The following is a 113,545-nucleotide window of genomic DNA, read 5'->3' as shown; positions in this document are numbered from 1 at the left end:
GCTTCTCCTTGTTCTCCGCGACGAGCTTCTCGGTCGAGTACACGAAGGACTCGGCCTGGTTGCGGGTCTCCGCCTCCTCGCGACGCTTCTTGTCCTCGGCCGCGTGCTCCTCGGCCTCCTTGACCATGCGGTCGATGTCCTCCTTCGGCAGCGCGGAGCCGCCGGTGATGGTCATCTTCTGCTCCTTGCCGGTGCCGCGGTCCTTCGCGCCGACGTGGACGATGCCGTTCGCGTCGATGTCGAAGGTGACCTCGATCTGCGGCAGGCCGCGCGGGGCCGGGGCGATGCCCGTGAGCTCGAACGTGCCCAGCGGCTTGTTGTCGCGGGCGAACTCGCGCTCACCCTGGAAGACCTGGATCAGCACGGACGGCTGGTTGTCCTCGGCGGTCGAGAACACCTCGCTGCGCTTGGTCGGGATGGCCGTGTTGCGCTCGATGAGCTTGGTCATCACGCCACCCTTGGTCTCGATGCCCAGGGACAGCGGCGTGACGTCGATCAGGAGGACGTCCTTGCGCTCGCCCTTGATGACACCGGCCTGCAGCGCGGCGCCGACGGCAACGACCTCGTCCGGGTTGACGCTCTTGTTGGGCTCCTTGCCGCCCGTGAGCTCCTTGACGACCTCGGTCACGGCGGGCATGCGGGTGGAACCACCCACGAGCACGATGTGGTCGATGTCGCTGACGGAGATGCCGGCGTCGCGGATGACCGCGTGGAACGGCGCCTTGGTCCGATCGATGAGGTCCTGCGTCATCTGCTGGAACTGGGCGCGCGTGAGCTTCTCGTCCAGGTGGATGGGGCCGTTCTCGCTCATCGAGAGGTACTGCATGGAGATGTTGGTGCTCGTCGCGGACGAGAGCTCCTTCTTCGCCTGCTCGGCGGCCTCACGCAGACGCTGGAGCGCGATCTTGTCCTTGGACAGGTCGACGCCCGAGCTGTTCTTCACCTGCTGGATGAGGTGCTCGACGATGCGGTTGTCCCAGTCGTCGCCACCGAGGCGGTTGTCGCCCGAGGTCGCGCGGACCTGGATGGTCGAGAAGTCGTCCTCGTCCTTGCCCACCTCGAGGAGGGAGACGTCGAACGTTCCACCACCGAGGTCGAAGACGAGGATGAGCTCGTCCTCCTTGCCCTTCTCCAGGCCGTAGGCCAGAGCGGCGGCGGTGGGCTCGTTGACGATGCGCAGGACGTTGAGGCCTGCGATCTGCCCGGCGTCCTTGGTCGCCTGGCGCTCGGCGTCGTTGAAGTACGCCGGGACGGTGATGACCGCGTCGGTGACGGGCTCGCCCAGGTACTCCTCGGCGTCGCGCTTGAGCTTGCCGAGCACGCGCGCGGAGATCTCCTGCGCGCTGTACTTCTTGTCGTCGATCTCGACCGACCAGTCGGTGCCCATGTGGCGCTTGACCGACGTGATGGTGCGGTCGACGTTCGTGACCGCCTGGCGCTTGGCGATCTCGCCGACGAGGACCTCGCCGGTCTTCGAGAACGCGACGACCGACGGGGTCGTGCGAGCGCCCTCGGCGTTCGCGATGACGGTGGGCTCTCCACCTTCGAGGACGGCGACCACCGAGTTGGTGGTGCCCAGGTCGATTCCGACCGCTCGTGCCATGTTCGTGCCTCCGTTGTTCTGCTGCGTGTGGTGTCGTCCGTGCGGCAGCCCGCGGAGGTTCCCGTGCCCGACGGCGCGTGGTGGCGCGCACGTCCGGACCTTCCCCTGCTGGGTGTCTCCACCCGACTGCCGGTTGAGTCGTCTTCACTCAAGTTATGCCGGTCCGTGGCGTCGCGCAAGCGAAGGGGTCCGAAACTTGAGTCCACTAGGCTCAACTATGGGGTAGGGCGGGGTATTCCCGATCGGGTGACCGGCCGGTTCGCCTGGAACCGGCCGGCCTCTCGCTCACGAAGTCGTCTCCCTCACACCAGCTCGACGGCGTCGGCCTGCGGTCCCCGGTCGCTCTGACGCACCTTGTACCGGACCCGGTCGCCCTCCTCCAGGACCTCGGTGCCCCGCACGACCGACACGTGCACGAACAGGTCCAGGCCCCCGTCGTCGGGGGTGATGAAGCCGAACCCGCGCTCCTCGTCGTAGCGCGCGACGGTGCCCTCACCTCCGCGCACCGGCCCGCCGGACGCGGCGGGACGGCCTGGCCGACCACGGTCCGTGGCGCCGCGCGCACCTCCGGAGCCGCGGGCGAGCTGCACGTTGCGGGCGTTCGGCCCCTTGTCGCCGTCGACGACGTCGTACGTCACGCGGTCTCCCTCGGAGAGCTCGGTCAGCCCCGAGCCGAGCGCGCTGACGTGGACGAAGACGTCGTCGCCACCCGAGTCGGGAGCGACGAACCCGAAGCCCTTGACGTCGTCGTACCAGGAGACCGTGCCGTCCGCGCCGTCCGACGCCGGCTGCGCGGCCTCGGCCCCGAGCGGCAGCAGATGGTCCGCCTGCGGCCCCTTCTCGCCGTCGACGACGAGGAACGCCACCCGCTGGCCCTCCGAGATCACGCCGCCCCCGACGATGGCCGTGCTGTGCACGAAGATCTCGCCGCGACCGCCGTCGGGCGTGACGAACCCATATCCCTTGGTCGGCTCGTACCAGTTGACGGTGCCGAGCACGCCCAGGGGCGCGTCGGCGGCCCGGTCTCCCGTGACGCGGACGCGGCGGGCCTGCGGTCCACGGTCTCCCTCCCCGACCTCGAACTCGACGGTCTGCCCCTCACGGAGCACCCGCGGTCCGTCGTCGTCGAGGATCTCGGACGCGTGCACGAACAGGTCCTCCGCCTCGTTCCCGAGGTCGATGAAGCCGAAACCTCGGTCGGCGTCGAACCATCGGACAGTTCCCTGGGGCACCTAGGACTCCTCGTCTTGGCAAACAGTGTTGTCACCCATTGTCCCCCGGCGGGACCGACGACGGGTGGGCCGAACGGTTTCGGACGCGGTTGGCACACGCTTCGTAGCGCGGAGCGTCCGGCATCCGCACGGCCCGGACCGAAGCGCGGTCAGCAGGTGCGAGACCGGGAACGATGAGACCGACCAGCCGTTCGCGGGCGGTGGTGGCCGGGCCACGTCGTGGCAGACGGGCTCACGGCGTGGAGTCGCTGGTGGAGACGCACGTTTAGACGGTCACACGGTTACACCGGCAGCATCGAGCACTGTGCGCGCGGTGGCTGAGAGGCCAGACCAGGGCGCACCGTCGATTCGAGCCCGCGCCTCGGCGTCGGGGCTGCCCTGGATGACGGACGGGGACACCAGACTGCTGAGCCGGTATGTCTTCCAGACCAACCTGGTGCCCAGTCGGTCCTGAAGGACAAGCACGTCTCCGTGGCGGGCATACACGCGTTCTTCGAGCTGTCGCCCGGAGGTCACACGGATCGCGGCAGAGAGGCCCCTCGGCATGAGCTCGAGGGCGGCGGCAGCGATCTTGAAGTGCGACCCGCTGCGCGACTCGATGTTGACCGTTCCCTCAATGAGCTCGACGTCCCAGTCAGGGTGTGTGCGCTGGATGGACTCGACGATCTCGGACCATGGGTTCTTGTCCAGGATGCCTTCGATCAGGTCGAGCACATCCTGAGGGTGAGTTGCGACTGCGGACGTGCCGAAGACGCTGTAGACGATGCTAGAGACGTGCCCGGTGTCCCGTGCCGCGATCAGAGGTAGGAGCTGCTCGACGAGCTGCACATAGTGCAACCCTGTCCCCGTCCGTCGATCTGGCGATGCTCCCTGGTTCAGGCGATACAGACAGACGGCCGAAAGAGCTCCCGCGGCCGGAGAGATCCGAGCGGGGACGTCGTCACGCGAAAGGGTTTGCGTCGCGGCATAGAGGGGATGAAACCATGCGACGTCCTCGTCCCACACGTGGACGAGCGACGCAATGAGCAGCATCCGAGTGATAGCCATTCGGTCCAGTGCAGGACGTTCGGCCACCGTTGTGGCGAGGCTGTTCACCCACGACCGGAAGCGTTGCTTCAGTTGCGGCGTGGCGAGGTCGGCCGGGCCGGACGTGTCCGTTTCGGGTGCGCGGTCCCCGTCAAGGTCTTCCGCCGTCTGTGAGTCGTCGAAGTTGGACTCGTCGGCATCGAACGTGTCGGCCCAGATGGGGTCGCTCGAACTGATCGTGGTTCGAGCGCGCGTCGCGAGTTGGGGAAGAATCAGCCCGCCGGACGTCTCGTGGGCGAGCGTCGGCCCGAGTCGGGCGATCGCGTCCACTGAGTATTGTGCCCAGCCTTCTTCGTCGTCGAACGTGCGGCCTCTGCCTCTCTTCCCGATCGCAGCTGATTGGGCGCTCGACGTAGGGCGTGACCCGACGGCCGGGAGCACACGCTGCTCGCGGGTGACCTTGTCCAAGGTGCGGGTCCAGTCCCGCAGCAGTGCGTCGTCTCCGAAGAGGGCTCGCCAGTCGACATCGGAGTTGGTGCTCGACGAGCGACGAGACGGGACGCGGTGCAGGATCGCATGCGGATCAGCGAGGAAGTGCAAGGGTCCGCGGTATCGGTCACCGTCCGACTCGAAGCTGATGCGTACCCGTGATCGTGCTCCGAACTCACGCGTGACCTCGATTCGAACCTCGGTGGCACCAGCAGGTACTTGGCCTAGCACGCTGGAGCGTTCAGGTAGGTCACTGAATTCACTGACCTCGACGGTGACAGGAAACGGTGCGGGTCGCGACAGCTCGATGACGATCGCTTCGCCGTCGAGCGTTGCTCCAAGGAGGACGGGAACGTGCTGCGAGGAGCGAGACACTTCCCCTGGCGCCACGAGGATCCTTCGCGAGGGAACGTCACCGACAGCGAGCGGAGCCCCCTCCCCGGGATAGAGCGATCGATCGGTCGTCGCAACGACCCCCACCTCGCAGTTGCCACCTGCACCAAGCTGCCGCAACAGTGCCGCCCCAGTAAGGTTCGGCGAGCCCGTCAAGACCCATCGGCGGCCGCCCGACACGGCTTCGATGAGCTTGCCGTGGCGATAGGTGCCACCCGCGTCGTGCCACGTCAGATCAACGCCACGGGAGCGTGCCGCTGCAGCGAGAGGATTCGGGTCGATGATGGTTCGTCCGGGCTGGACGGCGATGCTTACTTGTCTGGGCCGGTAACGGTCCAGCAGGGCTCCCAGGGCTGTGCCCTTGTCGTCGTGGAACGGCGCGTGGAGCAACAGCTCGTCGACCTGCCCGTCGGGGAGCTGGTCGAGGATCGGGCCGCTCGACGTCGTGACGAGTCTGTGATTCGTGTCGACGACCTCGTTCGACGTGAGAAGACGCTCGATCGCCAGTCGGGTCCGCTCGATTCCCGCACGCCCAGCCCTGCTCACACGGAGCGTCTCGATCGACTTCAACCATCTTGCCACCTGGCCCGCGATCGCAGGAATACCAGTCGCCGTCGTGCCTTGCGCGATGAACAGCGTCTCATCGTTCCCCAACCAGCCGCCCGTCGTCAGGTTGCCCGAACCGATCGCGAGCAGTAAGCGGTCATGGCCGACCAGCGCGCTGACCTTGGGGTGGAACGCTGTCGGCAAGTCGACGACGCCGACCGCATAGCTGCTTCCTGCTCCACGGACGGCGCGCGGGTCCGGCTCGTACTGCGCGCCGTCAGCGATCACCGTCACTGCCGCTCCGCTGGCACGGGCCGGGCCGAGGATGTGGCCTTCGAAATAGCCGAGGTCGACGTTGAACGTCGTGAACAGCGCTTCGGAATAGGGCCGGTCCCTCAGATCGGGCAGTGCGTACAGGTAAGACCGCAGCGACGAGACCCTGGCGAAGCGGCCGACCGTCGGGTCAGTCGAGGAGGTGACCACGAGCCCCCACCGTCCACAGTCCGTCCTCGGCTACCTCGAAGATCCCTGTCTGTCGTCCCATCGACATCAGCTGGGTCCACCGGATCGACGGCTCGGTCGTCGCCTCACCCCAGTGCTTCCACACGAGGTCGTCCTGGACGTCGATGCGCAAAGGCATCGAAAAGCGGCCATCGCGACGCTGGCGTGACTTGGCCATGGTCACGCGGTGCGCGCGATTGACCATGACCCTCGTCAGCCACCTCGCGAACTCGCCCATCGACTGCGATCGCCAATCGTCAAGAGCGTTCGACACCCACTGCGGCGATAGTTCCTCGGACTCGAAGCGGTGACCCGGCGGGCCGACGAGTCCCAAGCGGGTCGGGCTGGCGGCATCGAGCGCCTCAAACCGCCTCGCACCAAGCGCGAGCGTCGCGAGATGTGTCTCTGGAGCCGGTCGGTGCGTCACGTCCAGCTCAGCCGAAAGCGGGACGCCCTGCTTGTCAGCCACGGCCGGGAGGCCGTCGACGAAGGCGCCGACGGTGCCACCAGGCAGTTCCGTGGCCAAACGGTCTCCCATCTGACTGATCGTCTGGGGCCCAGCGGTCAGGTAGCGACACACGTGGGCGAAGATCTGACGCCATGCGTTCACGGAGGACATCCGGGTGCGGATGCCACGCCATCGCAACCAGTGGTCAGTGCTCTGCCTGTGCTGGGTTACCACGGGGCTGTACATCACAAAGTTGCCAAGGTCGTCCCGGTCCCGGATCTCGGCCTCAGACATCGCGATGCCCAGCAACCGCATGATCTGCCCGATGTTCCCAGCGACGGTGCCGCGCTCGTCGGCTCGTCCGGCAAAACGGCGCGCGAGGAGGCCTCCATCGTCCGAGTTCGCAGTCTTGCACAGGCACAACGAGCTGAAGTCAAGGAGGTCGGCGAACTCGAGCGTCGACGAGGTGGCAAGCTCCAGTACTGCGCCAAGCTCACCATGAACGACAGAGCGGTCGTACGCCGGACCTGGACTGAAGGGGCCTCGACCTCCCTGCCCGAGGAGACCGAGGCTCACCTCCGATCCGACGTAAGGGCCAAGGAAGCCGGACCTGGAGTTGGCGTACCTACCGTCGCCTGTTCCGGCAGCCACGGCGAGGTCGATCTTCCCTCGTCTCGCCATTGCGAGCAGACGATCACGCCCGTGCGCCGCCGGGTACCAGTCCAAGTGATCGGGCTGGCCCTGATGAGCCATGCAGATCAAGGCGAACGCAACCTCCACCCGACGCAGCAAGTCCATGGCACAGGCACCATCCATGCCACGCCGATCGGCCTCGTCCGCGACCAACGGGTGAAGCAGGTAGTACCGAGCCGCGTTCGTCACGGTCGTCACACCGGGGGCGTTGACTGCCACCGCAGCGTTCAGGAACTGCTCCACGGCAAGAGGAAAGAGGCCCATGATCGGGTCAGTGGAGTGATCGACCCAGCCGGGTCCATCTGTGAGCGCGAGCCCCTCGGCCGTCATTGCCCCACCATGCTTCCTCGATCGTGCATTTCAGAGCGCTGGCGCTCGCTGCCAGCATTGAACCGGAGGTCGTCCCCCAGTGCAACGAGGCTGGGCCGTCATCACCTTCGTCCCGCCGCCTCCGCCACCTTCCGGGCGAGGTCCGGCCAGAGCGGGGCGAAGCATCCGACCCAGGGAGCGGGCATCCGCCCTGCCGCGCGGTGCACCTCGACGTCTGCCCACGTGACCCAGGCGGCGGCGTCGACCTCTGCCGGGTCGAGGACCAGCCGTGGACGACCGGGCACGGTCGCGACGTGGACGTCGAGGAACGACGCGGACTCGACGCCCCTCCCGACGCGCTCGAGCGCGCGCTCGTCGAGGACGAGCCCGGTCTCCTCGCGCACCTCGCGCACGGCCGCCTGGGCACCGGTCTCGCCCGCGAGCACGCTGCCGCCGGGGATCTCCCACGCGAACGGGAAGGTCTTGGTCGCGGCGCGGCGGGTCAGCAGGACCAGGCCGTCGGACCGGACGACGCACGTCGCCACCATGAGGTGGAAGCGGCCAGGGGGCCATCTGGGGTCACCTCGGCGGTGAACCTCCCCGGTGGGGGCGCCCTGCTCGTCGAGCAGGTCCCAGGTCTCCGCGTCAGCCATCCAGGCATCCTCGCAGCCGCGCGCGCCGCGCTCCAGGCCTGCCCGACGGCGGGCCACGCCCTTGCGTTACGGTTCCAGCAGCCGCGGGGTCGAGAAGGGGAGACGAAATGACACCAGGTCTGCGACGGGGCGTTCTCGCCCTGTGCTGGCTCGCGATCGTCGCCGGAGCACTGCTGTTCGCGGCCGGCGCGTACACGGGCTACGTCGAAGGCGTCGCGGCGGACGAGGGAGGGACGGCCGGTCGACTGATGCCCGCCGAGGTCGCGTCGTTCGTGCTCGGTCCCGTCCTCGCGATCGCAGGGGGCACCGTCGCGGTGGTCCTGCGTGACTCTCGGGTGACGACCGCCGACGCTTGCTGACCCCTCCGTCCGGGAGGCGTCCTCAGCGCCCACGCGCCGCCAGGTCGAGGACCCGCGCCACGGTCGCCGCGTAGACGTCGTCGACGTCGAGCGAGAGCTCGTTGAACCAGTCCGTCGCGATACGGAACACGAGCGCTCGCACGAGGTGCTGCGCGAAGCCGTCCCCAGCGTCGATCGTCTCGAGGAGGGACGACGGCGCCTCCTCGAAGCAGACCGCGTCGACGGCGACGATCGCCACCGAGTACCGCACCGGCCGCCAGTAGAGCGTCAGGTCGATCACCGCGGGCGGCAGGTCGTCGTCGAGCAGGACGTTGCCCGTGAGGTCGCCGTGGACGATCGTCGACGGCTCGGCGACCACCCGCCGGGCCGCGAGCAGCGCAGGGAGGTGCGGGACGTCGTCGGGCACCTCCGCCGCATCCTCGCCCCAGGCGAGCCGGTCCGCCCGTGCCCAGGCGTGCGTCCGCTCGTCGAGGAACCCAGGGCGAGCGACGCCGTCGAACACTGCTGCGAACTGGTGGGCCACGTCCGCGATCTGCGCCCACCTGCCCGCGACGTGCTCGCCCGGGAGGGCCGGGAACGCCGTCCAGCCGTCGACGACGAGGTCGCCCGACCGGCTCGCGAGCGGCAGGCCGAGCCGGAGGTCGCTCCTGCCGGACGGCGCATGGTCCCGCATCCAGTCGAGCTCGGCCGGGAGCACGTCGAGCGGCTTGAGCACCGTGTCTCCGACGCGCCAGGCCCGGCCGCGTCCGCCGTCGAGCCTCGTCGCCGGTCCGACGGCGCCGAACGCCTCGAGGACATGACTGGGTGGGTGCATCGGGCGAGCCTACCCAGGGCGCCCCGAGCGCCTCGCCGTGCGAGTCGTCCCGTGTGCACGTAATGTCCGGGAACTCGCCCGGCCCACAGGTCGGCGCGCGCCGACACGCCTGGAGGTCCCGTGCACCCGTTCGTCCACCGCTACGAGCTCGACACCTCGCGCCCGACGGGCCGCGAGGTCGCCCGCGACCTGGCGCTGCGGGCGTTCCTGCCGGGCGCCGCACTCTGGGTCGCGATCGTGGGTCTCGGGTTCCTCATCAAGGGTCCGCTCGAGAACCTGCCCGGCGAGGCCGGGGTCAACCAGGCCCTCGTCGAGGCCCGCACGCCCTTCCTCGACACGGTCACCGAGATGCTGTCCGCGATCGGGATGACCGAGTTCATCATCGGGGCGTGCGTGCTCGCGGTCGCGCTCATCTGGTGGCGGACCCGGCAGTGGTGGTTCGCCCTGGTCCCCGCGCTCGCGGTGTCGCTGCAGGCCCTGATCTTCCTCACGTCCTCGCTCGTCGTGGGCCGCACACGCCCCGAGGTCGACATGCTCGACCACGCCCCGCCCACGTCGAGCTTCCCGAGCGGGCACACCGGCGCGTCCACGGCGTTCTACCTGACGCTCGCGCTCCTCGCGCAACGCGTGCAGAACCCCGCGCTCCGGGTCGTGCTCACGGTCCTCGCGGTGCTCGTCCCGTTCGCGGTCGGCTTCGCGCGGCTGTACCGCGGCATGCACTCGCTGACCGACGTCCTCGCCGGGCTCGTCAACGGCGTCGTCTGCGCGGTCCTGGCGTGGGGCTACCTGCGCCGCGACACGTCGCAGGTGCGGGTCTGACGACGGCGGCAGCGCGGACCGGTCACCCTCGGCCGGTCCGGCCGTCACCCTCGACGGAGCCGACGGTCACCCTCGGTCCGCGACCGGCTCCACTCTCACGATCTGCGTCCGTGCGACCACCCGGTCCCGGACGTCCGCGAGCGCCACGCGGGCGGGGTCGGCCATGTACGCGGCGAGCGCGGCGTCGTCGGGCATCTCGATGACCTGCACCTCCGCGGGGACGGCCGGATCCTCGCCGGGCACGCTCCTCACCCGTGAGGCGACCCGGCCACCGTGGACCGGGACGAGCGCGAGGACCTCGTCCTCGTAGCGCGTGAGGGGGTCGACCTGACCGTCGACGGCCCAGAGCAGGACGCAGAGCGTGAGTGGCACGCGCCCACGCTACCGCTGCCGAGCATGCGGTCGGCGTTCCTCGAGCATGCGGTCGGCGTCGCGCAACGGCGGAATCGCGACGCCGGCCGCATGCTGGGCACCGAGCCGGCCGACCCACCGGACCGGCCGGCACCACCTATCCCTCCGCGATCCGCTTGATCGCGGCGAGGCGGCGGCCCCACTCGGCACCGATCGCGTCGAGCGCCCGGGCGGTCTCGCCCAGGCGGGACCCGATCGCGCGGTAGCGGACCTCGCGCCCGACGCGCACGGGCTCGACCAGCCCGGCCTCGGCGAGCACGGCCAGGTGCTTGGCGATCGCCTGCCGAGTCACGGGCAGGACGGTCGCGAGCGCGGACGCCGACAGGTCCGCACGTCCCAGCTCCTGCAGGATCTGCCACCTCGTGTCGTCGGCGAGCGCCGCGAACACGGGGGCCAGCGTCTCCGTGCTCACGCCGCGGGGCCGTCGGCGGAGCGCGCGACGCTCTCGACGGGGGCGTCCCCCGCCGGGAATCCCGGCCCCTCGACGAACGCGACGAGCTCGTCGAGCTCCTCGGTCCATCCCGAGCGGTTGTCGGTCATCGCGCTCTCGGCGCGGTCGCCGAGACGCTCGAACCCGGACTCGACGACGGCGAGGACGGTGCTCTCACCCTCGGGGGTCAGCGTGAACCGGACGAGGGTCGAGCTGTCGGGGCGCAGCTCGGCACCGGCCTGGTTGGTCCAGGTGAAGGCGAAGGCCGTGGGCTCGTCGTACTCCTCGATGCGGACGGCGAAGTGTCCGTAGCCGTCGAAGCCGAACGTCCCCTCACCGCCCACTCGCAGGTCCGGCAGGTGAGCCTCCTGGCCGAACCACCGGGCGATCAGGTCGTCGCGCGTGAGGGCGGCCCACACCCTGGACGGCGGGGCGTGCACGATCAGGGTGCGGGTCACCTGGAACGCCTCGGTGTCGATCGAGGCCTGCTGGTCGGTGGTCGTCATGGTCGTTCCTCTCTCGGGTCGTGCCGGGTCTCGAACAGGATGTGCAACTCTAGAGTTGCACTAAGTTCTCCCCGGGCGCAACCCTTCAGCTGCACACGATGCGGCGGCGCGGACCCCGCCCGCACCGCCCAGGTCACGCCCCGGCAACGGAAATCCGCTCGCCGAGCCGCCTCGGGACTCGGGACGTACAGTCGGCAGATGGGCCAGTCCACACGACCCCGTCAGCAGACCTCCGCCGTCAAGGCGCTCGCGCTCCTGATGGCCTTCCTGCTCGTGTCGGCTGTGGGGGGCGTCCTCGCGGCTGGTCTCCTCCTGCCCCTCGCCGCGGGGGCGAACACCGTGACCGAGGACGTCACCAAGATGTTCGACGAGCTGCCCGACGAGCTCGTCCCCGGACCCCTCGCCGAGCAGTCCCGTGTCTACGCCAACGACGGCACCACGCTGCTCGCGACCTTCTACCAGGAGAACCGCATCGTCGTCCCCCTGGACCAGGTCTCCCAACCCATGAGGGACGCGGTCGTCGCGATCGAGGACCACCGCTTCTACGAGCACGGCGGGATCGACCCCGAGGGGGTGACCCGCGCGGCCGTCAACAACTTCACGGGCGGCGACACCCAGGGCGGGTCCAGCCTGACCCAGCAGTACGTCAAGAACGTCCTGATCGAGCAGGCCGTGCGCGACGACGACCCGGTCGCGATGCGCGCGGCCCGCGACGACACCCTCGGACGCAAGGCCCGCGAGGCCAAGCTCGCGATCTCGCTCGAGACCGTCATGTCGAAGGAGGAGATCCTCCAGGGCTACCTCAACATCGCGCAGTTCGGCATCCGGGTCTACGGCGTCGAGACCGCCTCGCTGCACTACTTCTCCAAGCACGCCTCCGAGCTCAGCGTCGTCGAGGCCGCCACGATCGCCGGTGTCACCAACGCCCCGACCAAGTACGACCCCGTGACCAACCCGGTCGACTCCGAGAAGCGCCGCAACCGCGTGCTGAGCAAGATGCTCCAGCAGGGTTACATCACCCAGCAGCAGCACGACGAGGCCGTCGCGACCCCGCTGCCCGCGACCCTGGTGGTCCAGCCCGTCGCCGGAGGCTGCCAGACGGCCGGAGGTGCCGCCTTCTTCTGCGACTACGTCACCAAGGTCATCACCTCCGACCCGACGTTCGGGGAGACCAAGGCGGACCGCCAGGCGCTGCTCTATCGCGGCGGCCTCGACATCACGACGACGCTGGACCCGCGGATGCAGGCCGCGGCCGAGGCGACCATCACCGCGGCCGTCCCACCCGGCGACCCGAGCGGCATCGAGGACGCGATCGTCGCGCTCGAGCCCCACACCGGCAAGATCCTCTCGATGGCGCAGAACCGTCCCTACGACGTCGCGCGCGAACCCGCGCCGGGCACCACGGCCGTCAACTACAACGCCGACCAGAAGCACGGCTCGTCCCAGGGCTTCTCGCCCGGCTCGACGTGGAAGGTGTTCACCCTCGCGGAGTGGCTGCGGTCCGGGCACACCCTCAACCAGACGGTCAACGCGAACAAGCGCACATTCGTGCCGAACCGTGACTTCCACGCCTCGTGCGCCCGCCTCGACCGCATCCCCTGGTCGCCCGGCAACTCGGACGGCTCGACCGACCAGGGCGAGATCCCGGTCCTGCGCGCCACGTTCAACTCGGTCAACACCGGTTACGCCACGATGGAGTCCCAGCTCGACCTGTGCGCGGTGCGGGACATGGCGTGGAACATCGGGCTCCGCCCGTCCCGCACGGCCGAGATCACGGGCGACGCGTCCGCGATCCACGTCATGCCGACCATGACGATCGGCACGCAAAACTCCTCGCCGCTCCAGCTCGCCGCCGCGTACGCGACGTTCGCGAGCGGCGGGTCCTACTGCGACCCGATCGCGATCACCCGCATCGTCGGGGCCGACGGGAGCGAGCTGCCCGTCCCGTCCGCGAACTGCAACCCGAACGCCCTCGACCCGAACATCGCGAACACCGTCACCTTCGCCCTCCAGAACGTCATGACACAGGGCACGGGCAAGAAGTCCCAGCTCTCGCGACCGAGCGCCGGCAAGTCCGGCACGGCGAACAACAACAACCACACCTGGTTCATCGGGTACACGCCCCAGATCGTCACGGCCGTGTGGATCGGCAACGCGGAGAGCGACGTCTCGATGAGCCGCATGACGATCAACGGCAAGTACCAGCAGCGCTGGTACGGGTCGACGCTCGCAGCCCCGACGTGGCGCTCCTTCATGGAGACCGCGCTGGAGGGCTCGCCGGTCGTGGGCTTCCCGGCCCCCGACCCGAACATGGTGGGCGTCCCGCCCGCCCCCAAGGCTCCCAAGGAGCCCAAGGAGCCCAAGGACGACGCCCCGGCCGCCCCGACCGACCCGGCTCCGCCGACGGACCCCGCACCGCCCGTCGACCCCGCGCCGCCCGTCGACCCGAGCGTCCCCCCGACGCCGTAGCCGCACGTCGCCGGGCGCCTTCCGCACGGTCCCGGCGCTCCGACGGCCTTCGGACGCCGTACGTCGGACGCCGTACGCCCTCGGGTGACGTTCAGGGTTCTTTCAGGGAGATCCCCGATGCTCCGCCGACCGGGCCGCCGCCAGGATGGGCACAGCGGCTCGAAGGGGCGAGGCGTGGGCGGTCCCCACCACCACGACACTCCCCCTCGACCGGGTCGCCGTCCGCACGCGCACCCTTCGAGAGAGAGTCCCGCCATGCCCTCCCCGTCCCCTGCCCCGGCCACCGTCCCGGCGGCCACCGCCGGCGGCACCCCGCCCTCCGCCCCCGACGCGATCGCGACCGCGCGCGGCCTGGTCAAGACCTACGGGAAGGGCCCGACGGCGGTCCACGCGCTCGCGGGCGTCGACGTCGACTTCGGCCGCGGTCGATTCACCGCGATCATGGGTCCGTCCGGCTCGGGCAAGTCCACGCTCATGCACTGCATGGCGGGCCTCGACACCCCGACGGCCGGCACGGTCGTCGTCGACGACCTCGTCGTCTCCACGATGAACCAGCGCCAGCTCACGAAGCTGCGCCGGACCCGGCTCGGGTTCGTCTTCCAGTCGTTCAACCTCGTCCCGACGCTCACGGCCGAGGAGAACATCACTCTCCCGCTCGACATCGCGCGCAAGCCCGTGGACCGGGCGTACCTCGCGAAGGTGGTCGACGCCGTCGGGCTGACGGACCGTCTCAGGCACCGCCCGAGCGAGCTGTCCGGCGGGCAGCAGCAGCGCGTCGCGTGCGCGCGCGCCCTGGTCTCCAGGCCGTCGGTCGTGTTCGCGGACGAGCCCACCGGGAACCTGGACTCGACGTCCTCGCGCGAGGTCCTGACGTTCCTGCGCGAGTCGGTCGACGACCTGGGCCAGTCGGTCGTCATGGTCACGCACGACCCCGTCGCCGCGAGCTACGCCCACCGGGTCCTGTTCCTCGCCGACGGGCGGATCGTCGACGAGATCCTCGACCCGACCCCGGACTCCGTCCTCGAGGTCCTGGGCTCCCTCACGCGCAAGAAGGCGGCCGCCTGATGCTGCGCGTCGCCCTGCGCAACGTCCGTGCGCACCTCGTGCGTCTCGGGATGTCCATCCTCGCGGTCGTGCTCGGCGTCTCGTTCGTCGCGGGCACGTTCTCGCTGCGCGAGATGCTGTCCGCGACGTTCGACGGGATCGTCGACAGCTCGTCGGCCGACGTCCTGGTCCGTGGCGAGGAGGAGTCCTCGGCCCTGACCCAGGCGAACGCGAGCGCGGGCGCGGTCCGCAACCCCGTCCCCGCAGACCTCACCGACACGATCCAGGAGGCCGACGGCGTCGCGCACGCCTTCGCCGACTACACCGGTCCGCTCGTGCTCGTCGGGGCGGACGGCACCCCGCCGCCCACCACGGGCGCGCCGACGTTCGGCCTCGCCTACCGGGCCGAGGACCCCGCGACCCCGCTCGTGGAGGGCGCGGCGCCGTCGGGCCCCCAGGAGTTCCTGCTCGAGGCCGGCACGGCCGAGGCCAGCGGCCTGGCGGTCGGCGACACGACGACGATCGTCGTCGCCGGACAGATCACCGAGGCGACCCTGACGGGGATCGTCGACATGGGCGCCTCGATGGCCGGCGCGAGCATCGTGTTCTTCGACGAGGCCACCGCGGCGAAGGCGTTCGCGCCCGACGGCACGGTCTCCGCCATCACGGTCCTCGCCGAGGACGGGGTGAGCGAGCAGGAGCTGCGCGACGACGTCGCGAGCGCCCTGGAGGCCGCGTCGCCGACCGAGCCCGTCGAGGTCATCACCGGTGAGGTCGCCCGCGACGAGGCCCGCGAGGACATCGCGTCGATACTGGGCTTCATCGAGACGTTCCTGCTGGTCTTCGCCGGGATCTCGCTGTTCGTCGGCGGGTTCATCATCGCGAACACGTTCGCCATGACGGTCCGCCAGCGTCAGCGCGAGTTCGCGCTGCTCCGCGCGGTCGGGGCCTCGCCGCTCCAGGTGTTCACCTCGATCCTGGTCCAGGCCGCGATCATCGGCACGCTCGGCGGCGCGCTCGGCATCCTCGGCGGGCTCGGCCTCGTCACGGCCCTCAAGGCACTGTTCGAGACCATGGGCATGGACCTCACGGGTGACATCCCCGTCACCGCGTCGATGATCGTGGTCTCGCTCGTGCTGGGCATCGTGGTCTCGGTCGCCTCTGCGGCCCTGCCCGCGCGGCGCGCGGCGCTCGTCGCCCCCGTCGAGGCCATGCGGGACGACGCCCCGGCCCAGGCCGGGTCGCTCAGGATCCGCGGGATCGTCGGCGCGGTCGTCGCCGGGGCCGGTGCGGGCGCCGTCGTCCTGGCGGTCGTGCAGGCCGCGGCCGACGACACCGCGAGCACCGGGGGCCTCCTGGGTCTGGGGGCGGTGGGCGTGGTCGTCGGGACCCTGATCCTCGCCCCCGTCGTCGCGCGCGGCGTCCTGCGCGTCATGTCCGCACCGTTCGTCGCGTGGGCCAAGCCGCTCGGGACGCTGGCGCGCGGCAACGTGACCCGCAACCCCCGCCGTACCGCGAGCACCGCGGGCGCGCTCATGATCGGCATGTCGCTCGTCGGTGCGGCCTCGGTCCTGGCCGCGTCCATGCAGGCGTCGATGAAGAACATCGTGACCGAGGAGTCCCTCGCCGACCTCGTGGTGCAGTCCGCGACCGGCACGGTCCCCTCCGGCGCGGTGAGCGACATCGCCGACCTGCCCGAGGTCGGCACGGTCGACCCGATGACGGCCGACCGGTACTTCGTCGGCGAGTCCTCGGGCGACGCCGCCGACGCCGCCCCGCTGCTCGTCCTCGGGGTCGACCCCGGGGTGTTCGGCCGGACGTGGCACACCGAGACCGTCGAGGGGAGCCTCGACACGCTCGCCGACGGGCAGGTCTCGGTCCTCAAGGGGACCGCGGCCGACGAGGGCTGGGAGCTCGGCGACGAGCTCACGCTGCGCACGCAGCTCGGCAGCACCGACGTGACGATCGGTTCGATCTTCGACTCGCCCGCCCTGGGCGTGCCGGTCGTCGTGCCGGACACGGTGTTCGCCGAGCTTTCCGCGGCACCGACCGAGATGGCGACCATGGTGCTGCTCCAGGCCGCCGACGGCGTGTCCCAGGACGAGCTCGACACCGCGGTGACCGCGGCCGCGAAGCCGTACATGATCGTGTCCGTCATGGACAACGAGGAGTTCATCTCGTCCCTCGCGAGCCAGGTGAACCAGATGCTCACGATCCTCTACGCGCTGCTGGGGCTGTCGATCGTCATCGCGATCCTCGGCATCGTCAACACCCTCGCGCTGTCCGTGATCGAGCGGACGCGCGAGATCGGGCTCCTGCGGGCCGTCGGGCTGGGCCGGTCCCAGCTCGCCGGGACGATCGTCATCGAGTCGGTCCTCACGGCCGTGTTCGGGACGGTGCTGGGTCTCGCGGTGGGCGTCGGCCTCGCGGCCGGGATGCCGACCGTGTTCGCGAGCACGGGCTTCACCGACCTGGTGATCCCGTGGTCCGGGCTCGGCACCATGGTGGGCATCGCGGTGCTCGTCGGGGTCCTGGCCGCCGGGTGGCCCGCGCTGCGCGCAGCCAGGCTCCCCGTGCTCGACGCCGTCACGGTCGACTGACGGCCGGGCGCCCGCGGGCCGGGTGCCCGCGGACGGCGGATGCCGGTCGCCCCTCGTGGGGCGGTCGGCATCCGCCGTCTCCGGGCCCGCGCGTCCGCCGCCGCGGGCCGCACCGTCGGGCAACCGGGACGGGCGCAGAGACGCAACCAAGCGCACCCCATCGGCGACGAGCGCTGCCCCGGTCTCAGGTAGCGGCGAGCTTTTCGATCTCGTAGTCGGGCACGTCAACGCCCACTGTGAAGCTCGGGCTCCAGTCGATTCCGAGCTCGTCGGCGGCGCGCTGGGCGTCGATCGCGCCTTCCTTGCCCTCGTAGGTCGACCATGGATTGAACGCGACGAACGCAGGCTTGGCGTCCGGCGACGCCTCCCACGCCGCTACCAGCACCGTCCGCAAAGTCCCGCTTGTGACGACGTAGCCCAGCGGCACCTCCGCGCTGATCGACCATCCGCGGGTGAGGCCATCCGGGATCGATTCGACCTCGACCTGCAGGGATTCAGGAAGCGCGGCCTCTACGGCTTCGACCACGGCTGCGGGATCGGCCGGTTCGGCGTTCGGGTCGGCCTGTTCGGCGGCTGCGGGCGGCGGCGTCCCCGGGGTAGACGTACCCGCCGGGGAGCATCCGGTCAGCAGCAGCCCGGCGAGACTCACTCCTGCGGCACCGAGAGCCACGCGTCGCATCATCAGTCGCCCTCTGTGTATTCGTCCACCACGTCCGTCGCACGGTCGTGCGCCGCGATCTGCTCAAGTCTCACACGACCGTCCGCGTCAGAGAGAATGGGACGATGCGCCGTCTTGCCACGATGTTGCTCGCTGCACTCTCACTCGCTGCCCTCGCCGGATGTGCGCCGTCTCTGGAAGAACGCCGCGAGAGCCTCCAGGAGTCCATTGCGACCGTCGACGGGGTGACGTACGCGGATGTCGCCGGCAGTGGCATCCGCGTCTCTGCGGAAGAGGGTGTCTCCGCAGAGGACGCCACGGAGATCCTGGACGAGGTGCGCTCGCTCGTCATCGAGGACGATCCGGAAGATGTCCCCACGGTAGACGTGTGGTTCACGGGGCCCGAGGATCGTGCATGGATCGGGTCCTGGGCGTTCGGGGCGATCGCCCAGGAGGGATTCGATCAGCAAGCGCAGTTCGTCGCCAGCCTGTCGGAGTGGGCCGGCATCAACGCCGCGGATGCGCCGTTCTCGAAGATCAGACTCGAGGTCAGCGACCTGACAACTGACCGGTTCCCTGACCAGTTCGTCTCGATCCAGGCGTACGAGATGTCCGGCCCTCCGTCGGAGCAGGACCGTGCCGAGCTGCTGGATTTGTGGGTCAAGAGTGGCGGCGACCCCGACGTGTACATCCACTGGCGAAATCGCTCATGAGGTACACGCTCCCGCGGTGCGCCTGAAAGAGGGGACTTCGACCAACGCACCGCCCTGGCCCTGCGAGCCGTGTTCAAGAACCTACCCACCCCCTACCTGCCCGAAGCTCTCAAGGCCCGGTTGCTGCCATCCTGGTTCCTGCACTCCACCGGCCCAGGCATGCCCCGCACACTGAGGTCCTGGAACACCACACCCACCGTGTTGGACGCGCCTGTGATCATGGCTCCATGAGCTACCCAGCGGTCTACCGCAGCGTGCGCCAGAGCGAGTCCGAGTTCCTCGCCGACTACGACCTGTCCCTGGCGAACTGGGCCGACGGGCAGGGCACGACGCTGCTCATGTACGCCCTGCGCAACCCCGAGCCCGCCTCCCGCGCTGCGATCGCCGGCCGCCTCCTGGACGACGGCGCCGACCCGGCCGCGACCTCCGGCGGCACCAACGCGCTGCACGTGTTGCTCAGCGCGACGTCGCACGACTTCGGTGCCGAGCCCGCGCTGCTCGCCCGCCTGCTCGAGGGCGGTGCCGACATCAACGCCGACACCGGCGACCGGTGGGGAACCCCGCTGCAGACGCTCGCCCGGACGTTCAAGTTCTCCGACGAAGAACTCGCCCCGTTCTACGACGTACTGTTCGCCCGGCCCGAGCTCGACGTCACCACGCCCAGCCACAAGGGCCGTAGCATCACCGAGAGCGCCCAAGCGGCCGGCGAGGCACGCGCAGGTCTCCTGGAGCGGTGCCTTGCGCACGCCCAGGCGAACACCGCCCCGCTGGAGAGTCGATGACGCTCGAGCAGGACGAGCTGTTCGCGTCCTGGCTCCAGGCGATGCACCCGCGTCTGGCGCGGTTTGAGGACTTCATCACCCCGCGGGAGTGGAGCGGCGGGTACACCCGGGAGTCCCTCGTCTCGCTCGAGCGGTACATCCTCGACAGGTGGCCCGACAAGAGAGCGTTCATCGACGAGAACGACACGGACTTCCTCGACGGTTCGACGCGGTACATCGGGGAGACGTACCTGCGCCTTGCGGGTGGCGGATGGTCGATCGACCACGACCCGGCGTTCATCTACACCGGGCGACCCGTGGTCCGGTTCGACACCGGGAGCCTGATGCCGGTCTCACCGGTGCACCTCATGACGACCATCCTCGCCCGGCGCACAGGTAACGTCCTGACCCGGATCTGGGACGGCCAGGCTGCCGCCGTGGAGCGTCGGCGCGAGGCAGAGGGGCCGGGCTGGGAGCCGGTGCGCGAGCCTGTGCCGGCGAGATCGTGATCTGGCGTGAGGGGACCCTGGACTTCGAGGCGCCGCAGCACCGGCTCGGGCGCACCGGCGCGACCCGCTTGGCGCTGAGACGTGTCCGACGTAGGGATCGCCCGGGCCAGGTACAGCCCGGTCTGCGGACACACCCGCGCCCGGATGCTCACGCCGAGGGAGATCCGTCGATGAACGGGGTCCACGATCGTCCTGGAGAAGCCGGCACCGGTTCCGGGACAGATCACGCCGGCGTGGTCGGTCGGTGTGGGCTGGGGCTTCTACCTCTACCTCAACCAGAGTGACCAGCGCGTGCTGGTAGCAGTGCGCGGCTGTCACGGTCGCAGTGACGGGGGCTGCGCAATGGATCAACGACCGCGGAGGCATCTGTACCGGATCCCTGCCGTACCTCGAGTACCGAGTGAAGCCCATCGGAACCTCTACCAGGTGCGTCGCATCGCCAGGCTGATCGATCCCCCTGGAAGGAGAGAGGAATGCATGCCACCAGTGCAAGTGCACATCGGGTCCGTCGCGCGAGCGTAGCGCTCGTTGTCGTGGTCGTCCTCTTCACGACGATCACCGCCGCGTCGCAGGGAAGCCTGGGTCAAGGACTGCTCTATGGAGGTCTCCCTGCCCTGATCGTTGGAGGCATCGCACTCGGTGTCGTTCTTCGTGGGACCCGCAGCCGGGAGGCGCGCGGAGACTGACGATGCGTGTCGTGCTTGCGCTGCCGGAAACGACCGTCTCAGGCCATGAGGACGCTCAGGTGCGTGTCCGTTCGCGGTCACGACGCAGGTGTTCCCAGGCCCGCCAGATCCCATCGAGCCGGTAGACGGTTTCAGGGGCGTGGCGCCACCAGTCGGGGCACCAGCGCCGACCCGAGGTCGACTTCATGTCACGTACGTACATCGGAGCCCCGGAGGGTCGAGTAGTAGAGCTTGGGTGCGCGGCCCGCACGCTGGGTGGCGTCGAGTACGTCTGACGCTGCAGAACCGACGGCGGTCTCAACCCACCAACGCACCACGCGTACTCCCGCTCAGGTCGCGGGCGCCGTCGGGTCCCAGACGAAGCCCAGCGCGTCGAGCGCAGCGACCCGCTCGGGGCTCAGCCTCCCGCCCGTCCCCTCGCTGCGTCGGCTGCGCACCCACTGCCCGAGCCGGAACCCGTCGTCCCGCCGGTGCCTGATCGGCACGCGCGCGTGCCCGTGCTCCGCGACGTAGGACCCGAGAGCCTCGACGCCCTGGCGCCACAGGGCGTCGTTGTCCCGGACCCGCCACTCGAAGCCGAGCCCGTCGAGGACCTCGACCCGCCCCTGCGCGAGAAGTCCCTTGGCGTGCCGGGCGCGCACGTACGCGACCCAGTCGCCCAGCCTCCTGCCGTCCGGGCTCACGAAGCCCGCCGGCACACGACAGTGCCCACGCTCGACCCGAAAGGTCTCGAGCGCGTCCACCCAGGCGCGGAAGGCCGGGTCGTCGGACCTGCGCGTCGCTCCCGTCGGCTGCGTCGAGGTCCACTCGAAGCCCAGCGCCACGAGCTCGTCGACGCGCTCGGCGCGCAGCAGGCCGTGACGGTGCTCCCACCGGCGTCGGGCGACCCAGGCGCCCAGGGGGGTCCCGTCGGGGGCGACGTGGTCGCCGGGGACCCGACCGTCCCCGTGCTCCTCCACGTACCGCGCGAGGAGCTCGACGCCCTCGCGCCACAGGCCGTCCTCCTCGTCGCGCGCGTGCCAGACGAACCCCAGGTCGTCGAGCTGCGCGACCCGTCGGGCCGAGAGCGTGCCCGCTTCCCGGGAAGCGCGCTGGCTCGACACCCAGTGCCCCAGGCGGGTCCCGTCGTCGCACTCGAACGTCGTCGAGATGTCCGGGCCGTTGCGCGCGACGTACCTCGACAGGCACGCCAGGTGAGCATCCCAGTCGGCCGCGTCCGGCACGCTCGGGAACTCGAACCCGAGGTCGCGCAGCTCGCGCTCCTGCGTGGCCGACAGCCGCCCGGCCCGCCGGTCGCGGCGCACCCGCGCGACCCAGCCCGACAGGTCGAACCCGTCGCTCGTGCGGTACGGGTCGGGCACCCGCGCATGACCGTGGTCGGCGACGAACGCCGCGAACGCCCGGTGGCTGCGGCGCTTCGACGTCTCGAGCGCCAGGGTCCAGTCCATCCCCACGGCGTCGAGGTCCGCCACCTGCTGGTCCGTGACCTCGCCCGACGCCCGGCGCCGGCGCATGCGGCCGACCCATGCCCCGAGCCCGAACCCGTCCGCGGTCTCGTAGTAGTACGGGACGCGGGTGTGCCCGTGCTCGTCCTTGAAGGCGGCGAGCCGGTCCACGTTGCGCTGCCACTGCTTGAGCGGGTGCCGGACCTCGAACGCGAACCCGGCCTCGCGCAGCGCGCGCAGGCGCTCGTCCTTCAGGGTCCCGAGGGAGTGCTCACGACGCTGGACCTTGACCCACGTGCCGAGGGCGAACCCGTCGGGCTCGGTGCGGTGGCTCACGGGGACCCGGGGGTGCCCGTGCTCGGCGACGAACTGCACGAGGTGGGCGTGCCCCTCCCACCAACGTTCCTCGTAGCGTCCCACTCGACGGCCTCCTTTCCCTCGACGGCCCGCGCCGGCCCCTCAGGGCCGATCACCCGGGAAAGACACGCTGGGACCGCGCGTGTGACGGCAACGGCTCGATGGCCCGCATTTTTCATCCGCTGCTACGTCGGCCCGCCCCGCCGCACCCGCGCTCCGGTCACCCGTTCCCGGTGGCCTCGCCGTTCCGGTGGGTCGTTCCCGGTGACGTGGCCCGCCCGAGCCGATAGTGTCCCGCTGAGGGTCGCCGACCTCGCCGTGCCGTGGACCGAGCCTTCCGGTGGGGCTCGAGGGATGCGTGGTGCCATGTCCGCCTCTCCTGACGCGCTGGTCGGCCGCGAGCGCGAGCAGCGGCTCCTCGCCGCCACCCTGGCGGACGCTCGCCGTGGGGAGAGCCGGGTACTGGTCCTGCGGGGCGAGCCCGGGACGGGCAAGAGCACGCTGCTGGGACGCGCGGGCGCAGCAGCCCAGGACTTCACGGTCCTGCGCCTGGTCGGCACCGAGACCGAGGCGGATCTCCCGTTCGCCGCGATCCAGCGCGCCCTGCTCCCCCGGGCCGCACGGATCGAGACCCTGCCCGCTCCCCAGGCGGAGGCGCTGCGCGTGGCGCTCGGGACGTCGTCGGGCCCGGTACCGGACCGCTTCCTCGTGAGTCTCGCCGTCCTCTCGCTCCTCGCCGACCTGTCCGACGACGCCCCCACCCTGGTCCTCGCGGACGACGCCCAGTGGCTCGACCGGGAGTCGCTCGACGTCCTCGCGTTCGTCGGTCGTCGCCTGCACGCCGAGCAGGTCGCCCTGGTCCTGGCGGTACGGACCGGGACGCCGGGCGAGGCCGCCCTCGCCGACCTGCCCACCGTGGACCTCGCCGGGCTCGCGCGCGACGAGGCGCTCGCGCTGCTGCGTGGACGCGTGGGCACCGCCCTCGACCCGCAGGTGGCGGACTCGATCGTCACGGCGACCGGCGGCAACCCGCTCGCGCTGCTCGACCTGAGCGACGAGCTGAGCGCCGCCCAGCTCGCTGGTCGCGCGGTGCTCGGTGCGCCGCTGCCCGTCGGCAGCCACCTGGAGGAGCACTACCAGCGCCTCACCGGGGCGTACGGGGCCGCGACCCGCCGCTGGCTCCTGCTGGCGGCGGCCGAGCCCACGGGCGACGTCGCCTACGTCGCGGCGGCGTCGGCGACCATGCGGCTGCCCGACGACGCGTCCGCCCCGCCCGAGCAGGACCGCCTCGTCTCGGTCGACGGCCGGGTCATGTTCCGCCACCCCCTCGTCCGGTCGGCCGTCTACCGCGGGGCGACCGGCAGCGAGCGCCGGGCGGCCCACGCGGCGCTCGCGGACGTGACCGACCGCGCGGTGGACGTCGACCTGCGCGCCTGGCACCTGTCGGCGGCCACGTCCGGTCCGGACGAGGCGGCCGCCGTCGCGCTCGAGGCGGGTGCCGTGCGCGCGCACGCCCGGGGTGGCTACGCGGCCCGAGCAGCCTTCCTCGCGCGGGCCGTGGAGCTCACCGCGCCGGGACCCCGGCGGGACGAGCGGGCGGTGTCGGCAGCAGAGGCCGCGTCCCTCGCGGGCTCGCCCGTCCGGGCCCTGGCCCTGCTGGAGGGGGTCGACGACGCCTCGCTCACGCCCGACGTCCTCGCGCGGAGCCTGATGGCACGGGCCGTGGCCCGCAAGTACGCGGGTGCGCCACGAGCTGCTGCCGAGAGTCCTGCTCTCTTCCTGCGCGCCGCTCGCGCCCTGCGGGCTTCCGACCCGACGGCGGCGCGGGACGCGCTCCTCGCGGCGTTCGGCGAGATCCTCGCCGCGGAGTCGGCCGCGGGAGACGGGGTCCTGGCGGACCTCGCCCGCCAGGCGGCTGCCCTGGGCGCGGCCGGGCCGGCCGGTACCAGCGGGACCGGCACAGCCGACGAGGGCGCTGTCACTCCCACGACCGGCGACCGGCCCGACGACCTCGCCCCGACGCTCCTGAGCGCGTTGTCCGCCCTGGCGACCATGCCCGACGCGCGGTGCGTCCAGGCGCTCCGGTCCGCGGTCGACGCGATGCGCGAGCCGGGCGCGACGTCGTCGGAGACCTTCCGGCGGCACGGCCTCCTGGCCGTCGCCGCGACGACCGCGCTGTGGGACGACGCGGCCCGGGACGCTCTCCTGCGGCAGGCCGCCGCGCAGGCCCGCGCCGCGGGCGCCCTCCCGACCCTCGACTCGGTGCTGTGGGTCCTGTCGCTGTGCGAGACCGTCGTGGGACAGCTCGACTCGGCGGACCGCCTGCTGGCCGAGGTCCACGAGCTCCGCGAGGCCGTGGGGCTGAGCCCCGAGCAGGCGCGCGTCTTCGCCAACGCCGAGCTGCTCGCGTGGCACGGCCCCGACTCTCCCGCGCTGCGCGACCGGATCGACGACGCCGAGCGTGCCGCGGCCCATCTCGGCATCGGCGGGGCCGTGAGCCTGGCCCGGACGGCGCGCGCGCTGCTCGATCTCGCGGCGGGCGACCACGCCGCCGCCTTCGAGGGGGTGGCCGTCGTCGCGCGCGAGGGGTTCATGCAGGTCGGGACGCGCGTCCTGCCGGACCTCGTGGAGTCGGCCGTCCGCAGCGGGCACGACGACGTCGCCCGCTGGGCGCTCGATCGGCTCGCCGACGTCACGCTCGCGAGCGGGGCGCCGTGGGGCCTGGGCGTGCTGTCCCGCTCGCGGGCCCTGCTCGCGCCCGACGGTGAGGCGGACGCCCACTTCCGCGACGCCGTCGGGCACCTGTCGCGGACCCGGTCCGTCGCCGACCTCGCCCGGGCGCACCTGCTGCACGGCGAGTGGCTGCGCCGCAGGCGGCGGCGCCGCGAGGCCGCCGCCGCGCTCTCGACCGCGCTCGACCTGTTCGAGCGCATGGGCGCCGACCCGTTCGCGGCGCGCGCCCGGCGCGAGCTGAGCGCCGTCACCGGTCGTGCGCCCGCCCCGCGCGACCGACCCACGACGGGGCTGACCGCGCAGGAGCAGACCGTGGTCGAGCTGGCGGTCACGGGCGCGACGAACGCGGAGATCGCCGCGAGCCTGTTCATCAGCACCCACACGGTGCACTACCACCTGCGCAAGGCGTTCCGGAAGCTCGGCGTCACGTCTCGTCGTCAGCTGGCGCACGCCCTGCGAACGCCCGACGGCGGAACGTCCGTCCCGCGGTAGGCGGACCCGTCGGCTGCTCGGGCGGGCGCCCCGGCGGCCGGGTCAGGCAGGCTCCCCCGCTCCCTGGGGCGCCCGGGCGTGGGCGAGAGCCCAGTCGAGCGCGGCGTCGGCCACGGCCTCCCAGCCCGGCTCGGCGCACGTCCAGTGCGACCGTCCCTCGAGGTCGAGGACCTCGGTCAGGGCGGGCGACCGTTGGTACTTGTGCGCGTTCGACCGGTTGACCGAGGGCGGCATGATGTGGTCCTCGCCGCCCGTGACGAACAGGAGCGGCGCCCGGTCGGCGTCGTAGTCGACCCACGTCTCCTGCTTGCCCGGCTTGAAGTTGGCGATGAGCCCGTAGGCCCATACCCAGCTCCCGGGCGCCGGGATGTGGTACCGCTCGTACACCTCGAGGGACTCCTCCGCCGAGAGCGTGTTGGTGAACGCGTAGTGGAACTGCTCGGGCGTGAACCCGGCCGCCCGGTGCGCCTTGGCGGGGTTGTTGAGGATCGGGAAGAGCGACTTGATCTGCGAGGGCGGGTTGACCCGCACGCCCTCGGTCGGGGCCGCGTTGATCGCGACCGCCGACGCCCCCAGGCCGCGAGCCAGCAGGAGCTGGGTCAGGGTGCCGCCGAACGAGTGGCCCATGATGATCGGCGGCCGGTCGAGGCCCTCGATGACGCCCGCGAGGTGGTCGACGGTCTCCGGGACCGTGAGCCTCGCGATCACGTCCGGGTTCTCGCGCAACGCCTCGACCTCGATCTCGAAGCCCGGGTAGCCGGGGGTGAGCACGCGCATACCCTTGGCCTCGTAGTACGGGACCCAGTGCTCCCAGGAGCGCGGCGTCATCCACAGGCCGTGGACGAGGACCACGGTGTCGGGGGCGGTCGGCGGGGCGGTGTCGCTCATGGTGCTCTCCTGTGGCCGTCGGGCTGGTCCTCCCACGGTCCTCGGCGTGCGGGCGGCGTCGCATCACCCGTCGCGGGTAGTCCCCGCGGCGTGGCTGTCCGGCGGGGCCGCTGGTGGGGTCGCTGGTGGGGCCGCTGGTGGGGCCGCTGGCTGGGGGCCGGCGGTACGGCTGGTGGTCCTCCGGGAGGCTCCCGGCGAGCCGTCCAACGGTATCGGGGTGGACAACCCGAGCCCAATGAGTCAATACTCTGATTCATTGATCCATTCGGAGGAGCCCACATGACCGGTCTGTCTCTCGTCGCCCTCGCCGCACTCGGCGCGCTCGCCGCCGCGGTCCTGGCGGCGGCCAACGTGGTCCGGTCCCGGCGCCACCCCCAGCGCCCCGTGCTCGACGCCGCGCTCCGGCACGAACGGACCACGTCCCTCGTCGCCGGCATCGTCGCGCTGTCCCTGATCGCCTACGTGGTCTCGCCCGCGACGCTCCCGGGCCTCACGGGCGTCACGACCACCCCCGGCCTGCTCGTCGCCCTCTCGCCCTTCATCGCCGTCGTCATGGTCCTCGCGGTCCGCGCGATCGGCGAGCTCGCCTGGCCCCGTCCCCAGGGCGCGGTCCGCACGGCTCCGCTCGCCCGACGGACCGCCCACGGTCTCGGCGAGTGGCGACTGCCCCTCTTCCTCGCGACCACAGCGCTCACGGCCGCGGCCCTCGTGGTCTTCGGGCTCACCGCGGGTGAAGGAGGAGGCTCGGTCGACGCACCGCTCCTCGTCACGGTCGACGGATGGGTCACCGCCTCGTCCGGCCCGTACCCCGGCTGGCCCTACGCCGGGCCGCTGCTCGGCATGCTGGGTGTCATCACCCTCGGGGTGCTGGGCGTGCTGCGTCTCATCGCCCGGCGCGGCGTCGTGAGCGGGGCCACGGCCCAGGAGGACGACTCGCTGCGTCGGCTCAGCGCCGCCCACGTCCTGGCCGGCACGCAGCTCCTCACGGGCCTGGGATCGGCCGCCGTCATGCTCACCGCGGCCCTCGCCCTGCTCGGGGTCGACCGGACGGGAGCCGCCGTCCTCGTGTTCGCTGTCGGGTCCGCGATCGGCATCACGTCGGTCGTCGTCGGGCTCTCGGTGCTCGCCCGACAAGCCCTTCCCACGGTGCCCGGCACGCCCTCCGTGTCGGGGGCGTCGGCCGCGACGCCCGCTCCTCAGGCATGAGGACCCTCACGGTCGACCTGGACTCCCCCGTCCCCGTCTACGAGCAGATCAGGACCCAGGTCGCGGCGCTCGTGTCGTTGGGGACGCTGAACCCCGGTGACCGGCTGCCCTCGTCACGTGACCTCGCCCGGGACCTGGGGGTCGCGGTCGGCACGGTGCAGCGCGCCTACCGGGAGCTCGAGGCGGCGGGCGCCGTCTCGTCCCGTCCACGGACGGGGACGGTCGTCACGGCGCCCGCGCACCGACGGTCGTCGGTCGCGGACCAGCGGTCGTTCGCCGACCTCGCGACGCAGATGGTCTCCCGCGGCCGAGAGCTCGGGCTGGACGACTCCGCGATCCTCGACATCGTCACGGGCCTCCTGCAGCAGCCGGTCGACGCGCCTCGCACGCACGCGCAGCGCTGACCCGACGCTGCCCTGACGGCGCGCGCACCGTGCGTCCGGTGCGGCCGAGCGCGTGGGCGGACCTGTCAGCCGGCGGGGTCGAGCTGGAACTCCCGCACCTCCTGGGCGCACCGGCAGGCGACCGCGATCTTCGCGGCCCACTCGAGCGCCTCCGCACGCGAGGGCACCTCGAGGACCGTGTACCCGCCCTCGATCTGCCTCGTCTGCGGGTAGGTGCCCGCGGTCACGGTGCCGTCCCCGTCGACCAGGACGGGCGGGACGCTCTCGTCGATCCCCCCGCCGAACACCCAGACGCCCGCTCGCTTCGCCTCCTCCACGACCGCGTGGGACGCGTCCGAGACCGCGGGCAGGTCCTCCGCGGAGACGTCCATGGCGCCGCTCGGGAACGAGATCAGGTACTTCGTCATCGCGTCGTCTCCTCAGCCTGGTTCCAAGGAACCATCCTCGCCGAAGCAGGCGCTGCCGGCACGACGATGCCGCGTCCCCTACCTGGGGACGCGGCATCGTCGGACAGCGGCGAGGCCACCGCGGCTGAGCCCGTCTTCCCCGTCCGTGCTCAGCTGCGGACGACCGTCCGCACACCGTCTCAGACGGCGACCGGAACCTGCGCGCGCAACGCCGCGGCGATCTTCTCGCCCCACACGTACGCCTCCTCGAGGTGGCCGTCGACCAGGGGGCCGGCCGCGTCCTCGACGAGGAACGAACGGAGCGGCACGAGCATCTCGTAGCCCTTGCGCGTGATGATGCGCGCGGCAGCACGGGAGGCGGACGAAGGGATGGCCCGACCGAGCGCGGTGCGGGTGTCGAACGTCGTGACCCACCGGGGGCCGTGCTCGTCCGAGCGGTCCTGGAGCGCGACGCACCACTCGCGCAGGCCGACGTTGCGCGCAGGCACGGTCCCGCCCGAACGCTGGACGGCCTCGGCCCGGGTGCCGGGGCGGCTCATCGACATGGAGTGCGTGGGACCGCCGGCGACCACGAGCGCGACGTCGTCCAGGATCGACGGGTCGGCGACCGCGTCCGCGACGTCCACGACCTTCACCGGCACACCGGTCGCCATGCCGGCCGCGATCTGCCGGGCGACCCTCTCACAGTTCCCGAACATCGACTCGAAGACGACGGCAGCAGTCAGGTTCTCTTCGTGGTTCGACATGCTCTCAGCGTCCCTGAGGACAGCTCTCGGGAACCACGGACGACGGTCCCTGGGAGGTAGGACCTTCGTCCCCCGGGCCCGGGTGGGCGAGGGCCTCGGACCCACCGTGCGAGCGTTCGACGAGCGCAGAGGCGACCAGGCGTGTTATGGACCGATCTGTCCCACTAGGTGTTCTCCACACGATTCGGGGCGAGCGCCCTCTCACCTGCTTCTCATCTGCCCGACGGCGGCGCTCACCAGGCGCACCAGGACGCCGTTTCGCGGACCCGCTTCGCACACATACGTGTTTCCCCTTACGCCGCACCGCTGTTTGAAGACTCAACGACCTCTGGCTTAGCGTCGCAGCGTTCTGGTCGAGGTGGACCCGAGGCCTTGTGTCTCGCCGTCCACCACAACGAAAGCGAGATGCAGATGAGACGACTACGTGCGGCAATGATCGCCGCCGTGCTCGGCGCCACCGCCATTGTTGCCCCCGTGGTGCTGGCCCCCGCCGCCTCCGCGCACGGCTGGGTCACCTCCCCGCCGAGCCGTCAGGACAACTGCGCCACCGGCGCGACGTCCTTCGACTGCGGCAGCATCAAGTTCGAGCCGCAGAGCGTCGAGGCCGCCAAGGGCTCCATGCAGTGCAGCGGTGGCAGCGGCTACGCCATCCTCGACGACAACAGCAAGCCGTGGCCGCGCACCACGGTCGCCTCCTCCGTGAAGTTCCAGTGGAAGCTCACGGCCAACCACGCCACGACGACGTGGGAGTACTTCGTCGACGGCAAGCTCCACCAGACCTTCAGCTCGGGCGGCGCGCAGCCCGCGAAGGACATCTCCCACACGCTGACCAACCTGCCTGCCGGCGACCACACGGTCCTCGCTCGCTGGAACGTCGCCGACACCCCGATGGCCTTCTACAACTGCGTCGACCTCACCGTCACCGGTGGTGGCACGACGGGCGGCACCACGGGCGGCACCACGGGCGGCACGACCGGCGGCACCACGGGCGGCACGACCGGCGGCACGACCGGCGGCACCACGGGCGGCACGACCGGCGGCACGACCGGCGGCACCACGGGCACGCCTCAGTGCTCGGCCGGTCCCTGGGACACGGCCGTCGCCTACACGGGTGGCGCCAAGGTCTCGCTCAACGGCCAGCTCTTCGAGGCCAAGTGGTGGACCAAGGGCGAAAAGCCCGACGCCACCGCGCAGTGGGGCCCCTGGAAGAACCTCGGCGCCTGCTGAGGACCGCATGACGCGTGACGCGCTGGTCGTCGCGTGATACCGGTGACGCCGGGTCAGGAATTCCTGACCCGGCGTCGCTTTTTCCATTTCCCGGTCGAATGAATTTCTCGCGCCCTACGTAGGACCCCCTACGTGCTTCACCGGATTGTGCATGCCGATTTCATTGCATAGCGTCGAAGTTGTCCGATTCGACATGTGTAGGTCGCCCGGCAATGGGGCCCTACCGACTGCCATGGAGAGCGAGAAGAAAAGATGAGACGACTACGCGCGGCAATGATTGCCGCCGTCCTCGGTGTCGCCGCGATCGCGGCCCCTGTCGTGCTGGCCCCGGCCGCCTCGGCACACGGATGGATCACGTCACCGCCCAGCAGGCAGGACAACTGCGCGACCGGTGCCACGTCCTTCGACTGCGGCGGCGTCAAGTACGAGCCGCAGAGCGTCGAGGCGCCCAAGGGCTCGATGCAGTGTTCGGGCGGCAGCGGGTTCTCGATCCTCGACGACAACAGCAAGCCGTGGCCGCGCAAGAGCGTCGGCAGCACGGTGACGTTCCAGTGGAAGCTCACTGCGGCTCACAACACGAGCACGTGGGAGTACTTCGTCGACGGCAAGCTGCACCAGACGTTCAGCCAGGGCGGCGCCCAGCCCCCGAGCAACATCTCGCACACGCTGACCAACCTGCCCTCGGGCAACCACACGATCCTCGCTCGCTGGAACGTGTCCAACACGGTCAACGCGTTCTACAACTGCGTCGACCTCACCGTCAACGGAGGTGGCACCACGGGTGGCACGACCGGCGGGACCACCGGTGGGACGACGGGTGGCACCACGGGCGGGACCACCGGCGGCACGACCGGGACGGGCGTCTGCACGGCTCCTGCCTGGGCGGCCGGCTCGGTCTACACGGGCGGCGCTCGCGTCTCCTACAACAACAAGACCTACGAGGCCAAGTGGTGGAACACCGGGGAGAACCCCGGCACGAGCGGCCAGTGGGGCGTGTGGAAGGACCTCGGCGCCTGCTGACGTGAGCACCGAACGGTCGGCCCTGGGGACAAGGGGCTGACCGACACCGCACCAGAACCGCGCCCGGGTCGCCTGGAACACCAGGAGGCCCGGGCGTCGTGCTGCGCGGCGCCGCCCGGGGCGGGCCGAGCGAGACGGGTGGTCCGGTCCGTCTCGCCGCAGCAGATCAGACCGGCGGCAGCTCGCGCCCCCGCAGCTTGTCGATCTCGCGCCGCTCCCGCTTGGTCGGTCGCCCCGCGCCGCGGTCGCGCACGGGCACGAACGGCACGGCCTCGCGCGGCAGCACGGGCGGGCTGTGGTCGACGTACGCCTTCGCGGCCTCGGGTGCCCCGACCCGCTTGGCGAGCAGCTCGACGACCTCCACGATCCGCTCGCGCTCGCCCCCGCGGTACGTCACGGTGCTGCCGACGCGCACGGTCGCGGACGGCTTGACGCGCACCCCGTCGACCTTGACGTGCCCGGCACGGCACGCGGCCGTCGCGACCGAACGGCTCTTGGTCAGGCGGACCGCCCAGAGCCAGCTGTCGACCCGCATGCTCACTTCCCTTCCCGACGTCGGACCACCCCAGCGTAGGCGGCGCACGTCGCGCGACGGTCCGGTGCGACCCGCCGACCACCGCAGCGGAGCCCGGCCCGACGGCGCCGCCCCCACGTGCCGCCGGCGTCGCGGCTGCCCGGGACCCGGTTCCGGACGGGAGCAGCCCCGAGACCCTTGCGCGGATCGTCCCCTATCGCCGTGCGTGTCCGGCCCGTCCGTGCCACGGTGGAACCGACCGGCGACGGTGCCGGTCCGGCCTCGACCGTGTCGTCGGCCGGCGAGCTCGTTCGACGAACGGAGTGGACCATGTGGTTTCTGTCGTGGATCGTGATCGGACTCATCATGGGGGCGATCGCCCGCGCCATCATGCCCGGCAGGGCTGCGGGCGGCTGGGTCGTGACCCTGATCGTCGGTGTCGTCGGCGCGTTCGTCGGCGGGTTCATCGGCCGGGCGTTCGGCTCGGACCCCAACCAGGAGTTCTGGTCGTTCTCGACCTGGTTCTGGGCGTTCGTCGGGTCGCTCGTCGTCCTGCTGATCTGGGGACTCATCGCGGGACGCAGGTCGAAGGCCTGACGCACGCTGCGCCGTCGGGCGTCCTGACGAGGCGCGGCCCGGGGCCCCCGGGCCGCGCCGGCCACCCACGAAACCCCGAAAACCCGTGGACCGCTCGCGCCTCGCGCGAGACGCTGAGGACATGAGCCATCCGACCGAGTCGACGACGACCTGGCGCATCGCCCGGGCCCCGCACCCCGCCGACCTCGACTCCCCCGACGCGTGGGCGTACCACGGCGTGGCCGAGATCGAGGCCGAGGTCATGATCGAGGCCCACGGCTACGACGACCTCGCGAACGAGGCCCGCGACATCCTGGCCGGGATGGACAACCAGCAGTACGCGACCAAGCAGCGCTTCGTCGCGATCCGCGCGGAGGCACCCGAGACACCCCGGCCACAGGACGTGCTGGGCCACCTGTTCGTCCTCATGATGACGAGCAGCAACGAACACCTGGGCGAGCTGTACGTGCAGGTGCGCCCGGCGGCCCGCCACCAGGGACTGGGCACGGAGCTGTGGGAGACGGGCGAGAAGATCCTCGTCGACGCTGGCCGCACCGTCCTGTTCACCGACACCCAGCACGGCGTCGAGCCCCCGCCCGGCCCCCACGCCCTCGAGGCCCGGACCGGTGCGGGGCGCGTCCCGGCGGACGACCCCGGGCCCCGCTTCGCGCGGAGCAAGGGCTACGCGCTGGAGCAGGTCGAGCGGCACTCGATCCTGCCGCTGCCCGTCGAACCCGCCCTCCTGGACCGGCTGCGCGCGCAGGCAGGGGACGCCGCGGGACCGGACTACCGCCCCCTCGTCTGGGAGGACGACGTGCCGCACGAGTGGCGCGAGCAGGTCGGGACGCTCTTCACGCGCATGAGCACCGACGCCCCGAACGGCGACATCGACTACCGCGAGGACCCGTGGGACGCGCAGCGGGTCGGCGTATGGATCGACGAGCTCCTGGGCAAGGGCGACGGCCTGCTCATGACGGTCGCCGAGCACGTCCCGTCGGGCACGCTCGCCGCGTTCTCCGTGTTCGCCTACCCCAAGGACCACCCGTCGTTCGCGTTCCAGGAGGACACGCTGGTCCTGCGCGAGCACCGCGGCCACCGCCTCGGGATGCTCGTCAAGGTCCGGAACCTCGACGAGCTCGCCGCCCGACGCCCCACGACCGAGCGCATCCACACCTGGAACGCCGAGGAGAACGACCACATGCTCGCGATCAACGTCGACCTGGGCTTCGCGCCCGCGGGCGCGTACGCCGGCTGGCAGAAGCGGGTGGGCGCGTGAGCGGCCCGTCGCAGGCCGCGGCTCCGGCATCGCTCTCCGGCCCGACGGCGTGGCGCGTCCTGCGCGCCCCCGTCCCGGACTCGCTCGACGCACCCGAGGCGTGGGCCGTGCACGGCACCGCGCGCGTGGGCGAGACGATCGACCGGGAGATCCACGGGCACGCCGACCTCGGTCTCGACGCGGCGACCGTCCTCGTCACGATGACGGCCCAGCAGGAGTACAAGCGCAACGTCCGGCTCGTCGCCGTGACCGACGGGGCCGCGGGCTCGTCCACGGGCGGACCGGACCAGGTCCCGGTAGCGAGCGACGTCGTCGGGCGCGGGCTCGTCGGCCTTCCCCAGAAGGGGAACACGCACGTCGCGATCGTGTACGTCGGGGTCGCCCCCGCGCACCGCGGCCAGGGGATCGGGGCGGCGCTCTGGGAGGAGTGCCTGCGCATCGCGCGCGACGCCGGGCGCACCGTGCTCCTGTCCGACTCTGCGCACGCCCCCGAACCCCCTCCCGGCCCCGGGGCGCTCGACTCGCCGACCGGCAGCGGTCGCGTGCCGCTCGACGACCCGGGCACGCGCTTCGCGCTCTCGCGCGGCTTCGCGCTCGAACAGGTCATGCGGCAGTCGACGATCACGCTGCCTCCCCGCGCCGACGTCGTGGACCCGTTGCGCGACGCCGCCCGTGCCGCCGCGGGCGACGACTATCGCGTGCACCTCTGGCAGGACACCGTCCCCGAGGCGTGGATCGACGACTTCGCGGTCCTCGAGACCCGCATGAGCACCGACGCCCCCAGCGGCGGGCTCGACCTCGAGGAGGACCCGTGGGACGCCGACCGGGTACGCGTCGCCTCGCAGTCGTTCGCCGACCGCGGCCAGGGATACCTCGTCGCGGTGGCCGAGCACGTGCCGTCGGGACGGCTCGCCGCGTTCACGATGGTCTCCTACCCGCACGACCGCGCCGAGGTCGTCATCCAGGAGGACACCCTCGTCCTGCGCGAGCACCGCGGCCACCGCCTCGGGACGCTCGTCAAGATCGCGGTGCTCGACGAGCTGGCCCTCGTGCGCCCCTCGTCCCGACGCATCCACACCTGGAACGCGCAGGAGAACCGGCACATGCTCGCGATCAACGAGGCCCTCGGGTTCGAGGTCGCGAGCGTCACCGCGGAGTGGCAGCTGCGGCTGGCGTGACGGTGCCCGTCCGCGAGGCACGCAAAATGCGTGGCGAGGCCGGGCCGGGGCCCGCCAGGGTGGACGCATGACGACCACCGACACCGCCGTTGGCCACGAGGACCCCTGGACGGCGAGCCCGACCCCACCGCCCGCACCGCCGACCACGACGTGGCGCACGGTCGACGCGCCGCCCACCCCGCCCGCCCTGGACCACCCCGACGTCTGGGCCGTGCGGGCGTACACCGACATCGAGCACGACGTGCAGCTCGCGACCTGGGGCTGGACCGACTGGTGGGCGCCGCTGCCCGTGATGCTCGGCGCGCTCCAGCACCAGGAGTACCAGCGCAAGGTCCTGGTCCTCGCGCTCCCCGAGCCGGTGGTACCGGGAACGACCGGCCCGGGAACGCCGGGCGGCGAGGCCGCGCCCAGGCCGCAGGACGTGGGCGGCGCCGCGATCGTGTGGCTCGCGACCGACGCCAACCCCCACCTCGCGTACGTCACGCTCATGGTCCGGCCCACGCTCGAAGGCCGAGGCATCGGCGAGTCGTTGCTGGCCCGCGCCGAGGAGATCGCCCGCGCCGACGGGCGCACCACCGTCATCGTGCCGAGCAACCACTCTCCCGAGCCCCCTCCCGGCCCCGGCGCCCTCGACGCCCCCACCGGCGCCGGCAGGGTGCCGGCCGACTCCCCGGGGGCGCGCTTCGCCCTGGGGCACGGCTACGCGCTCGAACAGGTCGAGCGCGCCTCCGTCCTGCGGGTGCCCGTCGACCCCGCACGGCTCGACACGCTCGAGCACGAGGCGACACGGGCCGCGGGCAGCGACTACCGCCTGCACACCTGGTGGGACGAGGTGCCGGCCGCATGGCAGGACCAGGTCGCGATCCTCTGGACCCGCATGAGCACGGACGTCCCCTCCGCAGACCTGGACGTCGAGGAGAGCCCGTGGGACGCGGCCCGTGTCCGCTCCCATCTCGCCGACATGGCCGGGCGCCACCAGCACGTGCTCGTCACGGTGGCCGAGCACGTCCCCACCGGGACGCTCACCGCGTTCTCGGTGCTCCAGATCCCCGTGTCGGACGTCCCGTTCGCCTTCCAGGAGGACACGCTCGTGCTGCGCGAGCACCGCGGCCACCGGCTCGGGATGCTCGTCAAGGTCGCCAACCTGCGCGCCTACACCGAGCGCCGGCCCGGCGAGCGACGCATCAACACGTGGAACGCCCAGGAGAACGAGCACATGCTCGCGATCAACGTCGCGCTCGGCTTCGAGCCCGTCGGCGTCGCGGCAGTGTGGCGGAAGCGACTGGCGTAGCCCGCTGGCCCCCTACCCCCCACCGCCGCTACGCCGAGGTAGACCTGTGCGCGCGAGGTAGACCTCCCGGAGCTCTACCTCGCGCGCACAGGTCTACCTCGTGCTTCCTAGCGGGCCGAGGCGTCGGGGGTGCACGGTTGTCCGGCAGCGCACCTCACAACCGCTCGCACCGTGAGCCGCCAGGACAACCGTGCAGGTCGCGGCCTACGGTTGTCGGGTCCGGCCAAGACCCCGCGACACCCCACGACCCCCACCGACCAGGGAGCAGCGAGACCATCGTGAGCACTGCGAGCACACCGCCGATCGACGCCACCACCACTCCCGCCTGGGCCGACCTCACGGCCCACGAGGCCGCGCTGTCCCCCGACCTGCGCACCTGGTTCGCCCAGGACCCGGGCCGCGCCGGCCGCCTCACGTTCGACGCCGCCGACCTCCACGTCGACCTGTCGAAGAACCTCGTGACCGACGATACCCTCGCGCTGCTCGTGCGCCTCGCGGACGACGTCGACCTGGTCGGGCGCCGCGACGCCATGTTCCGCGGTGACCACATCAACGTGACCGAGGACCGTGCCGTGCTGCACACCGCGCTGCGCCGCCCGTCCGGGGCAACCCCGGAGCTGGTCGTCGACGGCCAGGACGTCGACGCCGACGTGCACGCCGAGCTCGCCAAGGTCTACGCGTTCGCCGACAAGGTGCGCTCGGGCGAGTGGAAGGGCATCACGGGCGAGCGCGTGCGCACGGTCGTGAACATCGGGATCGGCGGGTCGGACCTCGGCCCCGTCATGGCCTACGAGGCCCTCCTGCCCTACAAGGCCGAGGACCTCGACGTCCGCTTCGTGTCCAACATCGACCCGACCGACGTCGCCGAGAAGACTGCGGGCCTCGACCCGCGCACCACGCTCTTCATCGTCGCGTCCAAGACGTTCGGGACGCTCGAGACCCTGACCAACGCGCGCCTCGCGCGCGACTGGCTGTGGACCGAGCTGGCTGCGGTCGAGGCTCTTGCTGACGACGCCGACGACGCGGCCCGGGCCGAGGCCGTCGGCAAGCACTTCGTCGCGGTCTCCACGGCCCTCGACAAGGTCGCGGCGTTCGGGATCGACCCCGCCAACGCGTTCGGCTTCTGGGACTGGGTCGGCGGCCGCTACTCGGTCGACTCCGCGATCGGCACGTCGCTCGCGATCGCGATCGGCCCGGCCCGCTTCGAGGAGTTCCTCGCAGGCTTCCACGCGATCGACGAGCACTTCCGCACCACCCCGATCGCCCAGAACGTGCCTGCGCTCATGGGCCTGCTCAACGTGTGGAACGTCAACTTCCTCGGCGCGCACACCCACGCCGTGCTGCCCTACGCGCAGTACCTCCACCGCTTCCCCGCGTACCTGCAGCAGCTCACCATGGAGTCCAACGGCAAGTCCGTGCGCTGGGACGGGTCGCCCGTCACTACCGAGACCGGCGAGGTCTTCTGGGGCGAGCCCGGCACCAACGGGCAGCACGCGTTCTACCAGCTCATCCACCAGGGCACGCGTCTGATCCCCGCGGACTTCATCGCCGTGGCGAACCCGGCGCACCCGCTCACCGACGACGCGGCCGGCTCGGACGCTCCCGTCGATGTCCACTCGCTGTTCCTCGCGAACTTCTTCGCGCAGACCAAGGCCCTCGCGTTCGGCAAGACCGCCGACGAGGTCCGCGCCGAGGGCACGGCCGAGGACCTCGTGAGCGCCCGCGTGTTCTCGGGCAACCGCCCGACGACGTCGATCCTCGCGCCCGCGCTCACGCCCTCGGTCCTGGGCCAGCTCATCGCGCTCTACGAGCACATCACGTTCGTCCAGGGCGTCGTGTGGGGCATCGACTCGTTCGACCAGTGGGGCGTCGAGCTCGGCAAGAAGCTCGCGAACGAGATCGCGCCGGCCGTCGCCGGCGACGCGGGCGCGCTCGCCGAGCAGGACCCCTCGACGCAGGCGCTCATCGGCTGGTACCTGGACCAGCGGAGCTGACGACTGGCTCGTCTCCCGGCTGTCGAGAACGGGGTTGAGGTCGTCCTGCTTTCCCGGACGACCTCAACCCCGTTCTCGCCGGGGGGCAGGGGGGGGCAGGGGGGCAGGGGCTAGTGGGCCGCCACCGCTGCGAGGGCCTGCTCGACGACCGCGACCTCCTCGGCGGCGCCCGTGATCCCGTCCTTCATGACGAGCACGGAGGAGAAGATCCCGTCGCGGCACGACTGGCCCGTGAGCGCCTGCGGGTCCTCGAGCGAGGGCACGATGTTGACCGTCTCGGTCCGGCCCGGCTCGCCGCCCGCGATCTCGATCGTCGTCGAGAAGACCTCGCACGCCTGCACCGCGTCGAGCTTCTCGCCCGTGCCGACGAGCGCGGACGCCTCGCGGATCTTGCGGGTGTTCTCCGCGTCGTCGACGAGACCGGTGGCCTCGAGCTGCTGGAGCATCTCGGGCAGCTGCTGCGCCCAGTCCTCGGCAGGGATGCGCGACACCTGGACCGTGGCGCCCGCCGGGTCGCCCCACACGCAGGCGGGGAACTCGACGTTGCCCGCGACCGTCGTCTCGACCGGGCCGTCGAGGGACTGACCGGCCAGCGCGGTCACCTGGTCGGCACCGATCAGGTCGCACGCCCCAGAGGCCGACGGGGTCTCCGTGGCTGCAGCGGGGGCGGGAGCGTCGGTCGCCGGGCCCTCGCCGCCGGCGTCCGCGGGTGACGCGCACCCCGTCAGAAGGGTCGCACCGAGCACACCGGGCAGGACAACAGTGAGGACATGCCTCCGCAACGAGTTCACCGGTCAAATCCAACCATATGGTCGGTAGCTGTCCGGTCGAGACGCGGCCGGACGCGGCCCACGTGTTCCAGGCACGACGGCGGGGCGCGGCGCCACGCCGTCGGTCCCACGTGTTCCAGGCCCGAGGGCGGGGCGCCACGCCGTCGGGGACACTCCGCGCCCGGAGCCCCGTGTCCCGCGCCCCGCGCCCCGCGCCCCGGCCGAACGGGTGGTCAGCCCTCCGCGCCGCCCGGCACCTTGTCCTTCACGTCGTCGTAGTCCTCGCTGCCCGGCAAGGCGCTCGGACCGTAGACCAGGTGCACGACCCCCGTGGGGAAGACCTCGGAGCGCAGCAGGTGCAGGGGGTAGATCGGCTCCCCCTCGTCGAAGAGCCGCTCGCCCTTGCGAGCGGCGACGGGGTGGACGAGCAGGCTCAGCTCGTCCACGAGCCCGGCGGCGAGGAGCTGGCGGACCACCGAGAGCGAGCCCGCGACGAGGACCTTCGCGATCCCCGGGGTCTCCTTGAGCGTCGTCACGGACTCGACCAGGTCGCCGTCGATCCGCTCGGTGTTGCGCCAACCGAGGTCCGCGTCACCGCGGGTCGCGACGATCTTGCGCACGTCGCCGAGCCGCTTCGCGAACACGGCGTCCTCCTCCCCGGCCTCCTCGCGCCCCGGCCACGCGCCCGCGAAGCTGTCGTACGTGACGCGCCCCAGGAGCAAGGTGTCGACGCCCGAGTAGTCCTCGTCGACCGCGGCGCCCATGTGCTCGTCGAAGTACGGGAAGTGCCAGGCGGGGTCGATCTCTGCCACGCCGTCGAGCGAGATGAACAGGGTCGAGACGAGCTTGGCCATGATGGGTCCCTTCGGAGGCTGCCGGTACGACGGTTGGACCAGGACCGGGCCGCGAAGTCATCGGTCCCTGGTCCCACCGTGGCACGCGAAGGGGCTCGCGGCGCGCGCAGGTGCGCGCCGCCGTCGGGCTCTCCGTGTGGCGGGTCCCGGACGGCTCAGCGCCGCAGGCCCAGCGCGCGGCGCTCGTGCGCGACGCCAGCGCGGCGACGGTCAGTCGCCCGGCCACTCCCCCGTCCACTTCTGGAAGACCCGCGCCCCGCCGCGGTCGATGAGCGCCTTGACCCCGGAGAACACCGCTCCCTGGATGAGCGAGGCGATGAGGATCTCGCGCAGCGGGTACTCGGACTGGAGCGGTGTGGGGGCGTCCTTGCGGTGGCCCGGGGAGACCCGCTTGTAGACCTGCTTGAACACCTGGCCGGCGATCAGTCCGCCGATGATCGAGCTCGCCAGCCCGAACGGCCGGTACAGGATCTTCGCGGCCTTGCCGCCGTGCTCCTCGGTGTGGTCGGACACGTGGTCGATCGTGGCGTCGCTCATCCTTCGACGCTAACGCGGGAGCGGTTCGGTCGCAGGGCGGGAACCACCGATGCCCTGGGAACCCGACCGCATCCTCGCCCCCCCTACCGACGGCGAGCATGCGGTTGGCGTCGGTTTCGGCGTCATTCCGAACGCCGACCGCATGTTCGACCGAGCGACCGAGCGACCGAGCGACCGAGCGACCGACGGATCATGAGTCCGCCCGTCACCTCTCGGCCACGGCGCCCGGGCTCAGCCCGGGACCACCGCGCAGCCCGCACGGTCGAGCACGACCCGGACCTGTTCCCCCGGTGCGGGCGCGAGCGGGTGGTGCGTGACGCCGTCGGGCGTGGGTGCCGTGGCGCCGCCGGGCGGCGAGCCGAGCGCGACGACGCGCTGCGTCCCCGCACCGAGGTCGAGGTCGACCGTGACCTCGGTGCGCCCGCGGCGGAAGGTGCTGCGCACGACGGTGCCCGTCCACCCCGCTGACCTGTCAGAACCAGCGAGGTTCCCATCGCTCGCTCGTGCTGACACGTTGGCCGCGAGCACGAGCCCCGTCGGGCCGATCGCGAGCAGCGCCCCCTGGCCCGCAGAGGCTCCCCGGCCCACCGAGCCGCCCACGGTCACCGAGTCGTCAGCAGCAGCGGGCGCCATGTCTCTCGCGCGTACTGACACCTCATCGGGGACGGGCACCGGCACGAACGCCTGGTACCCCAGGAACTCGGCGACGCGCCGCGACGCGGGCGCGCGCCACAGGTCCTCGGGCGCGGCGACCTGGAGGAGCCGGCCCGCGTCCATGACGGCCACGCGGTCGGCCACGGTGAACGCCTCGTCGTGGTCGTGCGTGACGAACAGCGCGGTGGTCCCCGTCGCGACGAGCGCGGCCCGCAGGTCGCCCGCGAGCCGGTCGCGCAGCCCGCGGTCGAGCGCGGACAGGGGCTCGTCGAGCAGCAGGAGCTGCGGCTCTGGGGCGAGCGCACGGGCGAGCGCGACGCGCTGGCGCTCGCCGCCGCTGAGCGTCGCGACGGGTCGCTGCGCGTACCCCACGAGCCCGACGAGGTCGAGCAGCTCGGCCACCCGTCCCGCCGCGGCCGGTCGCTTCACGCCCGCCATGCGCAGCCCGAACTCCACGTTCCCCGCGACGTCGCGGTGCGGGAAGAGCTGCCCCTCCTGGAACATGAGGCCGAACCCGCGCCGGTGCACGGGCACGCCCGCGAGGTCACGACCGTCCCAGGACACGGACCCGGCGGCCACGGGCTCGAGCCCCGCCACCGCGCGCAGCAGGCTCGACTTGCCGCACCCGCTCGGGCCGAGCAGCGCGAGCACCTCGCCCGGGGCGAGGTCGAGGCTCACGCCGCGCACCGCCGTCGTGCCGGGACCCTTGCCGGACGCGGGGTCTGCGTAGTGCACGACGACGTCGCGCACCGCGAGCCCCCGGCCGGCCGACGCGTCGTGAGGGTCACGCGACGCCGTGGGACCACCGGTCGTTCGCTCCACCACCTGGGCTCCGTCCATCAGAACTCTCCTGCCGAGCGGTCGCCGCGCAGGCGCTCCGCCACCATCATGACCGTCGCGGTGAGCACCGCGAGGACGACGCTCGCGGCGAGCGCCATGCCGTAGTTCTCGGCGCCGGGCCGCCCGATGAGCCGGAAGATCACGACCGGGAGGGTCGCGGTGTCGGGGCGGGCCAGGAACGACGTCGCCCCGAACTCGCCGAGCGAGACCGCGAACGCGAACCCGATCGCGAGGCCCAGCGACCGGGCCGCGATGGGCCCGTCGACCGCGGCGAACACGCGCGCGGGCGACGCCCCGAGGGTCGCGGCCGCCTCGCGCAGGCGCGGGTCGATCGCGCGCAGCACGGGCAGCACGGTCCGCACGACGAGCGGGATCGCGACGACGGCCTGGGCGATCGGGACGAGCAGCCCCGAGGTCCGCAGGTCCACGTCGAGGCCGAGCGGCTTGTCGAGCGTGATGAGGAAGCCGAACCCGACCGTGACGGCCGAGACTCCGAGCGGGAGCATGAAGACCGAGTCGAGCGCGCTGATCGCACGCCGCCCCGTGCGGGACCGGGGACGCCGCGAGACGACGAGCGCCACGAGCCCCCCGATCACGACCGCGATGAGCGTCGCGAGCGCCGCGGTCCGCAACGAGTTCGCGGTCGCCTCCCACACGGTCACGGTCAGGGCGTTGCGCCCGCCGGTCGTGCCGAGGTTCGCGTAGTTCGCGAGGCTCCACCCGGCGGGGGTCTGGAAGGACCGGACGAGCAGGTTGACGAGCGGCAGCGCGATCAGACCCAGCACGACGACGGCGGTCACCGCGAGCGGGACGGCGTCGGCCCGCAGGCGCAACGGCCGGGCGGCGGACGTCGCGGCGGACAGGTTGAGCGCGCGCTCGCGCCGGGAGCGGGTCCGGTTCGCGACGCTCAGCGCGATCACGACGACCACGAGCTGCACCACGGACAGCACGGCTGCTGTGCGCAGGTCGAGGAACTGGGTGGTCTGGATCCAGATCTCGGTCTCGATGGTCCCGTACTGGATGCCGCCCAGGACGAGCACGACCCCGAACGCCGTGGCGCAGAACAGGAACACGATCGACGCCGCGGACGCGATGGCCGGGGCCAGGGACGGCAGCGTCACCGAGCGGAACGCACGCCACGGCGAGGCGCCGAGCGCACGGGCCGCCTCCTCCGCGCGCGGGTCGAGGTGCTCCCAGAGCCCGCCGACCGTGCGGACCACGACGGAGTAGTTGAAGAACACGAGTGCCAGGACGATCGCCCCGAACGTACCGTCGAGCCGCAGGAACCCGAGCGGCCCGCCCTCGACGAGCAGCGACCGGAACGCGACGCCGACGACGACGGTCGGCAGCACGAACGGCACCGTCACGAACGCCCGCAGGAACGTGCGCCCCCGGAACCGGCACCGGTACAGCACGTACGCGCCGGGCACGCCGAGCAGCACCGAGACCACGGTCCCGAGGACGCCCTGCCACAGCGTGAGCCCGATGATGCGCCAGGTCCGCGGCTCGGAGAACACCTCGGCGAAGCCGGAGAGATCCAAGGAGGCGCCGGCAGCGTCCTGGGTCACGAACCCGCGCGCGACCAGGGTCACGACGGGCCACGCGAAGAACACCCCGAGGAACAGCAGCGGCAGCCCGGCGGCGAGCCCCCAGAGGAGGACCCGCCCGCCGCGCTGCACGGCCGCAGGCACGCCGCGGCTCACGGGCATCATGCTCAGCCGATCACCGTCGACGTCCACGCCTTGATCCACTCGTCGCGGTGCGCCGTGATGTCGGCGGGTGCGACCTCGAACGGCTTCGGGGACAGCGGCGCGAACTGGGCCCAGCCCTCGGGCAGCGCGACGTCCGCGTTCGCGGGGTACATGTACATGTTGTCCGCGATGTCGGCCTGGAACGCGTCGCTCACGAGGAAGTCGACGAGCTTCTTGGCGCCCTCGGGGTTCTCGGCGCCGGCGAGCACGCCCGCGTACTCGACCTGGCGGAAGCAGGTGTCGAGCAGCGCGCCCGTGCTGGTCGAGGTGCCGTCCTCGGACACGGTGAACGCCGGGGACGTGGAGTAGGACAGCGCGAGGGGGCGAGGGCCCTTGCCCTCGGAGCCGGAGAAGTCGACCGAGTAGGCGTCGGACCAGCCGTCGACGACCTTGACGCCGTTGTCCTTGAGCTTGGCCCAGTAGCCTTCCCAGCCGTCCTCGCCGTACGCGCCGACGGTCGCGAGCAGGAACGACAGCCCGGGCGACGACGTCGCGGGGTTGGTGACGACGAGCAGGTCCTTGTACTCGGGCTTCGTGAGGTCGTCGAGGGTGACGGGCTCGGCGAGGCCCTTGTCGGCGAACCAGGAGTGGTCGACGTTGACGCACACGTCGCCCAGGTCCACGGGCGTGAGCGCGCCGTCGCCGATCGCGTACTGCGCGGCCGAGTCGGCCAGGCCCTCGGGCGTGTAGGGCGCGAGCACGCCCTCGTCGATCGCGCGCGTCGCGAACGAGTTGTCGATGCCGAACACGACGTCGCCCAGCGGCGAGTCCTTGGTGAGGACGAGCTGGTTGACGAGCGCCCCGCCGTCGCCGGGGGCGACCTGCTTGACGGTCAGCCCGGACTCCTTCTCGAACGCGGCGAGGACGTCCTCGCTGACGTTGAACGAGTCGTGCGTGACGAGGGTGACGGTGCTGCTCGCGGCGCTCGACCCGCTCTCGCCCGATCCCGCGTCGGTGGTGCCTGCGCAGGCCGCGAGGGCCAGCGCGCCGATCCCGCCGACGAGCCCCAGGCCGAGCCTGCGGGGGGTGGTGCGGCGGGTACTGATGGTGTTCACGTGTCCTCCTTGGACGTCACAGGAGGGGGACCTCGCGCACGGGAGGTCCCGTGAGCGAGGCTAGAGAAGCCCGACTTCCTCCACCGGTGCTAACCGGATCAGGTTCGAGGGTCTGCGGTGGTCCGCACTCTCAGCGCCCGTTGCCCGGTGTCTCCCGGGCGGTCGGCGCTCCCCTGTCGTTCACCTGCGACTTTACACCGCGGCCCGACGCCGCAGACAGGGCTCCGGCGTGTGACGTCGCCCGGGGCGTGCCCGGCCCCGGGGACGGCTACGGTGGGACGTGAGCTTCGCCGTCGGGCCTGCGGGAACGACGGCGGTCCCACCCCGCCCGCCTCACCCTCACCGGAGGAACACACATGGCCGAGAACGAGCAGACCCTCGCCGAGAAGGTCACGACCGTCGCGCTGACGCTGGCCGCGGGCTGGATCGCGCAGAAGGCCGTGAGCTACGCGTGGGCCAAGGCCACGGGGCACGACGCACCCAAGGACCTGGACGACCCGGAGGTCGGCATCATCAGCGCCGTGACGTTCGCCGCCGCGGCGGCCGCTGCGAGCGTGTTCGCGCGCCGGTTCGCGGGCCGCGAGGCCAAGCGGGTCGTGAAGCGGTTCGTCGCGCGCGCGTCCTGAGGTCGAGGTCGGGCGGCCCCGGCGGGTCCGCCCCCGCCGTGCGAGGGGTGTTCCGTAGGGTGTCCCGATGCCCTCCCCTTCTGCTGCCCGACGCCGCCGCTCGTCCCTCGTAGGAGGCCTCCTCGTCGCGGGGCTCGCACTGACCGGGTGCTCGTCGACCGGTCCCGGCTCCGAGGTGTCACCCACGCCGAACGTGGCACCGACCGCGGTCGCGCTGCCGGGCGGGACCGTCGGCAAGGCGGCAGGGTGGGCCCTCGAGGTGCTCAACGCGGACGCGTCCCCCGACGCCGCGACGCTCGAGCGGCGGTTCGCGCGGTCGTTCCTGGACCAGGTGCCCGCCGCACAGCTCGTGCCCGTCCTGGAGCAGCTCCGCGCGGACCAGGAGTGGGTGCCGGTCTCGGTCGACGCGGTCGACCCGGGCGAGCAGCAGGCCGCGCTGACGATCGTCGGCGCGAGCGGTCAGTTCTTCACGATGCAGATCGGGGTCGACGCGGACAGCCGCATCGAGACCCTGTTCTTCGGCCCGGGCGACGACCCGCACCGTGAGCCCGCCGAGAGCTGGGACGAGCTGGGCGAACGTCTCGACGCCGTGGACGCGCGGAGCTCGCTGCTCGTGGCCCAGGTCCTGGACGACGGGACGTGCCGGCCGGTCGAGGAGGCCCCCGGCGGCTCGGACGCGGACGAGGTGCTGCCGCTCGGCTCGATCTTCAAGCTCTACGTGCTGGGCGCTGTGTCGCAGGCCGTCGAGGCCGGGACGCTGACCTGGGACGACGCGCTCACCGTGACCGACGACGTGCGGTCGCTGCCCGCGGGCCAGCTCCAGGACGCGCCCACGGGCACCGTGGTCACGGTGCGTGAGGCGGCCGGGCTCATGATCTCGATCAGCGACAACACCGCGACCGACCTGCTGGTCCAGGCCGTGGGGCGCGACGCGGTCGAACGCGCGCAGGCCGCGCTGGGACACGCGGACCCGTCGCTCAACACCCCGTTCCTCACGACCCGCGACGCGTTCGCGATCGCCTGGGGAACGCCGTCGCAGGCCTCCGCGTGGGGGGCGGCAAGCACCGCGGAGCGCCGCGCGATGCTCGACGCGCTGCCCGGCGGCCCCCTCGACGTCGACCCTGCGGGAGTGACCACGCCCGTCTGGCAGGACGACGTCGACTGGTTCGCGACGTCGTCGGACCTGTGCGCCGCACACGTCTGGTTGCACGAGCGCGGCGAGCAGGACCCCATCGTGCGCGAGGTGCTCTCGGTCAACCCCGGCATCGAGGTGGACGCCGAGGCGTGGCCCTACGTCGCGTTCAAGGGTGGCAGCGCGCCGGGCGTGCTGGCCGGATCGTGGCTCGCGGAGGATGCCGAGGGCGGCAGCTACGTCGTGACCGTGCAGCTCGCGGCCACCGACCCGGCTGTGACCGCGAGCCCGACCGTGCTGGTCGACACCGCGGAGAGCGCCTTCGCGCTGCTGGGTGGCGTGGCGGGTTCGGGCTCGAAGTAGGGGCCTCGCGCAGCGCCTTCCACGTCGAGGGCCCTACGTGCCGGGAGCCAGCTCCGCGACCGCCTTGTCGATGCGCCGCTGCCGGGTCTCAGGGGTCTTCGCGGCCTCGATCGGCTCGACCAGTGCGCGCCGGCGGCTGAACGACAGCGCGTCGAACGCCGTGCGCGCCTCGACCGTGAGGACTGCCGCGAGGTCGTCGGGCACGGCGACCTCGCGCGGTGCGTCGTCGACCTCGATCTCGACGTCCACCTCGTCCCCGCCCGACACCCCGGCGGCCTCCCGGTTCTCCGCGCTGAGCGCGATCATGAACCGGCCCTGGTACGGCGCGACCGAGCTGCGGTAGGTGTGCCCGCCGACCGTGACGCGCACGGGGACGCGCTTGCCCGCGCCGAGCGCGGCGACCACGTCGTCGGGCACGGGGATGCCGGTGGCCGTCTTGCCGCTCTGGAGGATCGCCGTCCGGAATCGCATGGGCCGACTCTTCCACCGGCCCGACGACGTGGCGCGCCGACCGCTCGACGCTCGCCCCGTCGTCGGGCCGGGTGGGGGGAACCGGGCCTCGCGGCCACCCAGTCAACCGGTCGCCGTCACGCCGTGAGCATCGCCGCCGGGTTCTCGTGCGTCAGACGGCGCAGCACCTCGCGCTCGACCCCACGCTGCGCGAGCATCTCGGTGAAGACCGTGGGCACGTACGCGAACCCGTTCCCGCCGTTCTGCACCCACATCTGCTTGAGGAACACGTCGTGGCTCATGAGCACCTGGCCCGCGAACCCCGCCTCGATGAGCCGGTGCACCGCGCCCGCCGTGGTGTGCGGGTCGGGCGAGACGCCCTCCTTGGGGTAGGTGATGTCCATGCCGACCATGTCGAACTCGAGCCACACCCCCCGCTCCGCGACGGCCCGCTGGTACTCGGGATCCTCGGCCGAGGGGTCCATGTGGCACAGCACGACCTTCTCGGGTCGCACTCCCACCTCGTCGAGCACGAGGTCGAGGATCTCGTGCGCGCGACGCTGCCAGCCGGGCAGGTGGATCTGCATCGCGACGTGCGGGTGCTCGAGCTGCGCCAGGGCCGAGGCCCGCAACGACGCCCGCTCCCCCGCGGTGAAGTCCGGCGAGACGCCGATCTCCCCGATCACGCCGGGCCGGATGCCCGTGTCCCGCACGCCGTCGGACAGCTCGCGCGAGATCGCCGCGGCCTGTGCGTCCATGGCCTGGGCCGTGATGCGCTCGCCCTCGAACTTCTCGAGGTAGGCACCCGCGCCCATGACGACGTTGAGGCCCGTGCGGCTCGCGACGTCCGCCAGGCGCTCGGGGTTGCGCCCGATCGCCTCGCTCGACGTCGCGTCCACGACGGTCCGTCCCCCCAGGGCCGCGAAGCTGCGGATCTCCGCCTCGACCGCGGCGACGGGCTTGTCGGCGATGTTGTCGGCGCAGCAGTACGGGTCCTGGCGCAGCGCCCAGGCGACCGACGCGGACACGGGCTCGCGGACCACGGCCCGGGAGAACTCGTAGCTGGGTGCGTCGAGCACCCCCGACAGGTCGTTGAACAGGTGCTCGTGGGGCAGGGTCAGTCCCAGGTCCGCCACGGCGACGCGTCCGGTGACCGTCTGGACGAATCCGGCCGGCGTGATGTTCATCGCGGGCTCACCTCTCCTGCCTCACCACCGCCGACGGCGGCGGTCACTCCTGCGTCACCGCTCCCGGCGGGCGCCTCGGTCGACTTCCCGGACGGGATCATGCCGATCACCGCCGCGACGAGCGCGATCACGGTGCCGATGATCGTGGCCGCGTAGATCGTGTGCCCGAGCGACGGGACGGCCCAGTCGATCAGGAGCGAACCGACGAGCTGACCTGCCGTGGACGCGAGGCCCAGGAGCAGCAGCCCGAGGCCGCGGACCAGCAGCGCCATGAGCGCGATCGAGAGCAGGCCGAGCGGGCCGCCGAGGTACATCCACCACGTGGGCGGCAGCTGGAAGTCGACGCCCGAGGTCATGGCGCGGATCCCGTAGGCGATGCCGAGGGCCGTGAAGCCGACCAGGAAGTTCCACCCGATCGAGACGAGCATCGAACCCGTGGCGTCGGCGACCGCGGCGTTGCCGGCGGGCTGCCAGCCGGCGAGGAGACCGCCGACGAACGGCATGATCGCGAGGGCGATCGTGTGCGGGGTCGAGAAGTTCGGCGAGATGACGATGACGGTCGCGACGATCGCGAGGACCGCGCCCGCGAGGCGGAAGAACGTGAGCGGCTGCTTGACCGAGGCCGTGACACCGAGGCGGTCGCAGATCACGCCCGAGATGACCAGACCCGAGATGAGCGAGATCTGGAACGTCGCGACGCCCAGGACACCGACCGTGACGCCCTCCGAGAGGACGATGACGGCGCCGCAGAGACCCGCGAGGAAGTTCCACCACGGGATCGTGCGGCCCTTGATGAGGCTCGGGATCGCCAGCGCCTCGCGCCGCGTCACGGGGCGCGCGAACACGATGACGAACATCAGGACCAGGCCCGTGCCGAACGAGATGAGGGCGGCCGCGTGGCCGTCACCGATCGTCTTGCCGAGCTGACCGTTGACCGCGGCCTGCATGGGGCCGAGGGCTCCGGCGAGGACGGTCGCGAGGACGAGGAGCGCGGTCGCTGTGCTCTTGACCTTGTTGCGCTGCGACGGGGCGACCGTCTGGGCGCCTCCCGAGCGGGAGGCCGTCTCCGGCGTGGTGTGCTTCATTGCTTGGCCGTGCCTTTCATCTTTCGACGGTACGTCGGATCGGTGGACCGATCGAACGGCCAGCCCTGGGTCGACGCTGAGTGGTCGGGCTGGGTGGGGGTCGTGCGGGTGGTGCTGGGTGGGGGTCGTGCGGTCGGACGGGTCGTGAGGGTCAGTGCTCCGGCGTGGGGTCCTGCGGTGCGGCGGGCACCTCGTCGGCGAGCGGCAGGGACTCGATGGCCCCGTCGCGAGTGGTGGTGACGGCTGCGACGCGGGCCGCCCAGCGGGCGGCTCCGACGAGGTCCTCGCCGCGCAGGAGCCCGTCGGCGAGCGCCGCGCAGAAGCTGTCGCCCGCGGCGGTCGTGTCGATCGCGTCGACGCGGACGGCCGGGACGGGGGTCGGCAGGCCGTCGCGAGGCACCACGACCGAGCCGTCGGCCCCCAGGGTCACGACGACGTCGCCCGGGAAGGCGAGCCCTCGCACCATGGCCACGACGTCGGCGAGGGTCTCGGGGGCCTCGGGCGCGCCCGCGAGGGTCGCGAGCTCGAACCGGTTGGGGACCAGGACGTCGAACCGGTCGCGGATCTCGGCGGGGACCGGGACCGCGGGGGCCGGGTTGAGGATCGTCGTGCCGGTCGCGAGGCGCGTGACGGCGGCGAGCGCACCGAGCGGGGTCTCGCACTGGCACAGGACGACCTGCGCGTCGGCGACGGCCCGGACCGCGGCGTCGCGCGAGTCGACGAACTGCTCGTCGACGTCGGCGTTGGCGCCCGCCTCGATGACGATCGTGGACTCGGGCTGCTCCCAGAGGATCACGGCGGTGCCGGTGGGCTGCTCGGACACCGCGACCGACGCGACGTCGAGTCCCTCGGCCACGAGACGGGCCGTGATCGCACGGCCCGCGTCGTCGTCCCCGACGGCGCCCACCATCGCGACGCGACGGCCCAGGCGTGCGGCGGCGACGGCCTGGTTGGCCCCCTTGCCGCCGGGCGAGCGCTTGAGCCCGGTCGCGCTGATGGTCTCGCCCGAGCGCGGGATCCGGTCGACGGTCAGCCTGATGTCCATGTTCAGGCTGCCGACGACCGTCACCTCCGGGGAGGCCGCGACCTGCGGGGCGAGGGCGGGGGTGACCCCGCCCTCGGGGTGGGCGCTCATCAGCCTGCGAGCCAGGTGATCGCCTGGCCGAAGAGCTTCCCGTAGCCGGACCACTCCATGAACTCGCGGGGGGCCCAGTGCGGGGAGATGTCGGACGCGAAGGCCAGCGTGCGGCCCTCGCCCTCGGTGCGGACCGCGACGAGCGGGCGGCCCTCGATCGTCGCCAGGACGGTCGCGTCGGCCTTGGCGGTGAGCTTCTGGTAGCCGAGCAGGATGGGCCACTGCGCGTCGAGGCCCGTGGTCACGGGGTGCTCGACGTCGGTCAGGACGCCGCTGATGCCCTCGGGGGTCTCCTCGCGGTCGTCGTACGGGAGGATCTCGACGGGCAGGACGGCCTCGACCGCGGTGCCGTGGTAGTTGGCCTTGGCCTGGAAGCCCTGGAAGCTGAGGTAGCCGCCGGCCATCATGAGGCCGCCGCCGCGGCGCACCCACTCGGCGAGGAGCTTGATGCGGTTCGGGAAGGGACGTCCCTCGGAGAACACGACGGGCGGGAGCAGGAGGGTGTTGGCGCCGATGTCCGACAGGAGGACGACGTCGTACGCGTCGAGCTCCTCGAGCGTCGACGGGAAGTCGGTCGCGACGAGGTGCGACGGGAGGTGCGTGACGTCGTGCCCCTCGGCGGCGAGCGCCTCGAGCAGCTTGGCGCAGCCGATCTCCAGCTGGGCGTGCGGGAAGGCGTCGTAGCCCTTGTAGTCCGTCGCGGCATTGATCCACGACTCTCCGGCAAGCAGCACGCGGCTCATGCGGTTCTCCTCAAGACGGTTCGGGCTCGGCCGCACATCGGCGACGTTGCGCAATGTTGTGTTGCTGTTGCGCAACAACCTAGGCGCACGGCATCCTGGTGTCAACCGAGCAGCGACGAGACACCCGTCGCCGGGCCGCCGCCGCACCAACGGGCCCCGGGAATCCGCGGTCCCCACGGACTCACGGCCCGCCCGGCACCGGCGCAGCGATAGGCTCGGGAGGCACCCGACGGCCGGGGCACGAGCAGAGAGGTGGCGACGATGACACTGACGCAAGTTGCGCAACACGCAGGCGTCTCGACGTCGACGGCCTCCCGCTACCTGCGCGGCCAGCTCAACGTCCAGCCCGAGACTGCGGCCCGGATCGACGCCGCGGTCGCCGCGCTCGACTACCGCGGCGCCACCGCGAACCGCGGGGTCCGCACCGCCCGGCCGGGAGCGGGACCGCACGCGCGCACCGACGCCGGGCAGGGCGTCGTGGCGCTCGTCGTGCCCGACTTCACCAACCCGTTCTTCACGACCCTGGCCGAGGAGTGCGCCGACCTCGCGGCCTCACGCCAGATCCCCCTGGTCGTCGCGGTCTCCGGCAAGCACGGCGAGCGCGACGGCGGGCTGAGCCCCCTGATCGGGGGCAGCGACGTGCTGGGGGGCCTGATCTACCTCGGCATGAGCCGGACCGACGAGCGCCTCGCCCGCGCCGTCGAGGACGGGCTGCCCGTCGTCGTGATCGACGAGGAGATCGACCTCGACCTCGCGGTCGACACCGTGACCGTCGACAACTACGGCGGCGCCTACCAGGCCACGAGGTACCTCATCCAGCAGGGGCACCGCAGGATCGCGCACGTCGCCGGCCCGCCCGAGCTCTCCACGACCCAGGAGCGCAAGCGCGGCTACGTCGACGCGCTCACCGACGCCGGACTGACGGTCGACCCCGAGCTGGTCCGCCACGGCCCGTACACCGAGCAGTTCGGTGCCTCGACCTTCCCCTACCTGACGCGCCCCGGGAACGCCCCCACCGCGGTGTTCGTGGGCAGCGACATCGTGGCCGTCGGGATGCTCGGTGCCGCCGAGCTCCACGGCATCCGCATCCCCGAGGACCTGTCGGTCGTGGGCTGCGACGGCATCCGCATCGGCCAGTGGCTGCGGCCCCAGCTCACGACGCTCGAGCAGCCCGTCGCGGCGCTCGCCCTCGCGGCGGTCGACGCCCTCGAACGTGCCATGGCCCGTCGCGGCGCCGACGCCCCCGACGACGTCGCCGAGCCCGCCCGCACGGTCCTGCCGCTCCACCTGGTCATCCGCGGCTCGGTCGCGCCGCCGTCCGCACCGCCGACGCCGAGGTAGACCTGTCAGGCGGGCGCCTGGACCTGGGCGTCGAGCGTGCGCCGCAGGAAGCCGTTGTGCGCGGCGCCGATGAACCGGCGCCCGCGGAACGTGTGGATCTCGCGGGCCGCCGGCGAGCGTAGGGCAGATCGCCGACTGCGGGAAGCGGTCCGTCCCGTCAGCCCGTGACAGCGGTGATGGTCTCGAGGATCGACCCGATCACGACGAGGTAGATGAGCGCGAAGAACACCGTGTAGAGGCCGGTGAACAGGAGTGCGTCGCGCACCTTGCCGGGCTCGCGGAAGTAGCGGAAGAACTTCCGGAGGAACCCGACAGGGTGCATCAGGTCCCAGCTGTTGAAGCGGATGTAGCGGCCCAGGTAGATCCCGAACGAGACGAGCACGAGGATCACGACGACCACGAGCCAGGACGCCGGGCGCAGGAAGGGCTTGAGGTCCTCGGGGTAGCGCAGCACGGCGTAGAACATCTGGACCAGGAAGATGTTGACGACGGTGTTGAGCACGCCGGACATCGCGAGGGTCAGGACCGCGACGATGTCGAACCAGAGCGGCACGTGCTCGTCGTCCTTGCGGTGGCTGAAGTTGAGCTCCGTCACGAGATAGCCCGCGTTGGGGAGCAGCAGCAGCCAGATCGCCAGGCCGACCCCCGCAATGGTCGCGACGAGCCACGAGGGCGCGCCGGCCGCACCCAGCGCGAGGTCCCCGACGATCAGGAACGTCAGGACGAACACGGGCAGCACCGACAGCCCGACGTTGAGCAGCATCGGCCGGTAGACCTCGGTGCGGAAGAGGGGCGCGCGCAGGAGGATCAGGGCGAACGCGAAGACGTTGACGAGGATCACGCCGAGGAACAGCAGGGTCATGGAGGGGCCTTCGTGGTGCAGCGCGGGCGGGACGTGGGGACCACGCTAGGGCCCGACGGCGTCTTCGCCAGCCCGCGCGACACGTCACCTGCGCGGATAGCGTGGGTCGGGCGGGAATCTCGAGCTCCACCGATTCGCCCGAGGACGGGCGACCGACCCCCGGGAGTCACAGTGACGCATCCTGACGAAGCAGCCGCGCCGGTGACGTCCCCCGGCGCCGGGCACGGGGCGGCCGCCCCGACCGGCAGCGCCCGGTCCGGCGGGTCCGCGACGCTCATGCTGGTCCTCGCCACGATCGGTTTCGCGGTGAACTTCTGGGCGTGGGCGCTCGTCAGCCCGCTCGGCGGCGCGTACAGCAAGGCGCTCGGCCTGTCGGCGGTCCAGCAGTCGGTGCTCGTCGCGGTGCCGGTCATCGTGGGCTCCCTGGGGCGCATCCCGGTCGGCGCGCTCACGGACCGCTTCGGGGCACGCATCATGTTCCCGCTGGTCAGCGCGGCGACGATCGTCCCGGTCCTGTTCATCGGCTTCGTCGCGGACAGCTATCCGCTGCTCATCCTGGGCGGCTTCTTCCTGGGGCTGGGCGGGACGGCGTTCGCCGTCGGGGTGCCGTTCGTCAACGCCTGGTATCCCCCCGCCCGGCGCGGGACGGCGCTGGGGATCTTCGGGATCGGGATGGGCGGCACCGCGATCTCGGCGTTCACGACCGTGCGGATCACCGACGCGTACGGCAAGAGCGCGCCGTTCGTGCTCGTGGCGTGCGTCCTGGCGGTGTACGCGGTCGCCTCGTGGCTCCTCGTGCGCGACGCCCCGGGTCGGGCACCGGCCGCGCACGGGCACTTCCTGGCACGCACGTGGGCGACGTTCAGGCTCCCGGCGACGCTCCAGCTCTCGTGGCTCTACGCCGTGGGGTTCGGCGGCTTCGTGGCGTTCAGCGTGTACCTGCCGACCTTCCTGGTGAACGCCTACGACCTGACGGCCGCCGACGCCGCCGCGCGGACGGCCGGGTTCGTGGTGCTCGCGGTCGCGTGCCGTCCGATCGGCGGGACGCTCTCGGACCGGTTCGGCGGCATCCCGGTGTCGGTCGTCTGCTTCGCGCTCGTCACGGTCCTCGCGGCGGTCGTCGCGTTCCAGCCGAGCCTCGTGCCTGTCGGGACCATCGCGTTCCTGGGCCTCGCGGTGGGCCTCGGGGCGTCGTCGGGCGCGACGTTCGAGCTCGTCGCCAAGGTCGCCCCGCAGGACAAGGTCGGTGCGGTGACGGGGCTCGTCGGGGCGGCGGGCGGACTGGGCGGGTTCATCCCGCCGCTCATCATGGGTGCGGTGTACCAGCTCAACGGGGACTACGGCCTGGGCTTCGCGGCCCTCTCGCTGACGGCCCTGCTCACGCTGCTGTTCACGCTGGGGCCGGTACGGCGCGGCGTGCGCGACTGAACGACCCGCTCCGTTATATCTTGATGTCAAGACTGTTGTCATCAAGAGGGAGTGTGTCGTGGCGGACTGGAACCCGGAGAGCTACCTGCGCTATGCCGACGAGCGGTCGCGGCCCTTCGTCGAGCTCCTGGCCCGCGTGCCGGGGACGCCCCGCACGGTCGTCGACCTCGGCTGCGGACCCGGTCACCTGACCGGGGCCCTGCACCACCGGTGGCCGGACGCCGACGTCCTGGGCGTCGACTCGTCGCCCGCGATGATCGACCGGGCCCGGCGCGACGACCCGGGCGGGCGTTACACCCTCGCCGACCTCCGCACGTTCGAGCCTCCCGCCCCCGTCGACCTCGTCGTGAGCAACGCGACGCTCCAGTGGGTCGCCGACCACCGCGCCCTCCTGCCACGCCTGACCTCGATGGTCGCCGCCGGCGGGTCGTTCGCGTTCTCCGTCCCCGGCAACCACGACGCCCCGAGCCACGTGACGCTGCGCGAGGTCGCGGGACGCGAGCCGTACCGGGCGTCGACAGCCTCGGTCGCCCGACCGAGAGGGTTCGACCCCGAGCAGTACCTCGACGACCTGGCTCGGCCCGGCTGGCGGGTCGACGCCTGGGAGACCACCTACGTGCACGTGCTCCAGGGCGAGGACCCTGTCTTCACCTGGATCGCGGCGACGGGCGCCCGCCCGGTGCTCGACGCCCTGCCCGAGGCCCTGCGCCCGTCGTTCGTCGCGGACCTCCAGGAGGCGCTGCGCACGGCGTACCCCGCGCACCCGTACGGGACGCCGCTCGCGTTCCGGCGGGTCTTCGCGGTCGCGACGCGGGTCTGACCGACGGGCGGCTGGCCTACGGTGTCCCCATGGACCCCCACGCCCTGGACCAGCCGTCGGAAGCACCACGGGTCGTGGACCGGTGGGGCTCCGCCAGGACGGGCAGCCCCGCACCTGCCGGGATCACGGTCGACGAGTACCGCGACCACGTCCTCGCGCTGGTCGCCCCGCTGGCCGCGGAGCCCGTGACGCTCGACGAGCTCGCGACCGCCGCCCCGGCCCGGCGCGTCCTGGCCGAGGACGTCCGGTCCCTCCTGGACGTCCCACGCTTCGACGCCTCGGCCATGGACGGGTACGCGCTGCGCGGCACGTACCTCGCGGCCGCGACCCCGGACTCCCCCGTCACGCTGCGCGTCGTGGGCGACATCGCGGCGGCCCCCTCCGCCGCCCCTGCGGCCGGACGGGGCGCTTCCGGCGCAACCGGCGAAGCCGTCCGCATCATGACGGGCGCCCCCGTGCCGGACGGGTGCGACGTCGTCGTGCCCGTGGAGCGGACCTCGACGCGACGCTTCGTGCCCGGCGCGCCCCCGGACGAGCGGATCGAGGTCTACGAGCCGTCCAGGCCCAACATCCGCCACCGCGCCGAGGACGTCGCGGTCGGCGACCTCGTCGCCGCGGCGGGCGCCCCGACGACCCCGCGCCTCGTCTCGGCCGCAGCCTCGGCGGGGCACGCGACCCTCCCGGTGCACCGCGTCCCGCGCGTCGCGGTCCTCTCGACGGGCAGCGAGCTCGTGCCGGTCGGGACGGCGCCCGGACCGGGCCAGATCCCCGACTCCAACTCGCTCCTGCTCGCAGCGTGCGTGCGCGACGCGGGCGGCGTCCCGGTGCGCGTGGGCGCGGTCCCGGACACGGCCGAGGCGCTGCGCGCGGTGCTCGACGACGTCGCCCCCCACGTGGACCTGATCGTCACCTCGGGCGGGGTCAGCGCGGGGGCGTTCGACGTCGTCAAGGAGGTCCTGACCGGGCCCGAGGACGCGGTGCCGACAACGACGCGAGGTCGCTCCGACGTCCTGCTCGTCGCGGTCGGGATGCAGCCCGGCAAGCCGCAGGCGGCCGCCCGCTGGCGCGGCACTCCCCTGCTCGGCGTGCCCGGCAACCCGGGGAGCGCGTACGTGTCGTTTAGGGCGTTCGTCCGCCCGGCGGTGCGCCGCCTCGCGGGCCACCCGGAGCCCGTCGAGCCGCTCGTCGAACGCGTCGCCACCGAGGGCTGGCGCTCCCCCGCGGGGCGGCAGCAGTTCCTCCCGGTGCGTTTCGTCGGGGCCGACGGCGTCGCACCGGTCGGGCCCGGCGCGCACCACGTGTCGGTGCTCACGCGGGCCGACGCGATCGCGGTCGTCCCCCCCGAGGTCGAGGCGGTTGGGCCGGGCGAGGTCGTGCGTGTCATGGTGATCGCATGAGCGAGTTCACCCACCTCGACGAGCGCGGCCACGCCCGCATGGTCGACGTCACCCTCAAGCAGCCGACCGTGCGTTCCGCGACCGCGACGGGCGTCGTCCGGTGCGGTCCGCACATCGTCGCGGCCCTGCGGTCGGGCGAGGTCCCCAAGGGCGACGTGCTCGCGGTCGCGCGCATCGCGGGCATCCAGGGCGCCAAGAAGACCGCCGAGCTGCTGCCGCTCGCCCACATCATCGGGGTGCACGGCGCGGCCGTGGACCTCGACGTCCAGGACCACGGCGTCGAGATCAGCGCGACCGTGCGCACCGCGGACCGCACGGGGGTCGAGATGGAGGCGCTCACCGCGGTCGCGGTCGCGGGGCTCGCGGTCGTCGACATGGTCAAGGGGCTCGACAAGTCGGTCGAGCTCACCGACGTCCGCCTCCAGTCCAAGACGGGCGGCAAGTCGGGCGAGTGGGTGCGCCCGGTGTGAGCGGGCCCCTGTTCGACGCGGTCGTGCTCGCGGGCGGGCGGGCGCAGCGGCTCGGCACGTCCAAGCCGCAGCTCGTCGTCGCGGGCGCGCGCCTGCTCGACCACGTGCTGACCGCGACCCGCACAGCCCGGGCGACGGTCGTCGTCGGGCCGGAGGACCTGGCCTCTGGCGCGTACGTCCTCACGCGCGAGGACCCGCCGTTCGGCGGTCCGGTCGCGGGGACCGCGGCGGGCCTCGCCGCCCTGCCCGACGGCGCAGCGCCCTGGGTCCTGCTCCTCGCCTGCGACGTGCCGCGGGCTGCGGAGGCCGTGCCGCTGCTCGTGGCGGCGGCGCAAGGCTCCTCGGCCGGCGGCCACGGGGAGATCGACGGAGTCCACCTCGCGCACGACGGGCGCGACCAGTGGCTCGTCGGGCTGTACCGCCGCACGGCCCTCGACGCGGCCGTGGCCCGGCTCGCGGACGACCCGGCACAGGGCGGCCTGGCGGGCGCCCCCGTGCGCCGCCTCGTCTCAGGGATGGAACTCACCCGCGTCGAGGACGTGGACGGTCTGAGCACCGACGTGGACACGTGGCAGGATGCGGAGACGTACGCACGCCGCGCACGGTACGGCACTGGAGAGTCACGACCCGCACCGAACTTCGGGAGGCATGGCATGAGCAACCTCGAGCGCTGGGTGGACGCCCTGGTCGACGAGTTCGACCTCGACCGTGAGGCGGTCGACATCGGGGCGATCCTCGACCTGGCGCGGGACGCCGCGCACCGGGTCGAACGCCCCGCGGCCCCGCTCACGACCTTCATCGCCGGGTACGTCGCCGGACTGTCCGCCGGGGAAGGTGCCGACCACCCCGGCCTCGACGCCATGGAGCGCGCCACCGAGCTCGCGCTCGCGTGGGACGTCGAGGCGACCCTCGACGAGGCCGTCACGGAGGACGCTGTGGACGCCGACACCACGCGCCACGAGCCCGCGGCCCCCGAGAGGGCGTGACGTGCCGCAGGTCCGCTATTTCGCCGGCGCGGCCGAGGCCGCCGGGCTCGAGGCCGAGTCCCTCCCGGGCGCCTCGGTCGGGGAGCTCTTCGCGGCCATGACCGCCCGCCACCCCGCGCTCGCCGACGTGCTGCCGCGCTGCTCGGTGCTCGTGGGCGGCGTCCGGACGGCCGACCACGGGGTGGCGCTGACGGCCGACGAACAGGTCGACGTCCTGCCCCCTTTCGCGGGGGGCTGACTGTCCCCACTTCCGTTGAGTGCATGATTCGGCTGCGACACGCCGGGCGTGTCGCAGCCGAATCATGCACTCAAACGTCTCAACGTCTCAGCACCTCGGCAGCGACGGATCAGTGGTCCCCGCCCGCGAGCTGCGAGAACACGTGCGGCAGCAGCGGCTCGAGCACCGACCAGCCGTCGCGCACGCCGCCCGGCGAGCCCGGCAGGTTGACCACGAACGCCCGCAGCCCGCGCGCCCCCCGGGCGGTCCCCACGATCCCCCGTGACAGCACCGCGCTCGGCACGACCGTCGCCCCGCGCCGCCGGATCGCCTCGGCGACGCCCGGCAGCTCCTGGTCGACGACCTCGGCCGTCCCCTCGGGCGTGAGGTCGCGCGGGCCGATGCCCGTCCCGCCCGTGGTGATCACGAGCCGCGCCCCCTCGGCCAGCGCGGAGGCGAGGGCGTCGCGGACGTGGTCGACGCCGTCGGGCACGAGACGCGTCGTGACGCGCTCGAAGCCGCCCGTCTCCAGGAGCGAGACCAGGAGCGGCCCCGAGCGGTCGACGTACTCGCCGCGCGAGCCGCGGTCGGAGACCGTGACGACCGTGACGGGCAGGTGGGCGAGCGGGAAGGTGGCGTGGGGCCCGTCGAACGTGGTCATGGGAGCACCGTAGACAATCGCGGCGCACCGGGCGACGCGGCCCCGCTCCCCGGGCAGAACCCTGCGGGACGTGGGCATACTGCGAGGCAGACGAACGTACACGCACGGTCCTGCTCGCCCCAGGAGGTCGCATGTCGCAGTCCACCGTCCCCGGCCCGGGCACCGACGCCCGCGCCGCGGACGCCCCACGCCCTGAGTCCCCGGGTGGCAGCGGTGAGGACGCCCTGCTGCGGCTCGGCAAGCACCTGCGCCGCGGCGAGGTCTCGCCCGACCTGCGCCAGCTGTTCCTCCAGGGGGGCCGCGAGGGCGACGTGTTCTACCGGGACCGGTGGTCGCACGACAAGGTCGTGCGCTCGACGCACGGCGTGAACTGCACCGGGTCGTGCTCGTGGAAGGTGTACGTCAAGGACGGCATCATCACGTGGGAGACGCAGCAGACGGACTACCCGTCGGTCGGGCCGGACTCGCCCGAGTACGAGCCGCGAGGCTGTCCGCGCGGCGCGGCGTTCAGCTGGTACACGTACTCCCCGACGCGGGTCCGCTACCCGTACGTACGGGGAGTGCTGCTGCGGGCGTTCCGTGACGCGAAGGCGCGCACGGGCGACCCCGTGCGCGCGTGGGCCGAGGTCACGGGCGACCCGGAGACCGCACGCGCCTACAAGCAGGCGCGCGGCAAGGGCGGCCTGGTCCGGGCGTCGTGGGACGAGGCCGCGGAGATCGTCGCGGCTGCCCACGTGCACACGATCAAGGCGTACGGCCCGGACCGCATCGCCGGCTTCTCGCCCATCCCGGCGATGTCGATGGTCTCGCACGGCGTGGGTGCCCGGTTCGTCTCGATGCTGGGTGGCGCGATGCTGTCGTTCTACGACTGGTACGCAGACCTCCCGGTCGCGTCCCCGCAGGTGTTCGGCGACCAGACCGACGTGCCCGAGTCCGCCGACTGGTGGAACTCGTCGTACTGCATCATGTGGGGTTCGAACATCCCGGTGACCCGCACGCCCGACGCGCACTTCATGGCCGAGGCGCGCTACCGCGGTCAGAAGGTGATCGTGGTCTCGCCCGACTACGCCGACAACACCAAGTTCGCCGACGAGTGGCTCGCGGTGCACCCCGGCACGGACGGCGCGCTGGCCCTCGCGATGGGCCACGTGATCCTGCGGGAGTTTCACGTGGAACGTCGCACGGCGCCGTTCGTGGACTACCTGAGGAAGTACACGGACTCGCCGTTCCTGGTCACGCTCACGCCCAGCCCGGCGTCGGCTTCGTCGGGGCCCGACGGCGCAGCTCCCCGTCAGGGGGACGTCACCTACGTCCCGGGCAAGTTCCTCACCGCGGCCGACCTCGTCGAGGACGTGCTGCCGGGGGCCGCGAGCGCCGCGAACGCGGCCTTCAAGCCCGTGCTGCTCGACGCGGACGGCTCGCCCGTGATCCCGAACGGCACCCTGGGCCACCGGTTCGGCGAGGCCGACGAGGGGAAGTGGAACCTCGACCTGGAGGGCGTCGTGCCGCTGCTGTCGGTCGCGGACGGCCACACGACCGCCGGGCCCGACCCGCGGACGGGAGCGGCGCCGTCGGGCCCGGGGGGCACCCGGGTCGAGAGCGTCCGTGTGGACCTGCCGCGCTTCGACCTGTCCCCCGACCCGGAGCAGGGCGAGACGGGCAGGCACACCGGTGGTGCGGGATCGATCACGCGCGGTGTGCCGGTGCGGCGCGTGGGCGGGCAGCTGGTGACCACGGTGTTCGACCTGCTGCTCGCGCGCTACGGCGTGAACCGCGAGGACCTGGCCCTGCCCGGTGACTGGCCCTCGGGCTACGACGACGCGGACTCCCCCGGCACGCCCGCCTGGCAGGAGCAGTTCACGGGGGTCCCGGCGGCGGCCGCCGCGCGGATCGGACGCGAGTTCGCGGACAACGCCGAGCGGTCCGGCGGGCGCTCGATGATCATCATGGGCGCCGGAGCGAACCACTGGTTCCACGCCGACACGATCTACCGGGCCATGCTCGCGCTGACGACCATGACGGGCTGCCAGGGCGTCAACGGCGGCGGGTGGGCGCACTACGTCGGGCAGGAGAAGTGCCGGCCCGTGACGGGGTGGGCGCAGTACGCGGGCGGCCTGGACTGGTCGCGGCCCCCGCGCCAGATGATCGGCACGGCGTTCTGGTACGTCGCCACCGACCAGTGGCGCTACGACGGGCTGCCCGCGGACGCGCTCGCGACACCGCTGGGCTCGGGCATGTTCGCGGGCCGCACCACGGCCGACTGCCTGGTCGAGTCGGCGCAGCGTGGCTGGATGCCCAGCTACCCGACGTTCGACCGCAACCCGCTCGACCTCGTGGACCAGGCCGAGGCGGCGGGCGTCGCCCCCGCGGACTACGTGGTCTCCGAGCTGCGCAGCGGCGCGCTCCGGTTCGCGGTCGAGGCTCCCGACGCGCCCGAGAACTTCCCGCGCTGCGTCACGGTGTGGCGGGCCAACATCCTGGGCTCCTCAGGCAAGGGCAACGAGTACTTCCTCAAGCACCTGTTGGGGACGGACTCGGCGGTGCTCGCGGACGAGTCGGCGCCCGCGCGGCGACCGCGCTCGATCGAGTGGGCCGAGGAGGCGCCGCGCGGCAAGCTCGACCTGCTCACGACCCTCGACTTCCGCATGACGAGCACCACGCTGTTCTCCGACGTCGTGCTGCCCGCGGCCACCTGGTACGAGAAGCACGACCTGTCCACGACGGACATGCACCCGTTCGTGCACTCGTTCAACCCGGCGATCAGCCCGCCGTGGCAGACCCGCACGGACTTCGACATCTTCCACACGATCGCGCGGAAGATCAGCGAGTACTCGGTCGAGCACCTGGGCGTGCGCAGGGACCTCGTGGCCGCGCCCCTGCTGCACGACACCCCGGACGCCATGTCGGTGCCGCACGGCACGATCGTCGACTCGGGCGCGGGGTCCGCGTCCCGTCCCCTGGTCCCGGGCGTGACCATGCCCAAGCTGGTCGTGGTCGAGCGCGACTACCCGGCGTTCGCGGACAGTATGGCCTCGCTGGGTCCGCTCACCGAGAAGCTCGGCATGGTCACCAAGGGCGTGCAGTTCTCGCCGGGCGAGGAGGTGCGGGTCCTGGGGCAGAAGAACGGGCTCGTGCCCTCGGGCCCCGCGGCGGGGCGCCCGCGGCTCGACAAGGACACGCACGCGTGCGAGATGATCCTCGCGCTGTCGGGCACGACGAACGGGCGCCTCGCCGTCCAGGGCTTCGAGCACGTCGAGAGGCGCACGGGCGTCGAGCTCGCGGACCTGGCGCGCGACGAGCAGGGCAAGCGCGTCACGTTCCCGGACGTCCAGTCCCGCCCGACGACGGTCATCACCTCTCCCGAGTGGTCCGGCTCGGAGCACGGGGGCAGGCGGTACACGGCGTTCGCGATCAACGTCGAGCGGCTCAAGCCGTGGCACACCCTCACCGGCCGCCAGCACTTCTTCCTCGACCACGACTGGATGACCGAGCTCGGGGAGCAGCTGCCGATCTTCCGGCCGCCGCTCGACATGCACCGCCTGTTCCCCGACTCCCCGCCGCTGGGCGACCGCTCACCGAGCGGCTACCCGGGCTCGGAGGGCCAGGCCGAGGTCGCGGTGCGCTACCTGACGCCGCACTCGAAGTGGTCCATCCACTCGGAGTACCAGGACAACCTGTTCATGCTCTCGCTGTCGCGCGGCGGGCCGAACATCTGGATGTCGCCGCGCGACGCCGACAAGATCGGGGTGCGCGACAACGAGTGGATCGAGGCGTACAACCGCAACGGTGTGGTCGTGGCGCGGGCCGTGGTCTCGCACCGCATGCCCGAGGGCACGGTGTACATGCACCACGCGACCGACCGCACGATCGACGTCCCGCTCGCCGAGACGTCGGGCCTGCGCGGCGGCATCCACAACTCGTTGACCCGGGTGCTGCTCAAACCGAGCCACCTCGTGGGCGGCTACGCGCAGCTCGCCTTCGCGTTCAACTACCTGGGGCCCACGGGCAACCAGCGCGACGAGGTCACGACGATCCGCCGCCGCTCGCAGGAGGTGACGTACTGATGCGTGTGATGGCTCAGATGTCGATGGTCATGAACCTCGACAAGTGCATCGGGTGCCACACGTGCTCGGTGACGTGCAAGCAGGCGTGGACGAACCGCACGGGGGTCGAGTACGTGTGGTTCAACAACGTCGAGACGCGGCCCGGGCTCGGTTACCCCCGGACCTACCAGGACCAGGAGAAGTGGCAGGGTGGCTGGGTCCGGACCCGGCGGGGCAAGCTCAAGCTCCGCGCGGGCGGGCGGGCCAAGAAGCTCGCGACGATCTTCTCCAACCCCAAGCTCCCGTCGATCCACGAGTACTACGAGCCGTGGACGTACGAGTACGACATGCTGCTCTCGGCCCCGCAGGGCCCGCACACCCCCGTCGCGAAGCCGAAGTCGCTGCTCACGGGCGAGGACATGAAGATCGAGTGGTCGGCCAACTGGGACGACGACCTCGGCGGGTCCAAGGAGACCATGCAGGACGACCCGATCCTGGCGCACATGAGCGAGCACGTGGCCTCGGAGTTCGAGCAGACGTTCATGTTCTACCTGCCGCGCATCTGCGAGCACTGCCTCAACCCGGCGTGCGTCGCCTCCTGTCCGTCGGGGGCCATGTACAAGCGGGCCGAGGACGGGATCGTCCTGGTCGACCAGGACCAGTGCCGCGGCTGGCGCATGTGCGTCACGGGCTGCCCGTACAAGAAGGTCTACTTCAACCACAAGACCGGCAAGGCCGAGAAGTGCACGCTGTGCTACCCGCGACTCGAGGTGGGCCTGCCCACGGTCTGCTCGGAGACGTGCGTGGGCCGCCTGCGCTACCTGGGCCTGGTCCTGTACGACGCCGACCGCGTGACCGAGGCAGCGGCGGTCGAGGACGAGCACGAGCTCCTCGAGTCCCAGCGCTCGGTGTTCCTCGACCCGCACGACCCGGCGGTCGTCGAGGCCGCGCGCGCCGAAGGCATCCCCGAGGACTGGATCGCGGCAGCGCAGGCCTCGCCGATCTGGGCGCTCATCCAGAAGTACCGCGTGGCCCTGCCGCTGCACCCCGAGTACCGGACCATGCCCATGGTCTGGTACATCCCGCCGCTGTCCCCCGTGGTCGACGTGGTCGGCTCGTCGGGCAACGACGGCGAGGACCCGCGGACCCTGTTCGCGGCGATCTCCAAGCTCCGCATCCCGCTCGAGTACCTCGCGGGCCTGTTCACCGCGGGCGACACCGTGCCCGTGGAGCGCACGCTGCGCCGGCTGGCCGCGATGCGCACCTACATGCGCGACATCAACCTGGGCGACGAGCCCAACGAGGCCATCGCCCGTGCGGTCGGCATGACGGGCACCGAGATCCAGGAGATGTACCGCCTGCTCGCGATCGCCAAGTACGAGGACCGCTACGTCATCCCGACCGCCCACCAGGAGATCGCGCGCGAGCTCGAGGAGATCAGCTGCTCGCTCGACTTCGACGGCGGCCCCGGGATGGGCGGCATGGGCGGCGCCGGGCCGTTCGGCTCGTCGAGCGGGACCCCGGTGCCCGTCGCGGTCGAGAACTTCCACGTGCTCCAGGCCCGGCAGACGGCCGACTCCCCCAACGGTCCCTCGACGCCCGGGCGCGTCAACCTGCTCAACTGGGACGGCAACGGCCGGCCCCCGGGCCTGTTCCCGCCGGGGTCTCCCGGTGGCTCGGACGGCCTCGGTCCGGACACGTCCGGCGACGGCACGGCGGCCCGATGATGGGCCTGTTCACGAAGTCCCCGGCGACGACCTTCCTGCCCCGCCCGACGGCGCGCACGCCCCTCCTGGAGCCCCTCGCCCCCGTCCGGGCCACGCCCGCGCAGCGGCGCACGACGCACATGGCCGCCTCGCTCCTGCTCGACTACCCCGACGCCAGGACGCTCGCCGCGGCGCACGAGGTGCGCGACGTCGTCGGGCAGCTTCCCGACCCCGTGCAGGTGCGGCTCTGCGCGTTCCTCGACGACCTGGAAGCCGGCGAGCCCGCCGCGCTCGAGGCGCGCTACGTCGCGACGTTCGACCTCAAGCGCAAGTGCTCGATGTACCTGTCGTACTACGCGGCCGGGGACACGCGGAAGCGCGGCATGGCGCTCGTGCGGTTCGTGCAGGCGTACCGCGCCGCCGGGTGGGAGGTCGACGGCGAGGAGCTCCCCGACTACCTGCCCATGGCCCTCGAGTTCTCCGCCCGGGCCAGGACCCGCGACGAGGAGCGCATCGCCGCGGGGCTGCTCGGCTCGCACCGCCAGGGCATCGAGGTGCTGCGCTCCGCCCTCGCCGCGACGTCCAGCCCGTACGCGCTCGTGGTCGAGGCCGTGTGCCTGACCCTGCCCCCGCTCGACGCCGAGACCGAGCGCCGGTACCTCGAGCTCGTGACGTCCGGGCCGCCGACCGAGATGGTCGGGCTGTCTGCCATGGGGCCGCTCGAACCGTTCGCGCCCACGGGGGCGCCGCCCGAGGAGGTACGACGATGACCGGAGCGAGCACGGGAGACATCCTGCTGTGGGTCGTCTTCCCCTACGTGACGTTCGCGGTGTTCGTCGTCGGGTCCGTGTGGCGGTACCGCTACGACAAGTTCGGGTGGACCACCCGGTCGAGCGAGCTCTACGAGAAGAAGCTGCTGCGGCTCGGCTCGCCGCTGTTCCACTTCGGGCTGCTGTTCGTGATCCTCGGGCACGTCCTGGGGCTCGTGATCCCCGAGTCGTGGACAGAGGCCGTCGGGATCGACGAGGGCGCGTACCACTTCGTGGCCACCTACATGGGCTCGCTCGCGGCGCTCGCGCTCGTCGCCGGGCTGCTCATCCTCGTCTACCGGCGGCGGACCACCGGGCCGGTGTTCCTCGCGACCACGCGCATGGACAAGGTCATGTACGTGTTCCTCGCCGCGTCGATCCTGCTCGGCGCGTGGGCGACCGTCCAGACCCAGCTCCTTGCCGAGAACCACGGGTACAACTACCGCGAGACCATCTCGCCGTGGTTCAGGTCCCTCTGGTACTTCCAGCCGCAGCCCGCGCTCATGGAAGGCGTGCCCGCGGCTTTCCAGCTCCACATCGTCGCCGCGAACCTGCTGTTCGTCCTGTGGCCCTTCACGCGGCTCGTGCACGCGTTCTCGGCGCCCGTGCCGTACATCTTCCGGCCCTACATCGTGTACCGCTCACGCGACGCTTCGGTGGCTTCCCGCGAGCCGCGGCCCGGGTGGGACCCGTCGGAGCGGCCGGGGACGAAGCGGTGACGCACGTGCCGGCATGACGGATGCGATCCGAGAACATCCGCGCGGCGACACCAGCTCGTCAGCTGACCGATGACGCGGGTCCGGCGATGCGTTGATCCGCTTTTCAATTACTGCGCCCCCTGGGAAAGGATCGAGGCAAACCGACGAGAATAACCGGGGAGCCATGCGGCAGCACCGCTCGACACGCCGAGACCGACCCGCCGGTCGGAGGAGCCGGGGAACCTCTCCGGACATTTCCCGAGAGCTCGCTTTCTGTTGTTGCACTCGGCCCCCTCGGCGCCATGAGTTCGGTATGAGACCTTCTCCTCGCGCTGCGCGATTCAGCACCTTGGTCACCGGGCTGCTCGTTGCCACCACCCTGTCGGGCTGCACGGCTGGCGACGACGACGTAGACCCCCGAGAAACCGCGACGCGCTACGGCTATGACGAGACGTCGGCGACGCTCAGCCCCGTCTACGAGCTGGTCCCTGAGTTCAAGGACCCGCGGGACGGGTATGCCCGTGACCTTCTCGCGCAGCAGTGCCTGCAAGGTGTCGTCGAGTACCTTCCGCTGCCACCAGGGAGCGAGCCGCTCCTGTTCGACGAGCGCACTGGACAGCTCCGTTTCGACGAGCAGATCGCGCAGGAGTGGGGGTACCCGCATCTGCGTCTCCCCACGGGGCCGGACACGGCTGTCCCGGACGACGTCGAGATCACCTCCGCGATGCACGACGCGATGGTCGCGTGCGGCCAGGAGGCGGACGAGCGGCTAGGTCTCGTCCCGCACGACTACCTGACCGCCGTCGAGGCAGCGGGCTGGGAGACGGTCGACCAGGACGAAGGGGTTCAGGAGTCGATCGCCGCATGGCGCGCGTGCATGGAGCCCGCCGGTGTCGTCGATCTGCCCACAAGTCCGCTCGAGATGCCGTCACCCTCGGTGACCGGACTGACGGGTGACGCCGGCGGAGGCACCCCGGAGCCCCAACTTCCGTTGTCGGAGCGGGAGCGCGAGGTCGCCGTGACGGATGCGCGCTGCCGGTCCGAAGCGGGGTACGACGACGCGATACTGCAGGCGCGGGCCCAGGGCGAGCTCGCGGCGATCGGCCAGGACAGCGCGGGATTCGACGCGACCCGGCGTGCCTATGCGGAGTACGAGAAGGGGATCGACGCCGTGATCGACGAGCTGGGCTGACCAGCCGTCCGGAGCCGCCGGAACCTGCCGACGCCGCACGGCCCTGACGCGCATCTCGACGGAGATGCAATACGGTCCTGACGTGCACCACGACAACAACGTCGAGCTGGAGTTCACCACCATGTACCGCGAGGCGTACCCGTACGTCCTGGCCTACCTGCGTCGACGCGCGGACGGTCATGACGCGGAGGACCTCGCGTCAGAGGTCTTCGCGGTGGCGTGGCGCAGCTGGGGTCGCATTCCTCTGGGGGAGATGCGGCCGTGGCTCTTCGGCGTGACGCGCAACGTCCTTGCGAGCGGACATCGCACACAGGATCGGCATCGACGACTCGAGCGCCGGGTGGGAGGCGAGCGTGATCTCGTCCCGGACGAGACGACGCTCTCGGACATGTCGATCGACCTGCGTCACGCCTGGACGCGCCTCGACCCGGCAGACAGAGCGGTCATCTCGCTCGTCTCGTGGGACGGGCTCACCGCGAGCGAGGCCGCGAGCATCCTGGGGTGCTCGCGGGCCGCCTACTCGATGCGCCTCACCCGAGCGCGGCGGCAGCTGAGGCGCTCGCTCGACGCCGTCGAGCCGGCCCCCGCTCCGGGGTCACGGTCGCCCGCCGGCCGCGCCACGCTCAGCCTCGCCGACGGGCGCACGGCATGAATTCCGCTCGTCGACCGCTCCCGAGGAAAGAAACCGCACGCGTGGAAGCTTTTTCTCGTGACAGACGCTCCAACCCCGGAAAAGCACGCCTTTCCGCGAGAAGGACACAAAACACGACCATGTGGTTGGAAATTCGGACGACATTCACCCGCGCTTTCGAGTGGCCCCGAACGCACGGTCCCGTTAACCTGGCGTAACGCAAAGCCACAAACCGTGACTTTGCCCAGCAGAGGGGATCAAATGAACAAGCGATTTCTGAAGGCCGCACCCGTCGGACTTCTCCTGACCGCCGGCCTCCTTGTCGGAGGCGCGACCTCGGCCAGCGCAGCGGCTTCCGACTGCGCCGCGGGATACGCCTGCATGTGGAACGGCGAGAGCTTCCCGGGGGCACCGAACGCGTACTTCCAGCAGTTCGTCAACCTCGGGACAGGGCCCAGCTCGATCAGCTCCGTCGTCAACAACGGAAACACCAGCATCGCCCGGTTCTACGACGGCGCCAACTACACCGGCCTGTCGTTCACCCTCAACAACCCGGCCCGCGGCGGACAGTGGCAGGACCCGATGCTGAGCAACGGTCTCAACCACACCTCGGTCAACTGGGACAACAGGATCAAGTCGGCGAAGTTCATCTAGGCGCACCAGCAAGGAGCGTCGCTGACGGCGACGACGGCCTCCACGTCGGGCGACTGACCTGATACCCCATCGACGGGCATCGGATCACGCGCCCGGCACGGTCGCCCGGTGGTCCTCGGTACGGCGTCGTACCGGGGACCACCGCACGCCCGGCCGAACTCGCCTCACATCGGTCGCCTGCGCGGCTTGAGCCGCACGTCGGGCAGCACCGGAGCGGGCAGCGGCCCGCCGTCGTACCCCACGACCTCCCCGAACCGGCGGCCGGACGCCCCCGGGGCGTAGCGCGTGCCGCCGTCCCCGGGTACGGGGACCGGCGCCGCAGCCGCACCGTCCTCCAGGGCAGCCGGGCTGACCTCGACCTGCGCCATCCAGTCCGCACGCGCGGCCGCGACGTCGTCGTGCGAGCGGCCCACGAAGTTCCACCACATGACGATCTCCTCGGCGAACGGCTCACCGCCGATCAGCACCGCGCGCACGGGCTCCTCCCCCGCCGAGACGGTCAGCACCGAGCGTCCCGGCTCGACGTAGCCGAGCGACGCGACCGGCACGGTCACCCCCTCGAACGACGCGTCTCCCGTGTCGACGAGCAGCGCGTGCTCGAACCCCGGGTCCACGGCGAGCTCGACCGACGCCCCCGCGGGCAGGTCCACCTGCGCCCCGACCAGGGGTGTGAAGACCGTCGCGGCCGACCGCAGGCCGACGCCGCCCGCGCTCAGCGACCCCACGAGCACCTGGACGCGCTCGCCCTCCGGCCCGCTCCACACGGGCAGGTCGCCGTGGTGCTCGAAGAACGGCGCGTCACCGAGCCGGTCGCCGGGCAGCGCGACCCAGAGCTGTACGCCGTGCAGCAGGGGCGGGCGCAGTCCCGCAGGCGACTCCTCCGAGTGCGAGATGCCGCGTCCGGCCGTCATGAGGTTGAGCTCGCCCGGCCGCACGGTCTGCAAGGACCCGACCGAGTCGCGGTGCAGGATCTCGCCCTCGAACAGCCAGCTCACGGTCTGGAGTCCGGTGTGCGGGTGCGGCGGGACCTGCATGCCGTCGGACGTCGAGACGTCGTCGGGCCCGTAGTGGTCCAGGAAGCACCACGCGCCCACGAGCGAGCGGACGCGCTGCGGCAGGGTGCGGCGCACGTCCATGGCGCGGGTCCCGCCGAGCGGGACCTGGCGGTGGTCGAGGATCTCGACGGGCGTGCGGCCCGCGGGTCCTCCGTCCACGAGGCTGCCCGACGACGGAGCGTGGCTCCCCGCGGCGCACACCTCTTCGCGGGGCCGGGTCTCGAGGTTGCTCATGGGACGAGCCTAGGCTCGCCCGCGGCCGGGGGCCCGCCACGGAGCATCCGGACGCTCAGCGAGGCTCCCGGCGGGGGCCGGGAGCCTCGCTGATGACCGTGTGCCCTGAGGCGGCCGGACCTTGACGGTCCGGCCGGGCTCCGCGTCGACGTCGCGGCTCGGCACCCTCCCCACGACGAGCGGGTGCTCGTCCTGTTCTCCTGGAAGGCGCCTCTCACGATCGGCCTTCCGGTTCCGGTCGGGACCTGCGTCGTCACCCGCAGCCCGGGGTGTTGGGACCCGCGGGACGTCTCACCGTTCTCCGGTCAGCCTGGGGCTCTCGGGGGATGTGGTTCCAGCGTCCTTGCCGGTCCGTCCTCCCGTGCGGGAGGGCGTCGTTGGGGGCTGCTGCCGTACCCGTCGAAGCCGATAGTGACGTTTCTAGTCCTGCTCGGGCCACCCGTGCAAGAGGTCGACGGACCCTTTTTCGTCGGGCCCGTTCACCACAGGTTCGTCCACAACGAGATCCCTGTCCTCCCGTGTCTACCCACAGGCTTGTGCACAGAATCTGTGGATAACTCTGGGGACAGTTCACACCCAGAACCTCGCCGTGCTCTCCGCCGCGATGCGTTCCTCGACCTCCGCGGCCGACACCTCGAAGCCGCCGTCGTCGACCAGGACGCCCTGGACCCTGCCCTGAAGCACCGCGGCGAGCCGGGCGACGGACGCACGCATGCGGGCCCGCGCGATGAGGTGCAGGCCCGACGGCTCCTCGACGTCGAGCTCGTAGACGTCGGTCGGGAGCCACGAGAGCCGGTACGCGAACGGGCCGTACTCACGCCAGTCGAGCGGCGCCAACGACGCCGGCACCCTGTCCACCTTCTGCACCACGACCTGCACGACGCCGTCGTACGGCGTCTCCCCGACCAGCGCGAAGTCGATCAGCCGGTCCGCCCGCTCCTCGACCCCGGACACGTGCGCGCCCGGGACGAAGGTCCGCAGCACCCCCAGGGCCGACTCGGGCGTGAGCGCGTGCGCGCTGAACAACGTCAGGTCGACGCCCCGCGCGGGGTCTGGCGTCAGCACCTGCGTGCCGTCGACCGCGACGCTGCCCCCGACCTTGCGTGCGGCCGCCACGGCCCACCGGACGACGCGGAGCTCCAGCTCCTCGGGGAGCCCCGCCGCGAAGACCCGCCCGAGGCCGTCACGGTCCTCGACGTCGAGCGGAGCCCTACCCCGTGCGGAGCGCGCCACCCGGACCGCCCACACCTCGGCGGCCGAGGAGGCCAGGCCCAGCCCCTGCGCGCCGGGCGACAGCACCACGAACGGCCCGACGACCTCGACGCCCTCGGTGAGGCGGAGCACCCCGGGGCGACGGACGTCGTCGGGCACCACGCCGCGGAAGCGCGCGCCCGCCATGGGGCGCTCCGCCGGACCGCTCGTCGGCTCGCTGACCCAGCCGGCCTCCGGGAACCAGGCCCTCGAGAGCGCCTCGATCCCCGGCAGCGCGACGCCGCGCGAACGCGGCAGCGCGAGCAGGTGGTCACTGCGGTACAGGTCGGGGACCCACCCCGTCGGAGGAAGCGTCATGACGTGACGCTAGGCGCGTCGAGGACCGCCCAGAATGCCGGGAGGTTACGGGCGTGGGTCGGGTGCGGGCTCGGGCCGGTGTCAGGCGCGTCAGGAGGTCGGGGCGCCGACGTCGTGCAGGTGGTGGACGACGTCGTGCAGGAAGTACTGGCCCAGCGTGCGCACCGTGAAGACCGAACCGTTCGACCGGCGGCCGGGCCGCTCCCAGTCGTCGGGCCCGACGGCGTCGAACCGCCCCGCGACCCGGTCGCCCGCGATCGCGATCTCCCGGGCGAGGAGCTGCGGGTCCTGGTGCTCGTAGTCGCCCGCGAGCGCCGCCGCGTCCTGGTCCCAGTTCGCGAACAGCGGGTCGTCGCCCTCGACCATCGACGCGAGGCGCACGTCGAAGATGGCGAACACGTCGCGCACGTGCGCCGCGTACTCGAGCGGGGACCACGTGTGCTCGTCGGGGCGCACCGCGACGTCCGGGCGAGCGAGCACGTCCTGCCAGCGCGGGATCGTCGCGCGGGCCGCGGACCCCACCCGGTCCGGGTCGAACGTCCCCGCCTCGAACCCGCACTCTGGGCACGGGCGGTCCAGGACCCAGGTCCAGTCCTTGGTGTCAGGGGTGATACCGGAGGGATCGGCCTGGCCGGGCTGCTGAGGCGTCGTCATGACGGGATGCTAGGTCCCCGTCGCGCGGCACGGAAGCCCCGGTCCAGCCCGTGGGCCTCACTCCTGCGGGGCGGGCGGCGGGATCTCGTCGAGCAGGAGGACGTCGAGCGGTTCGAGCATCCACTCCTCGAACGGCACGCTCTGGAACAGGTCGAACAGGGCGTCCTCGCCCGCGGTGAAGGCTTCCGACGACTCCCAGGTCGTCGTGAGGACCAGGCGCTCGTCGTCGCCCTCCGACCACACCGCCGACTGCACGAGCCCCGTGACCGTCCGGGTGATCAGGGCGGCCTGCTGGAGGTAGGCGAGCGTCACGTCGCGGAACTCGGGGCGCGGACGGTGCACGACGACCTGCGTGAACATCGGTCCTCCCCGGTCTCGGCTTCAACGCTACGAGCCGCTGACGACCCCTGGGAAGAGTACGACAGGGTGATGTCCTGAGCGTCATGCCGCCCGGGCCCCGTCGCCCATCTCGTCGAGGGACCGTCCCTTGGTCTCCGGGAGGAACCGCAGCACGAAGAACACCCCGAACGCAGAGACCGCGGCGAACGTCCCGTACGTCGCCGGCAGCCCCCACGCCTCGCTGACCACGGGGAACGACCTCGTCACGGCATAGTTCACGAACCACTGCACAGCCGTGGCGACCGCGAGCGCCGTCGCCCGGATCGCGGGCGGGAACATCTCCCCGAGCAGCACCCAGCCGAGCGGCCCCCACGTGAGCCCGAACGAGACGACCATGAGGTTGACGGCGACGAGGGCCGTCATGGCCCACGCCATGGGGAAGACCAGCTCGCCCGAGGCCGACGTCGTCGCCTGCCCGAACGCGAACGCCGTCACCGCGAGCGCGACCGCCATGCCCACGGACCCGGCCGCGAGCATGGGGCGACGCCCGAACCGGTCCGCGAGGCCGATCGCCACGACCGTGACCGCGATGTTGACCCCTGCGGTCACGAGCGACATCGTCAGGGCCTCGGACTCGGTGAAGCCGACCGACTCCCACAACGACGTCGAGTAGACGAACACCGCGTTGATGCCGCTGAGCTGGATGAGGGCCGCGACGCCCAGGCCGATCCACACGATGGGCCGCAGCCCCAGGGCGGGGCCGCGCAGGTCCCGGAGCGAGGTCGTGGCGTGCACGCCGATCGACGTGCGGATCCGGTCGACCTCCTCGTCCACCTCGTCGTCGCCGAGGCCCGTGAACCCTTGCAGGACGCGCTGGGCCTCGACCTCGCGCCCCCGGCCCACGAGATAGCGGGGCGACTCGGGCAGGCGCAGGGCGGCGAGCCCGTAGAGCGCCGCGGGGACGAGCTCGACCAGGAACATCCAGCGCCACGCGGGGAGCCCGGCCCAGAGGTCGTGCACGGCGCCCCCGGCAGCGCGGGACATCGCCAGCCCGACGGCGAGCGCCACGAAGATCCCGATGGTGATGAAGAGCTGCTGCAGCCCGCCCAGGCGCCCGCGCGAGCGCGGCGGGGCGATCTCGGCGATGTACGCGGGCGCCATGACCGACGCCGCACCGATCCCGACGCCCGCGAGCAGCCGCACCGGCAGCAGCACGGCCACGGACGGGGCGAGCGCCGCGGCCACGGCGCACAGACCGAACAGCAGCGCGGAGAGCAGCATGACGCGCACGCGGCCGAGCCGCTCCGACACCGACCCGGCGAACCAGGCCCCCACGGCGCACCCGAGGAGGGACAGCGAGGCCACCATGCCGCGCATGCTCGCGGTCAGCTCGAACTGCTCGCTCAGCGCCCCGACGGCGGAGTTGACTACCGACGTGTCGAACCCGAACAGCAGGCCGCCGAGCGCCGCGGCGAGGCACGCGAGGACCACCTTGCCGGGGACCCGGGGTCGCGGCCGCGCGTCGGTGGTCATGGTCGGAACCGTTCGGTGCTCATGGTCCGAACACTGCCACGGGGTGGCGCACCGGGCGCAGCGGTCGGGGGGTGATCCTCGCCGTGATCGGCGTCAGACCCCGCGAGCACCCGGGACCACGCTCGTTCCGACAGAGCCTCAGAGCACCTGGCCGGCGAGCGCCGCCGACTCGTCGTCGGAGAACAGCCGCGACCGGATGATGAAGCGCACCCCCTCGGGCGCCTCGACGCTGAACCCCGACCCGCGCCCCGGCACCACGTCGACCGTCAGGTGCGTGTGGCTCCAGTACTCGAACTGGCTGCGGCTCATCCAGAACGGCACCGTGAACGTCGCCTCCCCAGGATCGACGGCGTCCGCGCCCCCGTCGAGCACGATCCCGATGCCCAGCGGCCCTGCGGGACCGCTCAGCGCGACGTCGGCGAGCTCGGGCTCGGCGAGCTCGGAGAACGGGTCGACGACGACCAGGTCGCCCAGGTGCACGTCGGCCTCCGACGTCAGGAACTCGCCCTGCGGGTAGCACATGGGCGACGAGCCGTCGCAGCACCCCCCTGACTGGTGGAACATGAGCTCGCCGTACTGGACACGCAGGCGCGCGAGCAGCTCGGCCGCGGCCGGGGTCAGCGCCACCCGGTCGGGCCGCACCTCGCCGGGCGACGGTGCCCCCGCCCCCGGTGCGGCGACCTGCGGACCGGACGTGACGTCGTCGGGCATGATCCTTCTCCCCTCGTGGCGGACTGGACGGCGGAGCCGCTGACTGGACGAGCGGGCGGGGCCTTGCTTTCGGGCCCCGCCCACGACGGCGGGCGCGGCCTAGAAGAAGCCGAGCCTCGTGGCCGAGTAGCTGACCAGGAGGTTCTTGGTCTGCTGGTAGTGGTCGAGCATCATCTTGTGGTTCTCGCGGCCCACGCCCGAGCCCTTGTACCCGCCGAACGCGGCCGCCGCGGGGTACGCGTGGTAGCAGTTCGTCCACACGCGGCCCGCCTGGATCTCGCGGCCCGCCCGGTAGGCGATGTTGGCCTCGCGCGACCACACGCCCGCGCCCAGGCCGTACAGGGTGTCGTTCGCGACCGTGATCGCGTCGTCGAAGTCGGCGAAGTCCGTGACCGCCACGACCGGGCCGAAGATCTCCTCCTGGAAGATGCGCATCGAGTTCTTGCCCTCGAAGATCGTCGGCGTCACGTAGTAGCCGCCCGCGAGGTCCCCGCTCATCTCCGCCCGGGTGCCGCCCGTGAGGACCTTTGCCCCCTCGGCCTTGCCGATGTCGATGTAGCTGAGGATCTTCTCGAGCTGGTCGTTCGACGCCTGCGCGCCGATCATCGTCTCGGTGTCGAGCGGGTTGCCCTGCTTGACGGCCTTCGTGCGCTCGATCGCGTCACCCAGGAACTGGTCGTAGATCGACGTCTGGATGAGCGCGCGCGACGGGCACGTGCACACCTCGCCCTGGTTCAGGGCGAACATCGTGAACCCCTCGAGGGCCTTGTCGTAGAAGTCGTCCTTCTCGCGCGCCACGTCCTCGAAGAACAGGTTGGGCGACTTGCCGCCCAGCTCGAGCGTGACCGGGATGATGTTCTGGCTCGCGTACTGCATGATGAGCCGGCCCGTGGTGGTCTCGCCCGTGAACGCGATCTTGCGGATGCGCGGGCTCGACGCGAGCGGCTTGCCCGCCTCGACCCCGAACCCGTTGACCACGTTGAGGACGCCCGGGGGCAGCAGGTCCCCGATGATGTCGATCAGGAACAGGATCGACGCGGGCGTCTGCTCGGCGGGCTTGAGGACCACGCAGTTGCCCGCAGCGAGCGCCGGGGCCAGCTTCCACACCGCCATGAGGATGGGGAAGTTCCACGGGATGATCTGCCCGACCACACCCAGCGGCTCGTGGAAGTGGTAGGCGATGGTGTCCTCGTCGATCTCCGAGATCGACCCCTCCTGGGACCGGATCGCGCCCGCGAAGTAGCGGAAGTGGTCGATCGCGAGGGGGATGTCCGCCGCGAGGGTCTCGCGCACGGGCTTGCCGTTCTCCCACGTCTCGGCGACCGCGATCTTCTCGAGGTTCGCCTCCATGCGGTCGGCGATCTTGTTGAGGATCACGGCGCGCTCGGTCGCGGTCGTCTTCCCCCAGGTCCGGGCGGCGCCGTGCGCGGCGTCCAGGGCGCGGTCGATGTCCTCGGCCGTGCCGCGCGCGACCTCGGTGAAGGTGCGGCCCGTGACGGGGCTCGGGTTCTCGAAGTAGCGCCCGCTCGCCGGGGCGACGTACTCGCCGCCGATCCAGTGGTCGTAGCGAGACCTGTACTCGGCGATGGCTCCGGGGGTGCCCGGGGCAGCGTAGACGGTCATGTGCGTCTGCCTCCTTGCAGTGCTCTGTGCCGTGCGTGGCCCGCCGCCTGCCGTCTGCCCGCCGTCCGGCGCGGTCCACATCCCGGGGCGCACCGTTGCGCCCGGGTGCACCGGACGTTACGCAGCGCAGGGTTGCAGGAGGGTTGCAGTCACGGTGTCAGAACGAGCGCGCCGTCAGCGCAGCGAGCGGTCCAGCAGCGCGAGGCGCGCGCGGGCCCGGGCCGCCGCCGGGGTCCCGGGGGCGGCGAGCGCCGCGAGCCGGCGCCACGCCCCGTGGTCGTCGGCGCCCTCGTCGCTCGCGAGCCAGCGCCCCAGCGCCCCGACGTCGCCCGACGCGAGGACCGCCCCGCGCACCTCGGCCGACAGCTCGTCGCGCAGCCTCTCGACGCCCGGTGCGACCGAGCGCGGCAGCACCGGGCCCGGGTAGGCGGTGAGCGCGGCGTGCACGTCGCCGGCGGCGAGGAGGTCGCGCACGGTGTCGAGGTCGGTGCGCAGGGGCGCCCCGAGCCGGTAGGGCCGCGACCCGCCCAGCAGCGGCCCGACGGCGCGCCGCAGCCGCGACACCTCCGCGCGCACCGTCACGTCGGAGAGCTCTCCGGGGTGCAGCAGCACGGCCAGCTCGTCGGCGCCGAGCCCCCGCGGGGACGCGGCGAGCAGCAGGAGGATCTCGCTGTGGCGAAGGCTCAGGCGGCCCGACGGCGCCGCGTGCGTGCCGCCGTCGGGCGCGGTCGCGTAGGTGCCCGGGGCGGGCCAGCCCGCCGCTGCACCCGGCGCGGCGCGGAGCACCCCGTTGGACACGCCCAGCACGTCGAGGCGGGGGGCGAAGGGGCCGATCCGCGAGCCCGTGGCACTCTGCTCGAACTGCTCGGACCGCTCCGCCCGCTCGGCGAGCTCGCGCTCGACCGCCGCGACCGAGGCACGTACGAGCGACAGCACGAGGCCCGACGCCGCGACCTGGCCGCCCGTGACGTCGAGGACCCCGAGGACGCGGCCCGTGCGCAGGTCGCGCACCGGGGCGGCCGCGCAGTTGAACGACTGGACGGGACGCGTGAAGTGCTCGGCGCCGAGGACCTGGACGGGTCGGCCCGTCGCGAGGGCCGTTCCGGGGGCGTTGGTCCCCACACGCTCCTCACGCCACACCGCACCCTCGACGAAGCCGATGCGCCCGACGTCGTCGCGCACGCTCGTGCTGCCCTCGACCCACAGGAGCCGCCCGGAGTCGTCCGTCATCGCGACGACCGCGCTCTCTCCCGCGAGCCCCGCGACCAGGAGGTCGCGCACGATCGGCATGGCGCGCGCGAGCGGGTGCCGGGCCCGGTAGGAGCCGAGGTCGGCGTCCGACATCGACACGTCGGGGTGGGGGACGTCGGGGTCGACGCCGCTGCGGGCGCTGCGCCGCCACGATGCCGCGACAAGGGGACGGATGCCGGGCGGGAGCGCTCCCGTGCTCAGGAAGGCCTCGTGGGCGGCGCTCACGGTGGCAGGGTCGGTCATGATCGCCTCCTTCGACACCCTCGTCGAGTCCTGCCGGTCCTGGGGCCAGTGTAGGTGGCTCGGCGCGCGCCGTCCTGGGCCGCGGAACGGCGCGGATTAGCAATCTGACAAGGAGTGCCTATGATGTCAGCATGCCGAAGATCATCGGCGGTTCGCTCCACGAGCACCGCGCACAGACCCGTCAGAAGCTCTTCGCGGCGCTCTCGAACCTCATGATGGACCGCGGCTTCGACGCGATCTCGCTCGCGGACATCGCCTCCGCGGCAGGCGTGGGACGCACCGCGGTGTACAACCACTTCCCCGACAAGGAGTCGCTGCTCCTCGGCTTCATCACGCACGAGACCGAGCAGTACGTCGGGACGCTGGAGCGCGCGCTGGAGGGCGTCGACGACCCGGTCGAGCAGCTCCGCACCTACATCCGCCAGCAGGCGCAGCTCAAGCGGGTCTTCCACCTGGCCCCCGGACCGGACCTGCGGACCGTGCTCTCGCGCGGCACGCAGCAGCGCCTGCGCGAGCACGCCGTGATCGTCGAGGACACGCTGCGCCGCATCCTGACCGCGGGCATCGAGTGCGGCGAGTTCCCCGAGCAGGACCTCGGCACCACGGTCCAGCTCGTCAACGCGTGCCTCTCGGGCCGCCTCATCCCCGAGGACCCCGCCCAGCGCGAGCGCGCGATCGAGGCGACCGAGGCGTTCGTCCTGCGGGCCGTGGGTGCGCAGGAGCTCGTCGCCGGCTGAGGTTTGACACCTCGCGCGGCAGGCTGGGAGCCTGCGGCGTGACCTCGACCGCCCCGACTCCAGCTCCCCGCGCCTTCCTCGCCCCGACCCTCACGTTCGTCCTGGCGACGTTCGTCGCGTCGGGCGCGCTGCTCCTCCTCCAGCCGGTCTCGGGGATCGACCCGTCGGTGCTCGCTCTCGTCCAGCTCGGCCCCGCGGTCGGTGCCGGGGTCACGCTCGCCGTCTTCCGCGGGCGCCTCGCCCCCCTTCTGCCCGACGCCGTCCCGCGCCGTCAGGTCGTCGCTCACCTGGTCCTGGCGCTCGCCGCGTGCCTGCTCTACTGGGGCGTGCTCGTCGCCGTGCTCCTGGTGCAGGGCGAACCCCTCGAAGGGGTGCACGCGACCGCGGGCGTGCCGTTCGTGCTGCTCCTCCTCACGTACCTCGTGGGTGCGGCCGGCGAGGAGATCGGGTGGCGCGGGATGCTCCAGCCGCTGCTCGAGAACCGGTTCTCGCTCCTGGCCGCGAGCATCGTGACGGGCCTCGTGTGGGGGGTGTGGCACGTGCAGATCTTCTCCGCGGGGCCCGTCGTGATCGTGGGCTTCCTGCTCGCGACCGTCGCCCTGTCGGTGCTCATGGGCCACTTCGGGCGAGGCACCGTGCGGCAGCGCGTCGCGCTCGCGACCCTCGTGCACTGGCTCGTGAACCTCGCACTGCTCGTCACGCTCGGCGACCGGCACTCGACGCCCGGCGGAACGGTCGCGAACGCGATCGCCGCGCTCGTGAGCACGGCCGTGTTCATGGCGATGTTCGCCGCGGCTCAGCGCAAGCGCGGCAAGAGCGCGCTCGTGGCACGCCGGACGCAGGACGTCGCGGTCTAGAGGACCCGCTCGACGAACGCCCCGGTCCGGCGGAGAGCCTCGACCGGGAAGGGCGTCACCCGGCTCTCCCGCTGGAACCGGCGGGAGTAGTCCCCCATCACCGCCGCGACCGGCGCATGACGGACCAGGGTCGCCGCGACCTCGGACGGCACCCCCGCCGGACGCTCACCCTGCGCGCACGAACGCACGAACGTCCTGCGCTCGTCCGGTCCGTGGCCGTACCGGTCGACGGCGAGCCAGTTCACCAGGTACATGGCGGTGAAGGCACGGTCGTAGTCGCGGTGCTCGTCGACGAAGTCGACCTCGTCCCGGGCGAGCTCGAACCGGGAGGAGATCGCGAGGCCGAAGTCGGCGAAGTAGAGCCGCCCGCCATCGGTCAGGACGTTCTCGAAGTGGACGTCGAGGTGCAGCAGGCCCCGGGCGTTCATGAACGCGACACCTGCCCTCAGCTCGTCCTCCACCAGGGCGCAGGCCCGCTCGGCGCTCTCGTCACCGGCCCTGGTCCGGTCGCCCAGCCACTCGTGCAGGGTCTGCGGGACGTACTCCAGGAACAGCACGAGGCTCGCCGTGGACCGCTCGAGGGCCTCGATCCGGCGGCGCACCTCCAGGCTCTCTCCCCAGTAGGCCACCGCGCGGTCCACGTCGGACAGCTCCTCAGGAAGTGGCCGGCCATCGTCCGGGAGCACCCGCCAGTGGTGCATCAGGGGGAACCCCTCGAACTCGCCCGCGATCACCCAGTCCGTCGTCATGACGTGCACGGCCAGCTCCCGCCAGGCGCCGAAGCCCGGGCTGCCGATGGCGCCGAGACCGACATGGCAGAACACCGGCAGCCCGAACAGGTTCGCCGTCGAGCGCAGGCTCTCTGGTCGTCGCTCGAGATCGGTGAGCCGCACCTGCTTGACGAAGACAGGGATCCCCTCGACCTCCAGCAGGGCGGTCGCCCCGCCGATGCCCGAGCCGTTCGGCGTGGCGGCGTCCACGAGCTCACGCAACCTGCGGTCGCTGCACAGCGACAGCGCCGTGGACACGGCTCCATGGGCGGCCAGACGGGATCCGCGGGACCTGTCGGGGATCTGCAACGCTGCCTCCAGCCGGACCCCTGCCCGCTCGTGCAACCACTTCGGCTGGCACCGCGGCCCGGGTCGTCACAGGCTCTCACGTCGGTGGAGACGCCCCGCGGCAATGGCCCCCTCGGGTAGTTCTGACAACGTGTGGCAGCACGTGTTGCCGCTCTGCAGCACGCACACCCCGTCTCGGCCTCGGCGCGAGGCCCCCGGCGCACACCGTGCCTGCGCCCGCACCAGCCCCCCGCACCCGACAGACCGGCCGACGCTCCGCCGTCGGGCCGGCGCGGGCTCGCGCCGACTGGCGCCTAGAGTCTTCCGGTGCCCTCAGCCCTCCCCCCGCTCCCCCCTGACGACGCCTCGATGCCACCCGGGCACCCCGCCGGACCTGCCCGCCGCGGGCTCGGCCGGTCCTTCACCAACGTCTTCACCGCGAACATCAGCTCGAGCCTGGCCGACGGGATCGCGCGCGTCGCCGCGCCGCTCCTCGCCACCCGCCTCACCGACGACCCGCTGCTCATCGCCGGCATCGCGGCCGTCGCGATGCTCCCCTGGCTGTTCTTCGCGATCCCGTCCGGGGTACTGCTCGACCGCATCGACCGCCGCCACGCCATGGTCATCGCCAACGGCGCCCGCACCCTGCTCGCAGCCCTGCTCCTCACCCTGTTCGCGACAGGCACGCTGACCATCTGGTGGCTCTACGTCGTGATCTTCGCGTACGGCGCGCTCGAGACGCTGTACGACGGCGCGATCCGGGCCGTCGTCCCCGCGATCGTGCGTCGCCCCGACCTGCCGCGCGCCAACTCCCGCATCGAGGCGGGCGAGCTCGTGGTGCAGAACTTCCTCGCCGTGCCCCTGACGTCGGCGCTGTTCGCGGTGGCCGTCGTGATCCCGCTCGGGATCGGTGCGCTGTCCTACGCGGTCGCGGGGGTGCTCGCGTTCTTCCTGCCCGCCGCCGCGGCCGGCGCCCACCGGGCGCACCAGGCCCACCAGGGGCACCAGGGCCTCCCGCCCGTCCGCGCGACCTTCGCCCGCCAGCTCACCGACGGCTTCCGCTTCATCATGAGCCACCCCATGCTGCGCCCGCTGTGGTTCCTCAGCATCCTGATCGCGCTCTTCTTCGCGGCGGCCATCGCGACCGACGTGCTGTTCGTGCTCGAGCGGCTCGACGTGCCCGAGCAGTGGTTCGGGGTGTTCATGCTCTCGGGGGCCGTCGGCGGGATCGTCGGGGCCGTGGTCGTGAGCCCGCTCAAGGTCCGTTTCGGCGCGGGCCCGGTCATGGCCGCGGCGAACTTCGTCGGGCCGGTCGCGCTGGTCGTCATGGGGTTCTTCCCGACGGTACCGGTCGCCGTGGTGTGCTTCGCGGTGTCGTTCGGCTCGACGTCGGTGTGGAACGTCCTGGTCATGTCGCTGCGGCAGGCCGCGATCCCCGGGCACCTGCTGGGCCGGGTCCACGGGACGTGGCGCACGCTGCTGTGGGGGACCATGCCGCTCGGCTCGCTGCTGGGCGGCCTGCTCGCCCGGATCGACCTCACGACGCCGCTGCTCGTCGCGGGCGGGCTCACGGTCGTGGTCGCGGCGGTCGGGTACCGGTTCCTCCACGGCCTGCCGAACCCCGAGGACGTCGCGGAGCACGCGCTGCCCACGCGGTGAGGCTCCGTCTCCGCCTGCCCACTCCGTGAGACCTCCCCCACAGAGCATAGGTAAACCTCACCTCACTGTTGTATCGTTCCTGACGCGACGTCATGACGATGTGTCACGACACACCGCGGACCCGGCGCCGACCACCCGGCGCACGTGCCGACGTCGTGCACGTGACACGACGAACCGCAGGAGCCCGCTGAGATGACCGCCGAGACCCTTCCCCCCGTGGATGCCGCACCCGCGTCCCTGTCGCTGCGCCTGCGCGAGGGCACCCGCCCCGAGCACGAGCAGGCCGAGACCACGGGCTTCGTCGAGAAGCTCATGGGTGGTGAGCTCGACGTCGCCGCCTACACGGACCTCGCCGCGCAGCAGTACGCGATCTACGGTGCGCTCGAGCAGGCCAGCGCCCAGATCCGCGACGATGCCCAGGGCGCGACGCTCGTGTTCGACGAGCTGACCCGCACGCCCTCGATCGAGAAGGACCTCGCGTTCCTCGTCGGCCCCGACTGGGCCACCGAGATCCGCATCCTGCCCGCGACCGAGGCCTACGTGGCCCGCCTGCTCGAGGTCGGCTCGTCGCTGTCCGCCTACGCCGCGCACGCCTACACGCGCTACCTCGGCGACCTGTCGGGCGGCCAGATCATCAAGCGCATGATGGAGCGCCACTACGGCCTCGGCCCCGACGGCCTCGCGTTCTACACGTTCGACGAGATCCCCAAGGCCAAGCCCTTCAAGGACGTCTACCGCGAGCGCCTCGACGCCCTCGACCTCACGGACTCCCAGCTCGCCGAGACCGTCGCCGAGGCCAAGCGCGCCTTCCGTCTCAACAGCGCACTGTTCGCCGAGCTCGGCGCGGTCCACTGCTGACCGCTCGTTGAGCACCGCCCGCCGCCCGCCCGCCGCCCGCTCGACGCCGGGCGACGGGCGGCGCGCGACCGTCCCGACGTCTCCAAGATCACAGAAGATCTCGGGGACCGGCATGCCTCCTGGCGGCCTGCGTAGGTTAGCCTCAACTTACCCGAAGCCGCCCTCTCGCGTGGGCGGCCGACCTCTGCTGGAGCCCTGTGATGTCGCACCCTGCCCGCGTCCCGTCCCCCGAGCACCGACGCGGTCCGCTGACGCGTGGCCTGCGCCGCTCGTCCGTCGCCGGTGTCGCGACGCTCGCCGCGGTCCTGCTCGCCGCGGGCTGCGCGCCGCTCCCGTACGAGCCGCCGGCACCGACGCCCGCACCCACCACGGACTCCGCCCCCGCCCAGCCCGAGGCCGAGGCCGTCACCCTCGACGCGTGCGCGGCCCTCGAGACGGGCCAGCGCGCCACGGTCGACCCGGCGTCGTTCCCGACCGGCCCCACGACCGCGTCGTTCGCCGACGACGTGATCGACCCGATCGTCACCGCGCCTACCCCGACGCTGCCCGTGACGGTCACGTCGCACGACGGCCGCCAGGTCACGGTCGCCGACGCCTCCCGGATCATCGCGGTCGACCTCTACGGCACGCTCGGCGAGATCGTCTACAGCCTGGGGCTCGGCGCGAACGTCGTGGGCCGGGACCTGCCGACGGGCTTCCCCGAGGCCGCCGACGTCCCCGTGGTCACCGGCGCCGGGCACGCCCTCAACATCGAGACCATCCTCGGCCTGAACCCCAGCGTCATCCTCACGGACGCCACGCTCCTCACGGACACGGCCCGCACCCAGCTCGAGTCCTCGGGTATCCCCGTCGTCTACTTCGACGAGGCCCGCACACTCGACGGCATCGACGACCGCATCACCGCGGTCGCGACCACGCTCGGCGTCCCCGAGGCCGGCGCGGCGCTCGTCGCGCGCACCGACCAGCAGGTCTGCGCGGCCCTCGCGGGCGTCCCCGCGGACACGGGCAACCCGCTCGTCGCGTTCCTGTACCTGCGCGGGTCCAACATCAAGATGCTGTTCGGCCCCGGCTCGGGCGCCGACGACCTGATCCGCGAGATCGGCGGCCAGGACGCCGGCACCGCGATCGGCCTCACGCAGCAGTACGCCCCCGTGACGAGCGAGGCCATCATCGCCGCGGCGCCGGCTGCGTACCTCGTCATGACCGACGGCCTCGAGTCGAGCGGCGGCCTCGACGCCATGATGGCGATCCCTGGCCTCGCCCAGACCCCCGCGGGCCAGAGCCAGCGCGTGGTCGACATGGACGGCAGCCGTCTCCTGACGTTCGGTCCCCGCACGGGCGAGACCATCGCGTCGCTCGTCGAGGCGTTCTACGGCGTCCCCGCACCGGACCTGAGCGCGGTCGGCGCGGCCGCTGACTCGGCGGACGCCGGGTCGACCGCCCCGTGACGCCCACCTCACGCCCCGCCGGCCCGACGACGTCGCGCACCACCGCGGGCCCCCTCACCACCGATCAGCGCACCCCGCACCCGACCAGCACCACCGGCGGCGAGCCGGGCGAACCGGTGAGCGGCGCCGTCGGGCCTGGTTCTCCCAGCGCTACCGGTGCGCAGGACGCGCTCCCCGGTGTCGGCAGGTCGCGGCGACGCGCCGCGACCTGGCTCATGATCGGGCTGGGCGTCGCGCTGGTCGTGCTCACGGTGCTGTCCGGCATGACCGGGCAGGTGCCCGTGTCCCCGTCGGAGGTCCTCGGCTCGCTCATGCACCACATGGGCCTGAACATCGGCCCCATGCCCTCGCACCCGCAGGGCGAGAACACGCTGTGGGTCGTGCGCTTCCCGCGCGTGGTCCTCGCGATCCTGGTCGGGGCCGCGCTCGCGTGCTCGGGCGCGCTCATGCAGGGCGTGTTCGGCAACCCGCTCGCCGAGCCCGGCGTGATCGGGGTCTCGGCGGGCGCGGCCGTGGGCGCGTGCGCCGTCATCGTCACCGCGGGCTCGCTCGTGTCGGGGACGTGGGTCGCCGCCGCGGCCTTCCTGGGCGGGCTGATCACGACGTTCCTCGTCTACGCGCTCTCCCGCTCGGGAGGCCGGACCGAGGTCGTGACGCTCGTGCTCACGGGCATCGCGGTCAACGCGTTCGCGGGCGGGCTGCTCGCGTTCTTCACGTTCGTCGCCGACCCTGCCGCGCGCGAGCAGATCGTGTTCTGGCAGCTCGGCTCCCTCGGCGGGGCCACGTGGGGGTCGGTCGCGGTCGTCGCACCCATCGCGGTCGTCGGCGTGACCGGCGCGATGCTGCTGCGCCGCCAGATGGACCTCCTGTCCCTCGGGGAGCGCGCCGCGCACCACCTCGGCGTGGACGTCGAGCGGCTGCGCCAGATCGTCATCGTCCTCGTGGCGCTGCTTGTCTCCGCGGGGGTGGCGTTCACGGGGATCATCGCGTTCGTCGGGCTCGTGGTCCCGCACCTGGTCCGCATGGTCTGCGGGCCGAGCCACCGCTGGCTCATCCCGGCCTCGACGCTCGGCGGCGCCGTGGTGCTGCTCCTCGCGGACCTGGTCTCACGCTCGCTCGTCGACAACGTCGAGCTGCCGCTCGGCATGATCACCTCGCTCGTGGGCGGGCCGTTCTTCTTCTACCTGCTGCGCCGCACGCGCTCGCGGCAAGGAGGCTGGGCATGAGCCGCACACTGGTCGAGCTCGACTCGCGCCACGAGGGCAGCAGCTTCTTGTCGTCGCTGCGGACCGCGGTCACGGGGCGGCGACGGTCGTCGCGGCTGCCCTCTGTCGCGGTGGCCGGCGACGTCGTGACCGAGGCGCGCGACGCGACGCTCTCGCTCGACGGGACGCCCGTGCTGCGCAACGTGTCCGTCCAGGTGCGCGCGGGCGAGGTGCGCGCGCTGCTCGGCCCCAACGGTGCGGGCAAGTCCTCGCTGCTCGGGGCGCTCACGGGCGACCTGCCGCTCGACGACGGGTCGGTGCTGGTGGACGGCGCTCCCCTGCGGTCCTGGACGCCGACCGAGCTCGCGATGCGCCGGGCCGTGCTCATGCAGCAGATCCACCTCAGCTTCCCGTTCACGTCGCTCGACGTGGTCCAGATGGGTCGCGCGCCCTGGCGCGGGACGCCCCTGGAGGAGCTCGACGACGAGGTCGTGGCCGAGTCTCTCGCCGCGACCGACGTGTCGCACCTCGCGGGCCGGCACTTCCCGTCGCTGTCCGGGGGCGAGAAGGCGCGCGTCGCGCTCGCCCGCGTCCTGGCCCAGCGGACCGGGCTGCTCATGCTCGACGAGCCGACCGCCGCGCTCGACCTCAAGCACCAGGAGCTCGTGCTCCAGATCGCGCGCCGCCACGCGGCGGCCGGTGGCGCCGTGGTCGTCGTCGTGCACGACCTGGGCCTCGCGTCGGCCTACGCGGACCAGGTCACCCTGCTGTCCGGCGGGCGCGTCGTGGCCGACGGTTCTCCTCGCGAGGTCCTGACGGCCGGCCTGCTGAGCGAGGTGTACGACTACCCGGTCGAGGTGGTCGAGCACCCCGACGGCGGTGCGCCGATCATCCTGCCGGCGCGTTCCCTGGCGGCGCCGCCGAGGTAGACCCCGGGGGGGGGGGGGGGCGGGCGCCCCCCCCCCCCGGCCCCCCCCCCCCCCCCCCACGGGTCTACCTCGGCCTCCGCCGGCGGCCTACAGGGTCCGGTCCGCGTACACCGCCAGGGCGTCGCGAACCAGGCGCGCGCCCTCGACGCCGCCGTAGTTCGCGGCGAACCGCTCGTCGGTCACGTACATCTCCCCGAGCCCGACGACGTACTCCTTGACCGGCGCCCCACCGTGGCCCGGGGTGCCCGGGATGCTGCTCAGCCACTCGACGTGCCGCTCCGCGAGCGCCTGCGCCTCGTCGCTCTCGGGCGTGACGCCCGCCTGTGCCGCGGCCGTCCAGTCCGCGGCGAGCTGCCGGGTCCGCTCCTGGTAGGCCGCCTTGTCCTGCGCGGACAGCCCGCGCCACCAGGTGTCGCCCGTCCGGTAGGCCTCGGCCCCCCACCGCTCGGTGACCTCTGCCTCGTGCTTCGTGTGGTCGAACCCGTCGAACATGTCGTCCGCCATGAGTCGCCCACCTCCTTCCATGGTCGTGATCGTGCGCTCGACCGACGCGATCTGTCGCGCCAGCCGCTGCTGCTCGGCCCGGAGGGCGTCCAGGTGGGTCCGCAGGGCGTGCGCCTGCACGGTAGGGCTCTCCTCGTCGTCCCGCCCCAGGATCTCGGCGACGGCCGGGAGGCCGACGCCGAGGTCCCGCAGGAGGAGGATCCGCTGGAGCCGGACGAGCGCGGGCCCGTCGTAGTACCGGTAGCCGTTGTGCCCGACCCGGCTGGGCGCGAGCAGCCCGACGTCGTCGTAGTGACGCAGCGTGCGGCTCGTTGTCCCGGCGAGGCGGGCGATCTCCTGGATGGACCAGTCGGTCGCGGGTTCCGGTGTGCGCGTGGTCATGCGTCCTCCTTCCCAGGGCCCTGGACGCCTCGGGTGAGGCAGCACGATCGACCCTAGAAGTTGACGTTACGTCAAGGTCAACCCTCGGTCGCTTCCGGCCCGACGGCGTCACTCCCCTCGCAGCACCCGCGCGAGCTCGTCGGTGGTCGTCACGACCCGGAGGGCGCCCGCCTCCTCGAGCTCGCCCGGCGCCGCGTATCCCCACGAGACGCCGAGGCACCCGATGCCGTGCGCGGCGGCCCCGAGCACGTCGTGCTCCCGGTCGCCGACCATGACGATCTCCTCGCGCGGCGGCGCGTCGGCGGGTGACGTGGCCGCGAGCGCGTGCGCGATCACGTCCGCCTTCGAGCCACGCGTCCCGTCCAGGGTCGCGCCGTAGACGCCCTCGACGAGGGGGTCGATCCCGAAGTGCGCGGTGATGCGGCGCGCGTAGACCTCGGGCTTGGAGGTCGCGACCGCGAGCCGGACGCCTGCGTCGCGCACCGCCGTCAGGCACTCGAGGATGCCGGGGTAGAGCGAGTTCTCCAGCATGCGCCCGGCGGCGTAGACGTCGCGGTACGCCGCGACCGCCTCGGGGACCCGGTCCGCCGGGACGCCGTGCAGCGCGAACGTCTCGGCGAGGGGCGGTCCGACGAACAGCCGCAGGGCCTCGTCGGTCGGCGGCGCGATCCCGAGGGTCGCGTAGGCGTGGCGGACCGAGGACAGGATGCCGGGGGCCGAGTCGGTCAGCGTCCCGTCGAGGTCGAGGAGGGCCAGTCGGTAGGGAGGGTTCGCAGAGGTCACGGGATCGATTCTCCCGCGGCCCTCTATCTCGGCGGGTCGACCGGTTCGGCCTGCCCGCCCCGACGCCTCGCGACCACCCACCCGGCGACGAAGCCGAGCACCAGCAGCCCGACCCCCAGCGCGACCATCCCGAGGGTCTGCGCCCACGGCCTCGGCGGCACGAACGTCGTGTCCGCGAGCGGGGCGTAGGCGAACCACCCGAACGAGGTCCACCAGTAGGGCCGCGACGCGAGCCACGCCCCCACGCCCACGAGGAGCACCCCGACCACGAGGCCGAGCACGGCGCCACGGCTGCGGGGACGAGGACGGGGGGCGGGTGCGGGCGGCGTCATGCCGGACATCCTGGCGTGGCCGGCGCGCGGTCGCAACGCCCCGCGCCGCCCCCTGTCCAGGCGCCACTTCTCCGCCACGGCCCGCTCGACGTCGACGTCACTCCCCGACGAGCCCCCGCACCACGCGGTACGACAGGTGCGTGACGAGGTGGTTGCTGCTCACGGGCCCGGGCTCGACGCTCAGGCCGCCGAGACCGTCGAGCAGCCGCTCGCCCGCGCCGAGCAGCACGGGCGCGACGTGCAGCCCGAACTCGTCGACGAGCCCTGCGGCGAGGTACGCCCGCATGGTCGAGGCGCCGCCCGCGATCCCGACGTGCCCGTCCCGCGACGCCGCGAGCGCCTGCGACAGGGCGGACTCGATCCCGTCGGTCACGAAGAAGAACGTCGTCCCGCCCTCCATGACGAGGGGTTCGCGCGGGTGGTGCGTGAGCACGAAGACGGGTGCGTGGTACGGCGGCTCGTCGCCCCACCAGCCCCGCCACGACTCGTCCCACGGGCCGCGACCGGGGGCGAACATGTTGCGCCCCATGACGAACGCGGTGGGTGCCGCGACGGACTCGAGCGCGGCCGTGTTGGCCTCGGGCTCCTCGAACATCCATCGGTGGAGCTGCTCGCCGCCCTCGCCGAGAGGGTTCTCGAGGGACTGGTGCGGTCCCGCGACGAACCCGTCGAGGGACAGCCCGACGTCGAACGTGACCCTGCCCATGCGGCTCACACCGACTTCCGCGTACGACGGATGCCGACCCACAGGCCGACGGCGCACGTGACCGCGGCCGCGACGACGCCCCACAGGACCTCGGTGCTCGCGAACGTCCCGCCGAACAGGGCGCGCTCGGCGTCGACCATGTAGGTCAGGGGGTTGAACTTCGCGGCGGTCTGCATCCACGACGGCCCGGCCTCGAGCGGGAGCATCATGCCGGACAGGATGAGGAGCGGGAACAGGAGCGACTGCTGCACACCCCAGAACAGCCACTCGCGGTTCTTCGCGGCGAGCGCGAGCGCGCAGGACAGCGCACCGACGCCGATCCCGAACAGGCCCAGGAGCGCGAGCCCCGCGATCGCGTGCAGCGGGTAGAACGTGAACCCGAACGGGATGCACACGAGCGCGATGAGCAGGCCCTGGACCACGAGCGGCGCGAACTCCTTGAGCGCGCGGCCCACGAGGATCGCGGACCGGTCGAGCGGGGTCGCGAGGACGCGCTCGTACGAGCCGGTCATCATCTCGTAGAGCAGGTTCGAGCCCGTCATGGAGGTCCCGAACAGGGAGATCATGACGATCACGCCGGGCACGAACCACTGGAGCGTCGCGGCCGTGGACCCGCCGGGTCCGCCCATGCCGCCGCCCACGGCGCCGGTCAGGAGCGGCCCGAACAGACCCAGGAAGATCAGCGGCTGGAGCAGCGAGAAGATCAGGGTGAAGGGGTCGCGCAGGACCAGGAGGATCTCGCGCGTGAAGACCGCCCAGGTGTCGCCGAGGAACTTCGCTGCCCCGGAGCGCCCGACGTCGGAGCGCCGGTCGGTCGCCTGCCTCGCCGTGGCCTGTGGTGCGGTCCGGGTGTCGAGCCCGAGGTTCGTCCCGCTGCGCGGCCCGGTCGTCGGCCCGGCCACCTGCCCGACCTCGGGCTCGGCCCCCTGGCCGGGGTTCGTCTGCTCGTCCATCACGCCGCCTCCTCGCGCAGGCTCCGACCGGTCAGGTTGAGGAACACGTCGTCGAGGCTCGCCTGCTTGAGCCCGGCCGACCGGACCGAGAGGCCTGCGACCCGCAGGGACTCGATCGCCTCGGGCAGACGGTCCGCGCCGTGCGTCGTCGACAGGGTCACCGTGACGTCTCCCCCGGCGCCGACGGTCGCCTGCAGCCTCGTGCCATCGGTGCCGTCGGCACTCCCGGCCCCGTCGGCACCTCCCGCGCCGGCGTCGCCCACGACCCGGGCGAGGGCTGCGCGGACGCGCGTGACGTCGTCGGGCACCTCGCCCTGGGAGCCGGACGTGCCGGTGACGACGAGCGTCACGACGTCGTCCGCGTGGTCGCGCTTGAGCGCGGCGGGCGGGGCGTCGGCGACGATCGTGCCGTGGTCGATGACGACGACGCGCTCGGCCATCGAGTCGGCCTCGTCGAGGTAGTGCGTGGTGAGGACGATCGTCATGCCGTACCTCTCGCGCAGGACGCCGATGTGCTCCCACAGGTTCGCGCGGCTGTGCGGGTCGAGGCCCGTGGTGGGTTCGTCGAGGAACAGCAGCGGCGGGTGGTTCATGAGGCCGAGCGCGACGTCGAGGCGGCGACGCTGCCCGCCCGACAGGCTCTGGACCGTGCGCTTGCCGAGGCCGTCGAGCTCGAGCGCCTCGAGGAGGTCCGCGGCCCGGCGCTGGTACTCGGAGGCCGCCATGCCGTAGAAGCGGCCCTGGTTGTGGAGCTCGTCGGCGACCCGGTAGGAGAACCCTCCCCCGTTGCCCTGGCCGATGTACCCGATGCGCGACCGGACCTCGGCGGGCTGGGTGCGGATGTCGAAGCCTGCGACCTCGGCCCTCCCCGACGTGGGTTCGAGGAGGCTCGTGAGCATGCGCAGGGTCGTCGACTTGCCGGCGCCGTTGGGACCGAGGAACGCGACGAGCTCGCCCTCGTGGACGTCGACGTCGATGCCCTTGACCGCCTCGACCACCTCCTTCTTGCGATGGAAGGTCTTGGTCAGCCCTTCGGTGTGGATCATGGCTCACGCCTCTCGCGTACGGTGTACTGGAATAGGTTTTCACGCTAGCATACGGTGTACGGGAATTGAAGGGTCTCCCGGCACAGCGCGGAGGTGGGAGGATCAGGCACCATGGCCAGCAACACCGTCGCCCCGGTCCCCTCCGACGGGGTGGACTCCGCCCGGACCCCGGACTCATCAGCGGACGCGCCGCTCGACGCCTCGCTCGCCGGCTCCGAGGTCGACGCGCCTGAGGTCGACGCACCTGAGGTCGACGCACCTGAGGTCGACGCGTCTGAGGTCGACGCGTCTGAGGGCAACGCGTCCGCGGACGACACCGCCCCTGACCCGACCGACCAGGTCCCCCGCCCCGCCGACGTGACCCGGCGCCTCGCGCTCCTGTGGGACCCGCCCGCCCCGCCGACCCGCGGTCGCAAGGCGCGCCTGACGCTCGACGAGGTCGTGACCGCCGGGATCGCCGTCGCGCAGGAGGTCGGCCTCGACGCGCTCTCGATGCGCCGCGTCGCCGCCCGCCTGGACATGGGCGCGATGTCCCTCTACACGTACGTCCCCGGGCGCACCGAGCTCGTCGACCTCATGATCGACCGGGCGTTCGCCGAGCTCGACCTCCCCCCGGCCGACGCCCCCTGGCGCGACGGGCTGTCGCGGTACGCGCGCGAGGTCTGGCACCTGTACCAGCGCCACTCCTGGATCCTGCAGACCAACATGTGGCGCCTGCCCCTGGCGCCGCACGTGCTCGACGCCCAGGAGGCCGGGCTGCGGACGCTCGTCGACACCGGGCTGTCCGCGGAGCGGGTCGTCGAGATCCTGGGTCTGGTCGACGCGTTCGTGCGCGGGCTCGCGCGGGCAGCCGTCGCCGAGTCCGTCGAGAACGACGCGAGCGGCATGAGCAGCGACGAGTACTGGACGTCGATGAGCAGCTTCTGGGCCGACTGGTTCGACGTCGAGCGCTACCCCGTCATGACGCGCATCTGGGAGGCGGGCGGGTTCCACGCGCCGAGCGACCCGTTCGACGCGTCGCTCGACCGGCTGCTCGACGGCGTCGAGATGACGATCGACCGGGCGAACGAACGCCCCTGACCCTCCCCACCCCTCTCCTCCCCCTGCCCCTCCCCGAGGTGCCGAGAACGAGGTTGAGGTCGTCCCGGCGCCCGTAGCGACCTCCACCCCGTTCTCGACCGCGGGGAACTGTCGACGGGAGAACCCGCCGAGCGCCCGCCGCCTCCGCGCGCTACGTTCCGAGGACGAGGCCTGCGACGCCCCACGGACCCGCCGCGGGGCCGGCCGCGCGAGGACGGTGGATCCCATGACCGAGCAGGACGAGTCCCTCACCGGACGCACCACCAAGATCGCCCGCCGCCTGTGGGGCCTGGCCTACCTGCGCGGGGCCCTGTTCCTCGTGATCGGCGTCGTGCTCTTCGTCGCGCCGGACCGCGGCATCCAGTGGCTCACGTGGCTCGTCGCGGCGATGGCCGTCCTCCAGGGGATCCTGTTCCTGGTCGAGGCCGGGCGGCAGCGCAAGGACGGCGAGGGCGCGGTGTGGCGCTGGGTCGTGGGAGGACTGAGCATCGTCATCGGTCTCGTCCTCGCGTTCTGGCCGTCGGCGAGCGTGACCCTCGTGCTGCGGCTCGTCGGCGTCTGGGCGCTGGTCGCGGGGGTGATCGGCCTGGTCGGGGCGCTGCGCGCCCGCCGCACGCGCGAGCCGGGCTGGGACTGGGAGCTCGCGACGGCCGCGCTGTGGGTCGTGTTCGGCGTCCTGGTGCTCGTGAGCCCCGTGACCGGACTGCAGACCATCACGGTGCTGCTGGGCCTGTACCTCGTGGTCACCGGGGTCGTGATCCTGGTCGCCGCGTTCGCGCAGAGCACGGCCGCGAAGGACGCAAGGGCGGCGCTGGCGGGCTAGCAGGCCAGCGTTCCGGGGTCGAGAACGGGGTTGAGGTCGGCATCGGCGACGGGACGACCTCAACCCCGTTCTCGGCACCGAGGCCCTACCAGGCGTCCAGGTGCCGGTGCTCGTGGCCGGGCGGCGGCTGGTACTCGGCGTGCGGCTCGGGCTGGAGGTAGGTGCGCGCGAACGCGAGCGACGCCGCGAGGTCCTCGTAGCGTTCGGCGGCCGTGCGGGCGCGCCGCGTCGCGATCTCGACGACGACGTCCCCCTCCCAGCCGCGGCGCACGAGCTCGCCGAGCACCTTGTCGCACGGCTGGGTGCCGCGCCCGGGGACCATGTGCTCGTCCTTCATCGAGTCGGTGCCGTCGGCGAGATGGACGTGAGCCAGCCGGTCACCGAACACGTCGAGCAGGTCGAGGCTGTTCTGGCGTGCGACGGCGGCGTGCGAGAGGTCGAGCGTCACGGCGTCGTAGGGGTGGTCCGTCGGGTCCCAGCCGGGCAGGTAGGCCTGGACCTCGCGCTTGCGCCCGCGCCACGGGTACATGTTCTCGACCGCGACCGTGACGCCCGTGGCGGCGTTGAGCTCGCGCACGTGGTCCGCGAAGCCGCGCGCGTACAGGCCCTGCCAGCGGAACGGCGGGTGCACGACGACGGTCTGCGCCCCGAGCTCCAGGGCGAGGTCGACGGTCTGCTCGAGCTTGGGTCCGGGCAGACGCCCCCAGACCCGCTGGCTCACGAGGAGCGTCGGGGCGTGGACGCTGCGGATGGGGATGCCGACGTCGGCCGAGAGCTTGGCGAGCGCCTTCGCGTCCTGCGTGGTCGTGTCCGACCAGACCATGACCTCCATGCCGTCGTAGCCCAGGTGGGCTGCGGCCTCGAAGGCGAACGGCGCCTTGCGCGGGTAGACGCTGGCGCTGGACAGCGTGACCTTGATCCGGGGCTCCTCGCCCCTGCCTGCTTCACCCCCTCGGGCCACGCCCTGGACGGGCGGCTGGGCGTCGGGCGTCGTCGCTTCACGCATGTCCGACACCCTAGACCCAGCGGGTGAGCGGTGTTCACAGGGGCGTCCAGAGCACCCCTCGAACTCTGGCAGGATGCTGCTCGACCGAACCGCCCGGAGCACTGGAGTGCGCATGGATCGTCCCGACGCCGCCTCGCCCTCGACCGTCGGCACGACGCGTCCGGGCTTCGGCCCGGGCGACGACGCCGTCCTGTCGACCGAGACGGACGACGCCCGCGCGCTCGCGGCCCTGGAGTCGCTCGTGGCGTACCTGGAGCAGGACTCGGCCTGAGGGCGGTCGGGTCCCCGGTCCCGTCGGCGCGCTCCTCCTGCACGACGGCGCCGCTCCCGTCCGCGTCCGGAGCCTCGCCTCGTGCACGGGTCGCCGGGGACGCGCCACGGCCCCGCCCACCCCGGGCCGCCGTCCGCACCCACCTCCGCTACAGTGGACTGGTCTATACCACTTCCAGGAGGAGCACGTCATGGAACGAACCGTCACCGTCGCCATCGCCGAGGGACTCCACGCACGCCCTGCGGCGCTGTTCGTGGCCGAGGCGGGCAAGCAGCCCGTCGCCGTGACCCTCACCAAGGAAGGCGCCGAGACCGTGGACGCCGCGAGCATCCTCGGCGTCATGACGCTCGGCGCGGCGGCAGGCGACCAGGTCGTGCTCGCGACCGAGACCGACGGCGCGGAGGCCGAGGCGGCCCTCGACGCGCTGGCCGAGTTCCTCGGGCGCGAGACGGTCTGACCCTCTCGTCCCGGCACCGTCACCGAGTGCGACGTTCGGGCGGTCCGGTGACGGATCCCGCGACCCGGACGTCACGCTCGACGGCGACGCAGGGCCAATGCACGACAGCACGCAGCCCGTGCCCCCTCGTCCGAGGGGGCACGGGCTGCGTGCTGCGGGGTGGACGGTGAGGCAGCACCGCCCTGACGGCTAGAGTCCCAGCTCCTCCAGCACGGGCAGCTGTGCACGGACCGCGTCACGGGCTGCCGACGCGGTCGGCGAGGCCACCGCGATCTTCGCGAGCGCCGCGCACTGCTCGGAGGTCGTCGCAGCGAGGACGGCTGCGACGTCGCCGAGCGCGCGAGGCGTCATCGACAACGACGTGACCCCGAGGCCCACGAGGACCGGCGCCAGGGCCGGGTCGGCCGCGGCCTCCCCGCAAACCCCGACCGGGCGGCCGTGCTCGGCCCCGCCCGCGCACGCGGCGCCGACGAGCGAGAGCACCGCAGGCTGCCACGGCGTCGAGAGCGCGGCGAGGTCCGCCGTCTCCCGGTCCGCGGCCATCGTGTACTGGGTCAGGTCGTTCGTGCCGATGCTCGCGAAGTCGACCTGCTCCAGGACCCAGCGCGACTGGATCGCCGCGGCGGGGACCTCGATCATGACGCCCGCGGTCGCCAGGCCTCGCTCACGGCAGGCTGCCGCGAACTCCTGGGCCTCGTCCGGGGTCGCGACCATGGGGGCCATGACCCACACGTCGGCCTCCTCGGCGGCCGCGGCCTGGGCGATCGCGTCGAGCTGACGTGTCAGGACCTCGGGGTGGCGCACGGCGGTGCGCAGCCCGCGGACGCCGAGCGCCGGGTTGGGCTCGTCCTCGGCCGTGACGAAGGGCAGGGGCTTGTCGGCGCCCGCGTCGAGCGTGCGGACGACGACCTTGCGGCCCCCGAACGCGCTCAGCACGGCACGGTACGCCGCGACCTGCTCGTCGATCCCGGGCTCCTCGGTGCGTCCCAGGAAGCAGAACTCGGTCCGGAACAGACCGACCCCTTCCGCCCCTGCGGCCACCGCGGCCTCGGCCCCGGCCGGGTCCGCGACGTTGGCGAGGAGCTGGACCCGCACGCCGTCGGCCGTCCTGCCCTGGCCGTCGAACGCACGCGGACCGCGCGGGCGGTCGAGCACCCGGGCGACGTCCTGGGGCGACGGGTCGCGCTCGACCGTGCCCTGCGAGCCGTCGACCAGGACGGTCTCGCCGTCCGCGAGATCGGTGGCCCGGGGCGCCGCGACGACCGCCGGGATCCCGAGCGACCGGGCCAGGATCGCGGTGTGCGACGTCGGGCCTCCCCCGCTCGTGACGATCGCGAGGACCCGCGCGGGGTCGAGCGTCGCGGTGTCGGCCGGCGCGAGGTCGGTCGCGACGAGCACGAACGGGTGGTCGAGATCCGGTACTCCCGGCGCCCGACGGCCCGTGAGGGCCGCGACGATGCGCTCGCGCACGTCGCGGACGTCGTGCGCACGCTCGGCCATCATGCCGCCGAGCGACTCGAGGCGTGCCGCGAGGTCGCCGGCCGCCTCCCACACGGCCCGCTCGGGGACGGTCCGCTCGTCGCGGACCTTGCGGGCCGACTCCTTGGAGAGCGTGGTGTCGGCGGCCATGGCGGCCGTGACCGTGAGGACCTCGACGGCGGTGCCGGTCGCCCTCGCGGCGCGTGCCGCGAGGTCCGCCTGGACGCTGCGGACCGCGTCGTCGATCGCGGCGACCGCCGCCTCGACGTCCGCGTCCGGCCCGAGCGTCGCCGCGGCGGGCTCGGGCACGGGGGCCGGCATCGTCACGACGACACCGGCCCCCCGCCCGGGGCTGACGCCCACACCGTCGAGGACGGAGGTCACCTGCCGCCTCCGCCGTCGGCAGTCGCCCCGGAGCCTCGGGCATCGGAGCCTCGGGCATCGAGCTCCGCGGGAGACAGGTCGGCCTCGGCCGCCTTCTTCTCCTCGGCGACCAGGACCGGGTCGGCGGTCGGGTCGGCGCCGACCGCGGAGTCGTCGTCCTCGCGGCCCGGCGTGCGCAGGTTCCACTTGGTGATGACCCACCGGAACAGGAAGTAGTAGATCACCGCGTACCCGAGACCGATCACGATGATCCACAGGGGCATCGTCGCGATCCGGAAGTTCAGGATGTAGTCGATCGCGCCGGCCGAGAAGCCGAACCCGGACTTGATCCCCAGGGCGTTGACGAGGGCGAGCGAGGTGCCCGTGAGGACCGCGTGGATCGCGTACAGCGGGTAGGCGACGTACACGAACGCGAACTCGAGGGGCTCGGTCACGCCGGTGACGAACGCGACGAGAGCGGCCGAACCCATGATGCCGCCGATGAGCTTGCGGTTCTTGGGCTTCGACGTGTGGATGATCGCGAGGGCTGCCGCCGGGAGGGCGAACATGAAGATCGGGAAGAAGCCGGTCATGAAGGTGCCGGCCGTGGGGTCGCCGTGCAGGAAGCGCGCGATGTCGCCGTGCCAGACGGCGCCGCTCGTGTCGGTGTAGCTGCCGAACTGGAACCAGGGCAGCGAGTTGAGCAGGTGGTGCAGGCCGATCGGGACGAGCAGACGGTTGGCCGTGCCGTAGACGAAGGCCCCGAGGACCGTGGAGCCCGTGACCCAGTCACCGATGGCCGTGAAGCCCGCGTCGAACCAGGGGTAGATGAGCGCGCCGACGACGGCGATGAGGACGGCGGCACCTGCGGTGACGATCGGCACGAAGCGGCGACCACCGAAGAAGGCCAGGTAGGGCGGCAGCTTGATGCGGCTGTACTTCTGGAACATGATCGCGGCGGTCAGACCGATGACGATGCCGCCGAGGACGCCGTAGTTGATGAGCTTCTGCTCGGGCGGGCCGGTGATGGCCGCCGTGACCAGGTCGAGGAAGTTGCCGTCCCCTGCCGCGGCGACGGCGTCCGGGTTGGCGCCGGCCAGCCACGCGGCCGGGGTGTCGGGCTTGCCGAGCACGTACGGCGAGAGCGCGTCGCTCACGCCCTTGAAGACCAGGTACCCGATGACGGCGGCCAGGCCGGTCGAGCCGTCGGCCTTCTTGGCGTAGCCGACCGCGACACCGACCGCGAAGAGCAGCGCGAGGTTCGCGAACAGCGCGTTGCCGGCGGACGCGAACACGTCGGCGACGGGCTGCAGCCAGGGGAAGGTGCCCGCGGCGCCGTCTGCACCGAGCATGTCGGCCTGACCGAGGCGCAGCAGCAGTGCTGCGGCGGGCAGGGAGGCGATGGGCAGCATGAGGGATCGACCGACCCTCTGCAGCTGGGCGAAGCCGGGAATCCCCTTCTTCACCTTGGGTGTTTCGGCCACGGACGTCATGTTCACTCCTCGTTGATCGGGTGCCACCGAGGCCGTCGGATCGCACCGCTGGAACTGGGAACTGCCATTGATCACGACGCCGGCCCGGACCCTGGAGCGCGTCGTTGCTGTAACCCGAGCCATCGCCACCGTCTGTGGTGGGATAGTTGTCTGGACCACTTGCGGACAGAGTGGTCTAGACATCATGATGTGTCAAGCCCCGGCAACTCCGGGGCGACCGAGAGCGAGGAACACGTGGCAGCGACGACGCAGGCCAGAGCACCTAAAGGCGGGCACAAGCACCAGATCGTGCGCGCCTACCTGAGCGACCTGATCGCGAACGAGCTGACCATCGGCGACGCCGTCCCCTCCGAGCGCGTGCTCACCGAGAAGTTCGGCGTCTCGCGCATGACGGTCCGTCAGGCCCTCGACTCCCTCGTCGCCGACGGCGTGCTCCAGCGAGAGCAGGGCCGCGGCACGTTCGTCGCCCCGCAGCACACCGACTTCGAGATGCGTCTGACGACGTTCGGCGAGGAGGCGCGACGGCTCGGCCTGGTGCCCAGCACGCAGGTCATCGACAGCGGCACGCTGCCCGCGGGCCGGGTCGTCGCCGAGGCCCTCGGCGTCGCCCCCGAGGACCGCGTGCACTACGTCGAGCGCCTGCGCTTCGCGGACGGCACGCCCATGGCCGTCGAGCGCGCATGGGTGCCCGTGGCGCTCGCCCCCGACCTGCTCGACGACGGCGTCCCCGCCAGCCTGTACGGCGCGCTGCGCGAGCGCGGCCACTCCCCGACGTGGGGCGAGGACACGATCATGGCCGCCGAGGCCAGCGCCGCCGAGCAGGCGATCCTCGCCATGACGAGCGTCCGGGCCGTCCTGCGCGCGCACCGCAAGACCTACTCGGACGACGGCGCCTGCATGTACTCCCAGATGTGCTACCGAGGCGACCGGTACTCGGTCGTCGTCCCGCTCCGCGAGGCCCGGCCGACGATCGTGCCCCGGCTCGCCCCCGCACCGGAGCTCGAGGCAGAGCCTGCACCCGCGCCCGCGCCCAGGACCGGCGCGGCCGAGACGGCCCAGACGGCCCAGACGGCCGAGACCGCATGAGCCCCACTACCGGCACGACCGACGCCCTACCCAGGACCCACGCACCAGAGAGGATGCAACGATGACTGCAGCCGATGCAGCACGGGCCGCCGCGATACTCGCCGGCCTCGGCGGGGTGAGCAACATCGAGGAGATCGACCCCTGCACCACCCGACTGCGGTCGCTCGTCAAGGACCCGAGCCTCGTCGACGTGGCCGCCCTGCGCGCCGCCGGCGCCTTCGGGGTCATGACGACGGGACGAGTGGTCCAGGTCGTCGTCGGCCCCCAGGTCGACACCATCGCCTCGGACCTCGCAGACCTCATGTGACCCCGTGCCCGCTGTCCGCGGGCACCTCGACGTACGTCCGCACCAGCACACGAAGGAGCACGACATGAGCAAGGCAGAGCAGATCCTCAAGGGCCTCGGCGGGGATGCGAACATCCTCGACCTCGAACCCTGCATCACGCGTCTGCGCGTGGAGGTCGAGGACCCGAGCCTGGTCGACGAGAAGACCCTCACGGGGGCCGGAGCCATCGCGGTCGTCCGGACGGGCAACGCGATCCAGGTGATCGTCGGTCCCGAGGCCGACAACCTCGCCTCGGACATCGAGGACCTCCGTTGACTGCAGCGTCCCTGACCGTCCTCGCCCCGGTCACCGGGACCGTCGTCGCCTTGTCGGACGTCGACGACCCGGTGTTCTCCGCGGGCCTCGTCGGTCCGGGTACCGCGATCGCTCCCGACTCCGCCGAGGGCGGCCTCGTGTCGGCCCCGATCAGCGGGACGATCGTCAAGGTCCACCCGCACGCGTTCGTCATCAAGCACGACAGCGGTCAGGCCGTGCTCGTGCACCTGGGCATCAACACGGTCCAGCTCGCGGGCGAGGGATTCACGCTGCACGTCGCGCAGGGCGACGTGGTCCACCAGGGCACGACCCTGGTCACCTGGGACCCCGCCGCGATCGAGGAGGGTGGCCGCTCGGCCGTCTGCCCCGTCGTCGCGCTCGAGGGCAAGCCCGACGCCGTGACCCCGCTGGCCCCGGTCGGTACCTGGGTCGCGCGCGGCGAAGAGCTCCTGATCTGGGAGTGATGCCGGCGTCAGGACGAGCGTGACCTCGAGGTCACGCTCGTTCTGACATGTCCGGGCCGTGGCCCCGGGGGCTCAGCCCCGCAGCGGCAGCGTCAGCACCCGGGGATCGCCCGGGTCCCCGTCCACGACCCGCACCGGCACGCCCCAGTCCTGCTGCGCGAGGTGGCACGCGGGGAACACGTCGGGGTCGGGCGTCCCGTCGTCGAGCAGCGGCACGACGTCGCACGACGCGGCCTGCGCGGTCACGTGCAGCACGCCCTCGCCCACCGCAGGGTTCACGACGAGGGCTCGGACGAGGTCTGTCCCCGTGCCGGCGCCGTCGAGCAGCAGCTCGGGCGGCGTCGCGCTCACGGTCAGGCGCGTCGAGGGCCCGAAGCGGTCGTCGAGCTTCTGCCCCGGCGCGGGCGAGAACGGCACGTCGAGCCGTAGCTCCCCGGCCGTGACCTCGGTGACGGGTCGCTGCGTGCGGTGCGCGCCGCCGTCGAGCACCTCTCCGGCGAGCGTCGCCGGGAGCGCAACGCGCGTGACGCGGTGCGCGGCCGACTCCACGACGAGCAGGTCGACGCGCGCCCCCGCCTCCGCGGCCTCGCCGGGCGCCCACGGCTCCCCGTCCACGAGCACGACGACGTCGCTCGGCTCCGCGAGGCCCGTCGCCAGGGTCGTCACCTGGCCGACGCTGGTGTCAGAACCAGCGGGGCCCGGAGCGCTCGCTCGTCCTGACACGACCGACGGGGCGGGCGGGACGTAGCGGCGGATCGCCCCGTTGTAGGTGTCGGCGACGACCACGCTGCCGTCGGGCAGCGGCGCGACCCCGAGCGGGTGCTGGAGCAGCGCCTGGTCGGCGGCCCCGTCGCGGTGCCCGAAGTCGAACAGCCCCTGCCCGACGGCGGTGCTCACCTCTCCCTGCGCCGTCCCGGCGACCGGGGTCACCACGCGCAGCGCCGACGTCTCCGAGTCCGCGACCCACACGCGCCGGTCCGGGCCGACGGCCAGCCCGGACGGCTGCGCGAACCAGGCGTCGACGAGCGGCCCGTCGAGCAGACCTTCGTTCATGGTGCCGCCCACGAGGTCGATCGATCCCTGCTCGCCGTCGAAGGCCCACAGCGAGTGGTTGCCCGCCATCGCGACGAGGAACGCCCCCATCTGCTCGACCCAGGCCACGTCCCAGGGCGACGACAGCTTCTGCAGCACCGCTCCGCCTGTGCTCTCGATCGACGCGGGCAGGCCCGCGGGCCTGGGCTGCTCCGGCACGTCCGCGCCGACGAGGACCGTGAGACGCGACCCGAACGGACCGTCGACCTCGGCGAGCGTCCCACCGACCGGTGCACCTCCGTCAGCGGCCGCGAGCACGTTGTCGACCGCCCCCACCATGTACTGCTGCCCGTTCCCGGCGACCGTCGCCACCTGGCCGTCGGCGAGCCTCACCCCGCGCAGCGCGTGGTTCACGGTGTCGGCGACCAGCACGTCGTAGTCGAGGTACGTCCGCAGCTCGGTCGGGACCAGGCACAGCCCGTTGGGCTCGCTGAACCGCGCCACGTCCGGTCCGCCGTCGACGAGCCCGCGCTCGCCGGACCCGATGCGCCGGACGAGCGTCTCGCCGTCGGGCCCGAGCTCGGCGAGCGAGTGGTGCCCCGCGTCCGCGACCAGGAGGTTGCCTCCCGGGAGCGCGATCGCCTTGGCGGGGAAGCGCAGCGTGCCCGACGTCGGCGCGGGAGGCACGTAGACGTCGCCCGCCCCCGCGGCCACCGACCGCAGGGTGCCCTTGGCGCGGTGCTCCTCCACGAGCTCGTCGACGAGCGCGGCGAGCGCCGACGCGTGCCCCTCGCCCGCCATCTGCGCGACGACGTAGCCCTCGGGGTCGATCACGACGAGGGTCGGCCAGGCCCGCGCGGTGTACGCGGACCAGGTGACGAGCTCGGGGTCGTCGAGGACGGGGTGGCGCACCTCGTAGCGCTCGACCGCGGCGGCGAGCGCGACCGGGTCGGCCTCGTGCTCGAACTTCGGCGAGTGGACGCCGATGATGACGAGGTCGTCGCGGCGCGCCTCCTCGAGCTCGCGCAGCTCGTCGAGGACGTGCAGGCAGTTGACGCAGCAGAACGTCCAGAAGTCGAGCACGACGACCCGGCCGCGCAGGTCCGCGAGCGAGACGTCGCGGCCGCCGGTGTTGAGCCAGCCGCGGCCGACGAGCTCGGAGGCGCGGACGCGGGGCAGGCGGGCATGGGGGGTCGTGGAGGTCACCGGACCATTCTGCTCGCACACCGGGCAGCACTCGACCTCGCCCTGCCGGCAGCTGCTACCCACGTACGAGCGGTACAGGCCCTAACCCGATCGCTCGATCCGCCCCGTGACGCGCACGACGACCGCGACGCCGTCGACCTCCTGCGGTACGTCGCCCGACGCGGCGGCGTCGACGACGTTGACCTGGAGGCACCAGGTGTCGGTGGCCTCGGACTGTGCCTTCGCAGCTTCGGAACGCCCCGCCGCGTCCGCCCCCTCGTGCCTCAGGCCGATCCCCGTCACGCCGTCCTGGCCCGCAAGGGCCTGCTTGAGCGCGGCCTTGGCCTCCCGGGCCTGCTCGATGCTCGCCACCGGTACCACCCTCCGACCGTCCGCCGCGGGTCGAGGCGGGCTCAGCGCGCGAGCCGGGCGTCGAGCGCGGCGAGGACGGTGTCGATCGGGTTGACGTACGTCAGCCCGGTCCCATTCTCTCCCCCGGTCTCCGACCCGGCAAAGAGCAGCCCGAGCGCGACGCCGTCCGCGCGGTACACGAGCGAACCGGAGTCGCCCCCGCGCGAGAACGGCCCGGTCCCGGTCGACTCGACCTCGATCTGGTCGTCGAAGCGCAGCGCGCCGAGGTCCTCGCCGTAGCCGACCACGACGTCGTCGAGCTCGATCGCGGTGACGCGGCCCGCGGTGACGGCGGTCGTCCGGCCGATCTTGCCGACCGTCTCGCCGCCGAGCGCGACGGCCGTGGTCGTGATGCGGCCCACGGGGTAGTCGAGGTCGACGTCGGGGTCGTCGAGCAGGGCGATCGCGGCGTCGACCGTCGCGGTGCGCCCCGGCGCGAGGGGCACGGTCGCGGCGAGGGTGCCGACCTGGTCGGCGGGGGCGCGTCCGCCGTCGGCGGGGCCGGGCTGCACGACGGCGTCCCCCACCTGCGCGCGCGGCGAGCCCGCGAGCACGTGGTAGTTGGACAGCGCGTGCAACGTGTCCCCGACCAGGACGAACGCGCCGAGCGTGCCTGCCGTGACGTCGACGTGCGCGATCGAGACCCCCGGGCGCAGCGGCCGCACCCGGCCGGTCTCCCCCGCTGCCAGCGCGGTCACGACCGGCGGGCGTGGGCCGGTGCCCGTCGACCGGGAGAGCGCCCGGATCCGCCCCGTCCGGCGGACGTCCACGACGGGGCCCGCCTCGGACGCGACGCGTCGAGCGATGCTGCGCACGGCCGGGACCCCCAGGCGGTAGCGGACCGCGATGCCGTACCCGCCGCCCTCGCGCGGGGCCAGCCCGAGCGCGAGCGTGGGTGCCCAGGCGTCCCTGTCGGCAGGCCCGACCTGCGCCCCCTCGCCCACCGGCCGCGCAGCGCTCGCCGTCGCCTCGGTCCCCGCGGCGAGATCGCGCGCGAAGTCCGCGAGCTGCCCCTTGATCTCCCGTGCCTCGTCCCTGTCCATGCGTCGAGGTTGGCACGGCCCACCGACACGCACGTGACGAGCGTCACCGTGTCGCTAGGGCTGTTCGCTTCACGAAACAGACTGTCAGGAGAACTTCTTCCGGAAAGTCGCGTCATGAAGTCCGGGTTCGCCCCTCTTGAGAGATGTACACAGTTTCTCCGCCGCGAGACCCGCGGCCCTCACCTTGAGAGTGATCATGCACCTCGACCACGCGTTCCGGCCCTCGACCGACGAGATCCGCAGCGCCATCCTCTGGGCCCTCGACCACGACCGCGCCGCCCTCGTCGAGCACCGGGCCTACGCGCACCTCAACCTGCGCAGCCCCGTGCGCCGGGCCGCCGACGCACGCATCGTGCGCCGCTGGCTCGAGGCCTCGGCGGTGTCGTCCGTCATGACCAGCTCCCTGGCCATGGCAGCATGACCGCGTGATCGACTTCGACAACGCCTCGTTCGTCAAGCTCAACCCCTGGGACCTGGCGAGCGCCCAGAAGGACCTCCAGCAGATCCTGCACGCCGACGAGCAGGTCTACCTGGCGTTCAAGGGCGTCCGTGACTCCGTGACGTTCACGAGCAAGCGCATCCTCGCTCTCAACGTCCAGGGCATGACGGGCAAGAAGAAGGACTTCACGACCCTGCCGTACAGCACGATCCAGGCGTACTCGGTCGAGACCGCCGGGACGATCGACCTCGACTCCGAGCTCGTCCTGTGGTTCTCGGGCCTGGGCAAGGTCACGCTCGAGCTCGGGCGCGGTGTCGACATCTACACCGTGAACCGGCTCCTGGGCGACAAGGTCCTCTGACCCGCCGCCGGGTTACCGGCTGACGTCGACCCACTGCGCCCCCGCGAGCTCCGCGAGCCGGCCGGGCGTGATCGCGAACGCGCTCGTCGGGCTGCCCGCCGCCGGGTAGACCGTCTCGAAGCCCTGCAACGACACGTCGCAGTACACCGTCACGGGCCCGCTGTGCCCGAACGGCCCCACCCCGCCGATCGGCTGTCCCGTCAGAGCGGTCGTGCTCTCGGCGTCGAGCATGCGCGGCTTGGCCCCGAACGTGGCCTTGAACTTCGCGTTGTCGACCCGCGCGTCGCCTCGCGTCACGAGCAGGAAGCTGCGCTCGCCGTCACGCAGCGCGAGCGTCTTCGCGATCTGCCCCGGCTCGACCCCGAGCGTCGCTGCCGCCATCTGGACCGTCGCAGTGTCCTTGCCCGTGTCGAGGACCGTGAGGTCCGGGGCCTGGGCGTCGAAGAAGGCGCGGGTGCGGTCGGTGCTCACGGCAGGTCTCCTCGGGGTCGGCAGGAGGCCATCATCGCGCGCGCACGAGGTTCGCGACAGCCTCGAGAACGAGGATGAGGACGTTCTGAGCATCGGAGCGGCCACAACCCCGTTCTCGCGCTGGGCGGCGACCAGCTCAGGCCACGGGCATCGCGCCCGACGGCGGAGTCCCCACCTCCGCGACCGGCCGCGGCACGTACGGCTCGCCCGTGAGGTCCGCCCGCTCGACGCGGTCGAGGCGGAACCAGCGGACGGCCTCCCGTGACCGGCACCACGCGATGAGGTACCAGGCGTCCGCCGTGTGCGCCAGGATCACGGGCTCGACCCGACGGGCCGACTCGTGGCCGCGCCCGTCGCGGTACCGGATCGCGAGCACGACCGACCGGGCGAGGGACTGCTCGACGGCACGCAGGACCTGCAGGTGCACCCGGGCGCGCGGCACGGGGTCGCCCGGTACGCCGTCGACGGTGCCCGGTGCTGCGCCGTCGAACACCGCGTTCCCCGACGCGGCGACGCCTGGTCCCGCGCCACCCGCCGTCACGTCGTCCACCGACCCGTCCGGCCCCGAGGCGACGTCCAGGCCTGGGCGAGCGGCGCCGTCGGGCAGGGGGCTCGCGCCGTCCGGGGCGCGCCCGGACGCGGCGCCGTGGTCGATCCACACCCTTGCCGCAAGCGCCGCCGCCCGCTCGCGCGCCTGCGGACCGAGCGCGTCCCAGACCTTGCCCTGCGCCGTGGCGGCGTCGACCGCGAACGGGCTGCCGGGCGGGAGCGCGGCGAGCGCGACCGCGACCGCGACCGCCTGCTGCGGAGTGAAGTTCACGGGAGGCAGGGACGCGGAGGGGTCGAGCACGTAGCCGCCACCCGGTCCGGCCTGTGCCCAGACGGGCAGTCCCGCCTGCTGGAGCGCCGAGACGTCGCGCTTGATCGTGCGCTCGCTGACCTCGAGCAGGCGCGCGAGGCGCGGCCCCGTGGTGCCGCCGGGGCCGGCACGACGCAGCTCCTCGGCCACGGCGTAGAGCCGCTCGGTCTTGTTCACGCGCCGCCTCCGTCAGGTCCGGGACCGCCGACGGACGTCGCGCGGAACCCCTCGAACAATGGTGACAGACAGGTGTCACCGACACCCCGGCAGGCTGGGGTCATGACCACTTCACAGCACAGCAGCGACCAGCAGGTCCACGTCGTCCTCGTCCCGGGCTTCTGGCTCGGGGCGTGGGCATGGGACGACGTCGTCCCCCACCTCGAGGCTGCAGGCCTCGCACCGCACGCCGTGACGCTCCCCGGGCTCGACGACGTCGCGACCGACCGCAGCCGACTCACCCGCGAGGACCACGTCCAGGCGGTTCGCGACGTGATCGCGCCTCTCGACGGGGACGTCGTGCTCGTGGGGCACAGCGGCGGCGGCCCCGTGATCCACGAGGTCGTCGACCGCGACCCCGCGCGCATCCGCCGCACGGTCCACGTCGACACGGGGCCGCTCGTCGACGGCGCGTCGCTCGCCCCCGACCTGCCCGCAGGGACGGTCGAGATCCCGCTGCCCTCGTGGGAGGAGCTCACGGCCGCAGGGTCGAGCCTCGACGGGATCGACGATGCCGGGCTCGCCCGGTTCCGCGCGCGGGCCGTGCCCCACCCGGGCGGCGTCGCGGGCGGCCGGGTGCACGTGAGCGACCCCGCGCGGCTCGACGTCCCGGCGACCGCGATCTGCACGAGCCTGCCCTCGGAGGTGCTGAAGACGATGGCGCACCCCGGGCCGCCCCTGCACACCGAGCTCGGCGAGCTCGACGTCACGTACGTCGACCTGCCGACCGGGCACTGGCCCATGTTCTCGCGGCCCGCGGACCTCGCGGCCGAGATCGTGCGGGCGGCGCGGGCGTAGGCGGGCCGCGCACCCGGCCCCGTCGCCTGCGTCGCCGGGCGAGGCGGGCAGGTCGCACGACGAGGTCGGGGCCGCCCTGCGCGCAGGACGACCCCGACCTCGAAACCGGCGGGCGGCTACGACCCGGCCGCCACGGTGACCTCGACGAGCACTGCGTCGCCCAGCCCGCCCGGCGCCACGACCACGCCGCGCTCGCGGTAGTCGCCGGTCCGCGGGGAGGCGGGCACGACCACGAGGTCGTCCGGACCCGAGCCGGCCCGCACCTGCACGCCCGCGCCGCGGTCGGGGTCCACGCCCCGGTCCCGGACACGGAACACGACGGTGCGCGCCCGGCCCCCGAACTCGAGCTCGACCGTGAGTCCGTCGGCCGTCGCGGACAGGACCGGGTCGACCACGAGAGCGCCCGCCTGCTCGGTCAGGCCGAGGACGCCCTGGACGAGCTGGCGCAGGTAGATCCCCGGACCGCTCGAGTAGACGCGCCAGCCACCCCGCACGCCGACGGACCCGTCGCGGAGCCGGTCGAAGTCGCGCGCGAAGCTCGCACGGTCGGGGAAGTCCGCGTCGCTCGACGAGAAGTACGCGTTGCGCTGACGCGGCGCGGCGTGGGCGATACGGGACCCGAGGTCGAACGGGCTGATGCGGAGCAGCTCGTCGAGCGTCCGCCCGCGGCCCAGCGCGGCCAGGGCCTCGGCGTAGCGGATGTGCGCGTGCACGTACATCAGGCCGACCTCGCGCCCGACGTTCGCCGCCTGCTCGGCCCGCTGGAACGTGCGCGGGATCCCCTCGTCGAACGCGGCCGGGTGGTCCATGAGCCGCACGCCGTCGGGGAAGTGCAGGTGCTCGAGGATGAGGTTCTCGTGCTCCTCGGCCTCGGCCGGGGTGAGGATGCCCGCGATGATCGACTGGTTCATCGGGATGAGCCGGTAGCGCATCCCCGTGCTCGTGTCCCGCGGGTGGATGACGAGCTCGTCGCCCTGGTCGCCGTGCCGCACGTACCCCGCCATGACGCCGTCGACGAGCGCGCGCTCGCGCAGGTCGGTGCGGACCGCGGTCGCGAGGGCGTCGGCCCGCTCCGAGAGCGCGAGCAGGTCGCCGCGCCCGGCCGTGGTGCGGGCCAGGAGGTCGGCTGCCTGGACGAGCAGCGCGGAGGTCCAGGTGGAGGCCAGGTTGGTGCGCATCTGCGGGTCGGCCGGCTGGAGCGTGTCGTCCCAGTCGCCCTCGCCGTACGCGGGCAGCGACGTGCCTGGCAGGAGGTCGGTCTCGAGGTGGTCGAGGATCCGCTGGACGTGGTCGAGCACGGTCGCCTCGGCGTCCGCCCCCGCGGAGGCGGGGCCGCGGTGCGCGTGGTCCCAGAAGGGCACCGTCTCGTCGAGGACCGCCAGGTCGCCGCTCGCCTCGAGGTACTGGGCGAGCGCGAAGAGCGGCCAGACGACGATGTCGCCGTGCGACGAGTCGTTGTACCGCTCGGCGTACTCGTCGAACATGAACCACTGCGGGAACCCGCCCCACGTGTGCTGATGGGCGAGGACGCGCAGCACGATCTGCCGGGCGATGTCCTCGCGCCCGCCGGCGAACGCCAGCTCGAGGGGGCCCTGGCAGACGTCGCGGGTGCCCCACGCCGCGCCCGAGTACTGCTCGAGCCCGTGCGGGACGAGGAAGTGGATCAGCGCGTCGTGCGCGTACCACGGCACGAGGAGGTCGAGCTCCTGCGTCGCGAGCTCGGGGTGGGGCTGGAAGCGCAGGCCGCGGACGAGCCCCCGCACGGTCTCCAGGTGACCCGCGAGCGTGGCCTCGAGGTCGTCGAGGGGTGCGTGCTCGGGGGCGAGGAGGTCGAGCGCTGCGGCGTCGCCGTGGAGCGATCCGGAGATCGCGACGGTCAGGCCGCCCGAGCCCGTCGTGCTGGACACCCGATGCGCCGCGGCGTCCTCGAGGGCGATCGGCGAGGTCGAGATCGGCGCGGTCGAGGTGACGGCGTAGCGCAGTTCGGGGTAGTGCGCGTCGACGTCGCCGCCCACGACGGGGCGCAGGAGGACCGCGCCCTCGGACGTGTGCTCGGCGACCCAGCCCCCGGCCTCGTCGTCGAGCTCGAGCGTGGCGGTGACGCGCAGCGCTCGCTCGCACCGGACGCTCACGTCGAGGCGGTCGCGTCGGTGGTGCGCGACGGTCCGCACGTCGATGCGACCGAGGGGCGTCTCGTACACCCAGTGCACCCCACCCACGTCGAGGACGAGGGCCGACGGCACGCCGAGCAGGTGGGCGCCCTGGCCGTCGTCGACGAGGACGCGCAGCCCGCTGCTGCGCAGCAGGTTGAGGTGGTGGCGGTGGACGGACACGAGGCGGTTGGCGGTCGTGTTGCCGAGGACCACGTGCGAGACGAACACGCCGGGCGCGAACGCCGTCGCGGACAGCACCTCGTCGGTGGGCAGGACGGCGTCCCCGGCCTTGAGGACATGGCCGTGGGACCGCTCGGTCACGGTCTCCTTGCGCCCGTCGACGACGTGCGACCCGCCGGGGGTGAAGAAGGACAGCAGCGCGCCGTCGGCGTCGCGCTCCGGCAGCAGGACGTCCTCGGTGACGAGGCCGAGAGCGGCGAGCAGGTCGACCTCGTCGAGCGCGTCGCCGGACAGCAGCGGGGCGTCGCGGAGCTCCGAGCCGGTCGTGGGCAGCGGGTGCGCGGCACGTTCCTGCGCGGCGACGGCGACGGCGCCGGTGGCCCACCGGTCGACCTCGTCGACGGTGTCCGCGAGCGGCCCGCGGGCGTCCAGGTCGACGACGGTGACGGCGTGGACCTGGGTCGTGCCCGTCGAGAGGTCGAGCGGCCGGGAGACGAGCGTCGGCATCGCGTACTCGTACTGCAGCACGCCCGAGGTGACGGGGCCGAGCAGGCCGTGCGGGACGCCGTCGTGACGGGCTTGCGGGGTGAAGACCTGGAGCGAGTCTGTGAGGTGGGCGGCGGCCCCCTCGACGAGGAAGGTGACGGCGAGCGGCAGCAGCGGCTGCGCGGACATCGTCTGGCGGCTCGCGAGGACGGTGCCCGCGGTGGGGTGCTCGAGCGCTCGGTGGAGCAGGTACTGGCAGACGTAGGCCTCGCTCGACAGCGCGGCCGCCGGGGGCGCCAGGCCGAGGTCCTGGGCGTGCACGACGTCGTAGACCGTGCGGGCGTCCGTGCCCGGTCCGGCCGTGAGGTCGACGCGCCACACGAGGGTCCGGTCGTCCACGGTGAGCGCGACGCGCGACGTCAGCCCGAGCGCCGCACCGGACCACACGACGCGGTCGGCGCCGGTCTCGACGCTCGTCACCGCAGGAGCGGACCCGGTGAGCCGGGCGACCTCGACGGTTCCGTCGGCGTGGGTCGCGCGCAGGAGGACGCCGCCCGGCATGCGGTCGTGCTCGCCGGGAAGGTACTGGTTGACGAGGAGCCCGCCGGTCCGGACGGCGTGCACGTCACCGCCCTGCGAGAGCTCGACGGTCATCTCGCCGGAGGCGATCGTCGTGCCCGCGAGGGGGGCGGTCATGGCGGTGCTGGTCACGTGGACTCCTGCTCTGTCGTCTGTTCATCGATGGCGCGCGCGGCGCCCTGGTCCGGCTGCAGCAGCGCGACGAAGTGGTCGAAGAGGGCGACCATGTCGACGTTCTCCGGGTCCAGCAGCCACTGGAGCTGCAGCCCGTCCATCACTGCGGAGAAGAGCTGGCCGATAGCCTGCGGGTCGACCTCGGGGCGCAGCTCGCCGCGCTCGATGGCGTCCCGGAAGCGGGTGTCGTCCTGGTGGCGCAGCGCCCGGTAGCGGTCCCGGACGACGTCGTGCGCAGGGTGGCTCGGTTCGGTCGCCTCGGCGGCGACGACGACGTGCAGACCGACGAGACCGGGGGTCTCGGCGTTGCGCCGGACCTGGTCGCGGATCGTGGCCAGGAGGGAGGCGCCGTCGGTCTCCGCCTGGGTGCGGCGGTCGAGGTCACGCCGGTCGCGCTCCTCGATGGTCGCCGTCAGCAGCCCGGCCTTGCTGCCGAAGTGGTGCAGGAGGCCGGCCTCGGAGATCCCGACACGGGCGGCGATCTCGCGCAGCGAGCTGCCTCGGAAGCCCTGCTCGCCGAACACCTCGACCGCGGTCCGCAGGATCTCGCGGCGACGCTGCTCACCTCGGACCAGGCGGCCGTCCGGGCGCTTGCCCTGGGGTTGCCCGTCGGCCGTGCCCGGCACCTTCTCCTTGGACCGGCCCTGGGGCGGGGCGTCCGGGGTCGTCGTGTCGGCAGCTCGGGCACCAGGACCGCTGTCGGTCATCACCGTCTCCTTCGTCAGCATTTGTCGGTATCCACCGTATGGTGCCGGACACCACTGGTGAAAAGACTAACCGAGCGCACGCTATGGTAGTTTCGCATCGGCTCAGAGATCGAGCCGAACACTCGATGAGGAGGATTGCTCATGAAGCTCGGACGCAAGGCGGTCGCCGTCGGCATCGTCGGACTCCTGGCACTGACCGCCTGTGGGCGCGCGGACGAAGGGTCGGCAGAGAAGCCCGACGCCGGCTCCACGACGACCGTGGACGACTCGCCCGCGACAGGCGACATCACCGTCTGGGCCATGGGCGAGGAGGGCGAGAAGCTCCCCGACTTCGTCAAGGGCTTCACGGAAGAGAACCCCGACGCGAAGGTCCAGGTCACCACGATCCCGTGGGCCGACGTCATGACCAAGTTCCAGACGGCCGTCGCCGCCGGCACCGTGCCCGACGCGATCATGATCGGCACGTCGTTCATGCCGACCATGGTCTCCACGGGGGGCCTCGCGCCCGTCCCTGACGGGCTCGTCGACACCGACGACTTCATCGAGGGAGCCGCCGCCTCGACCGTGGCCGACGGGGTCGACTACGGCGTGCCGTGGTACGTCGAGACCCGCGTCATGTACTACCGCTCGGACCTCGCGGAGGCTGCCGGCGTGGCCGCCCCCACGAGCTGGGAGGAGCTCACCGCGTTCGCCCAGGCGATGAAGGCGAACGGCTCCGAGTACGGCCTCCAGCTCCCCATGGGCGACGCGGAGGACTCGACGCAGGTCATCCTGCCGTTCTACTCGCAGGCGGGCGGCTCGATCTTCAACGAGGCCGGTGACGCCTACGACCTGGACAACCAGGCGATGATCGACGCGCTCACCTACTACGCCTCGTTCTTCACCGAGGGCCTGTCGCCCCTGGCCGGCTACGGCGACACGCAGAACAGCGCGTTCGTCGACGGTTCCGACCCGGCCTTCATCTCCGGCCCGTGGATGGTCAACGTCCTCGCCGACATGCAGGGCCAGGAATGGGTCGACCAGAACGTCGCCACCGTCCCGGTCCCCGCGGGCACCGCGAACAACGACTCCTACATCGGTGGCGCGCACCTCGGCGTCTTCGACGAGGCCAAGAACGCCGACGGCGCCTGGAAGCT

107 protein-coding genes and 1 riboswitch (2 of these 108 running past the window's edge) are annotated in these 113,545 nt (G+C 72.4%); of the genes, 53 read left to right on the top strand and 54 right to left on the bottom strand.

The annotated features are described in order from the left end of the window. The 5 genes from dnaK to WFH32_RS09465 all read right to left on the bottom strand — a co-directional run. On the bottom strand, positions 1–1,603 hold the 5' portion of the coding sequence (dnaK, locus tag WFH32_RS09485; RefSeq protein ID WP_191797981.1) for a molecular chaperone DnaK. It extends 278 nt beyond the left edge of the window; the window shows 1,603 of its 1,881 coding nt (coding positions 1–1,603); its start codon is at positions 1,601–1,603; the stop codon falls past the left edge of the window. A 302-nt stretch (positions 1,604–1,905) separates the two neighbouring features. Further along, positions 1,906–2,835, bottom strand: a complete 930-nt coding sequence (locus tag WFH32_RS09480) for a cold-shock protein (protein ID WP_336707122.1) — start codon at positions 2,833–2,835, stop codon at positions 1,906–1,908. A gap of 273 nt (positions 2,836–3,108) precedes the next feature. Next, positions 3,109–5,772: a hypothetical protein gene (locus tag WFH32_RS09475; RefSeq protein WP_336707120.1), complete on the bottom strand. Its 2,664-nt coding sequence runs from the start codon at positions 5,770–5,772 to the stop codon at positions 3,109–3,111. Next, complete coding sequence (locus tag WFH32_RS09470; protein WP_336707119.1) at positions 5,753–7,261, bottom strand: hypothetical protein; 1,509 nt, start codon at positions 7,259–7,261, stop codon at positions 5,753–5,755. The genes WFH32_RS09475 and WFH32_RS09470 overlap by 20 nt, the downstream gene beginning before the upstream one ends. A 101-nt stretch (positions 7,262–7,362) precedes the next feature. Next, the gene (locus WFH32_RS09465; protein WP_336707117.1) at positions 7,363–7,893 is read right to left on the bottom strand and encodes an NUDIX hydrolase; all 531 of its coding nucleotides are present in this window, start codon (positions 7,891–7,893) and stop codon (positions 7,363–7,365) included. Positions 7,894–8,000: 107 nt separating this feature from the next. Here WFH32_RS09465 and WFH32_RS09460 point away from each other — a divergent pair, with 107 nt between their 5' ends. Next, positions 8,001–8,252, top strand: coding sequence for a hypothetical protein (locus WFH32_RS09460; RefSeq protein ID WP_336707116.1), 252 nt, complete (start codon positions 8,001–8,003; stop codon positions 8,250–8,252). 22 nt (positions 8,253–8,274) lie between these two features. On the opposite strand, the gene WFH32_RS09455 is transcribed toward WFH32_RS09460, so the two are convergent. Further along, positions 8,275–9,066 (bottom strand): TIGR02569 family protein, encoded by a 792-nt coding sequence (locus WFH32_RS09455; RefSeq protein ID WP_336707114.1) that lies wholly within the window; start codon positions 9,064–9,066, stop codon positions 8,275–8,277. Between the two features lie 120 nt (positions 9,067–9,186). Here WFH32_RS09455 and WFH32_RS09450 point away from each other — a divergent pair, with 120 nt between their 5' ends. Next, positions 9,187–9,885: a phosphatase PAP2 family protein gene (locus WFH32_RS09450; protein WP_336707112.1), complete on the top strand. Its 699-nt coding sequence runs from the start codon at positions 9,187–9,189 to the stop codon at positions 9,883–9,885. Between the two features lie 66 nt (positions 9,886–9,951). On the opposite strand, the gene WFH32_RS09445 is transcribed toward WFH32_RS09450, so the two are convergent. The 3 genes from WFH32_RS09445 to WFH32_RS09435 form a co-directional block, all read right to left on the bottom strand. Then, complete coding sequence (locus tag WFH32_RS09445) at positions 9,952–10,257, bottom strand: hypothetical protein (RefSeq protein WP_336707109.1); 306 nt, start codon at positions 10,255–10,257, stop codon at positions 9,952–9,954. A gap of 136 nt (positions 10,258–10,393) precedes the next feature. Continuing rightward, positions 10,394–10,708, bottom strand: a complete 315-nt coding sequence (locus WFH32_RS09440; RefSeq protein ID WP_336707108.1) for an ArsR/SmtB family transcription factor — start codon at positions 10,706–10,708, stop codon at positions 10,394–10,396. Continuing rightward, entirely contained in the window at positions 10,705–11,232 is a 528-nt protein-coding gene (locus tag WFH32_RS09435) for an SRPBCC domain-containing protein (RefSeq protein WP_336707107.1), read from the bottom strand. The genes WFH32_RS09440 and WFH32_RS09435 overlap by 4 nt, the downstream gene beginning before the upstream one ends. Before the next feature lie 198 nt (positions 11,233–11,430). On the opposite strand from WFH32_RS09435, the gene WFH32_RS09430 reads away from it, so the two are divergent. The 3 genes from WFH32_RS09430 to WFH32_RS09420 all read left to right on the top strand — a co-directional run bounded on the left by WFH32_RS09430 (position 11,431) and on the right by WFH32_RS09420 (position 17,345). Continuing rightward, a complete protein-coding gene (locus WFH32_RS09430) occupies positions 11,431–13,701 on the top strand; it encodes a transglycosylase domain-containing protein (RefSeq protein WP_336707106.1) in 2,271 nt (756 codons plus the stop codon). Positions 13,702–13,956: 255 nt separating this feature from the next. Next, complete coding sequence (locus tag WFH32_RS09425; RefSeq protein ID WP_336707104.1) at positions 13,957–14,766, top strand: ABC transporter ATP-binding protein; 810 nt, start codon at positions 13,957–13,959, stop codon at positions 14,764–14,766. Beyond that, positions 14,766–17,345 (top strand): ABC transporter permease, encoded by a 2,580-nt coding sequence (locus tag WFH32_RS09420; RefSeq protein ID WP_336707103.1) that lies wholly within the window; start codon positions 14,766–14,768, stop codon positions 17,343–17,345. Before WFH32_RS09425 ends, WFH32_RS09420 begins: the two co-directional genes overlap by 1 nt. 184 nt (positions 17,346–17,529) lie before the next feature. Here WFH32_RS09420 and WFH32_RS09415 read toward each other — a convergent pair whose 3' ends face one another. Next, positions 17,530–18,015 (bottom strand): hypothetical protein, encoded by a 486-nt coding sequence (locus WFH32_RS09415; RefSeq protein ID WP_336707101.1) that lies wholly within the window; start codon positions 18,013–18,015, stop codon positions 17,530–17,532. A gap of 113 nt (positions 18,016–18,128) precedes the next feature. On the opposite strand from WFH32_RS09415, the gene WFH32_RS09410 reads away from it, so the two are divergent. From WFH32_RS09410 to WFH32_RS09400, 3 genes are all read left to right on the top strand, one after another. Further along, complete coding sequence (locus WFH32_RS09410) at positions 18,129–18,716, top strand: hypothetical protein (protein ID WP_336707100.1); 588 nt, start codon at positions 18,129–18,131, stop codon at positions 18,714–18,716. Positions 18,717–18,943: 227 nt separating this feature from the next. After that, the gene (locus WFH32_RS09405) at positions 18,944–19,498 is read left to right on the top strand and encodes a hypothetical protein (protein ID WP_336707098.1); all 555 of its coding nucleotides are present in this window, start codon (positions 18,944–18,946) and stop codon (positions 19,496–19,498) included. Beyond that, positions 19,495–19,986 carry a hypothetical protein gene (locus WFH32_RS09400; protein ID WP_336707097.1) on the top strand — a complete coding sequence of 164 codons (492 nt, stop codon included), beginning with the start codon at positions 19,495–19,497 and terminating at the stop codon, positions 19,984–19,986. Before WFH32_RS09405 ends, WFH32_RS09400 begins: the two co-directional genes overlap by 4 nt. 741 nt (positions 19,987–20,727) lie before the next feature. On the opposite strand, the gene WFH32_RS19300 is transcribed toward WFH32_RS09400, so the two are convergent. Next, positions 20,728–20,874: a DUF4913 domain-containing protein gene (locus WFH32_RS19300; RefSeq protein WP_442946323.1), complete on the bottom strand. Its 147-nt coding sequence runs from the start codon at positions 20,872–20,874 to the stop codon at positions 20,728–20,730. A gap of 127 nt (positions 20,875–21,001) precedes the next feature. Then, on the bottom strand, positions 21,002–22,537 hold the full coding sequence (locus WFH32_RS09395) for a helicase associated domain-containing protein (RefSeq protein ID WP_336707095.1): 1,536 nt from the start codon (positions 22,535–22,537) through the stop codon (positions 21,002–21,004). Positions 22,538–22,840: 303 nt separating this feature from the next. Here WFH32_RS09395 and WFH32_RS09390 point away from each other — a divergent pair, with 303 nt between their 5' ends. After that, positions 22,841–25,699, top strand: a complete 2,859-nt coding sequence (locus tag WFH32_RS09390; protein ID WP_336707093.1) for a helix-turn-helix transcriptional regulator — start codon at positions 22,841–22,843, stop codon at positions 25,697–25,699. 42 nt (positions 25,700–25,741) lie between these two features. Here WFH32_RS09390 and WFH32_RS09385 read toward each other — a convergent pair whose 3' ends face one another. Then, on the bottom strand, positions 25,742–26,587 hold the full coding sequence (locus WFH32_RS09385; protein ID WP_336707091.1) for an alpha/beta hydrolase: 846 nt from the start codon (positions 26,585–26,587) through the stop codon (positions 25,742–25,744). 279 nt (positions 26,588–26,866) lie between these two features. Between WFH32_RS09385 and WFH32_RS09380 the strand changes: the two genes are divergently transcribed. Beyond that, positions 26,867–27,793, top strand: coding sequence for a hypothetical protein (locus tag WFH32_RS09380; protein ID WP_336707089.1), 927 nt, complete (start codon positions 26,867–26,869; stop codon positions 27,791–27,793). After that, the gene (locus WFH32_RS09375) at positions 27,790–28,197 is read left to right on the top strand and encodes a GntR family transcriptional regulator (RefSeq protein WP_191796806.1); all 408 of its coding nucleotides are present in this window, start codon (positions 27,790–27,792) and stop codon (positions 28,195–28,197) included. The genes WFH32_RS09380 and WFH32_RS09375 overlap by 4 nt, the downstream gene beginning before the upstream one ends. 65 nt (positions 28,198–28,262) lie before the next feature. Here the strand turns inward: WFH32_RS09375 and WFH32_RS09370 are convergent, their stop codons facing one another. Both WFH32_RS09370 and WFH32_RS09365 read right to left on the bottom strand, forming a co-directional pair. Further along, positions 28,263–28,604 (bottom strand): YciI family protein, encoded by a 342-nt coding sequence (locus tag WFH32_RS09370; RefSeq protein ID WP_191796805.1) that lies wholly within the window; start codon positions 28,602–28,604, stop codon positions 28,263–28,265. 179 nt (positions 28,605–28,783) lie between these two features. Continuing rightward, on the bottom strand, positions 28,784–29,350 hold the full coding sequence (locus tag WFH32_RS09365) for a flavodoxin domain-containing protein (protein WP_191796804.1): 567 nt from the start codon (positions 29,348–29,350) through the stop codon (positions 28,784–28,786). Positions 29,351–29,782: 432 nt separating this feature from the next. Between WFH32_RS09365 and WFH32_RS09360 the strand changes: the two genes are divergently transcribed. Next, positions 29,783–30,577 (top strand): lytic polysaccharide monooxygenase, encoded by a 795-nt coding sequence (locus WFH32_RS09360; protein WP_336707087.1) that lies wholly within the window; start codon positions 29,783–29,785, stop codon positions 30,575–30,577. Between the two features lie 273 nt (positions 30,578–30,850). After that, entirely contained in the window at positions 30,851–31,597 is a 747-nt protein-coding gene (locus WFH32_RS09355; protein ID WP_225228251.1) for a lytic polysaccharide monooxygenase, read from the top strand. A gap of 166 nt (positions 31,598–31,763) precedes the next feature. Here WFH32_RS09355 and WFH32_RS09350 read toward each other — a convergent pair whose 3' ends face one another. Then, positions 31,764–32,132 carry an RNA-binding S4 domain-containing protein gene (locus WFH32_RS09350; protein ID WP_030150200.1) on the bottom strand — a complete coding sequence of 123 codons (369 nt, stop codon included), beginning with the start codon at positions 32,130–32,132 and terminating at the stop codon, positions 31,764–31,766. Positions 32,133–32,441: 309 nt separating this feature from the next. Between WFH32_RS09350 and WFH32_RS09345 the strand changes: the two genes are divergently transcribed. The 5 genes from WFH32_RS09345 to pgi all read left to right on the top strand — a co-directional run bounded on the left by WFH32_RS09345 (position 32,442) and on the right by pgi (position 38,426). Continuing rightward, positions 32,442–32,708, top strand: coding sequence for a GlsB/YeaQ/YmgE family stress response membrane protein (locus tag WFH32_RS09345; RefSeq protein ID WP_191796801.1), 267 nt, complete (start codon positions 32,442–32,444; stop codon positions 32,706–32,708). Positions 32,709–32,829: 121 nt separating this feature from the next. Next, on the top strand, positions 32,830–33,963 hold the full coding sequence (locus WFH32_RS09340) for a GNAT family N-acetyltransferase (RefSeq protein WP_336707084.1): 1,134 nt from the start codon (positions 32,830–32,832) through the stop codon (positions 33,961–33,963). Further along, positions 33,960–35,141 carry a GNAT family N-acetyltransferase gene (locus WFH32_RS09335; protein ID WP_336707082.1) on the top strand — a complete coding sequence of 394 codons (1,182 nt, stop codon included), beginning with the start codon at positions 33,960–33,962 and terminating at the stop codon, positions 35,139–35,141. The genes WFH32_RS09340 and WFH32_RS09335 overlap by 4 nt, the downstream gene beginning before the upstream one ends. A gap of 67 nt (positions 35,142–35,208) precedes the next feature. Further along, entirely contained in the window at positions 35,209–36,432 is a 1,224-nt protein-coding gene (locus tag WFH32_RS09330) for a GNAT family N-acetyltransferase (RefSeq protein WP_336707081.1), read from the top strand. A gap of 278 nt (positions 36,433–36,710) precedes the next feature. Next, positions 36,711–38,426, top strand: coding sequence for a glucose-6-phosphate isomerase (pgi, locus tag WFH32_RS09325; protein ID WP_336707079.1), 1,716 nt, complete (start codon positions 36,711–36,713; stop codon positions 38,424–38,426). A gap of 110 nt (positions 38,427–38,536) precedes the next feature. On the opposite strand, the gene WFH32_RS09320 is transcribed toward pgi, so the two are convergent. The 6 genes from WFH32_RS09320 to WFH32_RS09295 all read right to left on the bottom strand — a co-directional run bounded on the left by WFH32_RS09320 (position 38,537) and on the right by WFH32_RS09295 (position 44,887). After that, positions 38,537–39,217 carry a hypothetical protein gene (locus WFH32_RS09320; RefSeq protein ID WP_336707077.1) on the bottom strand — a complete coding sequence of 227 codons (681 nt, stop codon included), beginning with the start codon at positions 39,215–39,217 and terminating at the stop codon, positions 38,537–38,539. Positions 39,218–39,429: 212 nt separating this feature from the next. After that, the gene (locus tag WFH32_RS09315) at positions 39,430–40,050 is read right to left on the bottom strand and encodes a dihydrofolate reductase family protein (RefSeq protein ID WP_336707075.1); all 621 of its coding nucleotides are present in this window, start codon (positions 40,048–40,050) and stop codon (positions 39,430–39,432) included. A gap of 210 nt (positions 40,051–40,260) precedes the next feature. Further along, entirely contained in the window at positions 40,261–40,587 is a 327-nt protein-coding gene (locus WFH32_RS09310) for a DUF4235 domain-containing protein (RefSeq protein ID WP_191796794.1), read from the bottom strand. A gap of 231 nt (positions 40,588–40,818) precedes the next feature. Beyond that, the gene (locus WFH32_RS09305; RefSeq protein ID WP_336707073.1) at positions 40,819–42,081 is read right to left on the bottom strand and encodes an ABC transporter ATP-binding protein; all 1,263 of its coding nucleotides are present in this window, start codon (positions 42,079–42,081) and stop codon (positions 40,819–40,821) included. Further along, complete coding sequence (locus tag WFH32_RS09300; RefSeq protein ID WP_191796816.1) at positions 42,081–43,793, bottom strand: ABC transporter permease; 1,713 nt, start codon at positions 43,791–43,793, stop codon at positions 42,081–42,083. The genes WFH32_RS09305 and WFH32_RS09300 overlap by 1 nt, the downstream gene beginning before the upstream one ends. A gap of 2 nt (positions 43,794–43,795) precedes the next feature. Continuing rightward, complete coding sequence (locus WFH32_RS09295; RefSeq protein WP_191796792.1) at positions 43,796–44,887, bottom strand: thiamine ABC transporter substrate-binding protein; 1,092 nt, start codon at positions 44,885–44,887, stop codon at positions 43,796–43,798. Between the two features lie 58 nt (positions 44,888–44,945). Further along, positions 44,946–45,072, bottom strand: a riboswitch (TPP riboswitch). A gap of 171 nt (positions 45,073–45,243) precedes the next feature. Between WFH32_RS09295 and WFH32_RS09290 the strand changes: the two genes are divergently transcribed. Both WFH32_RS09290 and WFH32_RS09285 read left to right on the top strand, forming a co-directional pair. After that, positions 45,244–45,513 carry a DUF4235 domain-containing protein gene (locus WFH32_RS09290; RefSeq protein WP_138822447.1) on the top strand — a complete coding sequence of 90 codons (270 nt, stop codon included), beginning with the start codon at positions 45,244–45,246 and terminating at the stop codon, positions 45,511–45,513. 67 nt (positions 45,514–45,580) lie between these two features. After that, a complete protein-coding gene (locus WFH32_RS09285; protein WP_336707072.1) occupies positions 45,581–47,008 on the top strand; it encodes a serine hydrolase in 1,428 nt (475 codons plus the stop codon). A 33-nt stretch (positions 47,009–47,041) separates the two neighbouring features. Here the strand turns inward: WFH32_RS09285 and WFH32_RS09280 are convergent, their stop codons facing one another. From WFH32_RS09280 to WFH32_RS09260, 5 genes are all read right to left on the bottom strand, one after another. Continuing rightward, positions 47,042–47,479: a YdeI/OmpD-associated family protein gene (locus WFH32_RS09280; RefSeq protein ID WP_336707070.1), complete on the bottom strand. Its 438-nt coding sequence runs from the start codon at positions 47,477–47,479 to the stop codon at positions 47,042–47,044. A gap of 116 nt (positions 47,480–47,595) precedes the next feature. Further along, on the bottom strand, positions 47,596–48,645 hold the full coding sequence (locus tag WFH32_RS09275) for a phosphotriesterase family protein (protein WP_336707068.1): 1,050 nt from the start codon (positions 48,643–48,645) through the stop codon (positions 47,596–47,598). After that, complete coding sequence (locus WFH32_RS09270; RefSeq protein ID WP_191796788.1) at positions 48,642–49,730, bottom strand: DMT family transporter; 1,089 nt, start codon at positions 49,728–49,730, stop codon at positions 48,642–48,644. Before WFH32_RS09270 ends, WFH32_RS09275 begins: the two co-directional genes overlap by 4 nt. A gap of 151 nt (positions 49,731–49,881) precedes the next feature. Beyond that, positions 49,882–50,865 (bottom strand): ribokinase, encoded by a 984-nt coding sequence (locus WFH32_RS09265; protein ID WP_336707067.1) that lies wholly within the window; start codon positions 50,863–50,865, stop codon positions 49,882–49,884. After that, a complete protein-coding gene (locus tag WFH32_RS09260) occupies positions 50,865–51,608 on the bottom strand; it encodes a glutamine amidotransferase (RefSeq protein ID WP_336707066.1) in 744 nt (247 codons plus the stop codon). Before WFH32_RS09260 ends, WFH32_RS09265 begins: the two co-directional genes overlap by 1 nt. A 252-nt stretch (positions 51,609–51,860) precedes the next feature. Between WFH32_RS09260 and WFH32_RS09255 the strand changes: the two genes are divergently transcribed. Continuing rightward, positions 51,861–52,949, top strand: coding sequence for a LacI family DNA-binding transcriptional regulator (locus WFH32_RS09255; protein ID WP_336707064.1), 1,089 nt, complete (start codon positions 51,861–51,863; stop codon positions 52,947–52,949). Positions 52,950–53,106: 157 nt separating this feature from the next. On the opposite strand, the gene WFH32_RS09250 is transcribed toward WFH32_RS09255, so the two are convergent. Beyond that, positions 53,107–53,811 carry a DUF1361 domain-containing protein gene (locus WFH32_RS09250; protein WP_191796784.1) on the bottom strand — a complete coding sequence of 235 codons (705 nt, stop codon included), beginning with the start codon at positions 53,809–53,811 and terminating at the stop codon, positions 53,107–53,109. Between the two features lie 201 nt (positions 53,812–54,012). Here WFH32_RS09250 and WFH32_RS09245 point away from each other — a divergent pair, with 201 nt between their 5' ends. The 6 genes from WFH32_RS09245 to WFH32_RS09220 are packed head-to-tail and all read left to right on the top strand — an operon-like array spanning position 54,013 to position 59,150. Then, positions 54,013–55,239, top strand: a complete 1,227-nt coding sequence (locus tag WFH32_RS09245; RefSeq protein ID WP_318244178.1) for an MFS transporter — start codon at positions 54,013–54,015, stop codon at positions 55,237–55,239. Between the two features lie 58 nt (positions 55,240–55,297). Next, complete coding sequence (locus WFH32_RS09240; RefSeq protein WP_191796783.1) at positions 55,298–56,059, top strand: methyltransferase domain-containing protein; 762 nt, start codon at positions 55,298–55,300, stop codon at positions 56,057–56,059. A 29-nt stretch (positions 56,060–56,088) separates the two neighbouring features. Continuing rightward, a complete protein-coding gene (locus WFH32_RS09235) occupies positions 56,089–57,456 on the top strand; it encodes a molybdopterin molybdotransferase MoeA (RefSeq protein ID WP_336707061.1) in 1,368 nt (455 codons plus the stop codon). Then, positions 57,453–57,926: a cyclic pyranopterin monophosphate synthase MoaC gene (moaC, locus tag WFH32_RS09230; RefSeq protein WP_336707059.1), complete on the top strand. Its 474-nt coding sequence runs from the start codon at positions 57,453–57,455 to the stop codon at positions 57,924–57,926. Before WFH32_RS09235 ends, moaC begins: the two co-directional genes overlap by 4 nt. After that, complete coding sequence (locus WFH32_RS09225) at positions 57,923–58,912, top strand: DUF6457 domain-containing protein (RefSeq protein ID WP_336707058.1); 990 nt, start codon at positions 57,923–57,925, stop codon at positions 58,910–58,912. Before moaC ends, WFH32_RS09225 begins: the two co-directional genes overlap by 4 nt. Before the next feature lies 1 nt (position 58,913). After that, complete coding sequence (locus tag WFH32_RS09220) at positions 58,914–59,150, top strand: MoaD/ThiS family protein (RefSeq protein ID WP_191796779.1); 237 nt, start codon at positions 58,914–58,916, stop codon at positions 59,148–59,150. Positions 59,151–59,259: 109 nt separating this feature from the next. Here the strand turns inward: WFH32_RS09220 and WFH32_RS09215 are convergent, their stop codons facing one another. Continuing rightward, positions 59,260–59,790 (bottom strand): MogA/MoaB family molybdenum cofactor biosynthesis protein, encoded by a 531-nt coding sequence (locus WFH32_RS09215; protein ID WP_336707056.1) that lies wholly within the window; start codon positions 59,788–59,790, stop codon positions 59,260–59,262. 131 nt (positions 59,791–59,921) lie between these two features. Between WFH32_RS09215 and WFH32_RS09210 the strand changes: the two genes are divergently transcribed. The 7 genes from WFH32_RS09210 (at position 59,922) to WFH32_RS09180 (ending at position 69,523) form a co-directional block, all read left to right on the top strand. Then, positions 59,922–63,854: a nitrate reductase subunit alpha gene (locus WFH32_RS09210; protein ID WP_336707055.1), complete on the top strand. Its 3,933-nt coding sequence runs from the start codon at positions 59,922–59,924 to the stop codon at positions 63,852–63,854. Further along, positions 63,854–65,560: a nitrate reductase subunit beta gene (narH, locus tag WFH32_RS09205; RefSeq protein WP_336707053.1), complete on the top strand. Its 1,707-nt coding sequence runs from the start codon at positions 63,854–63,856 to the stop codon at positions 65,558–65,560. The genes WFH32_RS09210 and narH overlap by 1 nt, the downstream gene beginning before the upstream one ends. Beyond that, positions 65,557–66,309 carry a nitrate reductase molybdenum cofactor assembly chaperone gene (narJ, locus tag WFH32_RS09200; protein WP_336707051.1) on the top strand — a complete coding sequence of 251 codons (753 nt, stop codon included), beginning with the start codon at positions 65,557–65,559 and terminating at the stop codon, positions 66,307–66,309. Before narH ends, narJ begins: the two co-directional genes overlap by 4 nt. Further along, on the top strand, positions 66,306–67,067 hold the full coding sequence (gene narI / locus WFH32_RS09195) for a respiratory nitrate reductase subunit gamma (RefSeq protein ID WP_191796775.1): 762 nt from the start codon (positions 66,306–66,308) through the stop codon (positions 67,065–67,067). Before narJ ends, narI begins: the two co-directional genes overlap by 4 nt. Positions 67,068–67,359: 292 nt before the next feature. Next, positions 67,360–68,238 (top strand): hypothetical protein, encoded by an 879-nt coding sequence (locus tag WFH32_RS09190; protein WP_336707050.1) that lies wholly within the window; start codon positions 67,360–67,362, stop codon positions 68,236–68,238. 82 nt (positions 68,239–68,320) lie between these two features. After that, a complete protein-coding gene (locus tag WFH32_RS09185; RefSeq protein WP_336707049.1) occupies positions 68,321–68,890 on the top strand; it encodes an RNA polymerase sigma factor in 570 nt (189 codons plus the stop codon). Positions 68,891–69,130: 240 nt separating this feature from the next. Continuing rightward, positions 69,131–69,523, top strand: a complete 393-nt coding sequence (locus WFH32_RS09180) for a peptidase inhibitor family I36 protein (protein WP_191796772.1) — start codon at positions 69,131–69,133, stop codon at positions 69,521–69,523. 164 nt (positions 69,524–69,687) lie between these two features. On the opposite strand, the gene WFH32_RS09175 is transcribed toward WFH32_RS09180, so the two are convergent. From WFH32_RS09175 to WFH32_RS09140, 8 genes are all read right to left on the bottom strand, one after another. Beyond that, positions 69,688–70,812: a pirin family protein gene (locus WFH32_RS09175; RefSeq protein ID WP_336707047.1), complete on the bottom strand. Its 1,125-nt coding sequence runs from the start codon at positions 70,810–70,812 to the stop codon at positions 69,688–69,690. Positions 70,813–71,382: 570 nt separating this feature from the next. Continuing rightward, the gene (locus tag WFH32_RS09170) at positions 71,383–72,381 is read right to left on the bottom strand and encodes a hypothetical protein (RefSeq protein ID WP_336707045.1); all 999 of its coding nucleotides are present in this window, start codon (positions 72,379–72,381) and stop codon (positions 71,383–71,385) included. Between the two features lie 90 nt (positions 72,382–72,471). Next, positions 72,472–73,035: a DinB family protein gene (locus tag WFH32_RS09165; RefSeq protein WP_191796769.1), complete on the bottom strand. Its 564-nt coding sequence runs from the start codon at positions 73,033–73,035 to the stop codon at positions 72,472–72,474. 57 nt (positions 73,036–73,092) lie between these two features. Beyond that, positions 73,093–73,395: an antibiotic biosynthesis monooxygenase gene (locus WFH32_RS09160; RefSeq protein ID WP_336707043.1), complete on the bottom strand. Its 303-nt coding sequence runs from the start codon at positions 73,393–73,395 to the stop codon at positions 73,093–73,095. 81 nt (positions 73,396–73,476) lie between these two features. After that, a complete protein-coding gene (locus tag WFH32_RS09155; RefSeq protein WP_336707041.1) occupies positions 73,477–74,907 on the bottom strand; it encodes a sugar porter family MFS transporter in 1,431 nt (476 codons plus the stop codon). A gap of 138 nt (positions 74,908–75,045) precedes the next feature. Further along, on the bottom strand, positions 75,046–75,618 hold the full coding sequence (locus tag WFH32_RS09150; RefSeq protein WP_191796766.1) for a DUF779 domain-containing protein: 573 nt from the start codon (positions 75,616–75,618) through the stop codon (positions 75,046–75,048). Between the two features lie 99 nt (positions 75,619–75,717). Then, positions 75,718–77,241, bottom strand: coding sequence for an acetaldehyde dehydrogenase ExaC (gene exaC / locus WFH32_RS09145; RefSeq protein ID WP_336707040.1), 1,524 nt, complete (start codon positions 77,239–77,241; stop codon positions 75,718–75,720). Between the two features lie 174 nt (positions 77,242–77,415). Further along, on the bottom strand, positions 77,416–78,735 hold the full coding sequence (locus WFH32_RS09140; protein ID WP_336707039.1) for a transcriptional regulator: 1,320 nt from the start codon (positions 78,733–78,735) through the stop codon (positions 77,416–77,418). Between the two features lie 131 nt (positions 78,736–78,866). On the opposite strand from WFH32_RS09140, the gene WFH32_RS09135 reads away from it, so the two are divergent. Both WFH32_RS09135 and WFH32_RS09130 read left to right on the top strand, forming a co-directional pair. Further along, positions 78,867–79,472, top strand: a complete 606-nt coding sequence (locus WFH32_RS09135) for a TetR/AcrR family transcriptional regulator (RefSeq protein ID WP_138822406.1) — start codon at positions 78,867–78,869, stop codon at positions 79,470–79,472. A 38-nt stretch (positions 79,473–79,510) separates the two neighbouring features. Further along, positions 79,511–80,329 carry a CPBP family intramembrane glutamic endopeptidase gene (locus WFH32_RS09130; RefSeq protein ID WP_336707036.1) on the top strand — a complete coding sequence of 273 codons (819 nt, stop codon included), beginning with the start codon at positions 79,511–79,513 and terminating at the stop codon, positions 80,327–80,329. Here WFH32_RS09130 and WFH32_RS09125 read toward each other — a convergent pair. After that, positions 80,326–81,357, bottom strand: coding sequence for a protein kinase family protein (locus WFH32_RS09125; protein ID WP_336707034.1), 1,032 nt, complete (start codon positions 81,355–81,357; stop codon positions 80,326–80,328). The two genes, WFH32_RS09130 and WFH32_RS09125, sit on opposite strands and share 4 nt — an antisense overlap. A gap of 357 nt (positions 81,358–81,714) precedes the next feature. Here WFH32_RS09125 and WFH32_RS09120 point away from each other — a divergent pair, with 357 nt between their 5' ends. From WFH32_RS09120 to WFH32_RS09100, 5 genes are all read left to right on the top strand, one after another. After that, positions 81,715–83,046 (top strand): MFS transporter, encoded by a 1,332-nt coding sequence (locus WFH32_RS09120; protein ID WP_336707032.1) that lies wholly within the window; start codon positions 81,715–81,717, stop codon positions 83,044–83,046. A gap of 192 nt (positions 83,047–83,238) precedes the next feature. Beyond that, positions 83,239–83,904, top strand: a complete 666-nt coding sequence (locus tag WFH32_RS09115; RefSeq protein ID WP_336707030.1) for a biliverdin-producing heme oxygenase — start codon at positions 83,239–83,241, stop codon at positions 83,902–83,904. Between the two features lie 200 nt (positions 83,905–84,104). Further along, positions 84,105–85,352 (top strand): heme/hemin ABC transporter substrate-binding protein, encoded by a 1,248-nt coding sequence (locus WFH32_RS09110; protein ID WP_336707028.1) that lies wholly within the window; start codon positions 84,105–84,107, stop codon positions 85,350–85,352. A 215-nt stretch (positions 85,353–85,567) separates the two neighbouring features. Beyond that, positions 85,568–86,578 carry a FecCD family ABC transporter permease gene (locus WFH32_RS09105; protein WP_336707158.1) on the top strand — a complete coding sequence of 337 codons (1,011 nt, stop codon included), beginning with the start codon at positions 85,568–85,570 and terminating at the stop codon, positions 86,576–86,578. Next, positions 86,575–87,486: a heme ABC transporter ATP-binding protein gene (locus WFH32_RS09100; RefSeq protein ID WP_336707027.1), complete on the top strand. Its 912-nt coding sequence runs from the start codon at positions 86,575–86,577 to the stop codon at positions 87,484–87,486. Before WFH32_RS09105 ends, WFH32_RS09100 begins: the two co-directional genes overlap by 4 nt. Before the next feature lie 87 nt (positions 87,487–87,573). Here WFH32_RS09100 and WFH32_RS09095 read toward each other — a convergent pair whose 3' ends face one another. The 6 genes from WFH32_RS09095 to WFH32_RS09070 all read right to left on the bottom strand — a co-directional run bounded on the left by WFH32_RS09095 (position 87,574) and on the right by WFH32_RS09070 (position 92,191). Next, positions 87,574–88,371: a MerR family transcriptional regulator gene (locus WFH32_RS09095; RefSeq protein ID WP_336707026.1), complete on the bottom strand. Its 798-nt coding sequence runs from the start codon at positions 88,369–88,371 to the stop codon at positions 87,574–87,576. A gap of 108 nt (positions 88,372–88,479) precedes the next feature. Next, positions 88,480–89,154, bottom strand: coding sequence for an HAD hydrolase-like protein (locus tag WFH32_RS09090; protein WP_336707025.1), 675 nt, complete (start codon positions 89,152–89,154; stop codon positions 88,480–88,482). Between the two features lie 23 nt (positions 89,155–89,177). Then, positions 89,178–89,486: a hypothetical protein gene (locus tag WFH32_RS09085; RefSeq protein WP_225228495.1), complete on the bottom strand. Its 309-nt coding sequence runs from the start codon at positions 89,484–89,486 to the stop codon at positions 89,178–89,180. Positions 89,487–89,583: 97 nt separating this feature from the next. After that, complete coding sequence (locus WFH32_RS09080; RefSeq protein WP_191798345.1) at positions 89,584–90,192, bottom strand: dihydrofolate reductase family protein; 609 nt, start codon at positions 90,190–90,192, stop codon at positions 89,584–89,586. A gap of 5 nt (positions 90,193–90,197) precedes the next feature. Continuing rightward, positions 90,198–91,145, bottom strand: coding sequence for an ABC transporter permease (locus WFH32_RS09075; RefSeq protein WP_336707022.1), 948 nt, complete (start codon positions 91,143–91,145; stop codon positions 90,198–90,200). Further along, the gene (locus tag WFH32_RS09070; protein ID WP_336707020.1) at positions 91,145–92,191 is read right to left on the bottom strand and encodes an ABC transporter ATP-binding protein; all 1,047 of its coding nucleotides are present in this window, start codon (positions 92,189–92,191) and stop codon (positions 91,145–91,147) included. Before WFH32_RS09070 ends, WFH32_RS09075 begins: the two co-directional genes overlap by 1 nt. A gap of 111 nt (positions 92,192–92,302) precedes the next feature. Between WFH32_RS09070 and WFH32_RS09065 the strand changes: the two genes are divergently transcribed. After that, positions 92,303–93,271: a TetR/AcrR family transcriptional regulator gene (locus WFH32_RS09065; protein ID WP_336707018.1), complete on the top strand. Its 969-nt coding sequence runs from the start codon at positions 92,303–92,305 to the stop codon at positions 93,269–93,271. A 226-nt stretch (positions 93,272–93,497) separates the two neighbouring features. Beyond that, the gene (locus tag WFH32_RS09060) at positions 93,498–94,094 is read left to right on the top strand and encodes an HdeD family acid-resistance protein (RefSeq protein WP_191798341.1); all 597 of its coding nucleotides are present in this window, start codon (positions 93,498–93,500) and stop codon (positions 94,092–94,094) included. Positions 94,095–94,179: 85 nt separating this feature from the next. Here WFH32_RS09060 and WFH32_RS09055 read toward each other — a convergent pair whose 3' ends face one another. Further along, positions 94,180–95,100 (bottom strand): sugar phosphate isomerase/epimerase family protein, encoded by a 921-nt coding sequence (locus WFH32_RS09055; protein ID WP_191798339.1) that lies wholly within the window; start codon positions 95,098–95,100, stop codon positions 94,180–94,182. Between the two features lie 112 nt (positions 95,101–95,212). On the opposite strand from WFH32_RS09055, the gene WFH32_RS09050 reads away from it, so the two are divergent. Together WFH32_RS09050 and WFH32_RS09045 are read left to right on the top strand one after the other, a co-directional pair. Next, the gene (locus WFH32_RS09050; RefSeq protein ID WP_191798337.1) at positions 95,213–95,371 is read left to right on the top strand and encodes a hypothetical protein; all 159 of its coding nucleotides are present in this window, start codon (positions 95,213–95,215) and stop codon (positions 95,369–95,371) included. A gap of 190 nt (positions 95,372–95,561) precedes the next feature. Further along, complete coding sequence (locus tag WFH32_RS09045) at positions 95,562–95,828, top strand: HPr family phosphocarrier protein (protein ID WP_030150259.1); 267 nt, start codon at positions 95,562–95,564, stop codon at positions 95,826–95,828. A 189-nt stretch (positions 95,829–96,017) separates the two neighbouring features. Here WFH32_RS09045 and ptsP read toward each other — a convergent pair whose 3' ends face one another. Further along, positions 96,018–97,691: a phosphoenolpyruvate--protein phosphotransferase gene (ptsP, locus tag WFH32_RS09040; protein WP_336707013.1), complete on the bottom strand. Its 1,674-nt coding sequence runs from the start codon at positions 97,689–97,691 to the stop codon at positions 96,018–96,020. Beyond that, positions 97,688–99,082, bottom strand: coding sequence for a PTS transporter subunit EIIC (locus WFH32_RS09035; protein WP_442946322.1), 1,395 nt, complete (start codon positions 99,080–99,082; stop codon positions 97,688–97,690). The genes ptsP and WFH32_RS09035 overlap by 4 nt, the downstream gene beginning before the upstream one ends. A gap of 315 nt (positions 99,083–99,397) precedes the next feature. Between WFH32_RS09035 and WFH32_RS09030 the strand changes: the two genes are divergently transcribed. The 4 genes from WFH32_RS09030 (at position 99,398) to WFH32_RS09015 (ending at position 101,315) form a co-directional block, all read left to right on the top strand. After that, positions 99,398–100,249: a GntR family transcriptional regulator gene (locus WFH32_RS09030; protein ID WP_336707012.1), complete on the top strand. Its 852-nt coding sequence runs from the start codon at positions 99,398–99,400 to the stop codon at positions 100,247–100,249. 61 nt (positions 100,250–100,310) lie between these two features. Continuing rightward, the gene (locus WFH32_RS09025; protein WP_056644676.1) at positions 100,311–100,556 is read left to right on the top strand and encodes a PTS transporter subunit EIIB; all 246 of its coding nucleotides are present in this window, start codon (positions 100,311–100,313) and stop codon (positions 100,554–100,556) included. Between the two features lie 64 nt (positions 100,557–100,620). Further along, the gene (locus WFH32_RS09020) at positions 100,621–100,851 is read left to right on the top strand and encodes a PTS transporter subunit EIIB (protein WP_138822375.1); all 231 of its coding nucleotides are present in this window, start codon (positions 100,621–100,623) and stop codon (positions 100,849–100,851) included. Further along, on the top strand, positions 100,848–101,315 hold the full coding sequence (locus tag WFH32_RS09015) for a PTS sugar transporter subunit IIA (RefSeq protein WP_191796751.1): 468 nt from the start codon (positions 100,848–100,850) through the stop codon (positions 101,313–101,315). Before WFH32_RS09020 ends, WFH32_RS09015 begins: the two co-directional genes overlap by 4 nt. Before the next feature lie 72 nt (positions 101,316–101,387). Here WFH32_RS09015 and WFH32_RS09010 read toward each other — a convergent pair whose 3' ends face one another. The 3 genes from WFH32_RS09010 to WFH32_RS09000 all read right to left on the bottom strand — a co-directional run bounded on the left by WFH32_RS09010 (position 101,388) and on the right by WFH32_RS09000 (position 104,986). Next, entirely contained in the window at positions 101,388–103,553 is a 2,166-nt protein-coding gene (locus tag WFH32_RS09010) for an NHL domain-containing thioredoxin family protein (RefSeq protein WP_336707009.1), read from the bottom strand. An 81-nt stretch (positions 103,554–103,634) separates the two neighbouring features. Continuing rightward, complete coding sequence (locus WFH32_RS09005) at positions 103,635–103,904, bottom strand: hypothetical protein (RefSeq protein ID WP_191796749.1); 270 nt, start codon at positions 103,902–103,904, stop codon at positions 103,635–103,637. 41 nt (positions 103,905–103,945) lie between these two features. Next, positions 103,946–104,986, bottom strand: a complete 1,041-nt coding sequence (locus WFH32_RS09000; protein ID WP_336707008.1) for a hypothetical protein — start codon at positions 104,984–104,986, stop codon at positions 103,946–103,948. A gap of 196 nt (positions 104,987–105,182) precedes the next feature. Between WFH32_RS09000 and WFH32_RS08995 the strand changes: the two genes are divergently transcribed. Both WFH32_RS08995 and WFH32_RS08990 read left to right on the top strand, forming a co-directional pair. Continuing rightward, positions 105,183–105,407: a hypothetical protein gene (locus WFH32_RS08995; protein WP_191796747.1), complete on the top strand. Its 225-nt coding sequence runs from the start codon at positions 105,183–105,185 to the stop codon at positions 105,405–105,407. Positions 105,408–105,411: 4 nt separating this feature from the next. Continuing rightward, on the top strand, positions 105,412–105,786 hold the full coding sequence (locus WFH32_RS08990) for a PH domain-containing protein (protein WP_191796746.1): 375 nt from the start codon (positions 105,412–105,414) through the stop codon (positions 105,784–105,786). Positions 105,787–105,798: 12 nt separating this feature from the next. On the opposite strand, the gene WFH32_RS08985 is transcribed toward WFH32_RS08990, so the two are convergent. Together WFH32_RS08985 and WFH32_RS08980 are read right to left on the bottom strand one after the other, a co-directional pair. Continuing rightward, on the bottom strand, positions 105,799–106,257 hold the full coding sequence (locus tag WFH32_RS08985; protein WP_138822365.1) for a YbaK/EbsC family protein: 459 nt from the start codon (positions 106,255–106,257) through the stop codon (positions 105,799–105,801). A 136-nt stretch (positions 106,258–106,393) separates the two neighbouring features. Then, entirely contained in the window at positions 106,394–107,293 is a 900-nt protein-coding gene (locus WFH32_RS08980; protein ID WP_336707005.1) for a helix-turn-helix transcriptional regulator, read from the bottom strand. A gap of 102 nt (positions 107,294–107,395) precedes the next feature. Between WFH32_RS08980 and WFH32_RS08975 the strand changes: the two genes are divergently transcribed. After that, positions 107,396–108,130 (top strand): alpha/beta fold hydrolase, encoded by a 735-nt coding sequence (locus WFH32_RS08975; protein WP_191796743.1) that lies wholly within the window; start codon positions 107,396–107,398, stop codon positions 108,128–108,130. A gap of 116 nt (positions 108,131–108,246) precedes the next feature. Here the strand turns inward: WFH32_RS08975 and WFH32_RS08970 are convergent, their stop codons facing one another. Further along, the gene (locus WFH32_RS08970; RefSeq protein ID WP_336707004.1) at positions 108,247–111,660 is read right to left on the bottom strand and encodes a GH36-type glycosyl hydrolase domain-containing protein; all 3,414 of its coding nucleotides are present in this window, start codon (positions 111,658–111,660) and stop codon (positions 108,247–108,249) included. Continuing rightward, positions 111,657–112,409 carry a TetR/AcrR family transcriptional regulator gene (locus tag WFH32_RS08965; RefSeq protein ID WP_191796741.1) on the bottom strand — a complete coding sequence of 251 codons (753 nt, stop codon included), beginning with the start codon at positions 112,407–112,409 and terminating at the stop codon, positions 111,657–111,659. Before WFH32_RS08965 ends, WFH32_RS08970 begins: the two co-directional genes overlap by 4 nt. Before the next feature lie 141 nt (positions 112,410–112,550). On the opposite strand from WFH32_RS08965, the gene WFH32_RS08960 reads away from it, so the two are divergent. Then, positions 112,551–113,545: the 5' portion of an extracellular solute-binding protein gene (locus WFH32_RS08960; RefSeq protein ID WP_336707002.1), read on the top strand. Its footprint extends 292 nt past the window's final position; the window shows 995 of its 1,287 coding nt (coding positions 1–995); its start codon is at positions 112,551–112,553; the stop codon falls past the right edge of the window.

Origin of the sequence: Oerskovia sp. USHLN155 (assembly GCF_037145535.1) — a bacterium.
GTDB classification, from domain to species: domain Bacteria; phylum Actinomycetota; class Actinomycetes; order Actinomycetales; family Cellulomonadaceae; genus Oerskovia; species Oerskovia rustica.
Note: the sequence above shows the minus strand (reverse complement) of the source record. Positions and strands in the feature narration are given on the sequence as shown.

Bases quoted from the DNA above. Each gene is read 5' to 3' on its own strand.
- WFH32_RS09470 (WP_336707119.1), bottom strand. From the start codon at position 7,261: ATGACGGCCGAGGGGCTCGCGCTCACAGATGGACCCGGCTGGGTCGAT.
- WFH32_RS09465 (WP_336707117.1), bottom strand. From the start codon at position 7,893: ATGGCTGACGCGGAGACCTGGGACCTGCTCGACGAGCAGGGCGCCCCC.
- WFH32_RS09460 (WP_336707116.1), top strand. From the start codon at position 8,001: ATGACACCAGGTCTGCGACGGGGCGTTCTCGCCCTGTGCTGGCTCGCG.
- WFH32_RS09455 (WP_336707114.1), bottom strand. From the start codon at position 9,066: ATGCACCCACCCAGTCATGTCCTCGAGGCGTTCGGCGCCGTCGGACCG.
- WFH32_RS09435 (WP_336707107.1), bottom strand. From the start codon at position 11,232: ATGACGACCACCGACCAGCAGGCCTCGATCGACACCGAGGCGTTCCAG.
- WFH32_RS09430 (WP_336707106.1), top strand. From the start codon at position 11,431: ATGGGCCAGTCCACACGACCCCGTCAGCAGACCTCCGCCGTCAAGGCG.
- WFH32_RS09425 (WP_336707104.1), top strand. From the start codon at position 13,957: ATGCCCTCCCCGTCCCCTGCCCCGGCCACCGTCCCGGCGGCCACCGCC.
- WFH32_RS09420 (WP_336707103.1), top strand. From the start codon at position 14,766: ATGCTGCGCGTCGCCCTGCGCAACGTCCGTGCGCACCTCGTGCGTCTC.
- WFH32_RS09410 (WP_336707100.1), top strand. From the start codon at position 18,129: ATGCGCCGTCTTGCCACGATGTTGCTCGCTGCACTCTCACTCGCTGCC.
- WFH32_RS09405 (WP_336707098.1), top strand. From the start codon at position 18,944: ATGAGCTACCCAGCGGTCTACCGCAGCGTGCGCCAGAGCGAGTCCGAG.
- WFH32_RS09400 (WP_336707097.1), top strand. From the start codon at position 19,495: ATGACGCTCGAGCAGGACGAGCTGTTCGCGTCCTGGCTCCAGGCGATG.
- WFH32_RS19300 (WP_442946323.1), bottom strand. From the start codon at position 20,874: ATGTACGTACGTGACATGAAGTCGACCTCGGGTCGGCGCTGGTGCCCC.
- WFH32_RS09390 (WP_336707093.1), top strand. From the start codon at position 22,841: ATGTCCGCCTCTCCTGACGCGCTGGTCGGCCGCGAGCGCGAGCAGCGG.
- WFH32_RS09385 (WP_336707091.1), bottom strand. From the start codon at position 26,587: ATGAGCGACACCGCCCCGCCGACCGCCCCCGACACCGTGGTCCTCGTC.
- WFH32_RS09380 (WP_336707089.1), top strand. From the start codon at position 26,867: ATGACCGGTCTGTCTCTCGTCGCCCTCGCCGCACTCGGCGCGCTCGCC.
- WFH32_RS09375 (WP_191796806.1), top strand. From the start codon at position 27,790: ATGAGGACCCTCACGGTCGACCTGGACTCCCCCGTCCCCGTCTACGAG.
- WFH32_RS09370 (WP_191796805.1), bottom strand. From the start codon at position 28,604: ATGACGAAGTACCTGATCTCGTTCCCGAGCGGCGCCATGGACGTCTCC.
- WFH32_RS09365 (WP_191796804.1), bottom strand. From the start codon at position 29,350: ATGTCGAACCACGAAGAGAACCTGACTGCTGCCGTCGTCTTCGAGTCG.
- WFH32_RS09360 (WP_336707087.1), top strand. From the start codon at position 29,783: ATGATCGCCGCCGTGCTCGGCGCCACCGCCATTGTTGCCCCCGTGGTG.
- WFH32_RS09355 (WP_225228251.1), top strand. From the start codon at position 30,851: ATGATTGCCGCCGTCCTCGGTGTCGCCGCGATCGCGGCCCCTGTCGTG.
- WFH32_RS09350 (WP_030150200.1), bottom strand. From the start codon at position 32,132: ATGCGGGTCGACAGCTGGCTCTGGGCGGTCCGCCTGACCAAGAGCCGT.
- WFH32_RS09345 (WP_191796801.1), top strand. From the start codon at position 32,442: ATGTGGTTTCTGTCGTGGATCGTGATCGGACTCATCATGGGGGCGATC.
- WFH32_RS09340 (WP_336707084.1), top strand. From the start codon at position 32,830: ATGAGCCATCCGACCGAGTCGACGACGACCTGGCGCATCGCCCGGGCC.
- WFH32_RS09330 (WP_336707081.1), top strand. From the start codon at position 35,209: ATGACGACCACCGACACCGCCGTTGGCCACGAGGACCCCTGGACGGCG.
- WFH32_RS09315 (WP_336707075.1), bottom strand. From the start codon at position 40,050: ATGGCCAAGCTCGTCTCGACCCTGTTCATCTCGCTCGACGGCGTGGCA.
- WFH32_RS09310 (WP_191796794.1), bottom strand. From the start codon at position 40,587: ATGAGCGACGCCACGATCGACCACGTGTCCGACCACACCGAGGAGCAC.
- WFH32_RS09305 (WP_336707073.1), bottom strand. From the start codon at position 42,081: ATGGACGGAGCCCAGGTGGTGGAGCGAACGACCGGTGGTCCCACGGCG.
- WFH32_RS09300 (WP_191796816.1), bottom strand. From the start codon at position 43,793: ATGATGCCCGTGAGCCGCGGCGTGCCTGCGGCCGTGCAGCGCGGCGGG.
- WFH32_RS09290 (WP_138822447.1), top strand. From the start codon at position 45,244: ATGGCCGAGAACGAGCAGACCCTCGCCGAGAAGGTCACGACCGTCGCG.
- WFH32_RS09285 (WP_336707072.1), top strand. From the start codon at position 45,581: ATGCCCTCCCCTTCTGCTGCCCGACGCCGCCGCTCGTCCCTCGTAGGA.
- WFH32_RS09280 (WP_336707070.1), bottom strand. From the start codon at position 47,479: ATGCGATTCCGGACGGCGATCCTCCAGAGCGGCAAGACGGCCACCGGC.
- WFH32_RS09275 (WP_336707068.1), bottom strand. From the start codon at position 48,645: ATGAACATCACGCCGGCCGGATTCGTCCAGACGGTCACCGGACGCGTC.
- WFH32_RS09270 (WP_191796788.1), bottom strand. From the start codon at position 49,730: ATGAAGCACACCACGCCGGAGACGGCCTCCCGCTCGGGAGGCGCCCAG.
- WFH32_RS09265 (WP_336707067.1), bottom strand. From the start codon at position 50,865: ATGAGCGCCCACCCCGAGGGCGGGGTCACCCCCGCCCTCGCCCCGCAG.
- WFH32_RS09260 (WP_336707066.1), bottom strand. From the start codon at position 51,608: ATGAGCCGCGTGCTGCTTGCCGGAGAGTCGTGGATCAATGCCGCGACG.
- WFH32_RS09250 (WP_191796784.1), bottom strand. From the start codon at position 53,811: ATGACCCTGCTGTTCCTCGGCGTGATCCTCGTCAACGTCTTCGCGTTC.
- WFH32_RS09235 (WP_336707061.1), top strand. From the start codon at position 56,089: ATGGACCCCCACGCCCTGGACCAGCCGTCGGAAGCACCACGGGTCGTG.
- moaC (WP_336707059.1), top strand. From the start codon at position 57,453: ATGAGCGAGTTCACCCACCTCGACGAGCGCGGCCACGCCCGCATGGTC.
- WFH32_RS09215 (WP_336707056.1), bottom strand. From the start codon at position 59,790: ATGACCACGTTCGACGGGCCCCACGCCACCTTCCCGCTCGCCCACCTG.
- WFH32_RS09210 (WP_336707055.1), top strand. From the start codon at position 59,922: ATGTCGCAGTCCACCGTCCCCGGCCCGGGCACCGACGCCCGCGCCGCG.
- narH (WP_336707053.1), top strand. From the start codon at position 63,854: ATGCGTGTGATGGCTCAGATGTCGATGGTCATGAACCTCGACAAGTGC.
- narJ (WP_336707051.1), top strand. From the start codon at position 65,557: ATGATGGGCCTGTTCACGAAGTCCCCGGCGACGACCTTCCTGCCCCGC.
- narI (WP_191796775.1), top strand. From the start codon at position 66,306: ATGACCGGAGCGAGCACGGGAGACATCCTGCTGTGGGTCGTCTTCCCC.
- WFH32_RS09190 (WP_336707050.1), top strand. From the start codon at position 67,360: ATGAGACCTTCTCCTCGCGCTGCGCGATTCAGCACCTTGGTCACCGGG.
- WFH32_RS09180 (WP_191796772.1), top strand. From the start codon at position 69,131: ATGAACAAGCGATTTCTGAAGGCCGCACCCGTCGGACTTCTCCTGACC.
- WFH32_RS09175 (WP_336707047.1), bottom strand. From the start codon at position 70,812: ATGAGCAACCTCGAGACCCGGCCCCGCGAAGAGGTGTGCGCCGCGGGG.
- WFH32_RS09170 (WP_336707045.1), bottom strand. From the start codon at position 72,381: ATGACGCTTCCTCCGACGGGGTGGGTCCCCGACCTGTACCGCAGTGAC.
- WFH32_RS09165 (WP_191796769.1), bottom strand. From the start codon at position 73,035: ATGACGACGCCTCAGCAGCCCGGCCAGGCCGATCCCTCCGGTATCACC.
- WFH32_RS09160 (WP_336707043.1), bottom strand. From the start codon at position 73,395: ATGTTCACGCAGGTCGTCGTGCACCGTCCGCGCCCCGAGTTCCGCGAC.
- WFH32_RS09155 (WP_336707041.1), bottom strand. From the start codon at position 74,907: ATGACCACCGACGCGCGGCCGCGACCCCGGGTCCCCGGCAAGGTGGTC.
- WFH32_RS09150 (WP_191796766.1), bottom strand. From the start codon at position 75,618: ATGCCCGACGACGTCACGTCCGGTCCGCAGGTCGCCGCACCGGGGGCG.
- exaC (WP_336707040.1), bottom strand. From the start codon at position 77,241: ATGACCGTCTACGCTGCCCCGGGCACCCCCGGAGCCATCGCCGAGTAC.
- WFH32_RS09140 (WP_336707039.1), bottom strand. From the start codon at position 78,735: ATGACCGACCCTGCCACCGTGAGCGCCGCCCACGAGGCCTTCCTGAGC.
- WFH32_RS09135 (WP_138822406.1), top strand. From the start codon at position 78,867: ATGCCGAAGATCATCGGCGGTTCGCTCCACGAGCACCGCGCACAGACC.
- WFH32_RS09115 (WP_336707030.1), top strand. From the start codon at position 83,239: ATGACCGCCGAGACCCTTCCCCCCGTGGATGCCGCACCCGCGTCCCTG.
- WFH32_RS09110 (WP_336707028.1), top strand. From the start codon at position 84,105: ATGTCGCACCCTGCCCGCGTCCCGTCCCCCGAGCACCGACGCGGTCCG.
- WFH32_RS09105 (WP_336707158.1), top strand. From the start codon at position 85,568: ATGATCGGGCTGGGCGTCGCGCTGGTCGTGCTCACGGTGCTGTCCGGC.
- WFH32_RS09100 (WP_336707027.1), top strand. From the start codon at position 86,575: ATGAGCCGCACACTGGTCGAGCTCGACTCGCGCCACGAGGGCAGCAGC.
- WFH32_RS09095 (WP_336707026.1), bottom strand. From the start codon at position 88,371: ATGACCACGCGCACACCGGAACCCGCGACCGACTGGTCCATCCAGGAG.
- WFH32_RS09085 (WP_225228495.1), bottom strand. From the start codon at position 89,486: ATGACGCCGCCCGCACCCGCCCCCCGTCCTCGTCCCCGCAGCCGTGGC.
- WFH32_RS09080 (WP_191798345.1), bottom strand. From the start codon at position 90,192: ATGGGCAGGGTCACGTTCGACGTCGGGCTGTCCCTCGACGGGTTCGTC.
- WFH32_RS09075 (WP_336707022.1), bottom strand. From the start codon at position 91,145: ATGGACGAGCAGACGAACCCCGGCCAGGGGGCCGAGCCCGAGGTCGGG.
- WFH32_RS09070 (WP_336707020.1), bottom strand. From the start codon at position 92,191: ATGATCCACACCGAAGGGCTGACCAAGACCTTCCATCGCAAGAAGGAG.
- WFH32_RS09065 (WP_336707018.1), top strand. From the start codon at position 92,303: ATGGCCAGCAACACCGTCGCCCCGGTCCCCTCCGACGGGGTGGACTCC.
- WFH32_RS09060 (WP_191798341.1), top strand. From the start codon at position 93,498: ATGACCGAGCAGGACGAGTCCCTCACCGGACGCACCACCAAGATCGCC.
- WFH32_RS09055 (WP_191798339.1), bottom strand. From the start codon at position 95,100: ATGCGTGAAGCGACGACGCCCGACGCCCAGCCGCCCGTCCAGGGCGTG.
- WFH32_RS09050 (WP_191798337.1), top strand. From the start codon at position 95,213: ATGGATCGTCCCGACGCCGCCTCGCCCTCGACCGTCGGCACGACGCGT.
- WFH32_RS09045 (WP_030150259.1), top strand. From the start codon at position 95,562: ATGGAACGAACCGTCACCGTCGCCATCGCCGAGGGACTCCACGCACGC.
- WFH32_RS09035 (WP_442946322.1), bottom strand. From the start codon at position 99,082: ATGCTGCCCATCGCCTCCCTGCCCGCCGCAGCACTGCTGCTGCGCCTC.
- WFH32_RS09025 (WP_056644676.1), top strand. From the start codon at position 100,311: ATGACTGCAGCCGATGCAGCACGGGCCGCCGCGATACTCGCCGGCCTC.
- WFH32_RS09020 (WP_138822375.1), top strand. From the start codon at position 100,621: ATGAGCAAGGCAGAGCAGATCCTCAAGGGCCTCGGCGGGGATGCGAAC.
- WFH32_RS09000 (WP_336707008.1), bottom strand. From the start codon at position 104,986: ATGGACAGGGACGAGGCACGGGAGATCAAGGGGCAGCTCGCGGACTTC.
- WFH32_RS08995 (WP_191796747.1), top strand. From the start codon at position 105,183: ATGCACCTCGACCACGCGTTCCGGCCCTCGACCGACGAGATCCGCAGC.
- WFH32_RS08975 (WP_191796743.1), top strand. From the start codon at position 107,396: ATGACCACTTCACAGCACAGCAGCGACCAGCAGGTCCACGTCGTCCTC.
- WFH32_RS08965 (WP_191796741.1), bottom strand. From the start codon at position 112,409: ATGACCGACAGCGGTCCTGGTGCCCGAGCTGCCGACACGACGACCCCG.